Below are 114,179 nucleotides of genomic sequence, written 5' to 3'. Positions count from 1 at the left end.
CGCGCGCAGGCAGGCCTGGGGGAAGGCGGCGAGCCGGGCGGCCAGCGACTCGGCCTCCGCGCGGGCTCGGCCCGTGGGCACGAGCCGGTTCACCAGGCCCGTCTCGTACGCCTCGCGGGCCGGGACCGGACGCCCGGTGAGGATCATGTCCATGGCGCGGCTGGTGCCGATCAGCCGGGGCAGCCGTACCGTGCCGCCGTCGATCAGCGGCACGCCCCAGCGACGACAGAACACACCGAACACGGCGTCCTCCTCCGCCACCCGCAGATCGCACCAGAGCGCCAGCTCCAGTCCGCCCGCCACGGCATGCCCGGCCACCGCCGCGATCACCGGCTTGGACAGCCGCATCCGGGTCGGCCCCATCGGCCCGTCGCCGTCCTCCGCGACCCGGTTGCCCCGTTCACTGCCGACCGCCTTCAGGTCCGCGCCCGCGCAGAACGTGCCGCCCTCACCCCACAGCACGGCCACCCTGGCCTCCTGGTCGGACTCGAACCGGCGGAAGGCGTCGGCGAGTTCGGCGGCGGTGGGGCCGTCCACCGCGTTCCGGGCGCCGGGCCGGGACAGGACGACCGTGGTGACGTACCCCTGGCGCTCGATCCGGACCGGCATGGCGTCGCCCTCCTGCTGCGTGCTGGGACGGGCAGGTTACTCCTCGGTCACCTCGCGCGGGAGGCACACGGGAGACACTCGGGAGGCAGGAGTACGGGAGCCGGAGCCGCGGGGAGGGGGAGGGGAGAGGTCAGATGACCCTCAGCCGGACCAGCGCCCCCAGCGTGAGCGCCCCCGGCAGCAGCGGCAGCCAGACGGTGATGATCCGGTAGGCCACCACCACCGCCGTGACGACCGCGACCGGGCCGCCCGCCGCCACCAGCGCCACGACGAGCGCCGCCTCCACCGAACCGATCCCACCGGGCGTGGGCACCAGTGCGACCGCCGTGGTGGCCGCCAGATACGCCAGCGCCATGTGCACGGACGGCACCGGCAGCGCGAGCGCTTGCCCCACCGCGACCAGGGAGACCGCCTGAAGGGCCGGGAAGGCCAGCGAGCCGCCCCACAGCGCGAGCGCCCGCGCCGGGCGCGAGTGCACCGACCGCGCCTCGCTCAGCGCCGTGCGCACGAACGCGGCCACCGCCCCGCGCAGCCGCCGTACGCACAACGCCACCACGGTCGCGGCGACCAGGACCCCGCCCACGGTGTACAGCAGCGGACCGGCCATGCCCGAGGGCAGCAGGCCGCCGAGCCGCAGCGCGTCCGGGAACGCGAGCAGCAGCGCGGCGAGCAGGGCCAGCCGGGCGATGCTCTCCGCGAGCATGTACAGCGCGAGCGCGGCGGAGGACCGGGCCAGGGAGACCCCGCACACCGTCAGGAACCGCAGGTTCACCGCGCTCGCCCCGAGCCCCGTCGGCAGCAGGTGGTTGGCCGCGCCGGCCGCGAACTGGGTGGCGAGCAGCCGCCGTCTCGGCAACCGCTGCACGACCGCGCCCTGCCGGGTCACGGCCGCCGCGACCCAGGTCAGACAGGTCGTGCCGACCGCGGCCAGCAGCCACGGCCACTCGGCGGTCCGCAGGTGCGCGAAGCCCTCGGCCAGCACCGACCGGTGCCGCACCGCGGCCACCGCCACCAGCAGCACCGGCAGCAGGCACAGCACCTGGCGCACGGGCAGGCGCCGCGGAAGCCTTCCTGGCCGCAGATCGGGGAGTTCGACCGCTGTCGCATCCGGGGTCACATCAGAAGAGGTTGCCCGCGCCGCGTCAACGCCGGGTGGCGGAACCGAGGACGGCGCCTTACGAGCGGGAAGCGGGTGGGCAGGCGGAGTCGCCGGAGCCTTCGGGGTGCGCACATTGACCTCAACGAAGCTTGAGGTTCTAGGTTCTCCTACATGAGCATGGAGACCACCGCCTGGACGCAGTTGCACAGCGTCATGACCGCCCAGCAGGAGCGGCGCCCGCTCGCCCTCGCGACGCTGCGCCGCATCGGCGCTTTCGCGCGCCCCCACCGCCCCCGTATCGCACGGTTCGTCGCCCTCGGGGTGGTGACCGCGCTGCTCGCGGTGGCGACCCCGGTGCTCGCCGGGCGCGTCGTCGACGTGATCGTGTCCCGCGGCGATCAGGGCACGGTCGTACGCCTGGCCCTGCTCATCGCACTGATCGCGGTGGCCGAGGCGGCGTTCGGCATCCTCGGCAGACGTCTGTCCGCCACGCTCGGCGAGGGACTCATCCTCGACCTGCGCACCGCGGTGTTCGACCACGTCCAGCGCATGCCGGTGGCGTTCTTCACGCGCACGCGTACCGGAGCACTCGTCTCGCGGCTCAACAACGACGTCATCGGCGCCCAGCGGGCCTTCAGCAACACCCTCTCGGGGGTCGTCAGCAACGTCGTCACGCTGCTGCTCACCCTCGCCGTGATGCTCACCCTGTCCTGGCAGATCACCCTGCTCGCGCTCGTGCTCCTCCCGGTGTTCGTGGTGCCGGCCCGGCGCATGGGCAGCCGCATGGCGCGTATGCAGCGGGAGGCCGCCACGCTGAACGCGGCGATGGGCACCCGGATGACCGAGCGCTTCTCCGCCCCCGGCGCCACCCTGGTCAAGCTCTTCGGCCGCCCCGAGCAGGAGTCGGAGGAGTTCGCGGCCCGCGCCGGCCGCGTACGGGACATCGGCATCCGCACGGCGACGGCGCAGTCCGCCTTCATCACCGCGCTGACCTTGGTGTCCTCGCTGGCGCTGGCCCTGGTCTACGGCCTCGGCGGGTACTTCGCCCTGCGCGGCACCCTGGAGCCGGGCGCCGTCGTGTCGCTCGCCCTGCTGCTGACCCGCCTGTACGCGCCGCTCACCGCGCTCGCCGGGGCGCGCGTGGAGGTGATGAGCGCCCTGGTCAGCTTCGAACGGGTCTTCGAGGTGCTGGACCTCAAGCCGCTGATCGAGGAGAAGCCGGACGCCCGCGAGGTGCCCGGGGGACCCCTCGCCGTGGAGTTCGACGGCGTCCGCTTCGGCTACCCGTCCGCCGACAAGGTCTCCCTCGCCTCCCTCGAGGAGGTCGCCGCCCTCGACAACCGCGACGGCTCCGAGGTCCTGCACGGCGTCTCCTTCCGCGCCGAGGCCGGGCAGACCGTCGCCCTCGTCGGCTCCTCCGGTGCCGGCAAGTCGACGATCGCGCAACTGCTGCCGCGTCTGTACGACGTCGACGAGGGCGCCGTGCGCATCGGCGGCGTCGACGTACGCGACCTGACCTCCGCGTCCCTGCGGGCCACCCTCGGCATGGTCACCCAGGACGGCCACCTCTTCCACGACTCCGTGCGCGCCAACCTGCTGCTGGCCCGCCCCGCGGCGACCGACGCGGAACTGTGGGACGCCCTGCGCCGGGCCCGCCTCGACGACCTCGTACGCTCCCTGCCCGAGGGCCTCGACACGGTCGTCGGCGAGCGCGGCTACCGCCTGTCCGGCGGCGAGCGCCAGCGGATGACCATCGCCCGGCTGCTGCTGGCCCGCCAGCGGGTGGTCATCCTCGACGAGGCCACCGCCCACCTCGACAACACCTCGGAGGCGGCCGTCCAGGAGGCCCTGGCCGAGGCCCTGGCGGGCCGGACCGCGGTGGTGATCGCCCACCGGCTGTCCACGGTGCGGGCCGCCGACCTCATCCTGGTCGTCGAGGGCGGACTGATCGTCGAACGAGGCACCCACGACGAACTCCTGGCGGCGGAGGGCCGGTACGCGGAGCTGTACCGGACGCAGTACGAGCAGCGGGCGGAGGCGGCGCGGGAGGCGCGGGAGGCGGTGGAGACGCTGGACGCGCCGGGGATCGCGGCGGCCGGGGAGGCGGTGGCGTAGGCGACACCGCTCAGGGGGAGGGCGGCTGCCGGGTGTGGCGTGCACGCAGTACCTGCACCAGCAGAGGCACGAGGGAGAGCACGACGAGCACGGCGACCATGACCAGGACATAGTCACCGATGCGCGGAACCGATGCCCCAAGGCCGTATCCGGCCAGCACCAGGCTCTGGGACCAGAGGACGCCTCCGACGGTCGCCCAGAGCGTGAAGGTCCGCGTGGGCACGCCGAGTGCGCCGGCCGCGGGGTGCAGGACGGTCCGCAGCATGGGGATGAAGCGGCCGATCACCAGCGCCTTGCCCTGCCCGTAGCGGGTCAGGAGCTCCTGCGCCCGCGCGGCCCGTTCCTTCAGCCGCCGGTTGGAGGAACGGGCCAGCAGTGCCCGCCCGCCCCGCCGACCGAGCAGGAACCCCACCTGCCCGCCCGCCACCGCGCCCACGGCGCCGCACACGAGCACCTGCCACAGAGCCATTCGCGGCGCCTGGGCGTCGGTCTGCGCGCACAGCACACCGGCCGGGATCAGCATCGTGTCACCGGGAAGGAAGAAGCCGACCACGATCAGACCCGACTCGGCGAAGGTCACGACCAGAACCCCCAGCGCACCGAAGGCGGCCAGCACCGAGGCGCTGTCCGTCGGGTTGACGGCGAACACCGTCATCGCCTCATGGTCCTCCTCACGTGGCCCACCGCTCCATGATGGACGCGGCTCGGCGCGTACCGCCTTTCGGCAGCCATGCGATATCGGGAAGGCCGAGACCTCCCAGGGAATGCTGTGGCCGCGCAAACCCGGCGGAGAGGCACCCCGACATGTACAAGCGTCGGCCCCGGCCGCACAATGATCGCCAAATCTTTGATCACCACGGCGAGGAGCACGGCTCATGGCAGGACCCACCGCTCAGCAGGACCCCGGGCAGGCGACGGCCCAGCACACGGCGCTCCCGGGGACCGAAGGGCTTGGGCAGCTGCGGGAGACATTCCTGCCGAAGCGCATCAGCCCGGTGCGGATAGCCCTCATGCTGGTCATGGGGATCGTCGCCCTGATCCTTCCGCCCCTCGGCGTCTACTTCTTCTGGCTCGCCTTCAGGACGCCCAACCTCTCGCGCAAGCAGGCAGCCCGCCGACTCCACCTCTTCGAGCACGGCCTGGCCGAAGTGGGAAGCAACGGCGAGGTCTCCGTCTTCCGCTGGGACTCGATGACGGCGCTCCAGGAGATCACCGAGCGGTACGCGAACGGCGTCTACGTCGGGACCACCTACGTCTACACGCTCCACCGCGAGGACGGTACGAAGCTCAAGTTGACCGAGTTCTACGCCGATCCCGAGCGCTGGGGCGCGGCGCTCCAGCAGGAGATCACCCGGGCGCAGCTGCCCGGGCTGCTCACCGGGCTGGAGCAGGGCCGGACCCTGACCTACGGGGCCGTCTCGGTGAACCAGACCGGTGTGGCCACGCCGAAGGGCAGCCTGACCTGGGCGGAGATCGAGAAGGTCGAGATCTCCCAGGGAATGCTGGTCCTGCGCAAGCCCGGCAAGAAGCTGCCCTGGGCCCAGGTGCAGGTCAAGAGGATCCCGAACCTCTTCCTCCTCCTCGCCCTCGTCGACCACCTGCGCTACGGCGGGCTGCACCAGAACACCTGACCACCGGAGCACGAACAACGCCCGGAGGCCGCCTTGAGCGGCTCCCGGGCGCTGTGCTGCAGTGGGCAGTTCCCAGGTTGCGCCCCGTCCGCGTGGTCAGATCCTTGCCGACCGGCATCCGAAGCCCGCCAGGGGAAGCCGTATGTACGCGCGCAGACCAGCCCGAGTGGCCGGAAGGCCGTAAAAGGCCAGGTTCTCGCTGATGTCACCCGCAGTGTTCCACTCTCCTTCGCCGAGGTCGGCGAGGGCATACAAAACCTGCTGCTGGGGGCGGGGGAGGCTCGTGTACAGGGGAGGGGGGGGCGGGCAGGGGGCTGGGGAAGAGGTCCGGCAGGACCTCCTTCGCCATGAACGCCCTGTGTGACGGGTCGATGGACGGCAGGCAGGCGGCGACTGCGGCGCGCGAGGTGGGGGAAGGTGGGAGGGCGAGCAGAGTGTCGGCGGTGTGGCCGTGGAAGTCGCCCTGGTTGTAGTCGGTCGCGGGTACGGGCGCAGGGGCCGCGGCCGCGGCGGCGAGTTCTGCAATGGCGCGGTTGAGGAGCGGGGCGTCGAGTTCAGCGTCGGCGCTTCGGGCGGTCTGAGCGATGGCGGTGGCTGCCGCCCAGCGCACGAGGCCGTTCTCGGCGTCCAGTTCGGTGGCGAGGACGGGCGCGAGAGCGGTCGTGCCGAGGTTGCCGACAGCTACAAGTGAGGTGGCTTTGGCGACCGCATCGTGCTCGTGTGCGGCAAGGTCGAGCAGGAGTGGCAGAGAGGTGTCCGCCAGGTCGGGAAACCAGGCCAGCAGGTAGGCGGTCCGGGTTCGGATTTCGGGGCTCTCGTTGTCGAGGAGGCCGAGCAGGGCGGGGAGTTCGGCAAGAACGGCGTCGTACGAACGCATCGAAGAGTCACGCGGGTCGGTAGGATTGCCGGCCGCCAGCCAGTCCCGGGTGTCTTGCAGGTTCCGGCGTCGCTGCTCGTCCTGCTCGGTGGCCAGAGCCTGCTCGTACAGGGCGAGGAGCTTGTCGGAGGAGTTCTCGGCGGCCTCCGCGCGCCAGGCTGCGATGTCGGCCCCGTCGAGGATCTCGCACTCTTCGTCCCGGTTGACCGCGAGGCCGGTCAGGAGCCGCAATGCGAGCTCGCGTGCCGTCCTCGGGCCGCCGAGAGCGATCCGGGCAAGGAACGGCACCGTATACGGAGATGCCTGACAGCGGACGCCCTGGTGCGCGAGATGATTGAACAGGCCGCCGAAGGCCTCCTGTTGCGCCTGCTCGTCGTCTCCGCACAGGGCACGCAGTTGGCCGGGGACATCGTCGGCCGTCCCGTAGGCGTGGTTCAGGTTCGCCCAGTCCACTTCGTCCAGGCCGGTCAGCAGGTTCTCGTCCGCAGTGATCACGGCCGCATGATGTCAGAGCCCTCAAACACCGGCACCCCGCGATATGGTGCGGCTTCGCGTGACGACCTGTGGGGGACCGTGAACTTCCTGATCAACCGTGTCGCTCGTTGCGTGACCGCGGTCCTTCTGAGTCCGGCGGTCCTCTGCCTTGCGGGCTGCAACCTGGATCCGACCGACCCCGAGAACGTCGCCCCGATCGCCCTGACGAATGACACGTCCGAAGACATGCACGTCTTCTGGTGTGCCGGCGATGAGGACAACCCGTGCACAGAGCAGCACAGCCTGGGAGTCATCGCCGCGAGGAGCACTCACCACGTACGGATTTCGTCCTACGAAGTGCTCCTGCGGATCAAGCCGGCCTCAGCGTCGGGAAGTTACGTCTGCGAAGATGACGCCCCGGGTAGCCGGATAGCCCTGAGCTCGTCGTATCCATCGGTGAAGTCCGCGTACGACCACTGCGCCGGCGGGTCGTCTCCGAGCACGACGGGCTGAGCGTCACACGTCGCCGGATCGCGCGCCGCGCAGGCACCGAGTCATGGTCAGGATCCGCGGATCGGGTCGCTCTGAGGTGGTCGGCTGGACATCCTGATCTTGATGTTGTTCTCGCCGTGCCGGGTGACTTCGTGCAGGCCCATGCGCTGGTAGAGGCCATGGGCCCGCTGGTTGACCGCGAGGACGTCCAAGGTCAGGTCCTGGCCTTGCCGGCGGGCTTGCTGCAGGAGGGTGCGGATGATCCGACTGCCGATGCCGCGCCCCTGGTGGTCGGGGTGTATCTCGATCCGGGCAAGGTAGATCTCCACGGGCCGGTGCTCGATGTGGAGCATGCCGGCGGCAGCGCCGTCGACGGTGATGATCTGCCATCGGCCGGGGCTGAACGCGCGGCTGTGGAAGCCGCGTTGGGCGTGTTCGTCCCAGCCCCAGGTCTGGGCGATGTAGGCGCCCATGGCGGCCTTGTGCAGCTGGAAGCAGTACTCGCCGTCGGCGGCGGTGGCCGGCCGCAGGCCGATGGCGGTCATGCCACCCGCTCCTGGGGTCGCTCGACGAGCTGACCGCGCTCGAACCGGGCGCCGGTGCGGACGAGGCGTGACCGACGGCTCGGCCGGTTCATGCCTGGAACTCGGTGAGGTCGATGGCGTGAACGCGCAGCGGGTAGCCGTACACCGGGTGTGCCGTCTCCCGCTCGGGCGTCATGCCGAGCTTGCGGATGACGTTCTCGGAGGCGTTGTCACCCACCCGGTTGATGCTGATGACGCGGTCCAGGCCGCGGTCCTGGAGCGCGAACTCCAGCGTGGCGTGGGCGGCTTCGGACGCGTATCCCTGGCCCCAGAACTGTGAGCCGATCCGCCAGCCGATCGCCACGGCGGGCATCACCTCCGGCAGGAACTCGGGCACGGACAGTCCTGTGAAGCCGATCAGTTCGCCAGAGGCCAGCAGCTCGACGGCGAAGAGTCCGAAGCCCTCCTCGTCCCACTCCTCCTCCCACCGCTCGATGTCCTCGGCCGTGCGGTCCAGGTCGCGCACCGAGCCGTCGTCGATCCAGCGCATGACCCGTGGGTCCGCGTTGATGTCCGCCATCGGCGCGAGGTCGTCGTCGTGCCAGGTACGGAGGAGGAGGCGGGGTGTGAGGATCTCGGTCATGCGCCCATCCTGCCGAAGACAAGGGCCTTGTCTGTAATCCGGCGCTCGCCCGCGCTGCCGCTGCGGAACCACAAGGCGTCAAGCCGCCTGCCCCCGCCCGAAGGCTGCCGTCGACCCGACACGAGGACGGGGACGACGGCGGCTTCGGGCGGGACTGCCGGGTGCTATGGCCACCGGCTTGCCCTCGTCGTCCCGCAGCTCCACTTCGACCCCCGGCCCCGGACGCCCGCAGCTGGTCAAGGACTCGGGCCGTTCGAGATCGTGTTCCTGCGGGGGCAGCTCGGTCGATAGCACAAGAAGTATGAGTGCATCACTCGAGACTCAGGAGGCGGACGGCTCGATCTCCCCTGCGAAGACGATGACCTGGTCGATGAGGCTCCGCCGCAGATGGACGACGTCCGTTCCCGTCAGGCGGGGGCCTCCATCAGGAGTGGTGAAGACCCACTGGTACCGGGCCCATTCGTCAGGCATGTCCACCGCTGAGCAGCGCACCATCGTGCCGGTCCCCGCCGGGTGGCGCCGGATGTCCAGCACGAACCGCTCGACCGCCGCGATTCCTTCGCTGCGACCCAACGGTCCCCAGAAGACCACGTCTGAGGTCAGGGCCTGGGAGAGCAGGGCAGTCACATAGCTGTCGTCCGAGGCGTTGAACGCGGAGATGAACGTGTCGATCGCGGAGCGTGCGGTCTCTTCCTGCATGCCCCAGTAATACCAGCCGTTTCGCGTGCGCTCGTCCCACGAGCCGCCTTCCGATCACGATGAACCTTCCCGGCCACAGCACTATTAGGACTCCGTCAGGTCTGTGTCTCGACCGTCTTCAGGGGCATGGTGAGTGGGTGGACGCATCTGAAGTAAACCGTGTTCGGGCGACGTTGGCGTTATTAGGACAGCGCATCACCTACGCGACGTCGGGCCGTGTCATCAGCGGCGACCGCAAGTGCAACGCCAGACTTGGGCTGGTCAGGGGCACGTTGTTCCACGTCGCCACCGCGATCCCCGCGTCGGCGTCGACCGACAGCCGAACCCGGTGCGGTGTGGTGATGACGTACAGCTCGGCGACGAACGTGTTGCCCTGCCAGGCGCCGGCCGCGACGACAGGGCGGCCGAGCGGCGAACTCTCCCGCCACTCGCCCTGGCCGACCTCGATGTTGAGGTACGGTCCGAGCCGGAGGAGCCATCCATCGTCCACGGGATCGACGATCACCGTGGTTCCGTCGGGCAGAGCCGAATCCTCGGCGGAGGCGTCGAGTCTCGCCTTGACGGAACGCTCCGGGGCGGCCGAACCCAGCACCGGTGCCAAGGCCAACCGCCGCAGCCGATCGGCGAGGATCTCGTCGTCCCGGGTGCTTCCCGCGTGGTCCATGCCGGGCAGCAGGCACTCCCACAAGGGGGCGAGCACGGCCTCCTCCTGCGTTACGGCGCCCGTTACGGCGACCACGAGATCGTAGGACGGGACGACCACGCACAGCTGGCCGAAGACGCCGGCGCCGCGGTAACCGTGACGAGACATCCAGAACTGGTAACCGTACCCGCAAAGCGCGTCGGGATTCTCCGACCAGTCCTCGATCTGCAGGGTGCCGATGTGCCGTCTGGTCGCGAGCTCCACCCATTCGCGCGGGATGAGCCGCCGGTCGCCCCAAAGGCCTCCGCGCAGCAGCAGTTCACCGAAGGCGGCGACGGCCTCGGTCGTGAGGTGCAGTCCGTGGAATCCGAAGGCGGCACCGCTCGCGACCCGATCCCATTCGGCGTGGTCGACGCCCATCGGCTTGAAGAGGCGCTCGTCCAGTAGTTCCGGGAGGCCGCGGCCCGTGACCCGTTCCACCATCCGGGCCAGGATGAAGGTGGTCGGATTGTCGTAGGCGTGCCGCGTTCCCTCGGCCTAGGGGAACGGTACGCGTAAGAAGCCCTTCACCAGGTCGCCCGGTTCCAGACGCCAGGCCTGGGCAAGGCTGTCCGTGCGGTGTCCGGCCGTCATGGACAGCAGGTGGTGAACGGTGAGGCGGCGTCCCTGCTCCGAGATGTCGTCCGGAACGTGGCCGGGCAGCACGTCCACGATCCGATCGTCCAGCGAGAGCAGCCCGTCGGCGATCGCGAGCCCCGCGGCGACCGAGGTGAACGACTTGGTCAGCGAGTAGAGAAGGTGCGGGCGCTCGGCCGAGTACGGCGCCCACCAGCCTTCGGCGACGACGTGACCGTGACGTACGACCATGAGGGAGTGACACTCCACGGATCGTGCTTCGAGCCGATCCAGCAGCGCGGCGATCGAACGGGACGAGATCCCCGAGGCGGCCGGTGTCGAGCGCGGTAGCAGAGTGCGCTGAGAGGCCATCCGGGCACCGTATCCGAACACCGTTTCGGACCAAAGCGATTAAGGCTCTGCCCGACCTCTTCTACCAGCGTTCAGTTCGTGGACATCTTCCTGCCTATGGACGGCCCAGCTCCGACTGTCCCGGCTTCAGGAGGGACAGGCCCACGCAGGGTGCCCCATATCTGCGGATTGCGGTCGTGGAGCGAAGCTCGAAACTCGGTGGCCGTCGTACTCGGGCTGTCGATACCGTCGGGCTCCCGGCCGGCCGCATCGGCGGTGGCCTCATCCAGGAGCGATTCCCGTGACCAGCCGGCGAGCAACGACGACGCTGTGGCGTCCCACCGGCCCCAAGGAACTGGAGCTGGTGCGTGAGCTGGACTGGCGCGCCTGGCCGTCTCGGCTCCCCGAGCAGCCGATCTTCTACCCGGTCCTCAACGAGGACTACGCCGTCAAGATCGCGCGGGACTGGAACGTCAAGCACGACGGCGCCGGCTTCGTCACCCGCTTCGAAGTGGAGTCCGCCTTCCTGCGCAGGTACCCGGTCCAGCAGGCAGGCGGACAGACGATACTGGAACTGTGGGTACCGGCCGGGGAGCTTGACGAGTTCAACGCTCACATCGTCGGCGAGATCCGGCTCGTTCACGAGTTTCACTGAACTGCGTGGACTCCGTGACGTAGCGGACTGACCCGATGCGATGATCCCGCCTTGCCTGGCGTGACCACGGCAGCCTTGGGGGCTGACTGTGGAGGTAAGCGCCGACGCCATCCGACTCGCGCTTGGGCGTTGAGTGCCCACCGGCTTTGAGATGGTCGTCAGGGCATCGGCGATGTCAGCAGGGCAGGCCGGCCCCCGCGGTAGGGGCCCCGTCGGCGGTCAGTCGAGCCGTCGCAGTTTCCCCCTCAACCAGTCCCGCTCACGGGGTTGCGCCGTTCACCTTCGTGGGTGTCGGCGTTCCGTCCGCGTACGGAGTGAAGTGTGCCGGTGTGTGGGCGATGGGCCGCAGGTCGGGGCGCCAGGACGTGAGGATCTGGGCGCTGCACACGAACAGGCCCTGGGGCAGCTGGTCCAGGGGCCACCAGCGCCAGTCGCCCACGCTCTCGTTCGGCTGGTCGGCGGGCTCGCCCTGCCAGGCGGTGACGACGGCGCCGACGGTGACGCGTACGACGTCGTCGACGTGGTCGAGGAGTGTGCCCAGCAGAGTCACGTCCTCGGGGCGCGCGACGAGTCCGGTCTCTTCGGCGAGTTCGCGTACGACAGTCTCGTGGAGTGACTCGCCGGGCTCGACGGTGCCCCCGGGCAGCTCCCAGGTGCCGTGCCGGTGTCGTCCCAGCAGCAGGCCCCGTTCGCCGAACACGATGGCTCCGACGCCGATCGCGGCGTGCGGTACGGGCGGCCGGGCGGTCCGTGGGCGACTGGTCACAGGATCCCGACTGGGCGTGCGGCGGCGTCGGGCCCGGACGAGTTGGAGGATCACGGGGTTGCCGGGGGCCGGTGCGGTGAGGAGTTCGACCCCTTCCACCTGGAAACCGTGCTCGGTCAGGAGGTCTTCCCAGAGCCGCGGAGTGAGTACCCACATCTGTGTGGGGATGGGCTCCTCGTCGCGCAGCCGGATCAATTCCTGGCGTGGCACCACCTCTTCGGACGGCCTCTGTGCGTCGGCGTCGGTGTGGAGGGCGGAGAAGACGAGGGGCGCGCCGTCGACCAGCCCGTCCCGCAGAGCCGGCAGCAGGTGGTGCGGGTCGACGCAGGCGAAGGTGCGGATGCCGTAGGCGGCCTCGTACGGCTCCGCGTGCCGCAGATGCTCGGCGACGTCACCGGACAGGAAGCGGACTCCGGGCTCACTGCCGTGGGCGTTCAGCGCACGCTGGTGCTGGGTGGGGGACAGGTCGACGCCGTCCACGAGGGCGCCGTACTCACGGGCCAGGTGGACGGCGTGGTGACCGGGACCGGACCCGACGTCCAGGATCCGCTTGCCGCGGATGTCTCCCAGAACCTCGGCTCCGGGACCCACGCCGGGCCAGAATCCCCAGTCGATACGGTCAGGTGCGGGTGGCAAGTAGCCGAAGTCCAGTTGGCGTTGACCGTAGACCGTCCAGCTCTGCTCGTGTGCGGGGCGTGCCGTCACAGAAGGGCTCCAAGTCAGTTCCTGACACTGTTCAGAGAACGAGTTCGGTGCGGCGGAGGTCGCGGAACCCCGTGGGTGTCGCCCAGCCGCGCAGGGTGGCATGCATCGCCGACCGGAACGCGGCCTCCGCCGTGGAGGCGTCGAGGGCGCCGGCGAGTTCGAGCGTCACAACCCCGTGCAGGGTGACCCACAAGGAGAGCGCGATGGACGTCGCGTCGCCGGCGAGGAGAGAGCCCGTCACGGCGCGGTCGATCGCCGCGAGGAGCGGACGGATGGGGTCATGGGTGCCGACCGCGCCCGACGGATCGAAGGATTGCGCCCCTCCGAACAGCACCGTGTACAGGTGGCTGTGTCCGCGCCCCCACCGCCGGTACGCGCCGGCCAGGGTGTAGATGTCGGCCAGGGGATCCTCGGAGGCCGGCGCTCCCGACAGGTCCTGGAACAGGCCGGCGACAGCTCTGTGGCGCACCGCTTCGATCAACGCGTCCTTGCCGCCGAAGAGGGAGTACACCGCTGTCGTCGACGTTCCGGCGGCAGCCGCCACGGCGCGGACTGTGACCGATTCGCGCGGGCCCGTGGCGAGCATCTCGCTCGCGCATGCCACGAGCCGTTCTTTGACCGTCTCGTCGTTCGTCCTCGGCCTACCCATGCCGGAAGCGTACCCCGCTCTGATAACGTCGTTTTGGAACAACGTTCTGAAACTTGGGAGTCCACCGTGCCCCCGTTCGTCATACGCCTTGCACGCTTCGCCGCACGCTTACTGACGGTCCTGACTGCCGTCGTGACACTGGCTGTTGTCTTTCTCGTGTTGATCGTCCTCACGGGCGGAGCCGGCTCAGGGGGCGTCGCGTGGCTGACGACCCTGGGCGTCGCCTGCGCCGCCGCACTGTGGCTGGGCCGCAGCCGGACCGGGGCGGCTCGACTCGTGCCGTTCCTGCCTGTGGTCGTCGCGGCGGCACTGACTGCGTCGGTCTGCGTTCCGAGCGTGCCCACGACTCGGCGGTACCCGCCCGCCCTGCCCTTCGTGGCCACACAGCACTGGAGCCTGAACACCGGAAGCAGGGTCGCCGTCTACCACTACCCGCCCGCAGGCCAGGGCAGCCGACACCCCGTCCCGCTCGTGTACCTCCATGGCGGACCAGTCCGCGGGATATCGGTACTTGATCACCGGTTCCTGCAACTCCTGGCCCGCCAGGGCCACGATGTCTACGCCTACGAACAGGCCGGCGGCGGTCGCAGCGACCTGCTCCCCATGGACCAGTACACGATCTCCAGATCGGTCCGTGACCTCGACGCGTTCATCCAGCGTCTGGACAAGGGAAGGGTCGACGTCCTCGGCTTCTCGGCCGGCGCGGTCGTCCTCACCCGGGCCCTGGCTGAACCCTCGGCCGCCACCCGGCTGCACCAGGCGGTCATCGCCGAACCCGGCCCGATGGACGGCCCCACATCGAGGGTCACCGGGCACAAGGGACGTCCGTCAGCGCGCGGCCTCGCACCGAGCGCGAACGGACCGCGATCGACACACATCCCCCGGTACGCCGTGGCGTTCGGCCTCATGCGGCTCGGCCTCCTCACCACCGACACCGGGCTGATCGGACAGGCTGAGGGCGACAACGCGTTCACCGCCGCCGACCTCGGCAGCGACACGGCTTCCGCCTACTGCGCGCGCGACGCGGACCGCATCCCGTCCGAGGACACGCCCCAGAACTTCTCCTTCAGTCCCGCCGCCAGCCTCCGCGTCCAGCAGACGGTGAAGGACTCTCCCTCCATCGCGTCGCGACTGAGGCGCTCCAAGACCCCCGCCATGCTGATGATCGCCGAGTGCTCCTCGCAGCTTCGCCAGTGGGCGACCACCATCCTGGCCAATGACCCCGCCATCCAGCGCACGCAGTACATGTCCGGCGTCGGGCATCACATGTGGAACGGCCTGGATGACAACAACGATCGAGCCGCGGCGGTCATCACCGCGTTCCTCCGAGGCGAGCGGGCGCCCCTGCCCGACCACCCCACCCGCGAGGAGATTCCCGCCTTCCTGCGCGACCGCGAGTGACCCTCCGCGGTGCGCGTCGCGGTCGCGCGTGTGCTGTGACGCCGCCCGTACACGCCGTCGTGTACGGGTTCCAGGCGAACCCGGCACGTAACCCCTTCTCGGCATCCGGCCGTTGTACTCGTTGCAAGAGGTGACGCGGTGTGACAAGGGGGTGCTCAGCCATGGCAAGTGGCAGTGCGCTTGATTCGTCCGGCAGTATGAAGGCGTTCGGGGCGGCCCTGAAGGTCTTCCGTGAACGGGCCCTGCTGACGCAGGAACAGTTGGCCGAGCGGCTCAACTACTTGCACGCTTCGGTCGCTTCGGTGGAGCAGGGGCGGCGGATGCCCTCCGCGACCTTCGTCGAGCGGGCGGAGGAGGCTCTGGAGTCGTTCGGTGTGCTGCGGGCCGTGGCCCGGCACGTGGGGCGGCAGCGCGGGCTCGCGGTCTGGTTCCGGGAGTGGGCGCAGCTGGAGGAGACGGCGGTCAGCCTGTGCACGTACGAGTGCCGGGTCGTGCCGGGGCTGCTCCAGACCGAGGCCTACACGCGCGCGGTGATGCTCAACGTGCCGCCTCCGCCGACGGTGGAGCAGTTGCAGGAGCGGATCGCCGCCCGGCTGGCGCGGCAGGAACTGTTGACGCGCAGGCCGCCGGTCGCGTTCAGTTTCATTGCCGAGGAGTCGGTACTGCTGCGGCACACGGGAGGCGAGGAGGTCACCCGGGAACTGCTCGACCACCTCCTCGTCCGCACGCAACCGTGGAACGTGGAGCTGCAGATCATGCCGCAGCGGCAGCCCCACCACGCGGGTACGGACGGGCCCATGCAGCTTCTTGAGACCCCGGAGCGCCAGTGGTTGGGGTACTCGGAGGGGCAGAAGACCGGGCAGCTGGTTTCTGACCGGGAAGCGGTGAGCGTGATGCAGATGCGCTATGCCAAGATGCGCTCGCAGGCTCTGTCCCCCGCGGACTCGGCCGAGTTGTTGCAGCGGATGCGAGGAGCGCTATGAGCACCAACAGTCAGCTGGAATGGTTCAAGAGCAGCTACAGCGGGTCCGAAGGCGACAGCTGTGTGGAAGTCGCACTCGCACTCGGAGCCGTGCACGTACGCGACTCCAAGCAGATTGACGGACCGCGGTTCGAGGTCGCCTCCCCGGCGTGGGCGGAGTTCCTCGGGTTCGTGGGGTAGACCGGGAGCTGTGGCTCAATAGCCGCCGAGGAGGGCCCGTACCCTCCGCAGCGCCTCCGGGCCGGCGGTGCTGTGCCAGCGGGTGGGGTCTGCGGGGCGGCGGCCCCACAGGAGGAGGACGCGGGTGGCCGCGTCGCTCTCGATCGTGGCCGGGCCCTCCGGGGCGGCGAACCGGATGGTGCCGCCGTCGGCGTCCGCGGCCACCACGATGTCGTCGGTGCCCGGGGTGCGCAGGCGGCCCTCGACCCGCCCCTCGGGGCCCAGGTCCAGACCGGCGCGGCCCCGGACCAGCAGGGGCCGGCCCACCGACACCACGCTGTGCTCCGTCATCCACGACTCGTTGAGGGACCGCACGGCCGTCCGGTCGTCGCCGGTCAGGTCCCAGCGGTGGAGGATCAGTTCCTCCCGCATGTGTTCCGCGAAGAAGGGGACCTTCACGGACCGGCCGGTCCACATCACGTCCGTGTCCGGGGACAGGTCCTGCGCCGCGGCCGCCGCGATTTCGGTGAGCTGTTCACAGTTGGTCATGAACGACGCCCAGAGCTCGGTGTCCGACATCCGCCGGTAGGGAGCCTCGCGCGCGAAGCTCCTGGTCTCCACCGGTGCGCCCGCGAGGAACGCGCGCAGCACCCGGGCCAGTTCCTCGGCGTTCCCCGTCTGGTGGACCAGGATGTCGCGCACGGTCCACGCCTCGCACCACGTGCCGTCGTCGGGCCTTCGGCCCTGTACGGCGTGGACGAAGGGAGCCAGCTCGGGCAGCGTGTCGTCGACCTTGGACGGGATCACGAGCCATGGGTATCCCGGTCGGGCCGCAGACCAAACCAGCGGGCGGCCGATCGGGGCATCGTGCCTCGGGGCGGAACGCCGAGCGGGTGCGGTCGCCCCCTCCGTGGGTACCCGTTCGTGTGCGGCGGCCTGACGACCGTACGAGGAAGAGCCGGGGCGAGCGCATGCCCGAACTGCCGGATGTCGAGGGATTCCGCGAGGTGCTGATGACCTGCGGCCGGCAGCGGCGTGTCACGGACGTCGAGGTGCGGGACACCGGGGTGCTGCGGGGCGTGAGCGCGCAGCGGCTGCGGAGGGAGCTGACGGGCCGGCGTCTGGGGGAGGCGTGGCGGCACGGGAAGTGGTTGTTCGTGCCGGTCGGCGGCGACGGCGGCGGTCTTGTACTGGTCTGGCACTTCGGCATGACCGGGTCGCTGCGGTGCTGTGCCCCGGACGAGCCCCTCGCGGCGCACGACCGCGTCGTGTTGACGCTCGACGGCGCCCGGCACCTGCGTTACCGCGATCAACGCAAGCTCCAGGGCGTGCAGTTGGCCGACGACGCGCGGCTCGCGCGGATCGTGGGCGGTCTGGGTCCCGACGCCCTGACCGTGAGCCGAGCGGAGTTCCGGGACCTGCTGTCGGGACGGCGGCGTGCCGTCAAGAGCGCGTTGATGGACCAGTCGGTGATCGCGGGACTCGGCAACCTCCTGTGCGACGAGATCCTCTGGAGGGCCCGGGTGGCACCGCGGACCCGGGCGCGGGACCTGAGCGAGACCGCGCTTCGGCGTGTTCATGCGCGGATGGGCCGGGTCCTGGAGTCGTCCGTCCGTGCCGGGTGCGTGCCGCCGAGGCGCTCCTGGCTCACCGGGCACCGGGACGACCGCGAGCCGATGTGCCCCCGCTGCGGGTGGCCCCTGTGCTCGGACCGCGTCGGCGGACGCCGCACGGTCTGGTGCCCGCGGTGCCAGGGATGAGCGGAACGGGCCGTTGCGGAGGGCGGAACCGATCATGGGATGATGACCGGCGACAAAAGGCGACGGCGGTCCGAGGAAGCCGGTGTGAATCCGGCGCGGTCCCGCCACTGTGACCGGTGAGCGAGTTCCGGAACGCCACTGCCCCGTCCGGGGTGGGAAGGCGGGACGAGCGAAGACCCGGGAGCCAGGAGACTCACGCGGTCGCCTCCTCGATCGACGCCGGGGCGGATCTCCCCGGGAGGGGAGTGGGGCGGCGTGCCCGAAATGCCGACGGACGAGGCGCCGGCCGGTGCCGTGGCGGGGAGCGGTCCGGTGCCGTGCCGGGTCGTCGTGTGCCGGGACTGCTGCTGCGGCAGCCCCAAGGTGACCGGGGTGGATCACGCGGCGCAGACCGCGCGGCTGCGCGCGGAGGTGCCGACGCGCGTCTCCGACTGCCTCGACGTGTGCGAGCAGGCGAACGTCGTCGTGGTCCAGCCCTCCGCCGCGGGCCGGGCGGCAGGTGCGCGGCCGGTCTGGCTCGGACTCGTCAACGACCCGGACGCGACCGAGGACATCGTCGCCTGGGTGCGCGCCGGGGGCCCGGGGGTGGCCCCCCTGCCGGAGATCCTCGACCTGTACACCTTCGCACCGCCACGACGTGCCAAGGAGGCCTGAGTCCCGCGCTCGCGAGGAGGCCGGGCGGAATACCTGTGCGGCTGCCTCGGCGCGTACGGTGACGAGAAGATCGTCCGTGAACTGCGTGTCCACCAGACCCTGGAAGGAACCGACGAGATCATGCGCGTCACAGCGGCCCGCGGCCTGACGGGGGCGTTCGGATGACCGCCGCCGAGGAACCCGTCCTGTTCCACACCGCCGGACGGGCCGCCCACATCACCCTCAACCGGCCGAAGGCCCTCAACGCCCTCACCCACGAGATGGTGCGCCGCATCGACGAGGCACTGACGGCCTGGGAACACGACCCGGCCGTGGAGACCGTCGTCGTCACCGGCGCGGGGGAGCGCGGCCTGTGCGCGGGCGGTGACATCCGCGCCATCCACGACGACGTCCGCGGCGGGGACGGCACCGCCTCGGCCGCCTTCTGGCGCGACGAGTACCGCCTCAACGCCCGTATCGCCCGCTGTCCGAAGCCGTACGTCGCCGTCATGGACGGCATCGTGATGGGCGGCGGCGTCGGCGTCTCCGCGCACGGCGGCGTCCGCGTCGTCACCGAGCGCTCGCGGATCGCCATGCCGGAAACCGGCATCGGCTTCATACCCGACGTCGGCGGCACCCGTCTGCTGGCCCTCGCCCCCGGGGAACTGGGCACCCATCTCGCGCTGACCGGTGCGCAGATCGGCGCCGGTGACGCCGTGCTCTGCGGGCTCGCCGACCACTACGTGCCGTCAACGGCTCTGCCCGCTCTCGTCGACGACCTCGCCCACGCCCCTGTGCGGGAGGTGCTGGAGCGCCATGTCCGGCCGCTGCCGCAAGGGGAGTTGGAGGGCCGGCGGGAGTGGATCGACGCCTGCTACGCCGCCGGTACGGTCGAGGACATCCTGAGCCGGCTGCGCGACTACGGCGATCCCGCCGCCAAGGAGGCGGCCGAAACCCTGCTCACCAGGTCACCCACCGCTGTGAAGGTCACCCTGGCCGCCGTGCGCCGCGCCCGCCGTCTCGGGTCGCTGGAGGCGGTCCTCGACCAGGAGTACCGCGTCTCCTGTGCCGCCCTGAGCAGCCCCGACCTGGTGGAGGGCATCCGTGCCCAGGTCATCGACAAGGACCGCGACCCGCGCTGGTCCCCGGGGACCCTCGCCGAGGTGACCGACGCCGACGTGAACCGCTTCTTCACCCCGCTCGGCGACCGCGAACTGGGCCTCGCCGACCCCGGCACCACCGTGGAGGTGAGCGGGACCGCGCGTTGACCGGTCTCGGGCGCAGAAGCGCCTCGCCCGCGACAGGCCGACCGCGCCGTCAGGCAGGTGCCGGTCCGGGCACGTTTGCCGGAACTCCCGACTCGCCCGGTGACGAAGGGAATACGATGGCACGGGCGGCACACGCGGAACGTGCCGCGCGCCGGGGGGAAGGACGCAGCCCATGGCCGCCCAGGACGCCGCCACCGAACTCGTCGGGTTGTGGCCGACGTTGCCACGCCTCGTGGGACCGGACTGGCCGCGTGTGCGCGCGCAGGCCCTGAACCTGGTCGGCCGGCTCGGCGGCGCGGACACCGACGAGGAACGCGTCGCCCACACCGAGTCCCTGCTCGAACTCCTGCTTCCCTACCCCGCGGTGGCCGGCGTCCTCGGGGAGGCGTACCACCGCGGGCGGAGATCCGCCGAATCCGTGACGGACACCCCCGGCTGGACGGAACTGTGCCGGCTGCTGGACGCCGCGCCACGCGAGCAGTGGATCACCGCCCGGTTCGACGCGGACTCCCCGGACGGCTCGCCGGCGGACCGGCGGACCCGCCGGCTGGTCGTCGGCATCGACAGCGCCGCCCACCCGTACGCCTTCTCCTCCGCCCAACTCGACCTGACCGTACCTCCGGAGGCGGAGACGGGAACTCTGGACGTCGAGGTGTACGGAGCGCCGGAGGCCGTCGAGGTGCTGCCGGTGAGCCGGTCACTGGTCGTGCGGCGGCACAGGCCCGGCCACGGGGACGAACCGCCCGGGGCGATCTTCGACCTCCGGTTCCTCAACGACGACCGCCCGGTGTCCCTGATGGTCGTCACCCGCACGACGGACCGGCGCACACCCCAGCAACTCCGGCTCACCGCCCACCCGTCGGGACTGCTGAAGCAGGAGAACCTGCTGAGCCAGTGGCGGCCGGCCACCGACTCCGCCGCGCCGCCGATCACCCTGTCCCTCACCCTGATCTCGGCGGGCGGCGCCCACGTCCTGACCGCGCACGACGCAACGGGCAGCGCCACGGCGGCGATCCCGTACAGCCGTGAGGAACTGGACGCGCTCGTACGCGAGGCGAGGAGCGGGATCGAAGCGCTGCTGCTGGGTCCGGAGGGCCGCCGCTACGAGTCGTCCCTCGACATCCCGGAGGAGCAGTACGGGGCCGACCTGCGCCGACTGGCCCGGTCCGGATTCGACCTTTTCCACGCCCTGTTCCGCCCCGACGACGGCAGCGCGGACCTGCGCAGGATCGGCGACATGGTCATCGACACCCTCGCGTCCGCCGGTCCGGACTCCGCACCGTGCGTCGAGGTGGTCGGCAACGGGCTGAACCTGCCCTGGCACCTCATGTACGCGGTCGACACCTACGACGACGAGCGGCTCTCCCCGTACCGTCTGCTGGGCCTCGGGGCACGGCTCGCCCTCGTCCCCCTGCGCTCCGGCCACCATCAGCGTCACCGCACGGAGTACGTGCCACGGACCGCGCGGGAGGCGACCGCGCTGATCGCCGTGAACACGGACATCGACCGCGCCACGACCGGGCAGCCGCGCGCCCTCGTGGCGGGACAGGTCGACTACTGGAAACAGCGCCTCGCCGAGCGCGCGGAAGTCGTCGACGAGGCGGAGCGGGTCACCGAGGCCCTGCGTAAGCCGAAACGGCCCGATTCCCTCTGGTACTTCTACTGCCACCTCGTGGACGGCGAACGGGGAACGCCGCTGGGGGACGCGGCCCTGGGGTTCATCGCGGGGCGGCAGGTGGGACTGCGGGACGCCAGGCGCGACGCCCCGCCCGACGTGCCCCTGCCGGGCGCCCCCCTCGTCGTCCTCAACGCCTGCAACTCCTCCGGCCGGGACTCCGTGCTCCGCGGGGGCTTCCCCTCGTACTTCCTCAGCAAGGGTGCCCGCGCCGTGGTCTGCACCGACATCGAGCTGCCCACGGTGCTCGGCGCCGAGTGGGCACGCCGCTTCTTCGACCGCCTGCTCGCGGGCACCACCGTCGCCGCCGCGCTGCACCTGACGGCCCGCGACCTCGTCGAACGCCACCGCAATCTGCTGTGCCTGCTCTACACGGCCTTCGGCACCGCCGGCGTGCGGATGGTGACACCGGCGTGATCAGCGTCGAGGCGCTGCCCGCGGCACACGGCGACTGCCTGTGGGTCGAGTGGGACGACGGCCCTCACCGACGCCGCATGCTCATCGACGGCGGTCCCGGCGGAACCCGGGCCCTGCCCGCCGCACTGGCGGCGCGGTTCCGGCAACAACCCGAGGTCCAAAGGGAGTTCGACCTCGTCGTGTGCAGCCACATCGACGACGACCACATCGTCGGGCTGCTCCCGCTGCTGACCGCGCCCCCGAAGAACTTCCTGGCCCGCGAGATATGGTTCAACTCCCTCGAACACACCGGCCCCGCGGACACGCTCGGCGTGCGCAGCGCCGAGCGTCTGGCCGAGGTCCTGCGCGCGGGCCGGCTTCCCTGGAACACCGCCACGGGCGGCGGCCCGATCGTCGTGCCCGGACAAGAGCGCCTGCCCGTGTTCCGGTTGCGCGGTCTCTCCCTCACCCTGCTCTCGCCCTGGCCGGAGCAGTTGTCCCGGCTGCGCACCGAGTGGCGCGGCAAGGCGGCCGCCCGGCCGGAGCGGGACGTCCTCGGAGCCCCGGCCGCTCCCACGGCGTTCGACGCGCGTCACCTGGCGGAGCTGGCCGCCCGCCCCTACCGGGCGGACCGCGCCCCGGCGAACGGATCCAGCATCGCCTTCCTGGCCGAGCACCCCGACGGCAGCCGGGTCCTGTTCGCCGCCGATGCCCACGCGGACGTCCTGGTCCGCTCGTTGCGCCGACTGTGGCACGGCAACGGGTACCCGGTCTCCCTCGTCAAGGCACCCCACCACGGCAGCGCGCACAACGTGAGCGCCGGGCTGGTCGCCGCGATCGAGTGCCGGGACTGGCTGTTCTCCACCGACGGCGGCCGCGGTCACGCCCGGCGCACGCGCGCCGGCCGCTCGACGCATCCCGCACCCGAGGCGGTCGCCAGGATCCTGCTGCGCAACGCCGCGGGCGAGGACCGACCGCGCGAACCGCACACCACCCTCTGGTTCAACCACAGCACGCCCAGCACCCGGCGCTACGCCCACCCTTCACTGGCGGCGCTGGGCGTGCGCACCGAATACCCGCAGACCGGCACGGGCGGCATCACGGTGGTCGTCTCGCAGGGCAGCGTCCTGCGCGGCGACCGGCCCGCTCCGTAAGTGGCCGGGCGCCGCCGCGGTCACACACCCACATAGGCGAAACCGGCCCAGTGGTCGGGGTGGGCGTAGGAACGCGCCTCGGGGCCGCCCGGCAGGGTCCGCAGCGCCAGCCGGAAGCGGCGAGCGGCCTGCGTGGGCAGCCAGGGGGCCTTCGCGGCGGTGGCCTCGGCGTACTGGGCGAGTTTCTCCGCGTTGGTGGTGTCGCGCATCCAGCTCTGCGCCAGGGCGAGCGCCTCGGGAGGATCCACAGGCTCCTCCCGGTGGCGCCAGAGCCGGTAGAACTCCGTCATCAGCATCGCGGTGGCCACGTCCCCGACCTCCCACAGAGAGGCGAGCACCCCGGCCGCGCCCGCCTGGAGCAGCCCGGTGGGCAGGGCGACGACCTCGTCGGGCAGGTCCGTGCCGGGTACGAGGGTCTCGCAGGCCGACAGGACGGCCAGCCGCAGTCTCAGCCGCAGCGTCAGCAGGTCCCTCAGTCGCAGCCGGTCGGTTCCCGCGAGCAGCAGATGGCTTTCCAGCGGCGCCGCGAGATCCGCCTTTCCGTGGCAGGCCAGATGGGCGACGTCCGCCTCGCGCAGCGCCTCGGCGACGGCCCGCGCGCCGGCCGTGTCACCGGCCAGCATCACCGGGGCGGCCCCGGGAAAGGCGGCGCCGGCGACCGACGCCTCGGTGCCGGCGTACTCCAGCGGCGGGCCGGGCCGCGCGCGCGTCGGGGCCGCCACGGTGACCAGCCGCCGTGCCGGAATCCGGGACATCGCTCTGGCGGCGCTCAGGGCACGGGCGTTGGGCACGTAGTTCAGCGTGCGGTGGTCGAGGGCGTAGCGGCGCCCGGCCGGCCGGCTCGTGTCCTCCGTCCAGGCGGCGTGCAGCGGCAGCAGCCCGAGGAGCCCTCCGGCGACGAGCGTCGCCGCGCCGGGCCCGGGCAGCCGCCGCAGCACGGGTTCCATGACCGCCGGCCACAGCCAGCGGGTGATGTCGTCGAGAGCCGTGCGCCAGGCGTCCCCGCCCTCCGAGGACGTGTCCTTGTCCCGGGCGTGCGCCGTGAGATACGGCGCCACCCGGTCCCGCAGCTCCCGCGCGGTCAGCATCGGCAGCGGCACGTGCTCGACCTCAGCGCCGCGCACGATCAACGCCAGCCCTCCCGGTTCGGCCGCGGTGAGGTAGACGAGCGGGGAGCCGGAGGCGGCCTCCGCGATGTCGTCCATGGTCGGCGGCGCGAGGAACGAGGCGAACTCCCGTACCCCGTCGATCTCGACGCCCTGCACCTCCCGGACGACGTCGTCCAGCTCGCGGCGCGCGGCCCGGATCTCCTCGACACGGTCGTCGTACGCCATCCTCGTCCTCCCCCGGCCCGCGCCCAGTATGGAACGGCCCGCCGTCCCGTGCGGGCCAATCGCCCAACCCGCGCTGATCCGGCAGCGGTTGGCGCGCGGTCACCCGATCTCCCGTAGAGCGGCGTCCAGTCGTCCCAGTGCCTGCGCGTAACGCCGGCGCAGCGGCCGCGGCAGACGGTCCGACGACACCCGAACGAGGCCGAGTTCCTCGCTGAGCAGGACGGCCCGGCCCCGTTCGAGACGCACCGCCGCGTCCGCCGCACGCCCCGTCACGGCCAGCGCGTACACGGACTCCTGGACGAGTCCGCGCGACGCGACGAGCCAGGCCTCCCGGTGACGGCGCAGCGACTGGGCCCGGTGCAGCGCCTCCGCGGCCCGCAGCAGGTATCCGTCCGCCTCGCCCACCTCGTCCCACGCCGAGCGCCGTACCGCCCAGCGCATCCAGTTGCCGGCCGCGGCCACCGTCATCTCGGGAGCCACCACCAGGCCCGCGCCGCACGCCTCCCGCAGCGCGTCGCGGGCCGCCGCGACGTCGCCGGGCGCGCCGGTGGCCTCGGACACGATCCGCCATGCCTCGCCGAGGACGTTCAGCCGGCTCGCCCGGTACGGCGCGGTGGCCGGGGTCAGCGAAACGGCTTCCGCGAGGGCGTCCACGGCCTCCAGCAGCGCGGACCGGCTCCGCTCCGGCTGCCCGCCCAGGCGGCGCATCTCGCCCAGGTCCGAGAGCGCGTTGCCCAGGTTGGCCAGGAACGTGGCCCGGCCCGCGACACCCCACGGGGACACCTCGATGGCCTTGCGGTACGCCGCGACGGCCGCCTCCAGGTCGCGCAGGTCGACGCAGTCGCCCGGCCGCGGCATCGCGTCGTCGGGGAACCGCGCGCCGAACCGGGTCAGCAGCGCGCTGCCGAGGTTGTTGTACCACCCGCCCAGTTCGGGATCGTCCTCGTAGGCGTGCGCGGCCGCGAGCCGCGCGTGTCCGACCGCCTCCTGGAGGTCGTCCTCCGCGCCGTGGCGCTCGTAGCGGTCCATCCGCAGCATGCCGACGTTGCTGCAGATCCTCGCCCAGGCGCGGTCCTCGCGCGGAAGGGCGGCCAGGGCGCGGGTGCCGAGGCCGATCGCCGCGTCCAGGTCGTCCAGGGACCCGGTGGCGTCGTAGCGGTCCCACAGGCACAGCACCGAGGTGGCCGCGTAGCGCGCCCAGGCCACCGACCCCTCCGGCGCACCGGCCAGCGCCGTACCGGCCGCCGTCATCGCGGCCGAGAGGTCGCCCGGTTCTCCCGTCACGTCGTAGCGGTCGGTGAGGACGACGGCCAGGTCGTTGGCGCGTGCGGCCGGGTCGACCCGGTCGGTGTCGAGGGCGCGGCGGTAACCGGCCACGGCCCGGTCGAGGTCCGCGATGTCCCCGAGGTCCCAGAACCGTCTGCGGTACGCGTCGCCCAGCTCCACGTGCAGCCGCGTCAGCACCTCGCTCCCGGCCCCGGCGGCCTCGGCCGATCTCAGGGCCCGCTCGGCCTGTTCCGGGCCTGCGGCATCATCCGTCCCGTCGTCCACCGGCGCCTCCGCACCCGTTACCCCCCCGCGGTCTGCCGCACAGCCCGTCCCCCCATGGTCTGCCGCACCGCGTCGGCTTTCGCGATGGTACTGAGCCGGTGCCGGGGCCGGGTCGGAATGCCGGCGACGGTTTGGGCACACGGGGAAACGGATGCGGGACCGCGCGGGGCACACCGGCTCTCCTGGACGGCGGTTGCGGGTGCGGGCGGTCACGGAGGCGACGGGCCGGTGCGTACCGGCCACGGCTCGGCGGTGTCCGTTCCGGCCGTCTCCAGCGCCGAGACCCGGCGCGCGGCCCGACGGAAACGTGCCGCCAGGTCGGGCCGGAACGCCTCGAGCCGGGTGAGATCGGCCCGGTCGCGTTCGAGCGCGCCGGCCAGGGCCCGGGCGCGGCCCAGTTCCAGGGTCAGCACCGCGCCGCGGACGTCGTCGACGGCGGCCCGTTCATGGGCGGCGTGCGGCGGGATCCCGGCGAGCGTGGACAACCAGGTGTCGACGGCGGCACGCGTGCTCTGCACGCGCACCAGCCGTTCCATCGCCTCGGCCGCGTACCCGAACGCCTCGACGGCCTCCGCGTGTTCCGCGCGTGCGCAGGCCCACATACCCCAGGCACGGGCAGCGGCCGCCCGGACCTCCGGCGCGCCCGGCTCGGCGAGCAGACAGCTACGGCGGTACGCGTCCACGGCAGACGCCAGGTCCTCGGCGTTCCCCGTACGGTCGTGCCGGGCGCGAAGGCCGTGGGCGAGGTTGCACAGCCGGCCCGCGAGGTCCGGTGAGCCGGCCTCGGTGTCCGCGACCGCGCGTTCCAACTCCCTGATCGCTGCAGCGAGTTCGGCCGGATCGCCGGTCACCGTCGCGTGGTCGAGCAGCGCGGTGCCGAGGTTGGCCCGCACCGCCCGGCCGCGTGGAGTGCCCGGGCGGACCAGTGCGAGCGCCTCCCGGTAGCTCTCGACCGCCCGCCTCAACGCCGCTCTGTCGTCGGCCAGTTCGGCTCGGAGCCGCAGCGCCGCGGCGAGGTTGTTCAGGGCCGCGACACGCTCCGGTGCACTCACCGCGGTCAGGGAGACGGCCCGATCGTGGACGGCGACGGCCCTCGCGGCCTCCTCCGCGTCGTCGGTCCGCCGGGCGCGGGTGCGCAGGCTGGTGCCGAGTTGGTCGAGCCGCAGGGCCGGACCACCCCGCTCGTGGACGGGTGCGCCGACCGCGCGCCGATGGGCCGCGACGGACAGGTCCAGGTCCGCGAGGTCCCCCGTGCTCTGGTAACGGGCGAGCAGGACGGTGCCCAGATCGCCGTCGCGGGCGGCGCGCTCAGGAGAGGTCGCCGGGGTCGCCTCCGCGGCGAGGGTGAAGTGCGTGACCGCCGCTCGGAGGTCGTCCGGGGAGCCGAGCCGGTCGTGGCGGTCGACGAGCAGACCCGCCAGGTTGGCGCGCCGCGCCGGTGCCTCGGGCGAGGCGCGGGCTGTCAGCTCCACGGATTGCTCGGCCGCCTCGATCGCCGCCTCCAGGTCTCCTTCGTCGTCCGTGAGTTGGTACCGGTCGGCCAGCGCCACGGCCAGGTTGCCGCGGGCGCGCGCGTACGAGACCCGCTCGCCGTGGGGTACGTCGGCGAAGGCGGTGACGGCCGCCTCCAGGTCGTCGGGATCGCCTTGGAGTGCGAAGCGCGCGTACAACGCCGAGCCCAGGTTGGTCAGCAGCGCCGCGCGCACCGGTGGGTCGTCGGGGGTGAGCCCGGCGGCGGCTCGCCTCAGCAGTCCGAGGGCACGGTCGAGGCAGGAGGCGTCGCCGCCGATGTCGTACCACTGGAGCAGGGCGCGCGCTTGGTTGACGGTGAAGAGCCGGCGTTCCGGCAGCCCCGGCGGTGTGGCCACGACCGCCTCCGCCAGGACGGCGACGGCGCGCCGCACGTCCTCGGTCCGGCCGTCGCGGTCGCCGCGTGCGATGAGCGCCAGCCCCAGGGTGTTCTGCGCGCCCACCCGGGTGGGGATCGCCGCCGCACGTTCCACGGTCTCCTCGGCGTCGCGCAGCGCGGCGTCCAGGTCCGCGGCCTCTCCGCCGGCCTCGTAGCGGCGCAGGGCGTCGACGGCCCGGTTGGCGAGTCCGACCAGGTCGGGATCGGTCTCGTCGGCCGTCAGCTCGCGGAAGGCTGCCGCCGTGCCGATGGCCCGGCAGCGGCGCAGCAGGCCCTGGTGGTACCGGTGGGAGTCGGCGATTTCGTGCGCGCCGATCCGGTCGGCGGCGTCGGCGAGTTCCCCGATCAGCTCATCGGCGTCGGCCGTCGTCAGCGCCGGGTGGCGTTCGACGAGGTGCCGGGCCGCCGCCCAGGAGTCGGTCGCCTCGAACCGCCCGAACAGCCACTCGAGACGGCGTTCGCGCAGTCGGACGCGCAGGGACGCGAGCAGTCGCCGGACGGGATGGGCCCCCTCCCGAGGCGGACCGCTCATCACGGTGCCGCCGGGTCCGTGGACAGCGCCTGGGGGCCTGGGAGGGCCGCCGTCTCCAGCAGCCGTTCGGCGTACGCCCAGGCCGCCGACTCCACCCAGCGTGCCCGTACCAGCAGTGCCTGGAACGCCACCAGGAGCAATTCCACCACCAGGAGCGCGGCCAGCAGCGGGGTGCCCGGCCGCCCAAGGAATCCGGGCGCGGTGAACATCCAGGCCAGTACGGCCAGCAGCCCTGCCACGGCGACGGGCAGGGCGTACGGCCGCAACCCCAGCACATTGCGCCGGAACCCGTATTCGCAGTTCTGCTCGTGGACCAGTTCCGCCCCCGGCAGTCCGCGGGCCCGGACGCGCAGGGCCAGTCCCGCGGCGTCGTAGATCTGGTCGGCCTTCCACGGGTCCGCCGCCTCCTCATCTTCCGTCGGCAACCGCAGCGAAGGGCCGGTGATCTCCTGAACACGGGCGTGCAGAAAGCCGAGTTGCTGCCGGCCGGTGGGGCCGCGCCAGCGCAGCACCTGCACGCTGGGCTTCCCTCCCCAGGACAGAAAGAGCCGCCGTTCGATGCGCTTGCCCCTGCTGCGCCCCAACTGGTCGGCGAACAGGGGTAGTCCGCTCAGCAGGACCAGTGACCACAGCCACTGCGTCCGGGGCAGGGCCGGGGCGCTCGCGGCGATGGGCAGCGCGACCGGAAGCAGAGTGATGAGGACGGGTCGCAGTCGTGCCCTTCGGTTGTACTTGTCGAACAGGAGGAAGAGCGCGCCATGTCCCACGGTTTCCCTCCCCCGTTGTAGTCGGCAGGCCTCCGGCACCCGCACGGATCCGTCGGCTGAGATACCCGTTCGGCACTCCGGCCATGCGGGCGCGGCGCACGACCGAATCCCGGCCGGGCCGACCGTGGAAGGCAATCAGGCAGTAGCCGCGAGTCCGACGAGGAGCCGGGCCGTGCCCGCGGGGTCGACGAGTTGATGGAGGTGCTCGCCGGGCAGGTGGGCCACACGCCAGCCGCGTTCGCGTGCCTCGGCGGCGACTTCGGCGTACGGAGGGCCGAACAGCAAGTAGGAGCAGGGGTGGTCGTCCCAGCCGTCGGGGATCGGTACGTGCTGCTCGTAGTAGGACAGCGGCAGGGCGGGCTGCTCCTCCACGACCGTCCGCCGCACATCCGGATCGGGGAACATGGGCGCGACGTCTGCTTCGTCCCACCAGTCGGTCCAGCGCGGCAGCGTGCCGTCCACGGCCATCGGGCGGAGGAACTCCAGCAACTCGGGTGAGGCGACGGGGGTTTGCCCGCGGCGGGCCGGTAGCGCGGCGTCCACGAAGATGGAGCCGGTCACCGGACGGTCGAGGCCCGAGCGGATGGCCGGCACGAACAACCCGGCGTTGCTGTGTGCCACCAGCACGACGGGGCTGTCGGCCGGGACCTGTCGGAGGTCGTCGCGGACGGCACTGACCGCACGAGGCCAGAAGGGCGGACCGCCGACGCCGACGTGCAGCAGGGACGGCACGCGTACCCGGTGTCCCGCCGCTGTCAGGCGTTCGGCCACCGGGTGCCAGGTCGAGGGGCCCACGGACGGACTGTGCACGAGAACGAAGATCGGCCGCATGCCACGATCCTGTCGGCCACGGCGTGGGAGGCGCCACCGTCTTGGCCGACAGCAGAAGCCCGGACACGAGCCGGTTCCGGGATGCTCCTCTGCCTGGACCGGCCGGCACAGACTATGTGTGCCGGTGCCATGACTCGGCTCCAAAGAACGGTGCTTGACAACATGCCACTCGCCGTACGGCGCTCCTAGGGTTCCGGCAACCACGACACACCGTCAGGAGCCGATCGTCATGCGTTCCAGCCTCACGGACACCTTCAGAAGCAGATCCGTTCGCGCGCTCACCCTGCTCGCCGTCGGCTCCCTGATCGCGGGCTGCTCCTCCGCGGGCACCGCCGGCACCGCGTCCGCCGGCTCCGACGGCAGGTCCGCCCCCGTGAAGGTGGGGCTGGTCTACTCCCGCAGCGGACTCCTGGCCGCCTACGGCAAGCAGTACGAGGAAGGCTTCAAGGCGGGCCTGGCCTACGCCACGCACGGCACGAACAAGGCCGGCGGCCACCCGATCGAGGTCACCGAACAGGACGACGCGGGCGACCCGGCCAAGGCCGTCGCCGCGGCCAAGTCCCTCGTCGGCAAGGGCCACAAGATCCTCGTCGGCACCACCGACTCCGGTGTGGCACTGCAGATGGCGCCGCTGGCCGCGCAGAACAAGGTGCTGTACGTCAGCGGTCCCGCCGCCACCGACGCGGTCACCGGCGTCAACACCTACACCTTCCGCTCGGGCCGGCAGTCGTACCAGGACATCCTCGCCGCCGGAACCCTGCTCGGCGACGCCAAGGGCAAGAAGGTCACCGTGCTCGCCCAGAACTCCGCGTTCGGACAGGCCAACGTGGCCGCGGTGAAGGCGGTCCTCGGGAAGAAGGGCGCGCACGTCGGCTCCGTGCTGGCCCCGCCGAGCGCCACCGACCTCACGCCCTTCGCCCGCCAGACCAGGGCCGGCAAGCCGGATCTGGTGTTCGTCGCCTGGGCCGGCGCCACCGCGCACGCCCTGTGGACGGCACTGGACCAGCAGGGCGTACTCGACGCCGGCAAGGTCGTCACCGGACTCGCGGGCACCGCCTCGTACCCGATCTTCGGCGCGGCGGGTTCCAAGGTCTCCTTCCTCGCCCACTACTTCCCGGGCGCCGGGGGCGGCAACCCGGTGGAGAAGGCCATGCTCGACGGCATCACCAAGGCCGGCGGCACCCCCGATCTGTTCAGCACCGACGGCTTCACCGCCGCCCAGATGATCGTGCACGCGATCGAGTCCGGCAGCGCCACCGACACCTCCGCCATGGTCAAGGCCCTGGAAGGCTGGAGCTTCGACGGGCCCAAGGGCAAGGAGCAGATCCGCGCGGCGGACCACGCCCTGCTGCAGCCGATGTTCACGGCCCGGCTCAAGGGCGGCGGCAGCACCGCCCGGCCCGAGCTGATCGACAGCATCCCGGTGACAGCGGTCGCGCCACCGACCACGAAGACGGCGGGCTGAGAGGATGACTTCCCCGAACACGACGTCCGCGGGCGCCTCGGGGCCTCCGGACGCCGGGGAGACTCGCACCTCCCCGGAGCCTGTCCTCCGGCTGCGGGACGTCGGCTGGACGATCGGCGGCGCGACCATCGTCGACGATGTCTCCCTCGACGTCCACGAAGGCGAGTTCCTGGCCTTCATCGGTCCCAACGGCGCCGGTAAGACCTCCCTGTTCAACCTGGTCAGCGGGCTCAACCCGGTCTCCCGGGGCACGATCGGACTCGACGGCCGCGATGTCACCACGCAGGCCGTGCCCGCCCGGGCGCGGCGTGGCCTCGGCCGCACCTTCCAGACGTCCAGCCTGTGGCTCGGCATGACGGTCGCCGACCATGTGCGGCTCGCGGCCCAGGCCGCCGACGGCGGCTCCTACCGGGTCTGGCGCCGTGCCGGCACCTACCCCGAGCAGGTCGACCGGGTGCTGGCGCGCACCCAGCTCGCGCACCGCGCCGACACCTGCGCCGGCTCCCTCTCGCACGGTGAGAAGCGAAAGCTGGAGCTCGCCGTTCTGCTCGTCGGCGAGCCCCGGCTGATGCTGCTGGACGAGCCGATGGCGGGCGTGAGCGCCGAGGAGGTGCCCGCGCTGACGGAACTCATCCGGTCGCTGCACAAGGAGGAGGGACGCACCGTGCTCATGGTCGAGCACCACATGGACGTGCTGCTGGACCTGGCCGACCGGCTGGCCGTGATGCACCACGGCACGCTGCTGGCGCTGGACACCCCACAGGCCGTGATGGCGGACCCCACCGTGCAGCAGGCCTACCTCGGGGAGGAGCTGTGACCCCCGCCCCCGCGCCCCTGCTGACCGTACGTGACCTGCGCGTCGTGATCGGGGGCAGGCACATCCTGCACGGCGTCGACCTGGAGGTGGCCTCCTCGGGCACCACCGCCCTGCTGGGCCGCAACGGAGCCGGCAAGACGACCACCGTACGCGGCATCCTCGGCCTCGTTCCGCGGACCGGCAGCGTGCTGCTGGCCGGCGAGGAGACGGTGCGCCTGGCCACCCACGTCCTGGTGCGCCGGGGGATCGGCTACGCCCCCGAGGACCGCGGCGTCTTCGCCGCCCTCAGCGTGGCCGAGAACCTGCGCCTGGCCGAGCGGCCCGGCGCCGGTGAACCGGCCTACGACCTCGTGTACGAGCTCTTCCCGGAACTGAGACGACGCGCACGGCAGGCCGCCGGCACCCTGTCCGGCGGTCAGCAGCAGATGGTCGCCATCGCCAGGACCCTGCTCAACGGGAACCGGCTGATCATCGCCGACGAACCCACCAAGGGCCTGGCGCCCAGGGTGGTCACCGAAGTCGCCCAGGTGCTGGAGCGCGCCGCCGCGGCGGTGCCGGTGCTGCTCGTGGAGCAGAACCTCGCCGTGGTGCGCCGCCTCGCCCGCCACTGCGTCGTCCTCGCCGACGGCCGCACCGCGCACCGGGGCCCCGCCGCCGACCTGTTCGCCGACGCCGAGGCGGCCCGCCGGCTGCTCGGCGTCGGCCGAGCGGGCCACGGCAGCACCGCGACGGCGCCCACCGGCCCGTCCGTTCGCACCGCGGCGCGCCCCGCCGCCAGGACCGCGGAGGCAGACGCCTGATGTCCACCGTCGTACTGCTCGCCTTCACCGGGCTCGGCCTGGGCGCTCTGTACTTCCTGGTGGCGTCCGGCCTGTCGCTGATCTTCGGGCTGATGGACGTGCTCAACTTCGCCCACGGCGCGCTGCTGTCCGTGGGCGCCTACGGCACCTGGTGGGCCGCCTCCGGCCACCTGCCCGGTGCCGGACCCGGAGGGGCCGGGTTCGCCCTCGCCGTCGTCTTCGGCACCGCGGTGGGTACCGCCGCCGCCGTGCTGCTCGAACTCGCCGTGATCCGCCCGCTCTACACCCGGCCCCGCGAGCAGATCCTCGCGACGGTGGGCGTGGGCCTGGCCGTCCCCGCCCTGCTGTCCGCGATCTGGGGGTCCGACGCCCGGCCCTTCCCCGGGCCGAAGGCACTGTCCGGCACCTTCGGCCTGCTGGGTGCCGAAGTGCCGCTCAACCGCCTGGTTCTGATCGGCGCCGCCCTGGTGGTGCTGACCGCGCTCAAGCTGGTCCTCGGCCGCACCCGGCACGGGCTGGTCGTCCGCGCGGGGGTGGAGGACCGGGCGATGGTCACCGCGCTCGGCATCGACGTGCGCAAGGCGTTCACCCTGGTCTTCGCCATCGGCGGCGCGGCAGCGGCCCTCGGGGGTGCCCTCGGCGGCCTCTACTTCGGCTCCGTGGATCCCGAACAGGGCACCTCCCTGCTCATCTTCGCCTTCGTGGTCGTCGTGACGGGCGGCATGGGCTCGCTCACCGGCGCCGCGCTGGCCTCGGTGGCCGTGGGCCTCGTCCAGCAGTTCGCCAACTACTACACCACCGCCGGGCTCGGCGACCTCGCCGTCGTCGTCCTGCTCGCCGCCCTGCTGCTCGTCCGGCCGCGGGGGCTCACCGGGAGGCTCGCATGACCACCGCCACCCAGCCGCGCGGCCGGGCCCGCACGGCGGACCAGCCCGTCGCCACCCGGTCCGGGAGACTGCGGCGCGCCACCCGCTGGTGGCCTGCCCTCCTGCTGGTGGTGCTCCTCACCTTGCCCTTCAGCGCGCTGCCGCTGCCGGGTCTGCTCGACGGCCCGATCGGCGGCCCCGGCAACCTGCAACTGCTCGCCCTGTGCCTGCTCTTCGGGGGCCTGGCCACCGGCTACGACCTGCTGCTCGGCCGCACCGGACTGCTGTCCTTCGGACACGCGCTGTACTTCGCCGCGGGCACCTACGTCACCAACACCGTGATGCTGGAGGCCGGCCTGCCGCTCGCTGTGTCCGCGCTGCTCGGCCTGGTCTCGGGGGCCGCGCTGTCCGCCCTGCTGGGCGCGGTCAGCCTACGCGTCAGCGGCATCGGGTTCTCCATGGTGACCCTGGCCTTCGCGCAGGCCGCGTCGATCCTCGTGCAGCGCGATCCCGGAGGCGTCACCGGCGGCGAGGAGGGCCGGGCCGCGCCCGTGGCCAAGCTGCCCGCCCCGCTGGTCGGCATCGAGCACACCGCCAACCTGTACTGGATCGCCCTGGCCTACCTCGTAGTGGTGCTGGCCGTCGTGCGGTGGGCGGTCCGCTCGCCCCTCGGCAGGGTCTGGGAGGGCATCAAGGAGAACGAGCGCCGGGTGGAGGTGCTGGGGCTGCGCCCGTACGGTTTCAAGCTGGCCGCCTTCGTCCTGGCGGGCACTCTCGCCGCGCTCGGCGGCATCGTGTACCTGCTGCTGACAGGCGGTGCCACCCCCCGGACGACCACCTCCGACTTCACCCTGTCCCTGCTGGTGATGGTGGTGCTGGGTGGTTCCGGCACCCGGTGGGGCCCCATGGTCGGCGGCATTCTCTACACCTGGGCCGACCACAGGCTCGGCGATCTGGCCGGCTCGGGCGCGGTCGCCGGTCTGCCCTCCGTGGTCCGTGTGCCGCTCTCGCAACCGCTGTTCCTGCTCGGCGCGCTGTTCGTCGCGGTGATATACCTGCTTCCCGGCGGCGTGGCGCGGCTCCCGGCGCGGCTGCGCGCCGCCCGTACGCCCCGCGCCGCCGCGGACCGCGAGGAGGTCCTCCCGTCATGAGCCGCACTCCTCGGAACGAGGCGACGGCCCGTCAGGACGCGGCCGCTCTCGCGCCCACCCGTTCGGGCGTCAGTCACCCGACAGCAGGTGCAGACGCAGGGCGAGTTGGAGTTCCAGGGCGTGCGCGGGGGTGTTCCAGTCGGGGCCGAGCAGCGCCTGGATGCGGTCCAGACGCTGCACAACGGTGTTCACATGCACGTGCAGCTCCTCCTTCGCCCGGGTCAGGCTCCCGCCGCAGTCGAAGTAGGCGCGCAGCGTGCGGACCAGTTGGGTGCCGCGCCGGGCGTCGTACTCCAGCAGCGGTCCCAGGGCGGCGGTGACGAAGCCGTCCACATCGTGACTGTCGCCCAGCAGCACGCCGAGCAAGCCGAGTTCGGCGACGCTCGCCCAACGCCTGTCGCGGCCGAGCACCCGCAGGGCCCGCAGGCAGCGCAAGGCCTCGGCGTGCGCGTCGGCGACGGCCTGCGGTCCGGCGGCCGGCCCGGCGCCGGCCACCGTGACCGGTACGCCGGTCAGCCGGCCGAGCTGCCCGGCCGCGACGCGGGCCGCCTCACCCGGCCCCGTGCCGTCGTACGGGAGCAGCACAACCACGACGCCCTCGTGTTCCGCGCTGACGCCGCCCCACCCGAAGAGGTACTGCACGACGGCGTCGGCAAGCCGCTCCCGGGCTGCTTCACCGGCCCGGGCGACGAGCAGGACATGAGGCTGGTCGAGGTCGAAGCCGAGGCGGCGGCCGCGGGCCACCAGGCCGGCCGGATCGCGGTCGGGCGCGGTGAGCAGATCGGTGATCAGATCGCCGCGTACGCGGTTCTCGGTCTCCGCGACCGAACGCCTCAGCAGGAGCAGCAGCGAGGTCACGACGCTGCTGCGCTCGAACAGACGCCGGTCGGGGCCGTCGAGATCGGGCCGCCCGTACAGGACCAGACAGCCCAGCAGTTCCTGCCCGGCCAGCACCGCGCAGACCCAGCGCCCGTCACGGAACACCGCGTGGGCGGCCGCACGCGAGCTCTCCGCTGCCGCGACCAGCGCCGCCGCCTCCCGTGCGCCACCGCTGTCGTCCCTGCCGCCGGTGAACGCGCCGCCGTGCCCGCCGACCGCGGTGAGGGGCCACCCGGAGCCGTCGTGGACCGCGACGTCCCCCCGCAGCAGAGCGGCCACGGCGGCGGCCACGTCCGGGACGTCGCCGCCGCGCAGCACCAGATCGGTGAGCCGGTCATGCGATTCCTCGGCACGCTGCATGGCGGCGGAGTGTTCCCCGGATCACGGCGTTGGCCTCGGCCAGTTCGGCCAGCGCGACGCGTGCGTCGGCCATGGCCTTGGCGGTGTCGATGGCGGCGTGGTCGGCCAGCGAGCACAGCAGGGCGACCTCTTCCGGGGCGAAGGTGCGTGGGGTGCGGTCCGCGGCGAAGAGCGCCCCGATGACCTGGCCGCCGTTTCCCGCCCCGAGCAGCAGTGGCACGCCGAGGATCGCGACCAGGCCCTCGTCAAGGACCCCGGCGTCGATGCTTCCGGTGTGCAAAAAGCGTTCGTCGGTGCGGTAGTCCGGGGAGGCGTAGGGGCGGGCGGTCTGCGCGACCAGACCGCCGAGGCCCTCGCCCAACTGCAGGCGCAGATTCTGGAACAGCTCCGACACCGAGCCGTCGGTGACCCGCATGTAGGTGTCCCCGGCCTCCTCGTCGGGCAGCGTGAGGTAGGCCGTGTCGGCGCCCAGGAGCAACCTGGCCCGCCGGACGATCGAGCGCAGCACAGCGTCGAGGTCACGCAGGGCCGCCAGATCGCCGGCGGTGTCGAAGAGCGCGGTCAGCTCCGCCTCCCGGCGCCGGTGCTGCCGAAGCGTGGTCTGGACGCGCAGCGCGGCTTCGGTGGCCAGTTCGACCTCCGCGAGGTCCGGGGCGGCGGCACCGCTGCGCCGGGCCTCGACGGCGACGGCGCCGAGGTCTTCGGCGGGGGCGCCGGCGGCGAGGAGTTCAAGCAGCCGGCGCAGGTGACGGGCGACGGAGACGGGCTTGTGCGGCATGGGCGGCAACCGTTGCGAAGTCGGTGGGCAGTGGCGTCGGCGCACGGCCGACGAGGCAACGGCCGAAGAGGGTCGGGGCCTCCCCGGCCGGAAGGCCCCGGCCCTCCGGCCGGGGAGCGGTGCCGGACTGTCAGGCCGACGTGGCCGTCCGGCGGTCCGGGGTGCCCTGTGCGGCGGAGCCGTCCGGCTCGATCGCGGCCAGGTCCCTGCCGCGTGTCTCACGGGAGGCGACGACGGCGATCACGGTGATCAGGGCGGCGAGACCCACGTACACCGAGATCGGGGTGGAGTTGCCGTAGGCGCCGAGCAGCGCGGTGGCGATCAGCGGGGCGGGGGCGCCGGCCGCCACCGAGGAGAGCTGGGCCCCGATGGAGGCGCCGGTGTAGCGCATCCGGGTGGCGAACAGTTCGGAGAAGAACGCCGCCTGAGGCGCGTACATGGCGCTGTGGAAGATCAGGCCGACGGTGACGGCCAGGAGCAGCGCCGGGAACGACTTGGTGTCGAGCAGGGCGAAAAAGGCCCACGACCACAGGCCCACGCCGACCGCGCCCACCAGGTACACGGGCTTGCGGCCGATCCGGTCGGAGAGCGCGCCGAACAGCGGGATCAGGCAGAACTGCACGGCGGAGCCGATCAACACCGCGTTCAGCGACGTCTGCTTGTCGATCTTCAGGTGCTCGACGCAGTAGGCGAGGACGAAGGCGGTGATCACGTAGTACGAGATGTTCTCGGCCATCCGCGCGCCCATCGCGACCAGGACGTCCCGCCAGTGGTTGCGCACGACCGCGACGAACGGCGGTTGCTCGGCCCGCTGCTCCGCCTTGCGGCGCTCGGCCTTGGCCAGCGCCTCCTTGAACAGCGGGGACTCGTCGACGGACAGCCGGATCCACAGACCGATCACGACCAGCACGGCGGAGAGCAGGAACGGCACCCGCCAGCCCCAGGAGTCGAACGCGTCGTCGCTGAGCACGGTGGTCATCAGGGAGAGCACCCCGACGGCGAGCAGGTTGCCGGCCGGTGCGCCGCCCTGCGGCCAGGACGCCCAGAAGCCGCGTCGCTTCGCGTCACCGTGTTCGGACACCAGCAGCACCGCCCCGCCCCACTCGCCGCCGAGGGCGAAGCCCTGAACCAGGCGCAGCGTGGTCAGCAGCAGGGGAGCCGCGACACCCATCGTGTCGTAGCCGGGGACACAGCCGATCAGGGCGGTGGAAAGGCCCATCATCAGCAGGCTGATCACCAGGAGCTTCTTGCGTCCGAGGCGGTCGCCGTAGTGGCCGAAGACCACAGCGCCGATCGGGCGGGCGGCGAAGCCGATGGCATAGGTGAGGAAGGACAGCAGGGTGCCGGTCAGCGGGTCTGTCTCGGGGAAGAAGACGCGGCCGAAGACGAGGGCGGCGGCCGAGCCGTAGAGGAAGTAGTCGTACCACTCGATGGTGGTGCCGATGAGGCTGGCGGCGACGATCTTGCGCAGACCGCCCGCTTTTCCGGAGGAGTCCGGGCCGTTCACCGCGTTGTGAGCGCTGGACATGGTTGTCACCGTTTCGGAGTGGGAGGGGAGCGGAACCGCCGGATCTGACCGGTGCCAGGGAGCGGGGAGGGGGGGCGGATGAACCATGCCTGACGTACCGTCAGCGCGTCGTCCAGCCGCCGTCCAGGTGCTTGGCGGCCTCGGCGGCCCGGTCCGCCACGGAGACCTCGCCACCGGCCACGGCGAAGCCCTCGGCGCAGGCCCGGCCGATTCCGCCGGCTGCGCCGGTGACGAGAACCTTGCGGCCGATGAGGAACCGGTTCGAGGCCGGCTCGGGCCTGTCGGCGTCACCGGGCCCGGGACGCGGGGGCGAGCCCTCGTCGGAGCTCTTGGTGCTGTCCATGGCCGAACACGGTAGGGAGGAACCGTGAGGTGAGACATGTGGGTCGTCAATATATTCTCGAGGCGGGACATGGGTTCCGCAACCATGTGTCGGCAGTTGGCCGACGCCCCGGGCGGGCCCGGCCCTGCCCGTCCGGGCGACCCGGCAAGCGCCAAGGGAACCGGCCCGCGCGGCCCGTCGCATGTCACAGCGTCACCGCTGACACCATGGGTGCACGAGCCACGCCGGGCACCGCGGTCCTGGCTGTCCCGCACATGTCGTGGAGGGGCGGACCGGTCGTACGGTCCGCTTCCAGCAAGCCGGTACGGCAGCGGGCCGGATGCGGCCGGGTGCCGCGCCGGCCGGCCGAAGTGACGGGCGCGGGACGGAGCCGGGCGGGGTGGGACTGCCGGGCGGCGCGCCGGGCCCGCGTCCCCCCACCCCACAACTCATCGGAGTCGCAGCATGCTTCACTCCACCTGGCGCGGATATTTCCGGCGGGTCGCACTGGCCGCCGCACTGGGCGCCTTCGCCGCGTGCCTCACCGCCGTCACCCCCCTCGCGCCGAGCGCGACGGCCGCCGGTACCCTCCAGCAGGTCACCGGCTTCGGCTCGAACCCCGGCAACCTGGCCATGTACGAGTACGCGCCGGCCGAACTGCCGGCCGGCGCACCGCTGGTCGTGGCTCTGCACGGGTGCACCCAGTCGGCGAGCGACTACCACACGCACTCCGGCTGGCAGAAGTTCGCCGACCAGTGGGGCTTCGCCGTGGTCTATCCGCAGACCGGCCCGGCCAACAACAGTCTTTCCTGCTTCAGCTGGTTCGACTCGACCAAGGACACCAGGGGCAGGGGCGAGGCGGCCTCGATCATGCAGATGGTCGACACCGCCGTGGCGCAGTACGGCTCGGACCGCGGCCGGATCTTCGTCACCGGCCTGTCCGCCGGCGGCGGCATGACCGCGAACCTGCTCGCCGACTACCCGGACGTGTTCGCGGGCGGCGCCGTCGACTCCGGCATCCCCGCGCAGTGCGCCACCACGCAGACCGCCGCGTCCGGATGCCAGTACGGCAACCAGAACCTCAGCCCGAAACAGTGGGGCGACAAGGTCCGCAACTCCTACCCGGGGTACTCGGGCCCGTGGCCTCGGGTCGCGGTCTGGCAGGGGTCGTCCGACACCACCGTCGCCCCGGTCAACGGCACCGAACTGCGCGATCAGTGGACCGACGTCTGGGGCATCGGCCAGACGGCCTCCAGCACCCGGAACCTGACCGGCGGCACCACCGAGAGCATCTACGACGACGGCACCGGCAAGCCCGCCGTCGCCCTGTTCTCGGTCTCCGGCATGGCGCACGGCCTCGCGGTGAACCCCGGTTCGGGAGCCGACCAGTGCGGCAGCACGGGGACCTACTACCTGAATCACATCTGTTCCAGCTACCACACCGCGAAGTTCTGGGGCCTGGACGGCCGCGGCGACCAGGACGGCACCGGTTCCCTGCCCGCCCCGCCCGGTCTCACGGTGACCGGCACCACCGGCACCGGCGCCTCGCTGTCGTGGAACTCCGTCAGCGGCGCCGCCTTGTACAACGTCTACCGCAACGGCACGAAGGCCGGTTCAGCGACGGGCACCACGTACACCGACACCGGCCTGGCCCCCGGCACCTCCTACAGCTACACCGTCGCCGCGGTCGATTCCTCCGGCGCCGTCGGCGCGTCGTCCGCGCCGGTCACGGCGACGACGGCAGGCACCGCGCCGAGGTGCTACACCGCCAACAACTACAACCATGTACAGGCCGGACGAGCCCACCAGAGCGGCGGCTACACCTACGCCAACGGCTCCGACCAGAACATGGGCCTGTACAACGTCGCCGTCACCCACACGCTGAAGGAGACCTCCCCGGGCTACTTCGTCATCGCCGACTCCGGCTGCTGAACCCGCAGGAGCCACCATGCCTGCGCCGGCCAGAACCAGCCGACGCAGGCCCGCGCCCGACAGCGGCCCGGGACGTGGTCGGCGAGGCCGACGCCCGCGTCGGCCAGGGGCCCTTGCAGCAGCTTCCCCAAGGCCCCGCTCGCTCTCACACGGAACAAGAGGGGCGAACCGGCCTCAGTCGGTCGAGGAGCCGGGGACTCCCTGGCTGTGGCTGGGGATTCCGGTCTGCTCCGGGCTCTGGGCGGGTGCGGGGATCCGGTCCGTGGCGGAGGGGGCGGCGAAGACCTCGTCGAGGGTGGTCGCGTCGATGGCGCGGTCGAACCAGAGATCCAGGACCGGCATGTCCGTACAGGTGGTGACGCGCTGTCGGGCCTCCTCCGTCATCGGGAAGCCACGGCGCTCCATCAGGCGCGGCCCAGCGGGCCAGGGTCACGCACCCCTCGGTGCAGGGGCCGCCGCACGCCTTCACGAACGAGGCCCCGATGATGTCGAGCGCGTAGAGGTTGGTTCCGTTCTGCGTCTCTGCACCTTCGAGCTCGTCTGAACCCGGCCAGGACCGGCCGCCGCCCCCGTGCGGGCGGGAGTGCACGGGAGGGGCGACGGCCGCCCGCCCGTTCCCGCCGTGGCTCCGGGCGGCGGGAACGGGCGGCGGGAACGGGCGGTTCTCCTCGCTCTCCCTGACGTCTGAGTGGCGGTCGGACGGGGTGGGGACGAGTACGGCACCGCGCCATGCCGTCAGCGCTGCAGTGTCAGCAGACCCGGGCGGTAGGGCAGGAGGCCGTAGTCGCCGCCGGAGTTGGGGCTGCGTCCCTGGTAGAGCAACTGTAGATTGCAGGGATCGACGGTCATGGTCTGATCGGCGCTGGTGCGGATCAGTTCGCCATGGCTGATGTCGTTGGTCCAGGTGGCGCCACTGTTGGCCTTGCCGGCGAAGGGATTGCTCTCGGTCGCGGCCTGGGGTGTCCATGAGCCGTTCAGACTGGTGGCCGTGAACGAGCGGAAGTACCGGCCCTGCGAGCCGATCGCCTCGACGATCATGAGGTAACGGTTCTGGCCCTGCAGCTTGTAGACCTGCGGCGCTTCGAACAGGTTGTTCGTCGTATCGCTCATGATCACTGTCGAGGCCGAGCCGAAGCTGCCCGGGAAGTTCCCGATCGGCATACTGGCCCGATAGATCTTGCCGTTGTCGCCGGCGAAGAACAGGTACATGTTCGTGCCGTCACCGATGAGTGTCTGGTCGATGGGCCCTGTTCCCGAGCCGGAGATGCTTCCGGAGAAGAGCACCTGCTCGGACGACCAGCCGTTCGGGTTGGTGGGGTCGCTCGACGTCCGGTAGGAGAAGGCGGTTCCGCCCCACTGGTAGGCGAGCACCCAGATGTTCTTCGGCGCGAAGTAGAAGAGCGTGGGTGCGACGGTGGAATTGGACATCGTGTTCTGGCTGGCCGATGCCATCTCCGACCAATTGGTGAACAGGCCGAAGTTCATCGAACCCCACCTCGTCCCCGTGTCGTGCGTGGTCGCATAGACGAGTTGTCTGCCGTTGTAGGGGACGACGGTGAAGTCCTTGAGCGAGACCCACCCCTGCTTGGGCTGCGCCAGCGCGCCCGTTGATGTCCAGCGGTAGGCCGACGGGAGATCACACGGGCCGGGGGTGTCGGCGCCGGCCTTGACGAGCTGCCACTGCTGGTTGGTGCCACCCCAGTCGTCGTACTGGACGATGTTCGCGTTGTCGGCGGTGGAGGCGCCCTGTACTTCGAGGGCCTTGTTGCTGTGGCGCGAGATGAGCCTCACGTAGCCGTCCGCGCTGTCGGCCAGCCGCCACTGCTGGTTGGTGCCGTTGAGGTCGGCCCACTGGACGATCGAGCCGCCGTTGGCGGTGGACCAGTTGTAGACGTCCAGCACCTTGCCCGAGTGACGGGACTTGATGCGGTAGTAGCCGTTCCCGGAATCGACGAACTGCCACTGCTGCTGGTTCTGGTTGTTCCTGGTCCACTGGGTGATGCGGGCGCCGTCGTCGGTCGCCATGTTGTAGACGTCCAGGGCTTTGCCGCTGTTGCGGTTGACCAGCACATACGAGGCGTTGGGGTCTACGGTCGCGGCCTCGGCGGGCTGGGCACCCAGGAAGGTGGCCACGAGCAGCAAGGGCGCGAGGACGCCGAGTAAGCGTCTTGGACGGACCGGGGACGGGTGGCGAAACCGCATCAGAGGGCCTCCTTGAGGATGGAGAGGGGTGACGCCGATGAACCGCGGAGCGGCTGTGCCGGGGACGGGGAAGTTTCGAAAGTTTCGAAGTCATCCCGGTTCGGTGACGCCACAAGCTAGGAAGGCAGGGCCCTTTGGTCAAGGTGTGTCGCCGATCTGTCCACAAACAGTTCGTTCCCTTCGGGCATGACGAGCTGTCACAGCGACCGCAAACCCCCCGCAAGTTCGCGATGCGCTCGCCAGTCCAGGGTCCCGCCCGGCTCGACGGGGATTCGAAAGTTTCGGCCGAAGAATAGAAACTCTTCTCACCGAGGGATTGACGAGTCGCCGTCAATCCCTCAATCATCCTGTCTGGTAGACCGACCGTAGGCCGAGATTTCGAACAGCATTGGCCTGGGCGGACTGCGCTGCACGGCAGAGCCGCGCACGGCTGCACGACAGATCCGCGCCCCACAACACCTGCGCCACCCCGTTCTTCGTTCCGGTGAGGCTCGCACCGACGCGTCCTGACGCTTCGTACGGTCGGAGAGGTATGCGACGCCGCGTGACGCCCCCCGGCTGAGCCGCGATGGAGTACCCCGTGCCTGTGTCGAGAGACCGCTGTCGCCCGGCATACGTCACTCGGCGGCCGACCGGGCGCCGTCCGTGCCCGTTGAGATCCTCCCGGGTCCCATGACCGCGGTGTCCGGTGATTCCGTCATTTCTACCTTGGAGGCACAGCCATGGGCTCCTTTGCCCTTCCCAGACCCGTCGTCCGACGGAAGATCCGCGTTGTGCTGCTGGCGCTGGTCGCCGGCGTCCTCGGCGTGGTCGCCGCACTGGTCTCGCCGCCGACCGCACACGCGGCCGAGAGCACGCTCGGCGCCGCGGCGGCGCAGAGCGGCCGTTACTTCGGCACCGCCATCGCCTCGGGCAGGCTGGGCGACTCGGCGTACACGACGATCGCGGGCCGTGAGTTCAACATGGTGACGGCCGAGAACGAGATGAAGATCGACGCCACCGAACCGCAACGGGGCCAGTTCAACTTCACCGCCGGTGACCGTGTCTACAACTGGGCGGTGCAGAACGGCAAGCGGGTGCGCGGCCACACCCTGGCCTGGCACTCCCAGCAGCCCGGCTGGATGCAGAGCCTCAGCGGCAGCGCACTGCGCCAGGCGATGATCGACCACATCAACGGCGTGATGGCCCACTACAAGGGCAAGATCGCCCAGTGGGACGTCGTGAACGAGGCCTTCGCCGACGGCAACTCGGGCGGCCGCCGCGACTCCAACCTGCAGCGCACCGGCAACGACTGGATCGAGGTCGCCTTCCGCACCGCGCGCGCCGCCGACCCGGCCGCCAAGCTCTGCTACAACGACTACAACATCGAGAACTGGACCTGGGCCAAGACCCAGGGCGTGTACAACATGGTCCGGGACTTCAAGTCGCGCGGCGTGCCGATCGACTGCGTCGGCCTCCAGTCGCACTTCAACAGCGGCAGCCCCTACAACAGCAACTTCCGCACCACGCTCCAGAACTTCGCCGCCCTCGGCGTCGACGTGGCCATCACCGAACTCGACATCCAGGGCGCCTCGGCCACGACCTACGCCAACGTGGTCAACGACTGCCTGGCCGTCCCGCGCTGCCTCGGCATCACCGTCTGGGGGGTGCGCGACAGCGACTCCTGGCGATCGGGGGACACGCCGCTGCTGTTCAACAACGACGGCAGCAAGAAGGCTGCCTACACCGCCGTCCTCAACGCACTCAACGGCGGTTCCACCACACCGCCGCCGGCGGACGGCAACACGATCAAGGGCGTCGGTTCGGGCCGCTGCCTGGACGTGCCCAACGCCAGCACCACCGACGGCACCCAGGTCCAGCTGTGGGACTGCCGCAACGGCACCAACCAGCAGTGGACGTACACCGACGCCGGTGAGCTCAGGGTCTACGGCAACAAGTGCCTGGACGCCGCCGGCACCGGCAACGGCGCCAAAGTCCAGATCTACAGCTGCTGGGGCGGCGACAACCAGAAGTGGCGCCTCAACTCCGACGGGTCCATCGTCGGCGTCCAGTCCGGCCTCTGCCTCGACGCCGTAGGAGCCGGCACCGCCAACGGCACCCTGATCCAGCTCTACTCCTGCTCGAACGGCAACAACCAACGCTGGACCCGCGCCTGACAAGACCTGTACCAAGACATCCTTGATGATCGCGAGGGTCGCCGCCACGGCGGCGACCCTCGCGATCGGCATGGCCTGATGGGCGGCGTCACAACCGTCCGGTCCCCGCGGAAGTGCAGGCAGGTGGCCTTCTCCTCTGGTCCTCCCAGCCGGTGTGCGGTGTCGGGACGAACACTTCAGCAGAACGACACCGCAGCCGTGGTCCCCGGGCCGGCTGATTCACCCCGAACCGGAGCGGCACCCGGGCCGCGACCCAAACGGACAACCGAGAACCGGAACGTTCGCCTGGACTCGCTTCACGGCGCCCGGCGGCTCGAAGGGAAGACGCTTCCGTGCATATGTACGACAACCCTGTGATCAGCGGGTTCCACCCCGATCCGAGCGTGTGCCGGGTCGGTGACGACTACTACCTGGTGTGCTCCAGCTTCGAGTACTTCCCCGGGCTGCCGCTCTTCCACAGCAAGGACCTCGTGCACTGGGAGCAGATCGGCAACGTGCTCGACCGACCCGGGCAACTGCCGCTGCCCCTCCCCGGCGCCAAGGCGTCCGGAGGCCTCTACGCCCCCACGATCCGTCACCACGACGGCCGCTACTGGGTCATCAACACCAACATCGACGGTGGCGGCAACTTCGTCGTCTCGGCCGAGCGGCCCGAGGGGCCGTGGAGCGACCCGGTGTGGATCGACCTGTCCGGGATCGACCCCGACCTGGCGTGGGAGGAGGACGGCACCTGCTGGTGCGCCTTCTCCGGCCCCGAAGGGGGCATCAACATGGCCAGGATCGACCCGGTCAAGGGCGAGGTGCTGGAGGGGCCTTTCGCCACGTGGTCGGGCAGCGGACTCAAGTACCCCGAGGCGCCGCACCTCTACCGCATCGGCGACTGGTGGTACCTGCTGATCGCTGAAGGCGGCACGGAACGCGGCCACAGCGTGTCCATGGCCCGCGGCCGCTCGCCGCGCGGCCCCTGGGAGGGCGCACCCGCCAACCCCCTGCTGTCCCACAGCGGTACCGCCCGCTCCATCCAGAACACCGGCCACGCCGACCTGGTGGAGGCTCCCGACGGCAGCTGGTGGATGGTGCTGCTCGGCGTCCGCCCCCGCGGCTTCACACCCGACGTGCACGTGCTCGGCCGCGAGACGTTCCTGACCCCCGTGGAGTGGGACGAGGACGGCTGGCCCGTCGTCGCGCCCGTTCCCGAGAGCCACGCGGCCCCGGGCGGTGCCTGGCATCCCGTTCCGGCCCCGCCCGCCCGCGACGACTTCGACGGGCCCGCTCTCGCGCCGCACTGGATCTCGCCGTTCGCCCGTCCGGAGGGCTCCTGGTCGCTCACCGAGCGCCCCGGCCGGCTGGTCCTCAGCGCCACCGGCCCCACCCTCGACCGGCCCGGGTACACCTTCGTCGGCCGCCGCCAGCAGCACCACGACTGCCGCGTCACCGCCGTGATCGACCCGGGTACGGGACGCGGTGGTCTCTGCGTGCGCCTGGACGAGGCCCACCATTACGAGGTGGAGGCCGGGGACGGGGAGGTCGGCGTCGTCGCCCGGATCGGGCCGCTGCGCCAGACAGTGGCCCGCCGGCCGGTCCCGGCCGGGCCGCTGCCCCTCACGGTGACGATCCGGACGTCAGGCCTCGTGCCCGCGTCGCCCGAACTCACCGACGGCGGGACCACGGGTCCCGACACCATCGCCTTCTGGCTCGGCGATCCCGACGCTCCGGACGCCCGGCCGCTCGCCGAACTGGACGGTCGCTACCTGTCCACCGAGGTCGCCTGCGGCTTCACCGGCCGTGTGATCGGCATGTACGCCACGGAGGGCGCGGTCGCCTTCGACTGGTTCGAGTACGCCCCGGCCCCGGCAGCGTCCGTGTGACGCTCGGTGTGCGGGCGGGTGCCGCACCCTGATGAGGGGCACCCGTCCGCAGCCGGCTCGACCCCGGCTGAGGTGCCTCCCCGGCGCCCCGGACAGCCTCCTCGCCGGTTAATCTGTCCCCCATGCCCCCCCGACCAGCCGGATCGCGCCCCACACTGTCCTTGGTGGCCAAGACCGCCGGTACGAGCGTGCCCACCGTGTCCAAGGTGCTGCGAGGCGGAACCGATGTCTCGGCGGAGACGCGCGCGAAGGTCATGGAAGCCGTGCAAGCCGTCGGCTACACCCGCCGGGCCGGGCCCAAGGGCGAAAGCGTGCGGGACGAGAGCGGCTTGTCCAACGTGCTCGATCTCGTGGTCACCCACTTCGAGGGGTCATGGGCGAACCTGCTGATAGCAGGGGTCGGACGAGAAGCGGCAGCAGCGGGACTCGATGTCGTGCTGACCCTCGCCGAGCCTCACAGCGACTGGGTGTCGCGGGTGCTGAGAAGGCGCACCATCGGCGCGATCGGGACGCTGGTCGATCCCGCCTCGGCGCAGTTCGGCGCGCTCTTCGCCGCAGGCGTCCCCGTGGTGCTGATCGACCCGATGAGCACACCGCCGTCAGGCGTGGCAAGCATCGGCGTGGCGAACTGGGAAGGCGGCCGTATGGCCGCTGAGCACCTTCTGTCCCTCGGCCATGTGCGGATGGGGGTGGTCGCCGGCCATGCCCGCCATCTCTTCAGCCGGGCGCGCGTCGACGGTTTCCGTGCGGCGGCCGACACGGCGACCGCCGGCAGTGCCACGGTGTCGGTGGCCCACGGTGGATGGAATCGCGCCAAGGCGACGACCGCCACCCACACCCTGCTCGACGGCGACCCGGGAATCACGGGGATCTTCGCCTGCGCGGACTCCATGGGACTCGGCGTCTACGACGCATTGGCTGCCCGGGGCCTGCGGATTCCCGAGGACATCAGCGTCATCGGCTTCGACGACCTGCCCGAGGCGCAGTACATCACCCCCGGGCTGACGACCGTCAGACAGCCCAGCACCGAGTTGGGCGCCGCGGCGGTCAAGCTCCTGATCGAGCTCTCCCGGGGCGAAGACGGCGGTGCTCGGTCCCCCGCCCGCATGAAGCTGGCCACCGAGCTGGTCGTCCGGGCCTCCACCGGACCCGCCCCGGCAACCGCAGCGCAACGCCGATGAAGCGGGCAGGCGTGTTCCGGTCGGTCTCATCGCGGTGCTGTCGTCACGACCTGGAGGACGAGGCGGCTCGGATGGGCAGCGCCATGACGGACCGTGTATTCCGCCGCGGTGGGCTCCGCGGTCGCCCCGGCCGGATCGAAGGCATTGCGTCCGACGTCCCAGCGGGGTGACGACGGGCCGGATCGCCGCGCCGGAGGGGGGCCGGCTCCTGAACGGGGCTCGTGTCGTCGCTCACCGGAGGGCGACCGCCGTCCACGACGTCGGGGGCAGTTCGATGGTGAGCAGGCCGTCGGCGAGTGCCGCGCCGGCGTTCGCGGCCGGGGTCACCCGGTCCTGCTGGGCGAGCGTGTTCTTCGCGTACACGTCGGAGTCGGCGAGCGTGACCGCCTCGGTGATGCGCGAGGAGCCGAAGCCGCGCACATCGATCGTGACCCGCGCGGCTTCCGCCAGGTCGCGGTTGACGAGGAAGACCGCGGCCCGGCCCTCGTCGACGGTCGCGACGGCGTCGACGACGGATGCCTCGCCGTAGCGCGCCGTTTCGTACGTCGGCGCCTCGATCAGGGGCCGGATCACCTCGCCGGAGGCGAGCCGGCTCGTGATCGAGAACGGGTAGAAGGTCGTCTGGCGCCAGGCCGGGCCGCCGGGCTCGGTCATGATCGGGGCGATCACGTTGACGAGCTGTGCGAGGGATGCCGAGGTGACGCGGTCGCTGCGGCGCAGGAGCGTCATCAGCAGGTTGCCGACCACGACGGCGTCCGCCACCGTGTAGGTGTCCTCCAGGAGCCGGGGGGCGTGGCGCCACTCGTCGTGGATCTTCTCGGACTCCTGGTGCTCCTTGAGGTACCAGACGTTCCACTCGTCGAAGGAGACGTTGATCTTCTTGTTGGAGCGTTTCTTGTGCCCCACGTGGTCGGCCGTCGCGACGACGGTGTCGATGAAGTAGTCCATGTCGGTCGCCGAGGCGAGGAAGGAGCCGAGGTCGCCGTCGTGCTCCTGGTAGTACGCGTGGCACGAGACGTAGTCGACGTGGTCGTAGCTGTGCTCGAGTACGGTGCGCTCCCAGTCGCCGAACGTCGGCATGGTGGATCCGGAGGAGCCGCAGACGACGAGTTCGAGGTCCTGATCGGCCCTCTTCATCGCGGCGGCGGTGCGGGCGGCCGTCTTGCCGTAGTCGTCCGCCGTCATGAACCCGGTCTGCCAGGGGCCGTCCATTTCGTTGCCGAGGCACCACATGCGCACGTTGTGCGGTTCCGGTGTGCCGTTGGCGATGCGCAGGTCCGACAGCGCCGTGCCGGATGGGTGGTTGGCGTACTCGAGCAGGTCCAGGGCGGGCAGGATGCCCCGCGTGGCCACGTTGACCGCCAGCATCAGCTCGGAGTCGGTGAGCTTGAGCCATCTGGCGAACTCGTCGAGGCCGACCTGGTTCGATTCGAGCGAGCGCCAGGCGAGGTCGCGGCGTACCGGGCGTTCTTCACGTGGGCCGACGGAGTCTTCCCAGCGGAACCCGGAGACGAAGTTGCCGCCCGGGTAGCGGATGGTCGTGCTGCCGAGCTCTCTGACGAGTTCGACGACGTCCATGCGGAACCCGTCATCGTTCGCGCTCGGGTGTCCGGGCTCGTAGAGCCCGGTGTACACGCAGCGGCCGAGGTGCTCGACGAACGAGCCGAAGGTGCGGCGCCGGACAGGAGCGATGACGGCCTGCCTGTCGAGTTCGATGTGGGCGCGGGGCAATGCTGCGGTCCTTTCCGGGAGATGGCGCGGGGTGTCACGGGCTGGGTGGTGCCGTCGGTCAGCGGCTCGCCCCTGCCGAAAAGGCACGGCAGGGGCAGGCGTGGGACGGTCCGGTTCAGGTCCTGGTACCGGTGTCAGCCCTTCACGGCGCCGGTGAGGCCGCCGACGATGCGCCTCTCGAAGATCGAGAAGAAGATCAGTGCGGGCAGCATGGCGAGTGAGGTGAAGGCGAGAACCTTCGCGGTGTCCGTGGAGTACTGCGAGGAGAACACCTGGACGCCGAGCGGCAGGGTGTAGTTCGCCTGCGAGTTGAGGACGTACAGGGGCAGGAGGTAGTTGTTCCAGCTGCCGACGAATCCGAGGATGCCGACGGTGACCACACCGGGCAGCGACAGCGGGACCACCATGCGGAAGAAGAATCCGAGTCGGCTCATGCCGTCGAGCGCGGCGGCCTCCTCGATCTCGTTCGGGATGGCCCTGAGGAACGGCACGAGGATGATGACGGTCATCGGCAGGCCGAAGGCGATCTGCGGGATGATCACGCCGAGCAGGTTGTCGACGAGGCCGAGGTCCTTGATGACGAGGTACAGCGGAGTGATCGCGACGACCATCGGGAACATCAGGCCCGCGGCGAACAGGGAGTACATCGCGCCCTTGAGCTTGAAGTCGTAGCGTGCGATCACGAAGCTCACCATCAGGCCGAGGGCGACGATGCCGACGGTGCTGGTGATCGCGACGATGAGGGAGTTGGCGAACTCGCCCCAGAACACCGTCGACTTCAGGATGCCGATGTAGTTGCCGACCACCCAGGGGCGCGGCAGGGCGGCCGGGTCCGTGGTGATCTGCGAGTTGGTGCGGAATCCGCCGAGCACGATGTAGAGCACCGGTGCGATGCAGACGCCGACGAAGAGCAGCGCGATGAAGTAGGTGACGGGGTTGCCCCACTTCTGCGGCTTGTCGCGGTTGCCGCGGCGGCCGGTGGGTGCCTTCGGCTCCGGCGCGGGGGACATCCGGGAGGTGGCGGTCGTCGCGCTCATCACACGGTCCCTTCGGTGACGGCGCCCCTGAGGTCGCGGCGCAGGACGAAGCGCTGGTAGATCAGCGCGACGATGAGCGAGATCACGAACATCACGACCGCGACGGCGCTGCCGTAGCCGTAGTTGCCCGCGTTGCGGCCCTGGGCGAGCATGTAGATCGCCATGGTCGAGGTGCCCGCCGTGCCCGAGACGTACTGGCCCCAGATGATGTAGACGAGGTCGAACAACTGCAGCGAGCCGATGATCGACAAGAAGGCCCAGATGCGGATCGTCGGTCCCAGCAGCGGCAGCGTGATGCGGCGCTGGATCTGCCAGTAGGAGGCACCGTCGATCTGCGCGGCCTCGAAGATCTCGTCGGGGATCGACTGCAGGCCGGCGAGCATCAGGATCACCGCGAAGCCGATGTACTTCCACGTGATGATGGCCATCAGCGTCCAGATGGCCAGGCCCGGGTCGGCGATCCAGTCGGCTTCCAGGGAGCCGAGGCCGATCCGGTGCAGCAGGTCGTTGAGGGCTCCGTTGCTCTGGAGCATCAGGCTCCAGCCGGTGCCGACGATGACCTCCGAGATGATGTAGGGCACGAAGAGCAGGACGCGGATGATCGAGCGGCCGCGGATCTTCTGGTTGAGCAGGAGCGCGAGGACGATCGCCAGCGGACCCTGGATGACCAGTGAGAGCACCAGGATCAGGCCGTTGTGCCACAGGACGTCGTGGAACGCGGGGTCGGTGAGGATCAGCTTGTAGTTGTTCAGGCCGACCCAGTCGGTGGGCTCTCCGTAGCCCTTCCACTGGTAGAAGCCGTAGTACGCGGCGAGCGCGACCGGGAAGATCACGAACGCCAGGAACGTGATGATCGCCGGTGCGGACAGGACCGCGATCTCCAGTCGCTTCCTGGCACGGCCTCGGCGGTGCGCAGCCGCTGGCGGCGGAGCCGGGGGCACGGACGTGGCCGCGTCCCCGTCTCCGGGCGTGCCCTGCGACTGGCGGCCGTCGGCCGTGTCAGTGCCCAGGGTGTCGCTCATGTCTGCTTACTCAGCCCTTCTCGGCGGCAGCTTTGACGTCCTTGACGATGCCGGCGGCGGAGCCCTTGCCGGCCATCAGGTTCACGACGGCGATGTTCATGGCGTTGCCGACGTTCTGGCCGTACACGGTGTCGAGGAACTGCATCGAGTAGGCGGCCTTGTTGAAGGCCTGCAGTGCCGAGATGTTGTAGGGCTCGGTGACGACCCCCTGAGCCTGCTTGTTCACCGGGATGGTGTCGAAGGCCTCGGCGTAGGCCTCCTGCTGCTCCTTGGTCACGACGAACTGGAGGAAGCCCAGGGCCTCCTTCGGTGCGTTCTTGGAGAGCGAGTATCCGCCGGCGCCGCCCATGATGGCGGTCGGGTCGCCCTTGCCGCCGGGCACGGCGGGGAAGGGGAACCAGCCCAGGTCGGGGAGCGGCTTCTTGTCCGGGGTCAGATCGGCGATCACACCGGGGTTCCAGTTGCCCATGAGCTCCATGGCCGCCTTGTGGTTGGCGATCATGCCCGCCGAGGACCCGGCGCCCTGCTGCGACGTCGCCGTCAGGAAACCCTTCTGGAAGGGTTCGGTCTCCAGGAGGTCAGCGAGGTCTTCGCCGGCCTTGGTCCAGCACGGGTCGTCGAACGTGAGCGACTTGGCGGCCTCCTGCATGGTCTCCTGGCTGCACTCGCGCACGGCGAAGTTGTAGTACCAGTGCGCGGCCGGCCAGGCGTCCTTGGCGCCGACCGCGATCGGCGCGACCTTGATCGCCTTCAGCTTCGCGACGGCGTCCTTGAGCTCGTCCATCGTCGTCGGCGGCGAGGTGATGCCGGCCTTCTTGAACAGTTCCTCGCTGTAGTAGACGCCCTCGGGCTGCGTGTCGAGCGGTATCGCGTAGACCTTGCCGTCGATCGAGACGCCTTCGAGGGCCGCTTCGCCCACGTTCGCCTTGTCGGCGTCGGTCAGTTCCAGTGCCTGGATCTGGCCGGCGTCGACCATGGCCTGCATCTTGCCACCACCGCGCTGCAGGAAGATGCCGGGCGCGGAGTTCGAGTTGAGCGCGTTCTGCAGCTTGCCGTCGAGGTCCTCGTTCTGGACCGACTGGATCTTGATCGCGACGTCCGGGTGCAGCGCGTGGTACGCCTTCGCGGCGTCCTTCCAGTACTGCGCACCGCGCCCTTCCATCGCGTTCGTCCAGAGGGTCACCGTGCCCTGGCCGTCGGACGAACCGCTGTCGCCGCCGCCGGCGCAGCCGGCAGCGGCGAGTGCGATGCACAAGCCGATCGCGGCAGCCGTCGCGCAGCGGGTTTTCCTCATCATCGTGGGAACTCCCTGATCCGTTGTGGTTGATCCAACTGCTAATAGTTTGCGCAAACTAATGAGCCATCAGTGAAGTAGGAGCAAGGTGTACCGCCCGAAATGAACGAGAGACAAGCAACAGTTTTCGCAAGTTGTGCAATCGTTACTGAGGCATCGGCCGTCGTACGTGATCACGAACGGGTGCGGTGACGATCGGGAAGGTGCGATGGCTTGACACCGTTTTCCCCGTCTCCCTACGGTGCGCAGCACGTTGAGCGAGAGCCGGTTGGTCCACCCGCCCGCCCCGGCGAGTCTCGCCCCCCACCGCACCGCAGCGAAGGAACCCCCACCATGCGGATCGTCGTCCCCCGGCAGCCGACAGCCCGGTTCTCCGACGCCTGGCGCCACTGCGTCGGCACGGGCCGGTTCGACCTCGCGCTGCGGCGCGACTACCAGGAGTCGCTCGACCTCGTTCAGCGGGAGATCGGTTTCCGGTACATCCGGGGGCACGGCCTGCTCAGCGACGGGATGGGCGTCCACCGCCCCTACGACTACGCCGGCGAGCGGCGCGTGCGCCACGCCTTCACGTACGTCGACCAGGTCGTGGACGCCTACCTGGGGATGGGCGTCGCGCCCTTCCTCGAGCTCGGGTTCATGCCGTCCGGGCTCGCCTCCGGCGACGACACCGTGTTCTGGTGGAAGGGCAACGTCACCCCTCCTCGCGACGAGAAGGAGTGGGCGGACCTCGTCCGCGCCGTCATCGGGCACCTGGTCGACCGCTACGGCATCGACCAGGTGCGCCGGTGGCCGATCGAGGTGTGGAACGAGCCCAACCTGGCGCCGTTCTGGTCCGCGGACCAGAACGCCTACCACCGCCTCTACGAGGTGACCTCGCTGGCCGTCAAGGAGGTCGACGCCGAACTCCAGGTCGGCGGCCCCTCACTGGCGCCGGGTTACGAGGACGGGTGGATCCGGCGCTTCGCCGAGTTCGTCGAGGCCCGCGACCTGCCGATCGACTTCGTGAGCCGCCACGCCTATTCTTCCGGCCCCGTCCAGCCCGTGCCCTTCGGCGCTCACCAGACGCTCATGCCGGCGTCGGCGCTGCTGGAGCAGTTCGGCGCCCCACGGCGGCAGCTGGCGGGCACCGGGCTCGCGGGCCTGCCGCTCCACATCACCGAGTTCAACTCCTCGTACCGGCCGGACAACCCGGTCCACGACACCGCGTTCCACGCGGCGTATCTCGCGCCGGTGCTGGTGAACGGGGGTGACCTCGCGGACTCCTTCTCGTACTGGACGTTCAGCGACGTGTTCGAGGAGGTGGGCATCCCCACCGCGCCGTTCCACGGTGGCTTCGGCTTGTTGACGCACCGTCAGGTCAAGAAGCCCACCTACCACCTGTACACGTTCATGGCCGAGATGGGTGAGCAGATGCTCGCCCGAGGCGAGGACCACCTGGTGACGCGGCACGGCGACGGACGCGTCACCGTGCTGGCCTGGGCGCCGGCCGACCCGGCCGGCGGCGATCCCGTCGACGGCCACACCGTCCGGCTGACCCTGCCCGTCGGCGCCCCGGACGCGCAGGGCTCCGCCTTCGCCCGCCGCCGCTCCGTGAGCGAGGACGCCGGCAACCCCTGGGCCGCCTGGTGCGAGATGGGGCGGCCGCTCGCGCCCGGCAACCGCCAGCTCGACGCTCTCCGTGAGGCCGCCGAACCCGCCCGCTCGCACCGGAGCGTGCCCGTCGCCGGCGGGCGCGCCGACGTGGACCTGGTCCTGGGCCGCAACGAGGTGACGCTGCTGGAGCTCACCCCGGTCGTCGACGAGACGCCGGAGTGGTGGAGCGACGACCGGCTGTTCGGCCTCGGCGGCGAGGACGTCGACGCCTCCGTCAACCGGTCGTGAGTGCCCTGCCGCTCACCGGCCCGCTCGCACGGCCGGGAGCACCCCGTTGCGATCTCGTCGGTCGGACGGGCACAAGGCGCTGGATCGGCCCCGCGGATGCGGGGCCGATCCGGTCAGTCACACGGTCACCGTGGGCGTGGCGGGCAGTTCGATCTCGGTGCGCAGGGCGTCCGGCCAGGTGAGCGCGATGAGTTGCCCGCCGTCGGTGGACGGTTGCACGGTCAGTGTGGGCTCGGCGGCATCCGGGGATCCCCGGTCCAGGAGCACCACGGCAGCGAGCACCTCGCCGTACGGCACGTCTCCGTCCGTGGCGAGCCAGGGGATCGCCGTCCAGGAACCGAGAGGACTGGTGTCCTGCTCGGTCGTGATCCCGGCACGGTCGAATCCGCGCAGCCCGCGCAGGTGCGAGCGCAGCGATGCTGTCCGGGCCTCGGCGGACGGGCCCGGTTCGCCGGATGTGACCTGCACGGGGGTGACCTGTGTGCCTGGCCGGGTTTCGGCTGCCACCGGCCAGCCGCCCAAGCGGACGGTACGCCAGGAAGGTCTCACCCCGGTTTCCGTCGGCGTGTCGACCCGGGCCAGGCGGATTTCCATCCCGTCGCGCAGCACCGAGGCGACGGTGACCATCGGCCCCGGGGTCACCGGCCCTCGTCGGCCGGAGCCGTAGTCGGGGGAGTCGTCGGCGTCGGTGTCGACCCAGCGCACCGGTCCACGGGAGGCTGCGGCCAGTACTCCGCCCGGCAGTTCACGAACGAACAGTCGCTCGAATCCAGAGCGGTGGGAGGCCCGGCCGGCTTCGTCCAGCAGTACGACGGCGTTGTCGGTCGGTGAGGACACCGCGTCCGCGGTCAGTGGGGGGATCGTGGCAGTGGAGTAGCCGAGCCGAGCGTACGGGGGCGAGTCCGCACTGGTGTCGCCGGGGCGGGCGTGGTCGGTGCCGTGGTTGAGGACCATCGCCAATCCGTCTCGGCGGCGTGCAGAGAGCAGCCAGCCGGGAGCGGTGAGCACCCGCTCGGTGTCGGCGGTCTCGATGGGCAGCGGGAGTTCCGTGTCCGTCCACACCGCGTGGTCGGCGGGCAGCATCAGTCCGAGCATTCCCTTGGACGCCCAGTACGGCGAGCCGGAGCCGGAGTAGGACTGGCGCATCGCCGGCCAGAGGTGGTGCCAGCCCAGCGTCAGCAGCCCCTGCCGGTCGGGGGCGCCGCGGTCGGTGAAGTGCCGGACGATGCCGCCGGTCACGCGGCGTACCAGTCCCGGCGGTTGCCCGCCGGCTCCGGTGACCGCGCCGACCCAGAACGGCGCGGCGGCGGCGAACCGGTAGGTGAGGCTGCGGCCCTGCATCAGCGGGGAGCCGTCCGCGCCCACCAGGCTCACCGCGTCGTCAAGGTAGTCGTGCAGGTCCGCGGCCCAGGTCTCACGCAGCTTGGGAGGGCAGAGCGAGCCGGTGACGTCGAACAGGTGGGTCCACAGCAGCGGGTAGAGGTGCAGGGCCCAGCCGGTGTAGTGGTCGTAGGAGCGTTCCTCGCCGTCGCTGAGCCAGCCGCCGGGCCTGCGCATCGAGGCGTGGAAGTCAAGGTCCTCCTCGATGTCGTCGGCCGACCATGGGCCACCCACCTCGCGCAGGAAGGACTCGACGACGATCCTGAACCAGACCCAGTTGTTCCGCGGGTAAGGCTGTCCCAGGACGACCGCGAGCCAGTCGACGGTCCGCTCGCGTACCCCGTCGTCGAGTCGGTCCCACAGCCAGGGGCGGGTCAGTTGCAGCACCAGGGCTATCGACGCGGCCTCGACCTTGGCCTGCCCGAGTTCGTCGGGGCGTGGCCAGGCCTCCGGTGACCGGGGGTCCGTGCCCGCCGCCAGGCCGCACGCGTACTGGTCCAGCAGCCCGCTGGGGGCTGCGTCCGTCTCCCCGGCGATCCGGAAGCCGGCCAGCAGGAAGGTGCGTGCGAAGCCCTCCAGGCCGTCGGAGTCGGTGCCGTACATGCTGGTGGGGCCGGGCAGGGCGACGCGGGCACCGGCTGGGGAGCGATACGGCTCGAGAGCGGCGAGCATCCGGTCCGCGAGAGTGGTCCAGTGGTCGCGGGTCCACCCGGTGTATGGGGAGAGGATCCGGTCCTCTGGGACGGTCGTGCCGGGGTGGATGGTCATGCCTGGGCTCCCACAGGGTCTCGATGGGCGTGGCTGACTGGGAGGTCGGCGGTCGGTGCCACTGTCGTGAGCATCGTGCGGCTGTTGCGCCAGACGACGAAGAGCGTGCAGCCCGGCAGTACGGCGAGGCCGAGCAGGGGCGCCTGGTTGACCAGGACGAGGGTGATGCCGAGCAACGCGAGGTTCAGCAGCCCGAGCCACCAGCGGCGCACCGACGTGCACGACGCGGTCAGCAGCGTGCGCGGGGAGAGCCGTGGGTCGTCCGCGACCGCGGCCATCGCCACGACGCCGGAGCTCGCGGCGACGACTGCGACGACGACCAGCAGCGGTACCAGCGCCGGCCCGGGTGCGGTGGTCCGGAGGACGGCCACGTCGGTGGCCGCCACGGCGACCAGCAGCACCCACGGCGCCCAGCCGAGCAGCGCCGGAGCGAACAGGCGCCGGTAGCCACGGAACAGGTCGGCCGTTGATGCCCGGTCCTCTTCAGTGGCCCGCCGCAGGTAGTGGAAGGCGGCGGCGAGGGAAGGGCCGAGGCCGAGGGACAGCAGTCCGAAGAACACCGGGTACTGCCACGGCCGGTGCACCACGCCCAGTGCCAGCAGCAGCGGCGCGTTCGTCACCGCCATGCCCAGGTTGACGGCCAGGACCCGGTGGACGTGCGACCAGAGCAGTTCCCAGGATGCGTGGTCCAGGTTGAGCCTGAGGCGGCGGTGGGTGCCGGGGGTGCTCATCGCGGCCTCACTTCATTCCGCTGGTGGCGATGCCCTGGACGAAGTAGCGCTGTCCGAGCAGGAAGACGACCAGGATCGGCAGTACCGACAACACCGAACCCGTCATGATCATGGCGTATTGGGAGTCGTAGATGCCGACGAACTGCCGCAGTCCGATCTGTACCGTCCACAGTTCGTTGTCGGTCAGGTAGATGAACGGCCCCATGTAGTCGTTCCAGGTGTTGACGAAGGTCAGCAGCGCGAGGCTGGCCAGCGCCGGCTTGGACAGGGGCAGCACGATCCGTGCCCAGATGCCGTACTCGCTGAGTCCGTCCAGTCGCGCCGCCTCGCTGATCTCCTCCGGGATCGTCAGGTAGTACTGCCGCATCAGGAACACCCCGAACGCGCCGAACGCCTGCAGCAGGATCAGCGAGAGACGTGTATTCACCAGGCCCAGGCGCTCCATGATGATGTACTGCGGCACCATGTAGGCCTGCCACGGCACCGCGATGGTGCTGACGTAGGCGAGGAACAGGGCGTCGCGTCCGGGGAAACGGGCCTTGGCGAAGCCGTAGGCCGCGAAGCTCCCGGTCAGCACCTGCAGCCCGGTGATGGTCACACTCAGGAAAAGCGAGTTCCCCAGGTAGGTGAGCAGCGGGATCCGGGTCCAGATGTGGGTGAAGTTGTCCCAGTGGAACTCCTGGGGGATCCACTGGATCGGGACCGTGAGCACCTCGTTGTCCCGCTTGACCGAGGAGACCAGCATCCAGGCGAAGGGCACAAGGATCGCCGCCGACAGCGCGATCAGCCCCGCGTAGAGCACGGCACTGCCCGCGAGCCGCGCCGTCCGGCGGTGACTTCCGGGAGCGGCCCGGCCCCACTCGCCACCGGTTGAGTGCGGCGCCTCGGCCGTCGTGCTGTCCTCTCGCAGCACGCTCGTGTTCATCGCTCATTCCTCCGCTGGAACCGGAATTGGACTGCGGTGATCATCAACACGATGACGAAGAGCACCAGGGAAATCGCCGAAGAGTAGCCGAAGCGCCCCTGCTTGATCCCCTCCCGGAAGATCACCTGGGACAGCACCAGGGTCGACCGGCCGGGGCCTCCCTCGGTCATGATCTGCACCAGGTCGAAAACCTTGAAGCTGGAGATCGTCAGCATGACCAGCACGAAGAACGTGGTGGGCCGCAAGGCCGGGACGGTGATGTGCCAGAACCGCTGCCACGGGCCGGCACCGTCCACCCGTGCCGCCTCGTACAGCTCCGCGGGGATCGCCTGGAGCCCGGCGAGGTAGAGCACCATGTAGTAGCCCATGTCCCGCCACACACTGGTGATGATGACCGCGGGCATCGCCCAGTCGGTGGAGGTGGTCCACCCCGGCGGATGGCCGACACCCACGGCTCGCAGCAGCTGGTTCACCGGACCCAGGTCGGGACTGAAGAGCATGTTCCACACCACCGCCACCGCGACCAGCGAGGTGATGTACGGGAAGAAGAACGCCGTGCGCAGGAACCCGACGCCGCGGAGTTTCTGGTTGAGCAGCACGGCCAGGCCGAGGGACGCCGCCAGCGTGAGCGGGATGTGGCCGACGGCGTACCACGCGGTGTTGCTCAGTGCGACCCAGAAGGTGTCGCTGCCGAACAGCCTGCGGAAGTTCTCGAGTCCGACCCATTCCGGTGTGGAGTACGAGTTCCAGTTCGTGAACGCCAGCAGTAGCGTCGCGAGCACCGGTACCAGGGTCAGGGCCGCGAAACCGAGGAAGTTCGGGAGGACGAAACTCCAGCCGACCAGTGTGGTGCGCCGCCTTCGCCGCTTGGCGGCTGCCGCGCCGGATTCCGGGCTCATCCGACTTCGGACTTCACTCGGGAGTTCATCTCCTTGATGCCCTGGTCGAGCGACTTCTCACCGGTCATCACGAGCTCGTGCTCCTCGGTGAGGATGGTGTCGACGTCAGAGGACTTCTCACTGATCGGCATCTCCAGCTTCACGGTGTCCGGGTGCATGGCCTTCTTGGTGAGATCGTCGGTCGGCATCCCCTGGGCGGAGAAGTACGTGTTCATGATCGCCTCGTCGGTGTAGGACGGGGTGATGCCGATCTTGGCGACCGCGGCGGCGCCCTCGGGGCCGGACGCGAACGTCAGGAACTTCCTGGCCGCGTCGGAGTTCTTCGCCTTCTTGTTGATGGCGAAGGCGGTCGGTGCGCCGAAGGTGGTCGTCTTGCCGCCGGTGGTGATCTGCGGCAGGGGCGCCATGCCCCAGTCGTCCTTGAAGGTACCCGCGGCCTTCTCCTGCAACAGGACCGCGGCGAACCAGGTGCCCATCGGCATCATCGCGGTCTTGTCGGTCGTGAACATCGTCTTGTAGGTGACCTTCTGGCTGTTCGCCGTGGCCCACGGCATGGTCGCCCCGGACTTCTGCAGGTCGAGGGTCATCGCGTACTGGTCCTTGAAGAACCCGTAGTCACCTCCCAGCAGGTCACCGCCGGTCTGCGCCGCCGCGATCGCCTGGACGAGCGAACGCCAGGTGTGGTGGTAGGTGCCGTAGACCTTCGACGCGCCGTTGCCCTTCGTCTGCCGCTTCGCCAACGCCGCGTAGTCGGGCCAGGTCAGCCTGGACAGGTCCGTGCCGTTGTCCTTGAGCAACGCCTTGTTGTAGTAAAGGACGTAGAAGTCCTGCCGGTACGGCAGTGCGTAGTACTCGCCGTTCATGTCGTAGGCGTCGAGCCCGCCGTAGTTCGCCTTGTCGACTTTGCCGACCTCGTCGGTGACCGACTGCAGTTGGCCCCGCGTACCGAAGCGGGCGTAGTCCGTGAGGGTCTTCATGGTCAGCACGTCGGTGGTGTCGCCACCGGCCAGCATCGTGGTGACCTTCTCCGAGTAGTCGTCGGAGAGGATGTCGACCGGGCGGACCACGATGTCCGGGTACTTCGCCTCGAACCCGTCGATCAGCGCTTTGAACTCGGGTGTTTGGTCGTAGTTCCACAGGGCGATCCTGAGCACCTTCTTGCCGTCGGCGGTGGTGTCGGAACCGCCACCGCTGCTGCACCCGGCGGTGAGCAGAGCCAGCGCGATGGCTGCCGTCAGGACCTTGGCGGATCTTCTCATGGTGCGTATCCCCTTCGGTGTTCGTCGAATGGAAGACATCGGCTCAGGCACTCAGTCCGAGGGCCCAGGACTCCGCGGTGACCTCTCCCCGCAGCGGCTGCCGCTGGAGCCACCGGGCCAGTTCGTCGATGGTGTGATCGGTGAGGCGCCCGATCTCCGAACCGAGCGACCCCGCCACATGCGGGGTGACCATCACCTGAGCCAGTCGCCGCAGCGGTGAACTCGCGGGCAGCGGCTCGGGGTCGGTCACGTCGAGGATGGCGAAGAGGCGACCGGACGCGCACTCGGCGGCGAGTGCATCGGAGTCGACCAGGCTGCCGCGCGCCGTGTTGATGACCGTCGCATGGTCCGGAAGCAGACGCAGTTGTGCGGCACCGATGAGGTGCCGGGTCTCCGGCAGTTCGGGAGCGTGCAGGGACAATACGTCGACTCTGGGCAGCAGGTCCACCAGCTCGACCAGGGTCGCGCCGGCCGCGGCGACCTCCGCCGGATCGGCGTGCGGATCCGCGACCAGACAGGTGGTGTCGTCGAGAATCTTGAGGAGTTCGACCACCTTGCGGCCGATTCGGGAGAACCCGACGATGCCGACGGTCTGCGCGAAGTTCGACAGGTCCCCGTAGCCCGTCACCCTGCCCCACCCCTCGTACGCAAGGCGCTCGTCGGCGGCGAGGAAGGGAACCTTCTTGCCGGCGAAGATGATGGCCGCCAATGTGTACTCGGCCACCGGAATGGCGTTGGTGTCGGCTGCGCTGGTGACCTGGATCCCCCGCCGCCACACGTCGTCTCCCACCAGGCCCCGCACGCTGCCGGCGCAGTGCAGCACCGCGCGCAGCGCGGGCGCCGCGTCGAGCCGCTCCGGTGTCAGCCGGGGAGCCCCCCAGGACGTCAGCATCACCTCGACGTCCGCCAGCCGGGCCCGTACCGCCGGTGCGTCGAGGTCGTCGGTCCAGACGGGATCACCCAGCGTCACCAGGTCCGCCAGCCGCGCGAGACGGGCAACGTCGAAGTGCGCTTCGAAGCTCTCCCTGCTCATCACGACCAGTGCGTATGGCTTCGTCTGCAACAAGCGTCGAGTCCTTCCCTCGGCCGGTTTCACACCGGCGCTGGCGAGCGCGTCTCGCCGGTCGCGTGGGGAAAGAGATAGTGGTGTTGAGTACAGACCCGCTATGGCTCGTACATGAACGAAGCGATTCGTTCAGAATCGAACACGCAGGATAGGGGAGGGTGAACCGATGGCCGGTGACCGGCTCTTCGCTCTGCAACGCAGGGAGCGGCTCATGGACGAACTACGCCGGCACGGCGCCGTCCGGGTCTGCGAGCTGGCCCGGATGCTCGAGGTCAGTGAGCTGACGGTGCGGCGCGACATCACCGCACTCGCCGGCCGCGGCCTGCTCACCAAGGTGCACGGCGGCGCCACCCTGCCCACCGAAACCGAAACCGACTCGGCTCCCCAGCGCCGGACCCGCCCCGGATCCACGCCGTTCACCATCGGCATGGTCGTTCCCTCGCTGGACTACTACTGGCCGGCCATCGTGACCGGCGCCCGGGCGGCCGCGGTCGCGCTGGGCGTCCAGATCCAGCTGCGCGGGTCGAGCTACGACGGGGCCGAGGACCGTCGGCAGATCAGCCGGCTGATCGAGGCCAAGCAGGTGCAGGGGCTGCTGCTGGCGCCCAGCCTGGAGGCCGACGGCGCCGACGAGATGATCGACTGGATCGGCAAGCTGCCGGTGCCGACCATCCTCGTGGAACGGCAGACAGCGCCCTGGACCCCCACGCCGCGCCAACTCGAATGGGTACGCAGCGACCATGCGCTGGGCTTGGAGACGGCGGTGCGTCATCTGCATGAACACGGCCACCGCCGGCTCGGGTTGGTGCTTGCGAACGGCAGCCCAACCTCGACGCACCTCGCCCAGGGCTGGCTGCGGGCCTGCGCGGAACTCGATCTGCCCGGCACGTTCGTGGTCCGCGAGAGCGTCGCCCTCGATGTACCCGGCCACCGTCAGATCATCGAGGAGATCCTGCTCCGCTGCCGCCGGTCCCGGACCACCGCGCTCATCGTGCACAGCGACCAGGATGCGATGTCCGTCGCCCAGTACGCCGCCGAACAGGGCATCGCGATCCCAGATGACCTGGCTCTCGTCAGCTACGACGACGAGGTGGCCCAACTCGCCGAGCCGGCGATGACGGCGGTCCGCCCGCCCAAGTCCCGGGTGGGCCGGGTCGCCGTGGAGATGATGGTCTCAAGGCTGCTGGAGGGCAAGCGCCGCCCGGCGCAGCGTGTCCTCGTCCTGCCGGAACTCATCATCCGCAACTCCTCGGTCAAGACGGTGGCCGGCCGGTGACCGGGACGGCTGAGGCCGGCTCCGGTGGAGGCCGGACTGCCTGAACGGACCCCCGGGACCCTACCGCCGCGCCGGGCTCGACAGCCTGTGTCCACGCCGCAGTTGTCGGCCGCCGCCGCGCCACCGTGGCGGGCCCGGCCGGGAGTGCGGTGGAGACACCGAGGGCATGCCGCGCGCCGGCTCCGACACCGGTGCCGCTCTTGGCGATCGGCGGCGCCGGGGCGGCCCTGATTCGCGCCCGGGGCAGGGTTCGACCCATGAGCGTGCGTGTGCTCCTCCCGACGACCTCGCCGGGTTCCACGGCTCCGGGAGTTCGTTCAGGCTCGTCGGGACAGGATGCTGCTGGACAGCAGGGGTTGGCTAGGGCGTCGAGCCGGGCCGCGCGCTGCCGACGGCACCGGACAGGAGCAGGGCCGGGGCCTGGACGAGTGGTTCCCGAGAGCGGCGCAGGAACTTCTGCCCGAGCAGCCGACCCTCCGAACGAAGGCACCCCCCGGTGCGGCATATTCTCCCGATGAGTTCACGCGCTTCCCCGATCAGTCAGCCGGTCACCACAAGGAGGGCCGTCGCGCGGGATGCCAAAAGGCTCACACGGCTACGTACGTGACTCGGGCGCCTACGAGGGCAGGGGCATTGGACGACTGCTCGTGGCGCATATGCGATCCGAGGCCCGTGCCGCCGGGCTCGACCAAAGCGACCACCACCGGGAACAGCGCGCGGCCCCGGCCGACGAGCACGTACTCGTGCCGTGTGCGCGCACCTGGCTCACGATAAGGCTGCTGGGTCAGCAAACCGTCGTCCACCAAATGTTTGAGGCGCTTCGCGGCAACCGCCGCACTCAGTCCGGTACGGCGGGCAAGCTGATCGAAACGGCGAACACCGAAGAACACCTGCCGCTGGAAACCGGAAACGGCCTTCGCGTGACAGAACCATGCTGCACCAGGTATGGATGCATGACCACCGCGTCGGCGGATTCGATGCTGCTGCCGACCGGCACGAGGCTGAGTGCGCTGACGCCGTTCAGGAGGGGTGGCCCGGGGAGTGAGGCCAGCCCGAGTGCTCCTCCCGGTGTCTGATCTCCGGCAGAAAGGTCAGCATTGGGTCAGCATGAGTCCTGAAAAACCTGGGGAAAGCTGCCCGAACTTGCGACTGGTTGTAAGGTGTCGAAGCAGCCCTTGACCTGCAAAAACGCAGGCAGGGAGCCTATTTGTGGGAGTGCCACCGATGTTGCGTACCATGTTCAAGTCCAAGATCCACCGCGCCACCGTCACCCAGGCCGACCTGCACTACGTGGGATCGGTGACCATCGACGCGGATCTGCTCGACGCAGCCGATCTGCTGCCCGGGGAACTCGTCCACATCGTCGACGTGACCAATGGCGCCCGCCTGGAGACGTACGTCATCGAGGGGGAGCGCGGGTCCGGGGTCGTCGGGATCAACGGGGCCGCCGCGCATCTCGTCCACCCCGGAGACCTGGTGATCATCATCAGCTACGCCCAGGTAACCGACGCCGAGGCGCGGGCCCTTCAGCCGCGGGTCGTCCACGTCGACGCGGACAACCGTGTCGTCGCGCTCGGCGCCGACGCCTCCGAGCCGGTGCCGGGCTCCGGCCAGGAGCGCAGCCCGCACGCCGTGTCGAGCTGACCGGCCAGGAGCGTGACCGTGACCGACTTCGTGCCGACCCGCGGGGCGCGCGAGCCGCACGTGCTCGCTCTGCTCCACACCTCGCCGGTGCACGTCCCGGTCTTCGACGGGCTGCGCGACGAGACCGACCCCGGCCTCGCGCTACGGCACTTCGTCGACGAGGAGTTGCTGCGGCTGGCCCGCCGGGACGGCCCGGCGGCGGTGACCGGCGCGGTGGAGGCGGTGCTGGGCAGGGCGGTCGCCGAGGGTGCCCGGGCCGTCCTGTGCACCTGCTCGACCCTCGGGGGCGTCGCGGAGGCGGTGGGAGCTGCCGGGCTCATCGTGCCGGTGCTGCGGGTGGACCGCCCCATGGCGGCCGCCGCGGTCGCCGCCGGGCCGCGGGTGGTCCTCCTCGCGGCGCTGGCGAGCACACTCGCGCCGACCACCGCGCTGATCGAGGAGGAGGCCCGCCGCGCCGGGCGCGCCGTCACCGTACGGCCCGTACTCGTCGACGCCGCCTGGTCCCGCTTCGAGGCCGGTGACACCGAGGGGTACGTGCGCGAGGTGGCCGCCGCGGCCGACCGGGTCGCCGACGCCGACGTGATCGTCCTGGCCCAGGCCTCCATGGCTTCCGTCCAGCACCTCACGACGACGTCGGTGCCTGTCCTTTCCAGCCCCGGCCCGGGCTTCGAGGCAGCGGCACGCGCGGCACGACGCTGAGCCGTCCGTGCGCGTACCGCGTGTCCGCCCGGCTCCGGGTGGACACGCGGAGGCGCGGCGGACCACCGCCCCCTCCCGTGAGTCCGCACGGCTCCTCGTCGTGTCTCCGTCGGGTGACTGGTGGCGCGGGGGTCGGGTAGGTGGGGAGTAGTCCAGAGCCGATGTCGACCGACTGGCCGGAGGACGCCATGACCGACCCGCTCCCGGACCCCACCTCGCCCTCGCCGGGTCCGGACCCCCAGCATCCGCAACCGCAACCGCACCCGGTCCCCACACCGGAGCCACCCCCAACCCCGGAACCCCCTCCGGCGCCCGGCCCGCCGCCCGGTCCGGCACCTGGGCCGCTGCCCGGTCCTGGTCCGGTTCCGCCTCCGGTGCCGGGCCCGCCCCCTGGCCCCGCACCGGGACCTGGTCCGGCTCCGTCTCCCGCGCCTCCGGTACCGGGTCCGCCTCCTGGCCCCGTGCCGGGCCCCGGCCCGACTCCGCCTCCCGCGGCCCCGACACCCGGTCCGTCCTCTGGACCCGCGCCAGCTCCCGGCCCGGCTCAGCCTCCGCCTCCGGTACCGGGTCCGCCCCCTGGCCCTGCGCCGGGCCCCGGCACGACTCCGCCTCCCGCGCCTCCGACACCCGGTCTGCCCCCTGGCCCCGTGCCGGGCCCCGGCCCGACCCCGCCTTCCGCGCTCCCGACATCCGGTCCGACCCCTGGACCCGCGCCAGGTTCCGGCCCGGCTCAGCCTCCGCCTCCGGTGCCTGGCCCGCCGCCGGGCCCCGGCCCGACCCCGCCCGCGCCGCCCGGACCGCCGCCCGGTCCCGGCCCCACCCCGCCCGAGCCCCCGGGCCCGATCCCCGAGCCTCCACCCGGTCCTCCGCTCCCGGAGCCCTCGCCGTCCCCGATCCCGCCGGGCCCGGAGCCGGTCCCGAACCCGGAGCCGGGACCGCCCCTGACCTGACGACCGTCCCCTGACTACCCCCCCGACCTGACGCCGGCATCACGCGCGGGCGTCCGCGCTCCGGCCCCGACTGCGGACACTCGCCCGGGGTCCCTTGCGGACGCGCGCCTGAGGTCGCGCCCGGGAACGCGCCGGCGAACATACGCCCGCGACCACGCTCCCGCCGCGCCTGCGGGCATGCGTCCGTGGCTTCCGTCAGCCGACATGCGACCGCGAATAGGTGCCTCCGCCGCGCCTTTGGGCATTGGCCCGTGGCTTCCGTCAGCCGACACGCGCCCGCGAACAAGTGCCCCCGCCGCACCCGCGAGTACGCGCCTTCCGTCCCCAGCGGGCGCGCGCCCCCGCCCCGCCCGCGAACACGCGCCCCCGCCCCGCCGCGAGCACACCCCCGCGACCACGCGCCCCGCGAATACGCGCCCGCGATCCCCCGGCGAGCAAGCGCCCCTCGCGGGCAAAAAGACGACGGTGGGCGGCCTTTCCGGCCGCCCACCGTCGTCTACTCACCGTCCGGCCGAGCCGGCCGGCGAACCGGCATCGCTACGCCGTCACCTCCGACCGGTCCCCGCCCCACAGCGTGTGGAACGAGCCGTCCCGGTCCACCCGCCGGTACGTGTGCGCCCCGAAGAAGTCCCGCTGCCCCTGGGTGAGCGCGGCGGGCAGCCGCTCGGCGCGCAGGGCGTCGTAGTAGGCGAGGGCGGCGGAGAAACCGGGGGCCGGGACGCCCTGCCGGGTCGCGGCGACCAGGACCTCGCGCCAGTCGTCCTGGGCCGCCGCGATCTCCTGGGCGAAGGTGTCGTCGGACAGCAGGCTCGGCAGGTCCGGGCGGGCGTCGTACGCGGCGCGGATCCGGTCCAGGAAGGCCGCGCGGATGATGCAGCCGCCGCGCCAGATCGCGGAGACCGCGCCGAGGTCGATGTCCCAGCCGTACTCCGCGCTGCCCGCGGCGATCTCGTGGAAGCCCTGGGTGTACGACACGATCTTCGAGGCGTACAGCGCCTGTTCCACCCGGTCGGCGAACGCGGCCGCCTCCGACTCGCTCAGCGGGGACGCCTTCGGGCCCGCCAGTCCGCGCGACGCCTCCCGCAGGTCCGCGTGGCCCGACAGGGAACGGGCGAAGACCGCCTCCGCGATACCCGAGACCGGCACGCCGAGGTCGAGCGCGATCTGGACCGTCCAGCGGCCGGTGCCCTTCTGCTCGGCCTGGTCCACCACCACGTCCACGAACGGCTTGCCGGTCGCGGCGTCCACGTGGGACAGGACCTCCGCCGTGATCTCGATCAGGTACGAGTCGAGCCTGCCCGTGTTCCAGGTGCGGAAGATGTCCGCGATCTGCGCGGGGGAGTACCCGGCCACGTCCCGCAGCAGCTGGTACGCCTCGCCGATCAGCTGCATGTCGGCGTACTCGATGCCGTTGTGCACCATCTTCACGAAGTGCCCGGCGCCGTCGGGGCCGACGTGCGTGACGCACGGCGCGCCGTCCTTCGCCTTCGCGGAGATCTTCTCCAGCATCGGACCGAGCGAGTCGTACGACTCCTTCGAGCCGCCCGGCATGATGCTCGGCCCGTGCAGCGCGCCCTCCTCGCCGCCGGAGATCCCGGTGCCCACGAAGTGGATGCCCTGCTCGCGCAGCTCCCGCTCCCGGCGCCGGGTGTCCGCGAAGTGCGCGTTGCCGCCGTCGATGATCATGTCGCCGGGCTCGAGCAGCGGGGCGAACTCCCGGATCACCGCGTCGGTGGGCTCGCCGGCCTTCACCATGATGACCAGGCGGCGCGGCCGTTCCAGGGCCGCCACGAACTCCTTCGCGGTCTCGGCCGCGACGAAGTCGCCCTCGTGCCCGAACTCCTCGACCAGGGCGTGCGTCCGGGCCGCCGTCCGGTTGTGCAGTGCGACCGCGTAGCCGTTGCGCGCGAAATTGCGGGCGAGGTTGCGGCCCATGACCGCGAGTCCCGTGACGCCGATCTGGGCTGTAGTGCTCATACCGCCTGCTCCTCGAAAATCCGGTGAATCATCAAGTGGAACGCTGGGCCCGGCCGCCGGTGCCGTCGGCCGGTCCGCCGCCGGTTCCGTCGTCGGCCCGCCGTCCGTCGCGCCGCCCGTGCCCGCCAGTATCACTGCTCCCGCCCCTTCGACCATCCTGACGTGCCGGTACGGCGCGCGCACATTCGGCACCCGGCACCCTTCCATACGCGCGGCGGGTGCCCAGTGGCTCAGCGCGCGGCCCGCGGATCCGGCCAATCAACGTACGTAACCGGCCACTTGGGGTGACGAACCGGCCGATAGCCGTCTTGTCAGGGCCTGTTCGCGGCGGTTACTTTCGCCCCTCCTGACGCATGTCGAGGGAGCTTGAGATGGCCGTACGCGGTCGGCACCGCCGGTACCAGCCGAACAGGATCAACCGCGCCTCGCTCACCGTCACGGCGGGCGGCGCCGGGATGGCCATTCCGCTCATCGGCGCCGGGGCCGCGCACGCCGCCGACGCCTCCACCTGGAACAAGGTGGCCGCCTGCGAGTCCAGCGGCAACTGGCACATCAACACGGGCAACGGCTACTACGGCGGACTCCAGTTCACCCGGTCCACCTGGGCGGCGTACGGCGGTACGCGGTACGCGCCCAGCGCCGACCTGGCCACCCGGGACCAGCAGATCGCCGTCGCGGAGAAGGTGCTCGACGGGCAGGGACCCGGCGCCTGGCCGGTGTGCTCGACGCGGGCCGGTCTCACCCGGGGCGGCGGCACCCCCGGCGTCCACCCGGACACCGCCGGACAGCGGTCCGTGCGCGAGGCCGGCAGTACCGGGAGTACCGGCGCTGACAGGAGCCCCGCCCGCGAGGTCGACGTACGGCCGCAGACCGCGCCGCAGGCGCGGGCAGGCAGCGCCGAGATGTACAAGGTCGTCCGCGGCGACACCCTCTCCGGCATCGCCGACGAGCGCCATGTCTCCGGCGGCTGGCGGCAGTTGTACGCCGCCAACCGGACGACCGTGGGCTCCGACCCGAACCTGATCCTGCCGGGCCAGCGGCTCGCCGTGCCCAAGTCGCGTACGACGGCCGAGCCGCACCGCAAGACGTCCACCGCCACGCGCCCGGCCCAAGAGGCCAAGCCCGCGTCCGGCGCGGCCAAGTCCCGGCCCCACGCCACCGAGCACGCCCTCGTCGCCCCTGTCGGCGGCGGCATCGGCACGGCCTACCACGCGACCGGCTCCCACTGGTCGAAGGGCTACCACACCGGCGTCGACTTCGAGGTCCCCACCGGCACCTCCGTGAAGGCGGCCGCGGCCGGCCGGGTGGTCTCCGCCGGCTGGGGAGGCGCGTACGGCTATCAGGTGGTCATCCGGCACGCCGACGGCCACTACACGCAGTACGGCCACCTGTCGGCGATATCCGTACGGGCCGGGCAGACGGTCGCCGCCGGGCGCGGCATCGGCCGTTCCGGGGCCACGGGCAACGTCACCGGACCGCATCTGCACTTCGAGGTGCGCACGGGGCCCGGGTTCGGCACCGACGTCGACCCGCTCGCCTATCTGCGGGCCGGCGGCGTCAGGATCTGACGCGGGAGCCGTTCCGGCCGGGCCCGGGCCCCGGAACGCAGGGGTCCGCGTAGAACTGCCGGTCGGAGCACGAGCCGACGACGAACGGGCCGAGGAAGAGCTGGGGTTCGCCCGGCGTGCGGTCCTGCTGCTCCCGCGCCGCCGGTGCGACGGGGACGACGACGACCCCGTCGACCGCGTCCACCGGCACGGCCCGCCCGGAGCCGCCGTACGCCTCGACGGACGGCAGCCCCTCGACGGACGACGGCACCTCGGCAGGCAGCGAGACCTCGGCGGGCGGCACGTCCGCACCAGGCGGCACCTCCTCGCCGGGCAGCACCTCCTCGCCGGGCGGGTTCTCCCCGTTGGGCACCGCCCCGGAAGCCACCCCCGCCTCCACCACCGGACCCGTACGCTCGATGCGCTCGGTCATCAGCAGGATCAGGCCGCCCGCGGCCACCACACCGCAGCCCAGGGCCAGCACCGTGCCCGTCGTGCCGTAGCGGAAGGTCTCGCCGAGCAGCGTGAGCCCGACCCCGGCCGCCATCACCGGGTTCACCACCGTCAGCGTGGCCAGCGGCGCCGCCAGACCACCGCCCCGGTACGAGGCCTGCGACAGCAGGATCCCGGCCGTGGCCAGGACGCCTATCGCGATCAGGGACGGCAGCTCCGCCGCCGCGATCCCGTCGGTGAAGTCGACCGCGACCGTCTTGGTGAACACCGAGGACATGCCGAAGGCGATGCCGGAGCCGGTGGCGAGCAGCACGCTGCGCACCGCCGGATGCCGGTGCGCCGCCCTGCCCGCGACCGTGAACGCCACCAGTGCGCCGGCGGTCACCACCGCCAGGCCCGCGCGCTGCGCGGTGTTCAGCGTCTGCGTGTGGGAGGCGCCCACCAGGGACAGCAGTCCCGCGAGCCCCACCGTCGCCATGACCGCGCCGCGCCAGGCGGCGGCGCCCGCCCGCCGGCCGGCGAACAGCGCCGCCATCGGCAACGCGAACACGATGGTCAGGGCACCCAGCGGCTGGACCAGGCTGAGCGGGCCGCAGGCCAGGGCCACCACGTGCAGCAGTCCGCCGAGACCGTTCAGCACCAGCGCCGCCCACCAGGCGGCCCGGCGCAGCGGCGCGTACTGCTCGCCGGGGGTGGACACCGCGACCCGTTCCTGGACGATCGCCCCGCCGGCGTAGGCGACGGCGGACACGAGCGACAGCAGCACGGACAGCGCGAGGGCGCTCATGAGTCGCACCTCCGCGTGGGGCTGGGGCGGCGGCCCCGGCGCGAGGAACGGTCGGCTTCCATGGTCGACCACCCTGCCGTGCCGATCGCCTCACGTCGTCGTCCCTGAGCAGTCAATAGGTCCTACTGCCGATGGAGTACACCCCGCCCGCCGTCCTCCCCCGGGTGGGCGACACGGGACGGAGGCACCCCCACGAATCCCCGGCGAACTCCCCTTGCGCGCCCCGGGACGGGCCTTGGTACTACTGCTTTCCGTGAACCTCGCGCCCGACCTCGCCGCACTGAACGACCTCGGCGGTTTCTTCGCCCTGCGCACGGGCACCCCGCCGCACGGCCCGCTGCCCACCCTCGCCCAGGCCTACGCGGACCCCGCCACGGACTCCGCGACGCATCCCCTAATGGTCCGGGTCCGCCGGGTCGCCGACGGCATCGGCGCCCCCGCGCGGGTCGCCGCCTCGATCGCGCACCAGGCGCTCGCCGCCCGGCTGTGGTCGGCGGCGCTCGGCTGCGCCGTGCTGTACGGGCGGCTTCCCGGCCTGGACGCCCGCCTCGTCCGCTGGGACCCCGCGGGCAGCGCCCCTGACGACCTGTGGCTCACCGAGGTGCGTGCCCGCCCCGCGGACCCGGAGACGTTCGCGGACGTCGTCCTGCACGGCCACCTCGAACCGCTGGCGGCCGCCCTGCGCGCCCGGTACCGCCTCGCACCGGGGCTGCTGCGGGGCAACGCGGCCTCCGCGCTGGCGGCCGCCGCCCGCCTGCTGGAGAACCAGGTGCGCGCCGACGGCCGTACCGCGGCGGCCGATCGCGCCCGGGAGCTGGCCGCGGGGCTCCTCGCCCATCCCTTCCTCGAGGGCGCCGGCACCCTCACCGGCACCGGAACGGGCTTTCGACGGCGCAGTTGCTGCCTGTACTACCGCGTCCCCGGCGGGGGACTCTGCGGGGACTGCTGCTTCACACGGGTGCCGGGCTCTTCCCCACGGGCCGCATCTGGGTGACCATGAAGGCGACCGGCCGCTTCGGACAGGGGGTTGCGGGTGCGCGTGGGACTGCTGACCCGGGAGTACCCGCCGGACGTGTACGGCGGCGCCGGCGTCCATGTCGAGTTCCTGGCGCGGGAGCTCCGGCCGCTGGTGGACCTGGAGGTGCACTGCTGGGGCGAGGGCCGCGCCGACGGCGTCGTACGCCACCGGCCCTGGTCCGCGCTGGACGGCGCCAACGACGCGCTGCGCACCTTCTCCGTGGACCTCGCCATGGCCGCCGCGCTGCGGGGCCGCGACCTCGTCCACTCCCACACCTGGTACGCCAACCTCGCCGGTCACCTCGGCAAGATGCTGTACGGCGTGCCGCACGTGATGACCGCGCACTCCCTCGAGCCCCTGCGCCCCTGGAAGGCCGAACAGCTCGGCGGCGGCTACGCCCTGTCCGGCTGGGCCGAGCGCACCGCGATCGAGTCCGCCGACGCGGTCGTCGCGGTCTCCGGCGCCATGCGCGAGGACATCCTCGGCTGCTACCCGGCGCTCGACCCGGCCCGGGTGCACGTCGTCCACAACGGCATCGACACCACCCTGTACCGGCCGGACCACGGCACGGACGCCCTCGACCGCGTCGGCCTCGACCCGGACCGTCCGTACGTGCTGTTCGTCGGCCGCATCACCCGGCAGAAGGGCGTGCCCCACCTGCTGCGGGCGGTACGGGGCATCGACCCGGCGGCGCAGGTGGTGCTGTGCGCGGGGGCGCCCGACACACCGGAGATCGACCGGGAGTTCCGGGAGCTGTACCAGGAGTTGAGCCGGACCCGCGACGGAGTGCACTGGATCCCGCGGATGCTGCCGCGCCCGGACGTCATCCAGCTCCTCACCCATGCCGCCGTCTTCGTCTGCCCCTCGGTCTACGAGCCGCTGGGCATCGTCAACCTGGAGGCGATGGCGTGCGGCACCCCCGTCGTGGCCTCCCGGACCGGCGGGATCCCGGAGGTGGTCGACGACGGCCGCACGGGGGTACTCGTGCCGGTGGACGACGATTTCGAGACCGGGCTCGCCCGCGCCCTGGACGCGGTGCTCGCGGACCGGGACGGCGCGCGCCGCATGGGCGAGGCAGGACGGCGGCGCGCGGAGGAGGAGTTCGGCTGGGACGCGGTCGCCCGGCGCACCGTGCGGCTCTACGAGGAGATCCTCGAACAGGCTTAGGGCTCAGTCCCTCTCCTGCTCAGGAGCGGGAGACAGGCAACCGGGTGAGGGGAGCGGCCATGCGTCGTGGTGGACCTTCGGTCCTCGGAATCGTCCTCGCGGGCGGAGAGGGCAAACGGCTGATGCCCCTGACCGCGGACCGCGCGAAACCCGCGGTCACGTTCGGCGGCACGTACCGGCTCGTCGACTTCGTCCTGTCCAACCTCGTCAACGGCGACATCCTGCGGATCTGCGTGCTGACCCAGTACAAGTCGCACTCGCTGGACCGGCACATCACCACCACCTGGCGGATGTCCAGTCTGCTCGGCAACTACATCACCCCGGTCCCCGCGCAGCAGCGGCTCGGGCCCCGCTGGTACCTGGGCAGCGCCGACGCGATCCTTCAGTCGCTCAACCTGATCCACGACGAACAGCCCGACCACGTCGCGGTGTTCGGCGCCGACCACGTGTACCGCATGGACCCGCGGCAGATGCTCAAGGAACACATCGAGGGCGGCGCGGGCGTGACGGTCGCGGGCATCCGGGTGCCACGGGCCGAGTCGTCGTCGTTCGGCGTGATCACCCCCGGTACGGACGGGCAGACCGTGCAGCGCTTCCTGGAGAAGCCCGCCAACCCTCCGGGCCTGCCCGACGACCCGGAGAGCGTCTTCGCCTCCATGGGCAACTACGTCTTCTCCACCAAGGTGCTGATCGAGGCGCTCCAGCGGGACGCGGAGGACGAGCGGTCCGCGCACGACATGGGCGGCTCGATCCTGCCCCAGCTCACCGATCGCGGAGAGGCGCGGCTCTACGACTTCGGTGCCAACCACGTGCCGGGCGAAACCAGCCGGGACCAGGGCTACTGGCGGGACGTCGGTACGCTCGACGCGTACTACGACGCCCATATGGACCTGATCGCCGAGCGCCCGGCGTTCAACCTCTACAACCGCGACTGGCCGATCTACACCCACTCGGGGCAGCTCTCGCCCGCCCGGTTCAACGCGGGCGGGATCGCGGGCGAGTCGATCATCAGCGCCGGCTGCCTGATCCGCGGGCAGGTCACCCGCTCCGTGCTGTCGCCGGGGGTCCGGGTCGACCCGGGCGCGGTCGTCCAGGGCTCGGTGCTGCACGACAACGTCCGGGTGGGCCGGGGCGCCATCGTGCGCGGCGCGGTCCTGGACAAGAACGTCGAGGTGCCGCCCGGCGCGACCATCGGCGTCAACCCCGAGCGGGACGCGGAGCTGTACACCGTCTCCCAGGGCGGCGTCATCGCTCTGGGCAAGGGACAACTGGTCCCTTAGGGCCTCTCGTCCGGGGCGGACCGGATCCGGACGAAAGACCCTGGCCCGGCGAGCTCGGGCCCGACGCGGCGGATGGGGGCGCGCGCCGGGGGCGCGAACCGCGACGCGTCGCGTGCGACACCCGCCGGTTGCCGGGCTGACCGGCCTTCAGACCCGATCATGCAGGCAGTGACGTCTCCCTCGGAGGTCTTCCTGCATGAGATGGACCCGGCGCCCGCGGCTGTGCGCGGTGGCGGCGGTGGCAGCGTGCGCGCTGACCGCCGCGCCCGTCGCCGCACCGGCCGCCGAAGCGCGCGACGACCGGCTCACCGATCTGGTCGACCCGTTCATCGGCACCGCGAACGAGGGCAACACCTTCCCCGGCGCGGCCGTGCCCTTCGGCATGGTGCAGCTCTCGCCGGACACCGGCCACAGCACCGGCTACGACCACACCCAGGACCGCGTCCGCGGTTTCTCCCTGGTCCATCTCTCCGGCGTCGGCTGCCGCATCGGCGGCGACCTGCCGGTGCTGCCCACCACCGGTGACGTCACGCGGACGGACTACACCAAGTACGCGGCACCGTTCGGCCACGACAGCGAGCGGGCGAGCCCCGGCTACTACCGCGTCGGCCTGTCCTCCGGCATCGGTGGTATCGGCGGTATCGGCGCCGAACTGACGGCGAGCGCGCGTACCGGGGTGCAGCGCTACACCTTCCCGGCCACGGCCAAGGCCAACGTCCTGCTCAACGCGGCCCAGGCGCTGCACAGGCCGGTCGCGGCGACGGTGGAGATCCTGGGTGACCGCACCGTGCGCACCACGATCACGGGCCGCGGCTTCTGCCGGGACACCCGGCCCTACACCGTGTACACCGTCACCCGCTTCGACCGCCCGTTCACGGCGTACGGCACCTGGGACGGCACCACGGTCACGGCGGGGTCCAGAACCGGACACGGCGGCGCCTACGTCCGCTTCGACACCACCGGGGACCGCACGGTGGAGGCGACGACCGCGCTGTCCTACGTCGACGCGGCCGGCGCGGCCGGCAACCTGGCGGCGGAGGGCGGCCGTTCCTTCGACGCGGTGCGCGACGCGGCCCTGCGGTCCTGGGAGAGCCGGCTGGCCGTCGTACGCGTCCGGGGCGGCGACGCGGCCCGGCGCCGTACGTTCTACTCGGCGCTGTACCACGTGTTCCTGGCGCCGAACGTGGGCAACGACGCCGACGGCCGCTACACCGGCTGGGACGGGCGGGTCCACCGCGCGGGGGGTTTCACCTACTACCAGAACTGGTCGCTGTGGGACACCTACCGCACCCAGGCCCCGCTGCTCGCCCTGCTCGCGCCGCGCGAGTCACGGGACATGGCGATCTCGGTGATCAGGGTCGCCGAGGAGAGCGGCTGGCTGCCCAAATGGGGCTACGGCACCGTCGAGACGAACGTCATGACCGGCGACCCGGTCACCCCGTTCCTGACCAACGCCTTCCAGCAGGGCCTGCTGCAGGGGTACGAGGAGCGGGCCTACCGGGCGCTGCGGCGGAACGCCGACGGGGTGCCGCCCGCCGGCTCCCCGGCCGTGGGCCGCGACGGCAACCCGGACTACCTCGCCCGCGGCTACGTCCCGTACCTCGAGGGCCACGAGCCCGCGAAGCCGGGGCACTCCGACTACGCGTTCGGCGCGTCGGCGACCCTGGAGTACGCCCTGTCGGACGCCGTGCTCGCCCAGATGGCCCGGGCCCTCGGCCACCACGCGGACGCCGCACGGTACGCCGCCCGCTCCCGCGGCTACCGCGCGCTGTTCGACCCCGCCACCGGCTTCTTCCGCGCCCGCGACGCCTCCGGAGCCTTCACCGGACCGGCGGACCCGGCCCGCGGCCCCGGCTTCCACGAGGGCACGTCCTGGCAGTACCAGTGGCTCGTGCCGCAGGATCTGCCCGGCCTGGTGCGCCTGATCGGCGGCCGGCGCGCCGCCAACGAGCGTCTGGACGCGTTCTTCGCCTACGCCGGCCTGCTGAAGGACCCGGAGCGCACCGTCCGCGAGACCTGGGTCCGCGGGCCGTACGCCTACTACGGCAGGGCCACGTACAACCCGATGAACGAGCCGGACCTCGCCGCGCCGTACGCCTACCTCTCGACGGGGCAGCCGTGGAAGGCCACCGACGTGGTGCACGCCGCGCTGACCCTGTTCACCGACGAACCGGCCGGGCTGAGCGGGAACGACGACCTGGGCACCATGTCCGCCTGGAACGTGCTGGCCTCCATCGGCCTGTTCCCCGTCCAGCCGGGCTGTTCCACCTGGGGCCTGTCCACGCCCGTCTTCGAACGCGTCGACCTGCGCCTGGACGACGGCCACCACCCGCGCAGCCTGACCATCACGGCGCCGGGCACCTCGACAAAGGACCGGTACATCCGGTCGGTCCGGGCCGGCGGGGTGCCGCACGACCGGACGTATCTGACCACCCGCGCCCTGCGGTCGATCGGCACCCTGCGCTACACCGTGGGGCCACGCCCCTCGGCGTGGGGCACGGCCGCGCAGGCCGCGCCACCCGCCCTGAGGTAACCCTTGCGGGGCCCCTGAGTGACCTCAAAGGCCCCATGCGTCCCACCCCTTTCCCCAGGGTCGGACTTAATCTGTTGTTAACTGAGCGTAGCTTGATCGTACTTGACTGTAATCAGTCGAGGGCGGTTGACTGCCAAAACACCCACCGCCGATGCGAGGCAAGCCATTGACTCCCGACCTGCTCGCTCCCCTCGACCTGGCGTTCTGGAACATCGAGTCCGCCGACCACCCCATGCACCTCGGCGCCCTCGGGGTCTTCTCCGCCCACTCGCCGACCGCCGGAGCGCACGCGGCCGACCTGCTCGCCGCCCGCGCGGCAGGAGTGCCCGGCCTGCGCATGCGGATCCGGGACGTGTGGCGGCCGCTCGACCTGCGCCTGCCCCTTGCCCAGGCGTTGCGTCCGCCGCTCGGCTTCGGCGGCGCCGCCCGCGAGCCCGACCCCGGCTTCGACCCGCTCAACCACGTCCGGCTGCACGCCCCGGCCACGGACTTCCACGCCGAGGCGGGCCGGCTCATGCAGCGCCCGCTGCAGCGCAACCGCCCGCCGTGGGAGGCGCACGTGCTGCCCGGCGAGGACGGTGTCTCCTTCGCCGTGCTGTTCAAGTTCCACCACGCCCTCGCCGACGGCCTGCGCGCCCTGACCCTCGCCGCGGCCGTCCTCGACCCCATGGACATGCCCACCCCGCGGCCCCGCCCGGCCGCGCCCGCCCGCGGTCCGCTCCCCGACGTGCGCAAGCTGCCCGAGGCACTGCGCGGCGCCCTGTCCGACGTGGGCCGGGCCCTGGACATCGGCACCTCGGTCGCCCGCTCGTCCCTCGCCACCCGGTCCACCCCGGCGCTCACCGCCGAGCCCACCGGAACCCGCCGCACCGCCGGCGCGGTCGTCGACATCGACGACGTGCACCTGGTCCGCAAGGCCGTCGGCGGCACCGTCAACGACGTACTGATCGCCGTCGTCGCCGGCGCCCTGCGGCGCTGGCTCGACGAGCGGGGCGAGGGCACCGACGGGATCGCGCCCCGCGCCCTGATCCCGGTCTCCAGGCGCCGCTCGCGCACCGCCCACCCGCAGGGCAACCGGCTCTCCGGCTATCTGATGGAACTCCCCGTCGGCGACGCGGACCCCCTGCGCCGGCTCGCCGCCGTCCGCGCGGCCATGGACCGCAACAAGGACGCCGGACCCAACCGGGGCGCGGGCGCCGTCGCACTGCTCGCCGACCATGTGCCCGCCCTCGGCCACCGGCTCGGCGGACCACTGGTCGCCCAGGCCGCCCGGCTGTGGTTCGACATCCTGGTCACCAGCGTGCCGCTGCCCGGCATCGGCCTGAGGCTCGGCGGCCACCCGCTGACCGAGGTCTACCCCTTCGCGCCGCTGGCCCGCGGCCAGTCCCTGGCCGTCGCGATCTCCACCTACCGCAGCCAGGTCCACTACGGGCTCGTCGCGGACGCCAAGGCCGTGCCCGACCTGAACCGGCTCGCCCGCGCCGTGACCGAGGAGGTGGAGACCCTGATCACGGTCTGCGGATCCTGATCACCTGCGTTTGGCCTACCGGCCCGGCGCTGCCGTAAAATCCCCCGTTCGAAAGCAGGCGCGAGTCGGAGCGCCGCACGGTGATCAGGGAACGGCAGCGCGATGACGGTGACAGACGAGGGCCCGACGGCCACGGACGAAGTGCTGTACGGGCCCGGGATCGACCCCGAACGCCTGGCCGTGTGCCTCGAAGTGCTCAAGGAGCTCGACGGGATCGACGTGGACCACCCGGACGCCGTCGCCGTGCGCCGGGCCACCTCGCAGATCTACCGCACGGTCAAGCAGCGCCGCCGCCAGGAGCGCCGGGCCGCCAAGACCGCGAACGACAAGGCGGTCACCGAGGCCACGGCCACCGGATCCGCACAGCGCATCGACGACGAGACCGAGGGCATCCTGCCCTCGTCCACGACGGGGGCGGGACAGATCGCGGGGATACTCCAGCGCCCGCGCTCCTGCTACGTCTGCAAGACCCGCTACGTCGAGGTCGACTACTTCTACCACCAGCTCTGCCCGCGGTGCGCGGTCGAGAACCGCGCCCGCAGGGACGCCCGCGCCGACCTCACGGGCAAGCGCGCCCTGCTCACCGGCGGTCGCGCCAAGATCGGCATGTACATCGCGCTGCGGCTGCTGCGCGACGGCGCGCACACCACGATCACGACCCGGTTCCCGAGTGACGCCATCCGCCGCTTCAAGGCCCAGCCCGACAGTGACGAGTGGATCCACCGGCTGAAGATCGTCGGCATCGACCTGCGCGACCCGGCCCAGGTGGTGGCCCTGGCCGACTCGGTCGCCGCCGAGGGACCGCTGGACATCCTGATCAACAACGCGGCCCAGACCGTACGGCGCTCCCCGCAGGCCTACAGCGAGCTGGTCGCCGCCGAGTCGGCCCCGCTGCCGGCCGGTGAGCTGCCCGCGGCCGAGGTGATCGGCACGTTCGGCTCGGGGGCGGTCGCGGAGCTGCCGGTGGCGGGCGGCGGCGCGCTCACCGCCCAGGACGTCACCGACCTGGCCCTGGTCTCCGGCTCGGCGTCCCTGGAGCGGATCGCCGCCGGCACGGCCATCGACGCCGGCGGTCTCGTGCCCGACCTGCACGACACCAACAGCTGGATCCAGGCGGTGGAGGACGTCACGCCGGTGGAGCTGCTCGAGGTCCAGCTGTGCAACTCGACGGCGCCCTTCATCCTGATCAGCCGCCTGCGTCCGGCGATGGCGGCCGCCGCGGCCCGCCGCGCCTACATCGTGAACGTCTCCGCCATGGAGGGCGTGTTCAACCGCGGCTACAAGGGCGCGGGACACCCGCACACCAACATGGCCAAGGCCGCCCTGAACATGCTCACGCGGACCAGCGCCGAGGAGATGTTCCAGAAGGACCGCATCCTGATGACGGCCGTCGACACCGGCTGGATCACCGACGAGCGCCCGCACCCGGACAAGGTCCGCCTCGCCGAGGCCGGCTTCCACGCCCCGCTCGACCTGGTCGACGGCGCCGCCCGCGTCTACGACCCGATCGTGCGCGGCGAGGCGGGCGAGGACCTGTACGGCGTCTTCCTCAAGGACTACGCGCCGGGCAAGTGGTGAGCCGGCCGCCGGCCCGATGCCTCTGACGAGGTGTCAGTCCACGGTCCTCAGCCGGTAGTTGCCCGCCGCGACCAGTTCCAGGACCGTGCGCCAGTCCTCCAGGACGCCCGCGTCGAAGCCGGCGGTGCGGGCCTCCTCGGCCGTCTGGCGCAGCGCCGCCGCGTCCTCCTCGGACAGGCGGCCGTCGGCGGGCGCCGCATGCCGTCGCAGGAGGCGGGAGACGCGCTCGCCGAGCAGGGCGCGCACCGCGTCCGCCGCCGGGTCGGCCGTACCGTCGCCGCCGTCCGGCCGCAGCAGCCGGCCGATGCCGTGGACCAGGCCCGCCACCTGGAGCTCCTTGTCGGCCGGGTGGCGCCGGCGCAGCAGGGCGGCGGTGCGCAACGCGTGGGCGCGGGCGTCGGGCGGGCAGGCGTACAGCAGGTCCATGAGCTCCTCGGCGCTGCGCAGCTCCATGCGTCGGTCCTCCCGCGAGAAAGCCGTCGTGGTGGGTCAGCAGATCATGGCGAGCTTGCGGCGCGGCCAACGGAACCTGAACCCCGCCCGGCACATGATGCGACAAATCACCCCGCAAGTGGTCCAATCAACACGCGCGACGTCAGATAGTTACCTGGACTTTGCCGCGCTATCGAGCGGGAGGCCGCTCATTTGGTTAATCTGGGGTGGACGGACAGCGACTACGGGTTCCATCCACACCCATGGTCCGTCCCGGGGCAAGCCGGTGCACCACGGCCTGCTCGCACCTCAGTTGCCGACGCCACCGCGTCCGAGATGCATACCAACCAGACCCGAGCGGGCTTGGGCGGCGCGGTGCGTCCGGCCGCATGCCCCGAGGGTGACCGACACATAAGGAGTGCGCGGTGACACCGGAGAAGACGAATCGCGAGCAGCGTCCCAACGAACGCATGGAGCGCGCGGGCCGAAGGCCCGCGGACCTGGGCAGCCTCGACGTGTGGGCCCGCTCGGCACCGATCCGCCTGGCGGGCTACGAGGACGACCTGGCCGAGCCCCACATCCTGCCCAGCGTGGACTGAGCGGCCAGAACCCGTCGCGATCGCCGACCGCATGGGCGTGCCAGACTCACGCCCATGCTGATCAGAGAAGCCACGGCCGCGGACTGGCCGCGGATCTGGCCGTTCTGGCACCGGATCGTCGCCGCCGCCGAGACGTACGCCTGGGACCCGGACACCTCCGAGGAGGATGCCCGGGCCTTGTGGATGGGCCCCGCCAAACGCGTGTACGTCGCAGAGGACGACACCGGCGCGGTCGTCGGCTCCGCCTACGTCACCCCCAACTACGGCGGCCCCGCCGCCCGCGTCGCCAACGCGGGTTTCATGGTCGACCCCGACCGGTCCGGCCTGGGCATCGGCCGCGCCCTGGCCGAGCACGTCCTTCAGGCCGCGACGGCCGCCGGCTACCGGGCGATGGTCTTCAACGCCGTCGTGGAGACCAACCCCGCGGTCGGGCTGTGGACCTCGCTCGGCTTCCGGATCCTCGGCACGGTGCCGGAGGCCTACGAGCACCCCCGGCACGGCCCGGTGGGCCTGCACATCATGTACCGGGCCCTGTAGACGAGGCGCTCTGGAGACCCGGTACTACGACCCCGGCGGCAGGTCCGCCGTCCTCGGCCAGGGACGCAGTCGCTCGATCTGCTCCGCCACGTCCAGCAGATCCGCCTCCGCGCCCGGACGCCCCACCAGTTGAACGGCGCACGGGGCGCCCGAGGGCAGCGTCCCGAACGGCACCGCCATCGCGGGCCATCCGGCCAGGTTCCACGGCGGGGTCATCGGCGAATAGAGGGTGTCGGCCAGCACATTGCGCAGCCAGCCCCGCTCGTGCCAGGGCCCGGCCTGCGGGGAGCGGCGGGCCAGCGCGGGGGTGAGCAGCACCTCGTACTCGGCGAAGAACGGCTCCATCCGCCGCCGCAGCTCCTCCCGGCGCGTGTCCGTGTGCACACCCTTCAGGAACCGGCGCCCCAGGGCGGCGTGCACCCGGGTGCGCCGGGTCAGCCGCCGCGGGTCCAGGCCCGCCGCGTCCACGGCCGCGCCCGCCGTCCAGTGCCGCAGAGCCGTCACTCCCAGCGACACCGGATACGGCGGCTCGGCCCGGCGCACCCGGTGACCCGCCCCGGCCAGCAGCCGCGCCGCGTCCCTGGTGGCAGCGGCGTAGGGCCCGCTCACGACCACCCCGGCGAGCGGGCTGCGCACGGACACGGCGATCGTCCGCGGGCTCGCCTTCCGACCGCCCTCGGCCTCGGTGCCGGCCAGCACGGAGAGCATCAGCCGGGCGTCCTCGACGGTCGTGGCGAGCGGCCCGTTCTCGGACATGCCGAACCAGTCGCCCTCGCTGATCCCGGCGGGCACCACGCCGTGACCCGGTTTGACGGTGACCAGGCCGCAGTTGGCGGCGGGGATGCGCAGGGAGCCCATGCCGTCGTTGCCGAGGGCGAGCGGGACCATGCCGGCGGCGACCGCAGCCGCGCTGCCGCCCGAGGAGCCGCCCGCGTTCCGGGTCGGGTCCCACGGGTTGCGGGTGATGCCGTGGACGCCCTCCGTGGTGCCGAACACGCACAGCTCGGGCACGTTCGTCAGCCCGACGACCACCGCGCCCGCCGCTCGGAGCCGGCCCACGGTGACATGGTCGCCGGCGGCCGGGGTGTCCGGGGTCGCGGCCGACCCCACGCGGCTGGACTCGCCCCGCACCGCCAGGTTGTCCTTCACGGCCACCGGCACGCCCGCGAGCGGCAGTCCCGCCAGATCGCCGCGGGCCGCCACCTCGTCGGCCTCCGCGAGCGCTGCCTCGGCGCGGACGGTGCGGAAGGCGCCGACGCGACCGTCGAGCCGCTCGATCCGGGCGAGGTGCTCGGCCACCACCTCGCGGGGCGTGGCCCGCCCGTCGCGTACGGCGGCGGCGATCTCGGCGGCACTGCGGCCGGCCCACTTGGTCACGGGCGCTCCTCGGAAAGGGGACGGACGGTTGGGTACTCGCGAGTATGCAGGCACGACCGTGCCCGGCGGCAGGTGCCGCGTCGAGAGGTTCCCGCCGGTGGAAAGGGCCGGTGGAAAGGCCCGTGCAGCGCCGTATGCGGGCCGTCCGAGTGGGTCTAAGGTCGAAGGCGGAGGACGCGTACGAGGGGAACCGGTCGGCGATGGCACAGGACGAGGCCGTGATCGGCTGCACGGGGGAGATTCTCATCGGCACGTGCGGTTCCGCGGGCCCGGGCGAGATCCTGGTGCGGGTCAGAGGAGGCTGCGAGACCTTCCTCGCCTGGTCGCAGGAACCGCTGCCGATCGGTGCGACGGTGCTCGTGGTCGAGTCACGCGGACGCCGCGAGGTCGACGTCATCGCGTGGGGCGACCCCTTGGAGAGATTGCGGGACGTTCCCGTCGATCCGGGGTGAGCCCCGGGCTGATCCCGGGCTGACCCGGGCTAAGGAGAACAAGGCCATGTTCGGTTACCGCGTTCCCGCCCCCGACGAGGCGATGCTGATCTCCGGAGGCAGGCGGGGACTGGGGGGTGCGCCGTTCCGGGTGGTGACGGGACAGGGGAAGTTCGTGCTCCCCGTCCTGCGCAAGGTCCGCTTCCTGACCCTGTCGATGTGCGAATCCGAGGTCGTGCAGACGCGGGCCATCATCGGCTCGATGACGGTCGACGAGATCGTCACCGAACGCCAGAAGCTCGCCGCCGAGGTGCTGGACACCTCCAAGACCGGGATGGCGAAGATCGGCCTGATCGTGGACTCGCTGCAGACCAGTCGATCGACGACGGGGACACCGGCTACATCGACGCGATGTCCGCGCCGCACAAGGCGGCCATCCGGCGCCAGGCGCAGATCGCCCAGGCCCAGGCCAACCAGGCCGCCGCCCAGGCCGAGCGGGAGGCGGCGCGCAAGCAGGCCGAGTACGCCCGGCAGACCGCGGTGGTGAAGGCGGAGTACTCGGCCGAGGTGGACCGGGCCCAGGCGCAGGCGGCCCAGGCCGGCCCGCTGGCGCAGGCGCACGCCCGGCAGGAGGTGCTCGACGCCCGGACCGAACTGGCCCAGCGGCAGGCCAGGCTGCGCCAGCAGGAGCTGGTGGCCGAGATCGTGAAGCCCGCCGAGGCCGAGCGTGTCCGGGTCCTCGCCGCCGCCGAGGCGCAGCGGATGAAGGTCCAGGCCGAGGCCGCGGCGTCGTACGACCGCGTCGCCCTGGACCGGATGCTCATCGACCAGCTCCCGCTGATCGTGAAGGAGGCCGCGGGCGGTCTCTCCGGGGCCAACGTCAACGTCCTGAACGGTGCCGACGGACTCGGCGAGATAGCGGCCGGTCTGGTCGCCCAGGGCCTGACGATCCTGGACTCGGTCCGGCAGAACCTGAACGGCCAGGGCGATCGGCACCCCGGCGGCGCCCGCCCCGAGGAGGGCGACGGCAGGCCGGCACTGCGCGGCCCGAGCGCGCCGCGGCCCGGCACCGGGCAAGAGGAACCGGGCGAGGGCGCGTCCGACGGTGAGCGGCCCGATCCCCGCACCCGCTGAGGTCCCGCGCCGGGCCGAACCGCCGTCCGCCCACCCCACGGAGCGTGACTCATGCATGACGACCCCGGCCTGGTCGAGGCCCGCCTCAGGCGGGTGCTCGACGAGCGCATCCGTCCCGCCGTGTATCCCGAGTCCGTCCCGCTGGAGGTCGCGGTTCGGCACACGCCCGGCGAACCCGTACCGGTCGCCGAGGGCCTGGCCGCCGAACCCGAGCCGATCGAGGCGGGCACCCGGTGGGGTGCGCCGTGGGGCACCAGCTGGTTCCGGGTGACCGGCACCGTGCCCGACGCATGGGCCGGGAGGACCGTCGAAGCGCTCCTCGACCTCGGCTTCGACCAGAACATGCCCGGCTTCCAGTGCGAGGGCCTGGTGTACCGGCCGGACGGCACCCCGGTGAAAGGGCTCAACCCGCGCACCCCCTGGGTCCGCGTCGCCGCCCCCGCCCGGGGCGGCGAGGAGGTGCGCCTGCACATCGAGGCCGCCTCCAACCCCGTCATCCCCGGCTTCGTGCCCACCCCGCTCGGCGACCCGGAGACGGCGGGCGACGAACCGCAGTACACGCTCGGGCGCATGGACCTCGCCGTGTTCGACGAGAACGTATGGCGGCTGGTCATCGACCTGGAGGTGCTGGGGGAGCTGATGGCCGAGCTGCCGCCCGACGCGCAGCGCCGCTGGGAGATCCTGCGCGCGGTGGACCGGGCGCTCGACGCGGTCGACCTCCAGGACGTGAACGGCACCGCCGGGCGGGCCCGGGCCCGGCTCACCGAGGTGCTGGCCGCGCCCGCCGCCGCCTCCGCGCACCGGATCAGCGCGGTGGGGCACGCCCACATCGACTCGGCGTGGCTGTGGCCGCTGCGCGAGACCGTGCGCAAGGTGGCCCGCACCGCCTCCAACATGACCGCGCTGCTCGAGGACGAGCCCGAGTTCGTCTTCGCCATGTCCCAGGCCCAGCAGTGGGCGTGGCTCAAGGAGCGGCGGCCCGAGGTGTGGACACGGGTGAAGAAGGCCGTGGCGGACGGGCGGTTCGTGCCGGCCGGCGGCATGTGGGTGGAGTCCGACACCAACATGCCCGGCTCGGAGGCGATGGCCCGGCAGTTCGTGCACGGCAAGCGGTTCTTCCTCGACGAGTTCGGCATCGAGAACGACGAGGCCTGGCTGCCCGACACCTTCGGCTTCGCCGCCGGGCTGCCGCAGATCGTCAGGGCGGCGGGCTCCACCCGGCTGCTCACACAGAAGATCTCCTGGTCCCGCACCAACGCCTTCCCGCACCACACCTTCTGGTGGGAAGGCATCGACGGCACGCGGATCTTCACGCACTTCCCGCCCGTCGACACCTACAACTGCTCCATGACGGGCCACGAACTCGCCCACGCGGCACGCAACTTCAAGGACAAGGGCGCCGCCCGGCACTCCCTCGCCCCCACCGGCTGGGGCGACGGAGGCGGCGGCACCACCCGGGAGATGGTCGCCAAGGCGGCCCGGCTGCGCGACCTGGAGGGCTCGCCGCGGGTGGTGTGGGAGACACCGCGGGAGTTCTTCGACCGGGCCCAGACCGAGTACCCGCAAGCACCCGTCTGGGTCGGCGAGTTGTACCTGGAACTGCACCGCGCCACCCTCACCAGCCAGGCCGGTGCCAAGCAGGGCAACCGGCGCAGCGAGCACCTGCTGCGGGAGGCGGAGCTGTGGGCGGCGACGGCCGCCGTACGCACCGGATTCGCCTATCCCTACGACGAGTTGGACCGGATCTGGAAGACGGTGCTGCTGCACCAGTTCCACGACATCCTGCCCGGCTCCTCCATCGCCTGGGTGCACCGCGAGGCACGCGCCACCTACGAGCGGATCGCCGGGGAACTGAACCGGATCGTCGAGTCGGCCCAGCGCGCGCTGGCGGGCGAGGGCGCCGTACCGCTGGTCTTCAACGCGGCCCCGCACACACGGGCGTGCGTCCCGGCCGGCGGCGCCGCCACCCCGGTCACCGAGGGCCGCACGGAGCTGAGGCCCCGCGCGGGCGGGGGATTCGTCCTGGACAACGGTCTGCTGCGGATCGGGATCGACGAGCGGGGCCTGGTCGTCTCGGCGTACGACATCGAGGCCGGCCGCGAGACGATCGCCGAGGGCCGGGCCGCGAACCTCCTCCAACTGCACCCGGACCTCCCGAACATGTGGGACGCCTGGGACGTGGACGAGTTCTACCGCAACACGGTCACCGACCTCACCGGCACCGAGTCCGTCACGGCCCGCGAGGACGGCGCCTCGGTGAAGGTCGTACGGAACTTCGGGGACTCCCGCGTCACCCAGGTGCTGTCGCTTCCGGCGGGGGAGCGGCGGCTGGTGCTGGACACCGAGGTGGACTGGTACGAGACGGAGAAGTTCCTCAAGCTGGCCTTCCCGCTCGACGTGCACGCCGAACGGTACGCGTCCGAGACGCAGTTCGGTCACTTCTACCGGCCTACCCACACCAACACCTCTTGGGACGCGGCCAGGTTCGAGGCCTGCAACCACCGTTTCGTGCACGTGGCCGAGCCCGGCTGGGGCGTCGCCGTCGTCAACGACTCGACGTACGGCCACGATGTGACCCGCACGGTCCGCACCGACGGCGACCGGGGCACCACCACCACGGTCCGGATGTCCCTGCTGCGTGCCCCGCGCTTCCCCGACCCCGCCACCGACCAGGGCGTCCACCGCTTCCGGCACGCCCTGGTGCCGGGCGCGGACATCGGGGACGCGGTCCGCGAGGGCTGGCGGATCAACCTGCCCGAGCGGCGACTGACCGGCGGCCAGGACGTGGCTCCGCTGGTGACGGTGGACGAGGACGCGGTGGTCGTGACGGCGGTGAAACTCGCGGACGACGGCAGCGGTGACGTGGTGGTCCGCTTCCACGAGGCGCACGGCGGCCGGGCGCGGGCGACGCTCACGGCGGGGTTCGACGTCGCGGACGTGACGGTGACGGACCTGCTGGAGCGGCCCCTGCCTCAGGAGGCGCCGGAGCGGGACGGCGGCCGGATCGCCCTGCGGCTGCGGCCGTTCGAGCTCATGACGCTGCGGCTGCGGCGCGCGTGAGGTCCTGCAACAGGGGCGACTCGGCGGGATCGCGCCGTGCCGCTCTTTCCCGGTGGGGCGCGCGGCCACGATGATGTGGCGATGACACGAAGAACGGTGCCCGACCACTCCTGGGCCGCCCAGCCGGACCCCCTGCTGGCGCTGGCCGAACGCGAGTTGGCGTTCTACAGCCGGTCCTGCGACCGCGCCAGGCGGCTGCACCGCGGCACGGAGCTGGGCGCCCTCGCCACCACCTCGGTGACGGTCGTGGCCGCCGGTCTGCACGCGCCGGCCTGGCTGACCGCGATGATCGCGGGCGGTGCCGTGTTCTTCACCGGCATGCGCCAGCTGTTCGACCCCGGCTCCCGCTGGGTGCTCACCGCGCAGGCACGCGAGACCCTGCGCCGGGCCGTCGACCGCTACCTGCTCCTGCCCGAAGCGGAACGCGACGCCGCGGCCCGGCAGACCCTGCGGCACGTGATCGAGGAGGTCGGCGCCGACGAACTGCGCGAATGGTCCGATTCCCGGACCCGTCGCCCGGAACCACCACTGCCGGCCCCCGGCCCCTGACCACGACCGGAACCCGGGGACGGCCGCGAGCGTTCCTCCCCTCGACCGAAAGGACCTCCGTGCCCCCGACGCCCGCCCGCGCACGTGACGCCCACGACACCCGTCATCCCGCCCCGCACCAACCCGACGGTGGTCAGGGCCCACAGCCGTGCCAGGAGGCCCGGTGAGGACGCTGGGCGGGAGCGGGGTCGAGGTCAGCGCCCTCGGCTTCGGCGCCGCCGCCATCGGCAACCTCTACACCGAGGTGGACGAGGAGCAGGCACGGGCGGCCGTGGCCGCCGCCTGGGAGCAGGGCATCCGCTACTTCGACACCGCCCCGCACTACGGACTCGGCCTGTCCGAACGCCGCCTCGGCGCGGCCCTGCGCGGCCTTCCGCGCTCCGCGTACACGGTCTCCACGAAGGTCGGCCGGCTGCTCGAACCCGCGGACACGGGCGGAAGCGATCTCGCCCACGGTTTCGCCGTGCCCGCCGCCCACCGCCGCGTGTGGGACTTCAGCGCGGACGGGGTGCGGCGCGGTCTGGAGGCCAGTCTCGGACGGCTCGGCCTGGACCGCGTCGACGTCGTCTACCTCCACGACCCCGACGACCACGCCGAGCAGGCCTTCCGCGAGGGCTACCCGGCGCTGGAGGAACTGCGCGCCCAGGGCGTGGTCGGGGCCATCGGGGCGGGCATGAACCAGTCGGAGATGCTGACCCGCTTCGTCCGCGACACGGACGTGGACGTGGTGCTGTGCGCCGGCCGGTACACCCTGCTCGACCAGCGCGCCGAGTCGGAGCTGCTGCCCGCGGCCGTCGAGCGGGGCGTGTCCGTCGTCGTCGGCGGCGCCTTCAACTCCGGCCTGCTGGCGGACCCCAGACCGGGAGCGACGTACAACTACGCCAGCGCCCCGCCCGAGTTGGTGGAGCGTGCCCAGCGCATGAAGGCGGTGGCCGGCCGGCACGGGATCACCCTGCGGGCCGCGGCCCTGCGCTTCTGCGCCGGCCACCCGGCCGTGGCCTCCGTCCTGGTCGGCACCCGCTCGGCCGCTGAAGTCCGCGACTGCGCCGAGCAGTTCGCCACACATGTGCCCGCGGCCTTCTGGCAGGAGCTGAGGGACACCGGTCTGCTGCCCGCCTCCGGGACCTGACGGGAACCGGTCACGGATCCCGGGCGCCGGTGTCCAGCCGGGTCGGCGGCAGGAAATCGCGCACGTAGGAGCGGTCCCAGCAGGCACCGGTCGCCCGCAGCTGCCGCCAGGTCGTGAAGTGGTAGCGGAACAGCCGGGCGCGGACGTAGCGCGGCGGCTCGTCCGGCGGGAAGGGGGAGCGGCGCAGCAGCCTGAGGGTGTCGCGGTCGTTCTCCAGGAGCCGCTCCACCATCGCGCCGAACCAGAGCCCCGCGTAGGCCGGGGAGAGCGCGGCGAACCACATCATCCAGTCCAGACGCAGATGGTACGGCGCGAACTGGCGCGGCCAGTGCCGGGGATCACCGGGCTTGCCCCGGAACTCGTACTCCCGCCAGTCCGCTTCCTCGTGCGGCACCTCGTCCAGCGTGCCCTCCACCACCACCTCGTAGCGGACACGGCTGACGCTGCCGAACGCGCCGTAGGTGTTCACCAGGTGCAGCGGGTCGAAGGAGCGGTTCATGACCTGGCGGCGGGAGACCATGTTGACCACCGGGCGGTAGCTGAGGAGCACCAGCAGCGCGGCCACGGCGAGGACCACGACCTCGTACCACAGCGGCGCGGCCGGCCCGGACGGCGCGCTCCCCGGGAACCGGACCGCCGACAGCGCCAGCACGATCGCGATCCAGTTCAGCCAGGAGAAGTTCCCGGACAGCACCAGCCACAACTGGGTGACGATCATCAGCGCGGCACCGATCGTGGCGATCGGCTGCGGAGTGAACAGCAGGAACGGCACGATCAGCTGCGTGACGTGGTTGGCGGCCACCTCCGCCTTGTGCAGGGGCCCCGGCAGATGGTGGAAGAACCAGCTCAGCGGGCCCGGCATCGGCTGCGTCTCGTGGTGATAGTTCAGACAGGTCAGCTTGCGCCAGCAGGCGTCGCCGCGCAGCTTGATCAGCCCCGCGCCGAACTCGACGCGGAAGAGGATCCAGCGCAGCAGGAACAGCACGAGCACGGGCGGGGCAACGTCGTCGTTGCCGAGGAAGACCGCGAGGAACCCGGTCTCCAGCAGCAGCGACTCCCAGCCGAAGCCGTACCAGGTCTGCCCGACGTTGACGATCGACAGGTACAGCGCCCAGGGGACGAGCCACAGCAGCATCGCGGCCCACAAGGGCATCAGCGAGTCCACGCCCGCGACCAGCGCCGCCGACACCGCGCACCCGGTCCAGGCGACCGCCGCGAAGAGCCGGTCGGAGTAGCGAAGGTGGAACAGGCTCGGCGCCCGGGTGAACGGCACCCGCTGGAGGAAACGGGGGATCGGCAGCATGCCCCGTTCGCCGAGCAGCGCGCGGAACTGGAGCGCCGCCGTCAGGAAGGCGACGAGATACACCACGGCCAGCGCGCGCTGGAAGACCAGCCGGCTCAGCCAGTACTCGGGTGCGGTGAACCAACCCACGGTCGAGCGCTCCTCTCCTCTCGTCCTCCGGGAAAGTCACGGGCCCCGGGTACCCCACCCCCGGCTCGAAGAATCAGCCGATCCCTGGCAAGGTGTCCTGCATGGCTGAACAGGGAGCGCCCGCCCTGTCACTCCCGGAGGACTGGCCCGCCCGCCCGGATCCCATTCTGGCGCTCAACGGCATGGGCACCTTCGACTGGGACCTGGACGCCCGGCTCGTGCACCTGGACGCCCAGGCCCACCGGATCTTCGACCTCACCCCCGAGGAGAACGACCGCCGTCCCGGCACCGTGGGCAAGCGGCTGCTGCCGTCCGAGCGCGAGCGTCTGGACGCCCTGGTCGCCCAGGCGGTGAAGGAGGGCCGCCAGAACTACGGCACCTATGTCCGCCTGCGCCTGCGCGACGGCGGCCTGCGCTGGGCCCACGTGCAGGGCTACATCCAGCGCGACGGGACGGGCCGGCCGCGCAGGATCACCGGGATCCTCCGCGACGCCTCCGAGGAGCTCGGCGACATCGCCGCCCGCCGGGAGCGGGCCGCCCAGGCCGCGGCCCGGCGCAGGCAGACCAACGTCGTGGAGGCCGCGACCGCCGCCCTCGCCCACGCGCGCACCGTGCAGGACGTCATCGAGGTCGTCAAGGACTCCCACGGGCTGGCACTTCTCGGCTCCAAGAGCCTGGTTCTCGGCCTGGTCGAGGCCGGCCGCATCCGGATCGTCGCCGAGGGCCCCGAGGGCTCCTCCGTGCCGGGCACCCGCGTCACCCGGATCGACGAGCCCTACCCGATGAGCGAGGCCGTGCGCACCCTCAGCCCCCGCTTCATCGAGTCCCCGGAGGAGTTCGCCGAGCGCTACCCCGTCCTGTGGCCGCACATCACCGGACTGGACATCACCTCGGCGGCCTATCTGCCGCTGATCGCCCAGGCTCGTCCGATCGGCGGCATGGGCCTGCTCTACAGCGACCGGCGCGGCTTCACCCCGGACGAGCGCAATGTCCTGATCGCCCTCGGCAGCAGCATCGCGCAGAGCCTCCAGCGGGCCATGTTCTACGAGCAGGAGAAGGACCTCGCCCAGGGCCTGCAACAGGCCATGCTGCCGCGCACCATCCCCAGCGTGCCCGGAGCCGACGTCGCCGTCCGCTACCGCTCCGGTTACGCGGGCGGCTCCCTGGGCCGCGACATCGGCGGCGACTGGTACGACCTGATCCCGCTGCCCGGTGGCCGGGTCGGTGCCGTCATCGGCGACGTCCAGGGACACGACACGCACGCCGCCGCCGTCATGGGCCAGCTCCGCATCGTGCTGCGCGCCTACGCCGCCGAGGGTCACGCACCGGCCACCGTGATGGCCCGCGCCTCGGTCTTCCTGCACGAACTCGACACCGACCGCTTCGCCACCTGCCTGTACGCGGAGGCCGACCTGTCCACCGGCGTCGTGCAGCTGGTGCGGGCCGGGCACATCGACCCGCTGGTCCGGCACAGCGACGGAAGCTGCCACCTGGTCGGCGTCGACGGGGGGCTGCCGCTCGGCCTGTCCGCCGAGTTCGGCAGCCTGCACTACCCCGTCGGCACCATGGAGCTGGACCCCGGTCAGACCCTGGTGCTGTGCACCGACGGTCTGGTCGAACAGCCCGGCGCCGACCTCGACGACGGCATGCGGGCGCTGGCTAGGTCCGTCGCCGACGGGCCCGACGACGTACGGGACCTCGCCGACCGGCTGATCACGATGGCCGAGGCGCGCGGCGGCGACGACGACGTGGCCCTGCTCGTCCTGCGCCGCCAGGTTCCGGCCGAGCGGCAGCCCGTCGGCCGGCTCCAGCAGTACGTGGCCCCCGGCGACCCCGAGGCCCTCACCCGGGCCCGGCACATGATCCGCACGGCGGTGCGGGCCTGGGGTGCCGAGGAGGACTCGTACGAGATCGAACTCGTGGCCGACGAACTGATCACCAACGCACTGCTGCACACCGAGGGCGCCGCGATCGTCACCCTGCGGGTCCTCAGCGGGTCCGGACGGCGGTTGCGGATCGAGGTCGAGGACTCCTCCAGCGCCCTGCCGCGCCGCCGCGAACCGGGGGCGGACGGCGTCTCCGGCCGGGGGCTGCTGCTCGTGGACCGGCTCACCGACGTGTGGGGCGTGGAGGCGCGCGGCGGCGGCAAGTGCGTGTGGTGCGAGTTCGCGGTGCCCGGCGAGAGCTGACGTGGCGCCCGGCGGCCGCGGTGGCACTCTGGACCTATGCCGGAACTGCCCGAGGTCGAAGCGCTGAAGGACTTCCTGACCGACCACCTGGTCGGCCACGAGATCGTGCGCGTGCTGCCCGTCGCGATCAGCGTGCTGAAGACGTACGACCCGCCGGTCACCGCCCTGGAGGGCCGCGAGGTCACCGCGGTGCACCGGCATGGCAAGTTCCTTGACCTGGAAACCGGCGGCGGCCCGCACCTCGTCACCCATCTGGCCCGCGGGGGCTGGCTCCAGTGGAAGGACCCGCTGCCCGACGGCGTGCCCCGACCCGGCAAAGGCCCGCTCGCGCTGCGCGTCGCCCTGGAGACCGGCGCGGGTTTCGACCTCACCGAGGCCGGCACCCAGAAGCGGCTCGCGGTGTACGTCGTACGGGATCCGGCGGAGGTGCCCGGGGTGGCGCGCCTCGGCCCGGACCCGCTGGCCGACGGCTTCGACGAGGAGCGGTTCGCCCGGCTGCTCGCGGGGGAGCGGCGGCAGATCAAGGGGGCCCTGCGCGACCAGAGCCTGATCGCGGGCGTCGGAAACGCCTACAGCGACGAGATCCTGCACGCGGCGAGGATGTCCCCGTTCAAGCTGGCCGCCTCCCTGACCCCGCAGGAGACGCACACCCTGTACGAGGCACTGCGCACCACCCTGACGGAGGCGGTCGCGCGCTCCAGGGGCCTCGCGGCCGGGCGGCTGAAAGCGGAGAAGAAGGGCGGCCTGCGCGTGCACGGCCGCACCGGCGAACCCTGCCCGGTGTGCGGGGACACCATCCGCGAGGTGTCGTTCAGCGACTCCTCGCTCCAGTACTGCCCGACCTGCCAGACGGGCGGGAAACCGCTGGCCGACCGGCGCCTGTCCCGTCTGCTCAAGTGACGGCCCGGCCGGCGGCTCACCGCGAGTCGAGGGTCACCAGGGGCCGCCCGTCCGCGGTGCGCACCTCGAAGCGGTCGATCTGCCCCGGATGCATCGTCGTGCCGCCCGCCACCGTGCTGGTGCCCGCGTCGTGCGCGAGCACGTTCCACGTGGTCACGGTCTGCTCCGAACCGTCGCGGCCGACCACGACGAGCCGGCAGGAATGGGGACCCGAGCCGTCCCTGACCCGCACCTCCAGATCGCTGCCCCAGTCCCGGTCGGCGGCCCTGATCTCGGCCCACACGCCCGTGGTCGCGTCGGTCGCCGCGTACCGGGCGGGGCCGCCGTGGTGTCCGGCGACGGCGGCGACCGCGGGTCCGCACACGGCGAGCACCACCGAGGCGGCCAGACCGTAGAGGACCCGCCGGCGTCCGGCCCGGCGCCGCCGGGCGACCTCGCCGACCAGCCGGTCCAGCAGCCCCGGGCCGGGCCGGGTCATCGGGTGCACGAAGCGCGGCGTGGCCCGCCGGTACAGCATCAGCTGCCGGGTCGTGGGCCCGAACTCGGTGACGTGCGCCGCGCAGCGAGGGCACTCCGCGAGGTGGTCCTCGAAGCGGAAGGCGTCCGCCTCGTCCAGCATGCCGAGCGCGTACGCGCCGGCGTCGCGATGCCGTTCCAGGGACCTCATGCCGAATCCTCGTGCCTGTGAGTGCGGGTGGGGTTACTCGTTGCTCCCACCCGTACGAGCCCGGCACCGGAATCATTCAGCCGCGTTCCGAATCGTAATCAAGACGTTCGGAGCGGCCGGTCCCGCGGATTGGTCGGAATCCGGCCGCGCTCCAAAAGGGCCCGGATCCGGGAAGGACCCGGATCTAGAAGAGGTGGATGGCCAGATGTCCGAGGGGCAGTCCGAGCTGCCAGGCGGGCATCCACACCTTCGGTCCCTCGTCCTCGCCGAACACGCCCGCGCCGCCCGGCACCGCGTCCAGATCGGGCGCGAGCAGCTCGGTCTCCTCCAGCCAGCGCCAGGCCGCCTCGGCCAGCGCCAGGTCGGGCGAGGGCATCCCGCGGGCGTCCGCCTCGTCCGCGAGGCCGGCCATCCGCTCGCACACCCAGTCCTGCCACGGCTGGTCGTACGCGGTCAGCGACAGCCAGGTCTCCAACTGGGAGACCACCCGGACGCGGGAGAGCTCGCCGCCGGTGTCGGACAGGAAGATGGTGAGCGCCAGCGCGTCCCGCCCGGCGCGGAACTCGAACGACGTCGGCGGCATCAGATCGCCGGTGCGCAGCAGCTCGTCGGCGATGTACTCGGCGTACAACCAGGCCATGGGTACGGCCAGTTCGCCGCCGTCCGGGCCGTCCGTGCTCTCGTGACCTCTGTGCAGCATCCCTTCCTGCCTTCCTCCGGTGCGCGCTCCTCGCCCGACCCCGGGTCCCGGGGTCCCGCCCCCTGTCGGAACACGGATGAGGACAGCCGATTACTCAACAGCGGTCCACGGCAAGGCGCTTTACGGAGGTTTGACCAGGCGGCCGGTTTCACCGCAGGTCGGCCGCGTATCCCGGAAGCATCCGGCGCAAGGCGCGCAGCGCGTAGTAGGCGCGGGACTTCACGGTACCGGGCGGGATGCCCAGGGCCTGGGCGGCCTCCGCCACACTGGCCCCCCGGAAGTACACCATCACCAGGACTTCACGGTGCTCGGGAGTGAGAGTCTTCACAGCCTCCCGGACGTCGAGCGTCGCGGCGGACCGCTCGGCGTGGTCGGCGATGACCCGCGCGTTCTCCAGGTCCGCGTCCCCGACCTCCGGCGGCCGGGCCTGCCGGGCGCGGCGCGCGTCGATGGCGAGCCGGCGCGCCACGGTCAGCAGCCAGGGCCGCACCGAGTCGAAGGCGTCGGCGCGCAGCGCCTCGGGGTGCTGCCAGGCGCGCACGAGCGTCTCCTGGAGCAGGTCCTCGGCGCGCTGGCGGTCGCCGTCGCACAGGCGCAGCAGCAGCGCGAAGATCGGTCGGCCGTGCTCGCGTTGCAGCGCGGCGAGCTCGTGCTCGGCGGTCGTCGTCCCGTGCGGGAGGGTGGTTCCGGCCGTCATGGCCGTATGGCATCGCAGGGGGCCGCGCGGGGACAGAGCGTGCACACGGCTGTGCGACGGACGGTCGATCGCGTCGGCGAACGGTACGACGAACGGTCCGTCAGGCCCCTTGTCCTACACGAACGGGCCAACGCAGGGCCGATACCGTTTGCGAAAGCCGTCAGATTCGTACCCATTTGTCTGTCCATACGACCGCCATGGGGTGAACTGATGATCGCACGCAGACAGCAGGTGTCCCTGGTCGTGACGGCCCTCCTCACCGCGGCCGCCGCCTGCCAGGCCCACCAACGGGAACAGCAGACTCCGCCCGGACGAGCCGCCCCGACCGCCTCGAACTCCGCGAGCGCGCCCGGCGCGTTCACGCTCGTCGCCTCCGGGGGCATCCTGCCGGACGCCTCGGTGCTGGAGCGGGCCGCCTTCGACGCGGGCGGCGCGGGCCACGACTTCCGGCCGATGCTTGAAGGCGTCAAGGACATCGTCTCCCGGGCCGACCTGGCGCTGTGTCACCTGGGCACCGCCTTCGGGGCGAGCGCGCCCTACACCGGCGCCCCCCGCTACAAGTCCCCGCCCGAGCTGGCGTCGTCCCTCGCCGCGGCGGGCTACGACAGCTGCGCCACCGCCTCCGAGCACACCCTGGACGACGGCGCCGACGGCGTCCGGCGCACCCTGGAGGCCCTCGACGGCGCCGGCCTGCGGCACGCCGGCTCGGCGCGGGGCGAGGGCGAGGCGCGCGGCACCCTCCTCCAGGCCGGGCGCGCCGTGGTGGCCCACCTCGCCTACACCTACGGCACCAACGACGCCCTCCCGCCCGATCAGCCGTGGGCTGTCCGTGTGATCGACGAGAAGCGGATCGTCGAGGACGCCCGAGCCGCCCGCAAGGCGGGTGCCCAGGTCGTGGTCGTGTCCCTGAACTGGGGCCGGGCCTGGCAGGACGCGCCCGACGCCCAGCAACTGGACCTCGCGCGGAAGCTGACCGCCTCGCACTCCGGCGGCCGGCCCGACGTCGACCTGATCCTCGGCAGCCATGCCCATGTCCCGCAGGCCTACGAGAAGGTCAACGGCACCTGGGTGGTCTACGGCCTCGGCGACCAGATCGCCGGCGCCACGACCGACGACAGCGGCCGGCGCAACCCGCGCGCCAACCAGAGCACGCTGGCGCGCTTCACCTTCTCCCCGCCCGCCAAGCCGGGCGGACGCTGGGAGGTGGCCCGGGCCGAGTTCGTCCCCGAGGTGTTCGACCTCGACGCGGGCCGGGTGGTGAACCTCGGCAAGGCCATCGCCCGGGGCGCCGACCTCCAGGGCGTGCGCGACCGGATCCGCACCGCGGTGCTCAGCCGGGGCGCGGCGAAGGACGGGCTCGTCATGGGGGAGTGAGACCGGCCGGCCGGGGGAGCGGGACCGGCCGGTCGGCCGCGGCACCGGGGCCGGCCGGCCGGGCGTGAGGCCGGTCAGTCGACGTCCACGTGCTCGAAGAGGTCGAGCATCTCACCGAGCACACGCAGGCACGCCCGTACCTCGGAGTCCGTCAGATCGCCCCCGACCCGGCGCAGCAGCAGGTGCTCACGGTCCAGCACCGAGGTGATCGCCGATTGGCCCGCGTCCGTGAGCCGGATCAGCGACGAGCGCTGGTGTGCCGGGTTCGGGACGCTGATCACCAGGCCGCGGGCCGCCGCGTCGTTCACCATCCGCTGCACGAACTGGCGGCTGATCGCCTGTGCGCGTCCCATCTGGGGGACGGTCATCGGGCCGTGCTTGTGCAGCAGGTCGAGCACGGCCCGTACGCCGACGGACAGCCCCTCGACGGCCTCGCCCTGCTCGACCTTGCGCTGCACCCGCCGGTACAGCGGGCCCACCAGATCGAACACCTCGGTGAGGCGGTGGCCGAGTTCGTCCGGCGGGAGAGGGGCGTCGGGCCCGTCGTCGAGGTCGCTGTCGATGTCGCTCATCGCACCATCATGACACCTTGGTTGCCAAACTGGTCCCCACAATGACACCCTGGTTGTCATGAATGCAGCTGCGGATCTACGTTTCGCGCCGTCCTCCGACGGCGACCTCGCCTACCTCGACACCGGCAGCGGGGACCTGGTGGTCCTGCTGCACTCCGGCTGGGTCGACCACCGCGTCCTCGACGCGGCGACCTCGGCCCTCGCGGCCGAGTTCCGGGTCGTCGCCCCGGACGTACGCGGCCACGGCTGCTCCGCCAACGCGACCAGGCCGTTCCGCTGGGCCGACGACCTCGCCACGCTGCTGCGCCACCTCGACGCCGGCCCGGCGGCCCTCGTCGGCGTCTCGATGGGCGGCGCCATCGCCACCGACACCGTGCTCGAGTACCCGGAACTGGTCCGCGGGGTGGTCGTCTGCGGTGCCGCGACCAGCGAGTTCCAGTACACCGACCCCTGGGCGCGGCAGACGCAGGAGGAGTCGGCCCGTGCTCTCGGCGCCGGTGACATCGAGGGCTGGCTCGCGTCCTTCCTGCGCTTCGCGCCCGGCCCGCACCGCACCCCGGACGACGTGGACCAGGACATCCTGCGCCGGCTGCGCGACATGGCCCTGCACACCCTGTCCAAGCACACCGCCGACGAGAAGAACTGGCACGTGCCCCTGACCGGCACCTGGGACCGCGTGCCGAAGATCGGCGTCCCCGTGCTCACCGTCAACGGCGCCCTGGAGACACCCGACCTCATCGCCGAGGCCGAACGCCTCGCCGGCACCGTCCCAGACGGACGCTCCGTCACGATCGAGGGCACCGCCCACTACCCGAACCTGGAGAAGCCGGAGGAGTTCAACGGGATCGTCGCGGACTTCCTCCGCGCCCTCCCGGCCTGATCCGGACGAAGGACGCTAACGCCGGGCCAGCTCCGAGCGCTTGTACGAGTACCCGAAGTAGATCACGCACCCGATCAGGAACCACACGGCGAACCGCACCCAGGTCTCCCACTTCAGGAACGTGATCAGCCAGAGCGAGAAGACGACCCCCAGCGCCGGCACGAACGGCATCCACGGCGTACGGAACCCGCGCGGCAGGTCCGGCTGCCGGTAGCGCAGCACGATCACCGCCGTGCACACCACCACGAACGCCAGCAGAATGCCGATGTTGGTCAGTTCGGCCGCCTCCGCGATCGGCAGGAACCCCGCGATGGCGGCCGACGCCACCCCGACGATCCACGTCACCCGCGTCGGCACGTGCCGCGTGGGGTGCGTCTTCGCGAACCACTTGGGCAGCAGCCCGTCCCGGGACATGGCGAACCACACCCGGGTCACGCCCAGCATGAACGTGAACATGACCGTAAGGATGCCGATGATCGCCCCCACCGCGATCACGTCCGCCAGCCGGCTCAGCCCCACCGACTTGAAGGCGGTGGAGAAGCCGCTCTCCTTGTTGATGTCCTTGTAGTTCTGCATGCCGGTCAGCACCAGGCACGCCGCCACGTAGAGCACCATCGCGATCGCCAGCGAGTAGATGATCGCCTTCGGCATGTGCCGCCGCGCGTCCTTGGACTCCTCGGCCGCCGTCGACATCGCGTCATAGCCGAAGACCGCGAAGAACACCGTCGCCGCACCGGTGAACGCCCCGCCGACGCCGTAGGGGAAGAACGGGTGGTAGTGGGCGGTGTTGATGTGGAACACGCCGACCACGATCACCACCAGCACCACGACCACCTTCAGCGCCACCACGAGGGTCTCGAAGCGGGCCGCGCTGCGGATGCCGAGGTTCAGCAGCCAGGCGATCAGCAGGCACAGGATCGCCGCGAACAGGTCGACCCTGTGCCCGGCGCCGGTACCGGGCGCGCCCAGCATCCAGGCGGGCAGATGCGCGCCCATGTCCTCGACCAGGAAGCTGAAGTAGCCGGAGATGCCGATCGCGACCACCGCCACGATCGCCGTGTACTCGAGGAGCAGGTCCCAGCCGATGAACCAGCCGGCGAACTCGCCGAGCACCGCGTAGCCGTAGGTGTAGGCGGAGCCCGCCTTCGGGATCAGGCCCGCGAACTCGGCGTACGACAGGGCCGCCGCCGCGCTGGCCACACCCGCGATCAGGAAGGACACCAGCACCGCGGGACCCGCCGTACCGTTGGCCACTGTGCCGGCGAGGGTGAAGATGCCCGCGCCGATGATGCCGCCCACACCGATCGCGGTCAGCTGCCACAACCCGAGTGATCGCTCAAGGCGTGGTCCTTCGCCGGCTCCCGTCTCCTCGATGTGTTCGATGGGCTTGCGGCGGAGAATGCCCTCACCCATCCGGAGCCCGGCCATGCGTCTCACCTCTTCCCGTACGGCAAACGGCTGACGCCGGATCATGATGACCCAGGAACCGCGGGGTACGGAAGACGCCACGCACGGATCCGACGCCGCCCGGCGGCCGCCCGTCGCGGTGTCCGGACACCGGGAGGGTACCTACGGAACCACCGTCACCGGCCAGCGTCCCGCCTTCACCAGGCGGACCGCGACCGAGCCGATGATCCGGTGGCCGGCCTGCTCGGAGGCGCCCACGACCACAGCGTCCGCCCGCAGCTCGTCGGCGGCCTTCACCAGCCCGTTGAACGGGTCGCCGCGGAAGGTGTGGAACTCCCAGCGGACCTCGAATATCCCCTTCAGCCGCTCCGTGGACTCCCGGATGTACCGCACCAGGTCCTCGGCGATCTCGTCGGTCGTCTCCGCCACCGGCGCCCCGAGCGCCGCCCCCGCCGTCATCACCGGCTGCACGTACACGAGAGCGAGCAGCGCGCCCTGCCGCCGGGCGAGACCGGCGGCGTACGCGGCGGCCCGCAACGAGGACTCGGAGCCGTCCACGCCGGCCACGATGACCTTCGGCCCGTCCGTGCCCCGCTCGAACCGGTGCGCGTGCCGCTCGTGCTCCTCGTGCTGTTCCGTCACATGTGCGAGGCTATCGGAATCCCCGGTTCCCACCGCCGCCCGGGGCAACGCTCCGACGGGCGCCCCGCCCGCCCTGTTCCTACAGTCGGAAGCATGAGCGCCGCCACCGGCGCCGTCACCTCCCGCGGCGCCGCCGACCCCGCCCGGCCGCCGCGCAGGAACGGCCTCCTCAGCAGGGTGCCGCAGGGCTTCGCCACCTTCTTCGGCGCTCTGGCCGTGCTGTGCGCGCTGCTCGACCTCATCGCCCCGCTGCGGGTCCTGCTCCACCCCGTCGTCCGCTTCCTGGACCTGCTCCTCGTCCCGGTCAGCGTCAACCTCGCCTACGCCGTCTTCCTCGTCCTGCTGGCCGGCGCCACCGCCGCCCGCAAGAAGGTCGCCTGGTGGCTGGTCGTCGGCTACCTCGGCCTGGTGATCCTCGGCGACGTCGTCGGCCTCGCCGCCGGCGAGTACGCCGAGTCGGCGCCGTCCCTCGTGCTGTGCGGCCTGGCACTGCTGCTGCTGATCGCTGCCAGAGGCGAGTTCTACGCCGCCTCCCGCCGAGGCGCCTGGTGGCGGGCGCTGGCCGTACTGGCCGCCGGCCTCGCCGTGGCCGTCCTGGCCGGCTGGGGCCTGGTCGCGCTCCTGCCCGGCACCCTGCCCCCCGGCCTGCACCTGGCGTGGTCCGCCAACCGCGTCCTCGGCGGACTCGTCTCCGCCCAGGACTTCGCCGGCCGTCCGCCGCGCCCGGTGACCTTCCTGCTCGGCCTGTTCGGAGCACTCGCCCTGCTCAACGCCGCCGCCACGCTGTTCCGTTCGCAGCGCCTCGAGGCGGCCCTGCACGGCGACGAGGAACCCCGCATCCGCGCCCTGCTCAATGCCTACGGCGAGGACGACTCCCTCGGCTACTTCGCCACCCGCCGCGACAAGGCCGTCGTCTTCTCACCCAGCGGCAAGGCCGCCGTCACCTACCGCGTCGAGACCGGTGTGTGCCTCGCCAGCGGCGACCCCGTCGGCGACCGCGAGGCCTGGCCGCACGCCATCGCCGCCTGGCTGGACGTCGCCCGCCGCCACGCCTGGGCCCCCGCCGTCATGGGCGCCTCCGAGGAGGGTGCCCGCGCCTACGCCCGCGCCGGGCTCGGCGCCCTCCAGCTCGGCGACGAGGCGATCGTGCACGTCGCCGCCTTCGACCTCGACGGCCGGGACATGCGCGTGACCCGGCAGGCCGTGCGCCGCGTCCGCCGCACCGGCGCCACCTGCCGCATCCGCCGGCACGCCGGCCTCACCGACGCCGAGATGGAGGAGATCGTCGACAAGGCGGACGCCTGGCGCGACACCGAGACCGAGCGCGGATTCTCCATGGCGCTGGACCGCCTGGGCGACCCGGCCGACGGAGACTGCCTCCTGGTCGAGGCCCTCGACACGGAGGGCCGGCTCCTCGCCCTGCTGTCCTTCGTGCCATGGGGCCGCGACGGCGCCTCCCTCGACCTGATGCGCCGGGACCGCGCCGCGCCCAACGGCGTCATGGAGTACATGGTGGCCGAACTCTGCGCCACCGCCCCGAAACTCGGCGTACGCCGCCTCTCGCTGAACTTCGCGGTGTTCCGCTCGGCGTTCGAGGAGGGCGCCCGGATCGGGGCCGGACCGGTGCTGCGGCTGTGGCGCGGCCTGCTGCTGTTCTTCTCCCGCTGGTGGCAGCTCGAAGCCCTGTACCGGTCCAACGCCAAGTACCACCCCGAGTGGTACCCGAGGTTCCTCTGCTACGGCGAGACCGCCTCCCTCGCCCGGATCGGCCTGGCCTCCGGCATCGCCGAGGGTTTCGTCGCCGTACCCTCGCTGCGCAAGCTCTGGGGCAAGGGCCACCCGGCCCACCCCGCCACCGGACCGCGCCCGGCCACCACCGAGGGCCTGCCCCCGCTCACGGCGCTCGGACTCGACGCGGGGGCACGGGCCGAAGCCGCCCGGACAGACGCCGGCCTGCCCGAACAGGTCCGCGTCCGGCACGCGAAACTCGACCGGCTGCGCGCCGCCGGCACCGACCCCTACCCGGTGGGGACGAACACCCGCACCCGCACCCTCGCCGAGGTCCGCGAAGGGGAGCAGCTCACCGTGGCCGGCCGCGTCCTGCTCGTCCGGGACTTCGGCGGCATCGTCTTCGTCGTGCTCCGCGACTGGTCGGGCGACCACCAACTCGCCCTCACCCGAGACCGGACCGGGCCCGCCGCGCTGAAACGCTTCACCGCCGACACCGACATCGGCGACCACATCACCGCCACCGGCCGGGCCGGACGGAGCGACCAGGGCGAACCCACCGTCTTCGTCACCTCCTGGCGGCTGCTCGGCAAGTGCCTGCGCCCCCTGCCCGACAAACACCGCGGACTGGCCGACCCCGAGGCCAAGGTGCGCCTGCGCTACCTCGACCTGGTCACCAGCCCCCGGGCCCGCGAGGTCGTCCGCATCCGCTCCACCGCCGTACAGGCACTGCGCCGGGGACTGCTGGAGCGCGGCTTCCTGGAGGTCGAGACGCCGATGCTCCAGCAGATCCACGGCGGCGCCAACGCCCGGCCCTTCACCACCCACAGCAACGCCTACGACCTCGACCTGTACCTGCGCATCGCACCCGAGCTCTATCTGAAGCGCCTGTGCGTCGGCGGTCTGGAGAAGGTCTTCGAGATGGGCCGCACCTTCCGCAACGAGGGCGTCTCCCCCAAGCACAACCCCGAGTTCACGATGCTGGAGGCCTACCAGGCCCACGCCGACTACGACGTCATGCTCGACCTCGCCCGCGAACTGGTCCAGGGCGCCGCCACCGCCGCCTTCGGCAGCCCGGTCGCCCACAAGGACGGCACGGCGTACGACATCTCCGGGCCCTGGCCGGTCAGGACCGTGCACGGCGCGATCTCCGAGGCGCTCGGGGAGGAGATCGGCCCGGGCACCGGCCCGGAGGCACTGCGCCGGCACTGCGACCGCGCCGGCGTGCCGTACACCGCGGACGACACACCCGGCGAGATCATCCTGGAGATGTACGAGCGGCTGGTGGAGGAGTGCACCGGACCGCCGGTCTTCTACAAGGACTTCCCGACCGAGGTCTCCCCGCTCACCCGGCAGCACCGCACCGACCCGCGGCTCGCCGAACGCTGGGACCTGGTGGCCTTCGGCACCGAACTGGGCACCGCCTACTCCGAGCTCACCGACCCCGTCGAACAGCGCCGCCGGCTGACCGCCCAGTCCCTGCTCGCCGCCGGGGGAGACCCGGAGGCGATGGAACTGGACGAGGACTTCCTCGACGCCCTCGAGTACGCCATGCCGCCCACCGGCGGCCTCGGCCTCGGCGTCGACCGGCTGGTCATGTTCCTCACCGGCCTGACGATCCGTGAGACGCTGCCGTTCCCGCTCGTGCGCCACCGCTGAGTCACCCTCCGCCGCACATCTGCGGGACCCGCCGAAGCTCCCGTCGAGGCACCCGCGCGCAACTGCCGCCGGGCGCTGGGCCGGGCGGGTGCTTTCGTCGCGCCGTCCCGGGGAAGAGGCACAACACCCGGACACTGATGACTCATGAAGAAGGATCAGTTGCTTACCCGGCGCCGGGCGTTGTTCGCCGGCGCCGTCGCGCTCGGAGCGGCGGGAGCGGCCGGCACAGCCGGTCTGCTGCTCTCCGGTTCCTCCGGCACACCGGTACCGCCCGCCCCCGCCGCGGGCCCCGAGGCGCGCAGCGCCCTCAAGCCCTCCGCCTACCGTCTGAGCCCCCTGGCCGGCGACGCCCCGCAGCGGGCGGCGCCGCTGCCGGCCAAGGTGCGGACCTCGCCGATCCTGCGTTTCTCCGGACGCGGCGACACCATGATGCTGACGTTCGACGACGGACCCCACCCCGAGTTCACCCCGCACGTCCTGGACATCCTGGCCCAGTACGACGTCCGGGCCACCTTCATGGTCTGCGGGGAGATGGCCGACTGGAACAGGGACCTGCTGGCCCGGATGGCCGACGAGGGACACGTCGTCGGCAACCACACCTGGAGCCACCCGCTGCTCACCCAGCTCGACCGCCGCGGCATCCGCAGCGAGCTCGAACGCACCAGCGACGTCATCGAGAAGGCCTACGGCGAACGGCCGTTGTGGTTCCGCGCCCCCTACGGCGCCTGGAACCGGGACGTGTTCAAGCTCAACGCCGAACTGGGCATGGAGCCGCTGGCCTGGAGCGTCGACAGCCTCGACTGGACCACGCCCGGCACCGGCGCCATCGTGCGCCGGATCGAGCGCGGCGCCGCCCCCGGGGTCGTCGTGCTCTCCCACGACGCCGGGGGCGACCGCTCGCAGACCGTCCGCGCGCTGCGCAAGTACCTCCCCAAGCTCCTCGACGACGGCCGCCACTTCACCGTGCCCCGCCGGCAGTACACCTGAGCCGGGCCCCGCGCACGGCCCGCCGCCCGCCCGGCCGGGGTCCGCTCAGCGGACCTCGACCAGGCGGGCGAACACGACGACGTTCCCCTGATATCCGGTCTGCTTCGTGTAACCGCCGCCGCAGGTGATGACCCGCAGTTCCGGAGTTCCCTTCGAGCCGTACACACGGTCTCCGGGGAAGTCGTCCTTCTGGAACACCTCGACGCCGTACACCTCGAATACGGCCGTCATTCCGTCCTGGCGGTCGATTTCGACGCGGTTTCCCTTCTGCAGGGCGCCGAGCCCGTAGAACACGGCGGGTCCCGCTTTGTTGTCCACATGGCCGACGACGACCGACGTGCCGTTCTCCCCCGGCGTGACCGCGCCGTTGAACCAGCCGGCCAGATTCGGGTCCTCCGGCGGCGGCGCGGCGACCCAGCCGTCCGGGTCCACGCCGACCGGTGTGACGGGTGCGTCGACCTGGATCACCGGGATCCTGATCCGGTCCGGCACCGAGCGCGACACGGACTGAAGGCCCGTCGCCGAGGGGAGCGGCGTGTGCCTGATGTCCGGCGCGGCCGCCGTCGCGGGCTGGGGCGGGCCGACGTCGAACTCCCCGGAGCCGTTGCGGATCAGGGCGAGTCCGGTCAGCAGGGCCAGCGCTATCACGCCCCACGGCGCACGCTTCCTCCGTGGCTCCCGCTCCTCCTCCTCGATGAATCCGGTCAGCTCTCTCGCAGGCATTCGACAACCCCTCTCGACCCGGCCGTCGCCGTGTCAGTCGCGCATGCGAGAACGCTAAGTCGGGCGCGCGCAACCGGCGACGTGGCGCATGCGAACGGGTGGCGGGGCGGTTTTCCCGTGCGCCATCCGAGACGGTCCGTACGGGTCATTCCTGACGGTCCGTGACCTGCGTCGATCTTCAATGGGGTGAAGGTGCCGGTGGATTCGCTCACCGAGACGGACCAGCCCCGAAATGCGCCCGCGTGGAGTGCGTCCGAGGGTCGGTGACGGGAGGTGCTTTCTCACCGATCGACCGGGTACGGGTCCCCGGGGCGCCTTCCGCGGAGGATCACATGCGTACTGCTCGTACCCTCTTGGCCCCCTCGGTCCCCTTGGTGGTGCTGGCCGCGGCGGTCGCCGCGGTCGGGATCGCCGCCCCGGCGACCGCGGCGAAGGGCGGCGATGTCCCCGGCGTGGCACGGGACGGCGCGGTGGTAGGCGCCCCCGGAGGAGGTGGCCACGGAGGCGGCCACGGAGGTGGACCAGGGGGCGGACCTGGAGGCGGCTTTGGAGTGGGTCCGGGATTCGGGCCGGGGTTCGGACCCGGAGTGGGGCCGGGGTTCGGATTCGGTCCCGGTGTCGGCCCGGGGTTCGGATTCGGTCCCGGTGTCGGCGGCTTCGGCGAGTTCCGCGGCTTCGGCGAGTTCGGCGAGTTCCGTGGCTTCGGCGAGTTCCGAGGTCGCCCGGGGGACCGGTTCGGTGAGTTCCGTGGCTTCGGTGAGTGGCGCGGTCCCGGCCGGGGCGAGAGGTTCGGCGAGTTCCCCGGCTTCGGTCCGGGGCCCGGAGTCGGCGGCTTCGGCGGTCCTGGTGGCTTCGGTGGTCCTGGCGGCTTCGGCGGTCCGGGCGGTCCGGGCGGTCCCGGCGGTCCGGGCGGTCCCGGCGGGCTCGGTGGCGTGGGGGGCTTCGACAAGGGAGGCGAGGGCGCGGCTCCCGGCGTCGCTCCTGGCGGCGGTCTCGGCGTCCCTCCCGGGAACGGTGCTGTCGGTCCCGGGAACGGTGCTGTCGGTCGCGGCGGTGCTCCCGGTCACGGTGCGGGCGGCCTCAACAGCATCGTGCCCATGCCCGGTGTGATCGCACGCGGCGGGCAGCTGGTGGTCACGATCGACGGCTGCCGCGACGGCGGGACCATGTCGTCGAACGTGTTCTCCCGGGCCACGGTGCGGCCGTTCGACGAAGACGGCGAGCGCGCGCAGGGTGTCGTGACCATCCGCGACGACGCCCGTCCCGGCACGTACGACATCACGGTCGACTGCAACGGCCGGCGGCTGACCCGGCCGGCGGCCTTCACCGTCGTCGGCGGTGTCCGTGGTGGAGTGGGCGGCGGCATCACCACCGGTGCCACCCCGGCCGACATGGCCATCGGCGGCGGGCTGATGGCCGCGGGCGCGGTCGGCGGCGGCGTCCTCTGGATGCGGCGCCGCTCCGACAAGCGCTCCTGACGGCCCCGCCCCGGATCCGGCCTCGCTCCCTGTGCGGGGCCGGATCTCCCCGTGCCCGCGGGGACTTCGTCCCCGGCCCGGGCGCCCCGGGAGGCGTCCGCTCGCACCGACAGGCCTTGGCCCCGGACCTGGAAAGGTCCGGGGCCAAGGCCTGTCGGTGGGGAGGGCGCGGTCAGGCGGCGCCCTCCCCACCGGTGCGCCGGCGCGAGAGGCAGTACGCCGTGCCGAGCGAGCCGCCGACGAGCGCGGTACCCATGCCGATCTGCTTCAGGTCGAAACCGCCCACGGTCCCGCCCACACCCGCGCGGACGCCGTGCCGGTAGTGGTCCGATCCGCCGCCGCCGCGGCGGCCGCCGAAGCGGCCCTCGTCGTCGTCATCGCCGTAGCCGGAGCGGCCGTTGCCGCCGCCGTGGGAGCGTCCGCCTCCACCGGAGTAGCGGCCCTCGTCACCTCCTCCACCTCCGTACGAGCGGCCGTCGCCGCTGCCGTAGGAGTGGCTGTCACCGGCGCTGGCGACGGCGGCCGGCGCGCAGAAGGTGAGGGCGCAGACGCCCAGCAGTGCGGCCGGGACAACACCTGTTACGCGCATGAATGGGTCCTCCGGTCCCCGAGGAGCAGCAGCGGACCTCTTCCGCTTGTGCCGGATATGCGCCTCGCTGACCAAAACGCTAGGGAGGTGCGCACCGCGCCGCGATCGCACTCGGGCGAACGGGGCAACGGTTGCGCCGCCCAGGGGATTCACGGTTCACGTCACCGCGTCAGATGGGGGAACAGGTCCAGGAACGGTCCGGCGGTGGCCGAGACGCCGCGGCTGTAGGGGGCGTCGAAGTCCCAGATCAGGAAGAGGAGGAAGGTGATCAGCGCGGAGAACAGCCCCGCGAGGATCAGCTCCCGCCTGGTGCGCCGGATCTGGAGCGCGAACACCATGCCGATGGTGATGACGCCCCCCGAGAGCAGGCCGAACCACACCACCCCCGGCATCGTCGCCCCCATGGAGCCGGCGCGTGCGGTGCGGGCCTGGGAGGCGGCGGCCACCTGGTCCACCAGTGGCTGGTAGGCCTGCGCCTCGAAGTCCGACTTGGGCTGGTAGTCGGTGACGTCGGCGCGGACGCGTTCCATCAGTTCGTCGCCCCGCGTGGTGACGCGGCCGTGGTCGGCCATGGTCTTCCACTCGGTGGTCACGACGTGTCCGGCGTAGGCGTCGACGTCGGCGCGGATACGGTCGCGGACGTCGGGCGGATAGACGCGGACGCGTTCGGAGACCTCGTGCAGCGCCTGGGCCTCCGCCTGGACGTGGTCCTGGGCGGCGACGCGCGCCTCCCAGACTCCGGCGATGGCCAGACCCAGCACGATCGCGTAGACCACGCCGATCCACATGGTCATGTACTCGATGACGTCCGGAGTCTCGCTGGGATCGTCGTCCACGGCCTTCGTGCGGTGCCGCAGGACGGTGATGACGACGACCACCGCACAGGCGGCCAGCATCGCGAGAAGGAGAACAAGCCATTCCGACAACGGGTTCCTCCAGGGGTCAGCGCGGGCGGAGCGCGGCCACGGCGGCCAGTGCGGGCACCGCGATGAGCAGGACGTAGGTGAGGGGCGAGGGACTGCGCCGGGGTGTCGGCCGGTGCGGCTGGGCGTGGTGGCGCGGGTAGGTCACCGGCGCCACGGACGGGCTGGGACGGGGCTTGGGGGCCGGTTCCGGGGCCGGCGGCGGAGGCGGTGCGGGCGGCGGGGGTGGTGGGGGAGCGGGCCGGGGCTGCGGAGCGGCCGGGGCCGGGCGCGGGGGTGGCGGGGGTTCGGGAGTGGAGGTGGGCCTCGGCTTCGGTGGCGGTGTGGGCTCGGGAGGCGGAGGCGGAGGCGGGGGCGGGGGCGGCGCCGGTGTGGGCGTCGGCATGGGCGTGGGCGTCGGTGTCGGGGTGGGACTCGGGCTGGGCGTCGGCGTCGGTGTCGGCCTCCGGCACGGCGGTGGAAGGGGCGGAAAGGAGGGCCAGGAGCCGCCGGCCACCGCCACCGCCTCCATGCCGTCCGGGCCCGTGGAGGCGTACGCGCAGGCGTCGGCCGCGGCCGGGGCGGCTCCGCCCACACACGTCCATGCCAGCAGGGCCGGCGCCAACACCCGCAGCAACAGGGCGGATCGCGTCGGTTCGGGTCGTTGCACGAGCGAGATCATGAGCTGTCGCGGACCAGGGCACGCCGCGGTGGGCGCGGATTGCCCCGAAGGGGGGAAGCCGCAGGTCGGAGGGTTTGATCGGCGGTCCGGTGCGCCGCCGCCGATGGGCACGCGCGTACGGGGTGGCACGAGACGCGTCACAGGTCGCGGAAAGAAATCGCGGCCGCGGTTGAACACAACCGCCTGTGCCATCCGTACCCAGTGTCGTGCGGTGGCGCAGTAGGGCGCTGCAACACCATAAGGATTATGGGGAGTTGACGATGAACACCTCCTGGCGGAGCGCCTCACTCGTGGCGGCGGCCGCGGCCGTGCTGGCGCTGACGACGGCGTGCGGTCAGGAAAGCGCCCCTTCGGTGGGCAGCCAGAACGTGGGCGCGACCGCCCAGGCCGGCGGATTCGGCAGCGCCGGGACGAGCGCCGGCACCGCCACGGGAAGCGCCCCCGGAAGCACCGCCGGCAACGGCTACGGCGCCGACGGCCAGCAGGCCGCCCCCAAGCCCGCCGGGCAGCTCACGGTCGCCACCAACGTGAAGCTGGGCAAGGTGGTCACCGACAGCGCCGGAATGACGCTGTACCGCTTCGACGCGGACACGGCCCAGCCGCCCACGTCCAACTGCGAGGGCGACTGCGCCACGGCCTGGCCGCCGGTTCCCGCCGACGACGCCGCCGCCGGCCCCGGTATCGACAAGGCCCTGCTCGGCGAGGTCACCCGCTCCGACGGCACCAAGCAGCTCACCATCGGTGGCTGGCCCGCGTACCGCTACGCGAAGGACACCGAGGTCGGTGACGTCAACGGCCAGGGCGTGAACGACAAGTGGTTCGCTCTGGCGGCCGACGGCAAGAAGGCCTCACTGACGGACCTGCCGGGCCTGTCCGTGAAGAAGACCGAACTGGGCAACGTCGTCGTCGACCGGAACGGCATGACGGTCTACCGCTTCTCGAAGGACCAGGCGTGGCCGAAGTCGGTCTCCGCCTGCACCGGTTCCTGCCTGGAGAAGTGGCCGGCCGTGGCCCCCGTCGCCGTGAACGACACCAAGGGCGTGCTGACGAAGGGCATGATGCCCTTCACCCGGCCCGACGGCGTCAAGCAGATGACCATCAACTGCTGGCCCCTCTACACCTTCTCCGGGGACAAGGCGCCCGGGGACGTCAACGGCCAGGGAATCGGCGGTACTTGGTTCGCCGTCTCCCCCGACGGAAAGGCGATCGGCGCCCCGCAGTAGGGACAACCGCCCCCGGCAGACCGGACCCGAACCGGACCGCCCCCTCCGCGCCGCACGGAGGGGGCGGTCCATCGTGTGCTCAGACCATGGCAATTCACCGCGATGCGGATGCGAGGGCGGACCGGAAGCGCAGGTGGTGACCGGGAACGGATGGTCAATTTCCGTTTCCACTCGCCCGTTCGGCGGGCGATCAGTAGCCTCTGCTCGAACACCGGATCGCCTACGCACTGGAGAGATGGATGGAGCGTCCCGCCTGGGCTCCGCGGAGCATCGACATCTCGGTGCCGAGCGTCGCCCGCATCTACGACTTCTACCTGGGCGGTTCGCACAACTTCGAGGTCGACCGGGAAGCGGCCCGCAGGGCCATGGAGTTCATGCCGGGGCTGCCCAGGATCAGCCAGGCGAACCGGGCGTTCATGCGCCGGGCCGTGGAGTTCGCCGCCGAGGAGGGCATCACCCAGTTCCTGGACATCGGGTCCGGCATCCCCGCCTTCGGCAACGTCCACGAGGTCGCCCAGGCCGCCCGGCCCGGCGCTCGGGTGGTGTACGTCGACCACGACCCGGTGGCGGTGGCCCACAGCAAGGCCGTTCTGGCGGACAACGAGGACGCGGACGTGGTCGCGGCCGACCTGCGCAAGCCCCAGGAAATCCTCGCGAGCCCCGAGTTGGGGCGGCTGATCGACCCGAATCGGCCAGTCGCGCTGCTTCTCGTTGCCATACTGCACTTCGTGGAAGACGCGGACGACCCCTACGGCGCGGTGGCAGAGCTGCGCGACGCGCTCGCGCCGGGCAGCCTGCTCGTCCTCACCCATGCCTCGTACGAGGGCATCCCGCTCCCCGCGGAGCGGAGCCGGTCCCTGGTGGACGTGTACGAAAACATTCGCAACCCGCTGATCATGCGCTCGCGCGAGGAGATCGCGCGGTTCTTCGAGGGGTACGACATGGTGGAACCCGGGCTGGTGCCGATGCCGAACTGGCGGCCGCGTACGGCGCCGGAGGACGAGGACCTCTATGCCTTCTCCGGTTTCGCGGGCGTGGGGCGTACGGCGTGATCGCGGAATCGGACGGGCCGGAGGGCAGACTGCGCCGGCTGACGACGATCTGGAGCCGGGCCGTCTTCCCGGTGACCTCGACGTCGCTGACCCGCCCGGAGTTCGAGGAACTGCTCCTGCCGCTCGCCCGCCGGCTGAGATCGGCGCTGCGGGACCGGGTCTTCGACGCGCGGGAGGGCGAGGCGGTCGGCGCCGCACTGGTCGACGCGCACTGCACCGCGCCCGAGGCGCTCAGCCACTCCCTGGACTGCCTCGACGCCTACCTCGTGCTGTACTGCGGCGAGGACGGCGACCAGGAGGACCTGCGAGCACGGTCCGCGCGGTTGCAGCACTCGATGGCGGCCGGGTTCGCGCGGGCGCTGCGCGAACGCACGCTGGCCGAGCAGGAGGCGATAGCCCAGGCCGCGCTGCGCGCCCAGGGCGTGGTCGCACTGGCGCTGCACGCCAGCGAGGCCCGCTTCCGCGCCGTGTTCGAAGGCGCCGCGATCGGCATCGCCATCGCCGACCTCCAGGGCAGCGTCCTCCAGGTCAACAGCGCGCTGCTGCGCATGTTCGGCGGCGCGGAGCAGACCCTGCGCGGCCGCAACGTACGGGAGTGGACCCACTCCGACGACGCCCCGCATCTGTGCCGGCTGTACGAGGAACTGGTGCGCGGCGAGCGCGAGCACTACCACGTGGAGAAGGCCTTCTACCGGCCTGACGGAACGGTTCTGTGGACCAACCTGACCGTCTCCCTGCTCCGCGACGCCGACGGCTGTCCCCAGTACCAGCTCGCCCTCATGGAGGACACCACCGAGCGGCGGCTGCTCAACCTGAGGCTGCGGTACGAGGCCACCCACGACGCTCTGACCGGACTGCCCAACCGCACCCTGTTCTTCGAGCGCCTGGAGAAGGCGCTGAACGCGGGAGAGGGGCAGCGCTTCGGCCTGTGCTACCTCGACCTGGACGGCTTCAAGACCATCAACGACAGCCTCGGCCACGCGGCCGGGGACCGGCTGCTGGTCGAGGTCGCCGACCGGCTCCAGGCGTGCGCGACCGCGCCCGGCGAGATGGTCGCCCGGCTCGGCGGCGACGAGTTCGTCGCGCTGACCACCGGCCCCGGCACCCGGCAGGAGGTCGACGAGCTGGCCGCGCGGATCACGAACGCGCTGGTCGCCCCGGTCCGCATCGACGGCCGGGAACTGGCCGTGCGCGGCAGCATCGGCATCGTCGAGGGGCCGGCGGGCGAGCGCAGCGCGGCGGAGGTGCTGCGCAGCGCGGACATCACCATGTACCGGGCCAAGTCGGCCGGCGGCAACCGCTTCGAGCTCGCCGACCCGGAGGCCGACGCCCGCGCCATCACCCGGCACGGACTGACCACGGCGCTGCCGACCGCGCTGGACCGGGGTGAGTTCTTCATCGAGTACCAGCCGCTGGTGTGCCTCGGCGACGGCAGCGTGCGCGGAGCCGAGGCGCTGGTGCGCTGGCTGCACCCGCAGCACGGCGTCCTCGGTCCCGACCGGTTCATCCCGCTCGCCGAGCACACCGGGCTGATCGTCCCGCTGGGCCGCTGGGTCCTGGAGCAGTCGGTGCGCCAGGCCGGCCGGTGGCGGGAACTGCACGGGGACGGCGGCGAGGGTCCGCTGCGCATCAACGTCAACCTCTCGCCGTGCCAGCTCACCCACCCCGGGCTCGTCCAGGACACCGTCGACATCCTGGAGCGCGAGGGTGTGCAGCCGGACGCGCTGTGCCTGGAGGTCACCGAGTCGGCGCTCATCGGCGCCGACGACGACCTGCTCAAGCCGTTGCGCCGGCTTGCCGAGATGGGCATCGAC

General features: G+C 71.8%; 92 protein-coding genes, 6 pseudogenes and 1 riboswitch (2 of these 99 running past the window's edge). Of the genes and pseudogenes, 49 read left to right on the top strand and 49 right to left on the bottom strand.

The window, feature by feature from the left end:
• Positions 1 to 609 carry the 5' portion of a crotonase/enoyl-CoA hydratase family protein gene (locus ACIOWN_RS05815; RefSeq protein ID WP_362352941.1) on the bottom strand. The gene continues 156 nt to the left of window position 1, outside the view, so only the first 609 of its 765 coding nucleotides appear in the window; it begins with the start codon at positions 607 to 609; the stop codon falls past the left edge of the window.
• A gap of 130 nt (positions 610 to 739) precedes the next feature.
• A complete protein-coding gene (locus tag ACIOWN_RS05810; protein ID WP_401980659.1) occupies positions 740 to 1,657 on the bottom strand; it encodes a YbhN family protein in 918 nt (305 codons plus the stop codon).
• Positions 1,658 to 1,885: 228 nt separating this feature from the next.
• Between ACIOWN_RS05810 and ACIOWN_RS05805 the strand changes: the two genes are divergently transcribed.
• Complete coding sequence (locus ACIOWN_RS05805) at positions 1,886 to 3,823, top strand: ABC transporter ATP-binding protein (protein WP_401980656.1); 1,938 nt, start codon at positions 1,886 to 1,888, stop codon at positions 3,821 to 3,823.
• Between the two features lie 10 nt (positions 3,824 to 3,833).
• Here the strand turns inward: ACIOWN_RS05805 and ACIOWN_RS05800 are convergent, their stop codons facing one another.
• Entirely contained in the window at positions 3,834 to 4,472 is a 639-nt protein-coding gene (locus ACIOWN_RS05800; RefSeq protein WP_401980654.1) for a DedA family protein, read from the bottom strand.
• A 226-nt stretch (positions 4,473 to 4,698) separates the two neighbouring features.
• Here ACIOWN_RS05800 and ACIOWN_RS05795 point away from each other — a divergent pair, with 226 nt between their 5' ends.
• Complete coding sequence (locus ACIOWN_RS05795) at positions 4,699 to 5,454, top strand: DUF6585 family protein (RefSeq protein WP_401980614.1); 756 nt, start codon at positions 4,699 to 4,701, stop codon at positions 5,452 to 5,454.
• A gap of 205 nt (positions 5,455 to 5,659) precedes the next feature.
• On the opposite strand, the gene ACIOWN_RS05790 is transcribed toward ACIOWN_RS05795, so the two are convergent.
• From ACIOWN_RS05790 to ACIOWN_RS05770, 5 genes and pseudogenes are all read right to left on the bottom strand, one after another.
• Positions 5,660 to 6,826 (bottom strand): hypothetical protein, encoded by a 1,167-nt coding sequence (locus tag ACIOWN_RS05790; protein ID WP_401980611.1) that lies wholly within the window; start codon positions 6,824 to 6,826, stop codon positions 5,660 to 5,662.
• A gap of 539 nt (positions 6,827 to 7,365) precedes the next feature.
• The gene (locus ACIOWN_RS05785) at positions 7,366 to 7,842 is read right to left on the bottom strand and encodes a GNAT family N-acetyltransferase (protein WP_362352953.1); all 477 of its coding nucleotides are present in this window, start codon (positions 7,840 to 7,842) and stop codon (positions 7,366 to 7,368) included.
• Between the two features lie 88 nt (positions 7,843 to 7,930).
• Positions 7,931 to 8,464 carry a GNAT family N-acetyltransferase gene (locus ACIOWN_RS05780; RefSeq protein ID WP_362352956.1) on the bottom strand — a complete coding sequence of 178 codons (534 nt, stop codon included), beginning with the start codon at positions 8,462 to 8,464 and terminating at the stop codon, positions 7,931 to 7,933.
• 321 nt (positions 8,465 to 8,785) lie between these two features.
• Complete coding sequence (locus ACIOWN_RS05775) at positions 8,786 to 9,163, bottom strand: nuclear transport factor 2 family protein (RefSeq protein ID WP_012895409.1); 378 nt, start codon at positions 9,161 to 9,163, stop codon at positions 8,786 to 8,788.
• A 199-nt stretch (positions 9,164 to 9,362) separates the two neighbouring features.
• Positions 9,363 to 10,793, bottom strand: a pseudogene (locus tag ACIOWN_RS05770) (serine hydrolase domain-containing protein).
• Positions 10,794 to 11,073: 280 nt separating this feature from the next.
• Here ACIOWN_RS05770 and ACIOWN_RS05765 point away from each other — a divergent pair.
• A complete protein-coding gene (locus tag ACIOWN_RS05765) occupies positions 11,074 to 11,427 on the top strand; it encodes a hypothetical protein (protein ID WP_362352962.1) in 354 nt (117 codons plus the stop codon).
• 259 nt (positions 11,428 to 11,686) lie between these two features.
• Here ACIOWN_RS05765 and ACIOWN_RS05760 read toward each other — a convergent pair whose 3' ends face one another.
• Complete coding sequence (locus tag ACIOWN_RS05760) at positions 11,687 to 12,898, bottom strand: NUDIX domain-containing protein (protein WP_401980607.1); 1,212 nt, start codon at positions 12,896 to 12,898, stop codon at positions 11,687 to 11,689.
• A gap of 31 nt (positions 12,899 to 12,929) precedes the next feature.
• Positions 12,930 to 13,547 (bottom strand): TetR-like C-terminal domain-containing protein, encoded by a 618-nt coding sequence (locus ACIOWN_RS05755; protein WP_362352965.1) that lies wholly within the window; start codon positions 13,545 to 13,547, stop codon positions 12,930 to 12,932.
• Positions 13,548 to 13,679: 132 nt separating this feature from the next.
• Here ACIOWN_RS05755 and ACIOWN_RS05750 point away from each other — a divergent pair, with 132 nt between their 5' ends.
• The 3 genes from ACIOWN_RS05750 (at position 13,680) to ACIOWN_RS05740 (ending at position 16,110) form a co-directional block, all read left to right on the top strand.
• Positions 13,680 to 14,948, top strand: coding sequence for an alpha/beta fold hydrolase (locus tag ACIOWN_RS05750; protein WP_401980604.1), 1,269 nt, complete (start codon positions 13,680 to 13,682; stop codon positions 14,946 to 14,948).
• A 161-nt stretch (positions 14,949 to 15,109) separates the two neighbouring features.
• Complete coding sequence (locus tag ACIOWN_RS05745; RefSeq protein WP_401980602.1) at positions 15,110 to 15,931, top strand: helix-turn-helix domain-containing protein; 822 nt, start codon at positions 15,110 to 15,112, stop codon at positions 15,929 to 15,931.
• Positions 15,928 to 16,110, top strand: coding sequence for a DUF397 domain-containing protein (locus ACIOWN_RS05740; RefSeq protein ID WP_326805401.1), 183 nt, complete (start codon positions 15,928 to 15,930; stop codon positions 16,108 to 16,110). Before ACIOWN_RS05745 ends, ACIOWN_RS05740 begins: the two co-directional genes overlap by 4 nt.
• Positions 16,111 to 16,125: 15 nt before the next feature.
• Here the strand turns inward: ACIOWN_RS05740 and ACIOWN_RS05735 are convergent, their stop codons facing one another.
• The gene (locus ACIOWN_RS05735) at positions 16,126 to 16,896 is read right to left on the bottom strand and encodes a maleylpyruvate isomerase N-terminal domain-containing protein (RefSeq protein WP_401980600.1); all 771 of its coding nucleotides are present in this window, start codon (positions 16,894 to 16,896) and stop codon (positions 16,126 to 16,128) included.
• 164 nt (positions 16,897 to 17,060) lie between these two features.
• On the opposite strand from ACIOWN_RS05735, the gene ACIOWN_RS05730 reads away from it, so the two are divergent.
• The 6 genes and pseudogenes from ACIOWN_RS05730 to ACIOWN_RS05705 all read left to right on the top strand — a co-directional run bounded on the left by ACIOWN_RS05730 (position 17,061) and on the right by ACIOWN_RS05705 (position 22,975).
• A complete protein-coding gene (locus ACIOWN_RS05730) occupies positions 17,061 to 17,849 on the top strand; it encodes an Fpg/Nei family DNA glycosylase (RefSeq protein WP_401980598.1) in 789 nt (262 codons plus the stop codon).
• 72 nt (positions 17,850 to 17,921) lie between these two features.
• Positions 17,922 to 18,044: riboswitch (cobalamin riboswitch) on the top strand.
• Positions 18,045 to 18,113: 69 nt separating this feature from the next.
• Complete coding sequence (locus tag ACIOWN_RS05725; protein ID WP_401980652.1) at positions 18,114 to 18,503, top strand: (2Fe-2S) ferredoxin domain-containing protein; 390 nt, start codon at positions 18,114 to 18,116, stop codon at positions 18,501 to 18,503.
• A gap of 39 nt (positions 18,504 to 18,542) precedes the next feature.
• Positions 18,543 to 18,668 (top strand): annotated as a pseudogene (locus ACIOWN_RS05720) (acyl-CoA dehydrogenase); the annotation flags it as partial.
• Complete coding sequence (locus ACIOWN_RS05715; protein ID WP_362352974.1) at positions 18,665 to 19,750, top strand: enoyl-CoA hydratase/isomerase family protein; 1,086 nt, start codon at positions 18,665 to 18,667, stop codon at positions 19,748 to 19,750. The pseudogene ACIOWN_RS05720 and the gene ACIOWN_RS05715, both read left to right, overlap by 4 nt.
• Before the next feature lie 172 nt (positions 19,751 to 19,922).
• Complete coding sequence (locus ACIOWN_RS05710) at positions 19,923 to 21,842, top strand: CHAT domain-containing protein (RefSeq protein WP_362352976.1); 1,920 nt, start codon at positions 19,923 to 19,925, stop codon at positions 21,840 to 21,842.
• Positions 21,839 to 22,975, top strand: coding sequence for a hypothetical protein (locus ACIOWN_RS05705; protein WP_362352978.1), 1,137 nt, complete (start codon positions 21,839 to 21,841; stop codon positions 22,973 to 22,975). Before ACIOWN_RS05710 ends, ACIOWN_RS05705 begins: the two co-directional genes overlap by 4 nt.
• Positions 22,976 to 22,995: 20 nt before the next feature.
• On the opposite strand, the gene ACIOWN_RS05700 is transcribed toward ACIOWN_RS05705, so the two are convergent.
• The 5 genes from ACIOWN_RS05700 to ACIOWN_RS05680 form a co-directional block, all read right to left on the bottom strand.
• A complete protein-coding gene (locus tag ACIOWN_RS05700; RefSeq protein ID WP_362352979.1) occupies positions 22,996 to 24,309 on the bottom strand; it encodes a CHAT domain-containing protein in 1,314 nt (437 codons plus the stop codon).
• 99 nt (positions 24,310 to 24,408) lie between these two features.
• Positions 24,409 to 25,860, bottom strand: a complete 1,452-nt coding sequence (locus ACIOWN_RS05695; RefSeq protein WP_401980594.1) for a hypothetical protein — start codon at positions 25,858 to 25,860, stop codon at positions 24,409 to 24,411.
• Positions 25,861 to 26,069: 209 nt separating this feature from the next.
• Positions 26,070 to 28,301: a hypothetical protein gene (locus ACIOWN_RS05690; RefSeq protein WP_401980591.1), complete on the bottom strand. Its 2,232-nt coding sequence runs from the start codon at positions 28,299 to 28,301 to the stop codon at positions 26,070 to 26,072.
• Positions 28,301 to 29,068 carry a hypothetical protein gene (locus ACIOWN_RS05685; protein WP_401980588.1) on the bottom strand — a complete coding sequence of 256 codons (768 nt, stop codon included), beginning with the start codon at positions 29,066 to 29,068 and terminating at the stop codon, positions 28,301 to 28,303. Before ACIOWN_RS05685 ends, ACIOWN_RS05690 begins: the two co-directional genes overlap by 1 nt.
• 135 nt (positions 29,069 to 29,203) lie before the next feature.
• Positions 29,204 to 29,899, bottom strand: a complete 696-nt coding sequence (locus tag ACIOWN_RS05680; RefSeq protein ID WP_401980585.1) for an alpha/beta hydrolase — start codon at positions 29,897 to 29,899, stop codon at positions 29,204 to 29,206.
• A gap of 229 nt (positions 29,900 to 30,128) precedes the next feature.
• Between ACIOWN_RS05680 and ACIOWN_RS05675 the strand changes: the two genes are divergently transcribed.
• The 5 genes from ACIOWN_RS05675 to ACIOWN_RS05655 are packed head-to-tail and all read left to right on the top strand — an operon-like array spanning position 30,129 to position 34,998.
• A complete protein-coding gene (locus ACIOWN_RS05675) occupies positions 30,129 to 31,364 on the top strand; it encodes a substrate-binding domain-containing protein (RefSeq protein WP_401980582.1) in 1,236 nt (411 codons plus the stop codon).
• 4 nt (positions 31,365 to 31,368) lie between these two features.
• Positions 31,369 to 32,181, top strand: a complete 813-nt coding sequence (locus ACIOWN_RS05670; protein ID WP_401980580.1) for an ABC transporter ATP-binding protein — start codon at positions 31,369 to 31,371, stop codon at positions 32,179 to 32,181.
• On the top strand, positions 32,178 to 32,981 hold the full coding sequence (locus ACIOWN_RS05665) for an ABC transporter ATP-binding protein (protein ID WP_362352993.1): 804 nt from the start codon (positions 32,178 to 32,180) through the stop codon (positions 32,979 to 32,981). The genes ACIOWN_RS05670 and ACIOWN_RS05665 overlap by 4 nt, the downstream gene beginning before the upstream one ends.
• Positions 32,981 to 33,868, top strand: coding sequence for a branched-chain amino acid ABC transporter permease (locus tag ACIOWN_RS05660; RefSeq protein WP_362352995.1), 888 nt, complete (start codon positions 32,981 to 32,983; stop codon positions 33,866 to 33,868). Before ACIOWN_RS05665 ends, ACIOWN_RS05660 begins: the two co-directional genes overlap by 1 nt.
• Positions 33,865 to 34,998 (top strand): branched-chain amino acid ABC transporter permease, encoded by a 1,134-nt coding sequence (locus tag ACIOWN_RS05655; RefSeq protein WP_362352997.1) that lies wholly within the window; start codon positions 33,865 to 33,867, stop codon positions 34,996 to 34,998. The genes ACIOWN_RS05660 and ACIOWN_RS05655 overlap by 4 nt, the downstream gene beginning before the upstream one ends.
• Positions 34,999 to 35,067: 69 nt before the next feature.
• Here the strand turns inward: ACIOWN_RS05655 and ACIOWN_RS05650 are convergent.
• The 3 genes and pseudogenes from ACIOWN_RS05650 to ACIOWN_RS05640 form a co-directional block, all read right to left on the bottom strand.
• Positions 35,068 to 37,015, bottom strand: a pseudogene (locus ACIOWN_RS05650) (helix-turn-helix domain-containing protein).
• A gap of 130 nt (positions 37,016 to 37,145) precedes the next feature.
• On the bottom strand, positions 37,146 to 38,543 hold the full coding sequence (locus ACIOWN_RS05645) for an MFS transporter (RefSeq protein ID WP_362352999.1): 1,398 nt from the start codon (positions 38,541 to 38,543) through the stop codon (positions 37,146 to 37,148).
• A gap of 100 nt (positions 38,544 to 38,643) precedes the next feature.
• A complete protein-coding gene (locus ACIOWN_RS05640) occupies positions 38,644 to 38,886 on the bottom strand; it encodes an SDR family NAD(P)-dependent oxidoreductase (RefSeq protein WP_401980575.1) in 243 nt (80 codons plus the stop codon).
• A gap of 444 nt (positions 38,887 to 39,330) precedes the next feature.
• Between ACIOWN_RS05640 and ACIOWN_RS05635 the strand changes: the two genes are divergently transcribed.
• The gene (locus ACIOWN_RS05635) at positions 39,331 to 40,797 is read left to right on the top strand and encodes a PHB depolymerase family esterase (RefSeq protein WP_401980572.1); all 1,467 of its coding nucleotides are present in this window, start codon (positions 39,331 to 39,333) and stop codon (positions 40,795 to 40,797) included.
• Between the two features lie 174 nt (positions 40,798 to 40,971).
• Here ACIOWN_RS05635 and ACIOWN_RS05630 read toward each other — a convergent pair whose 3' ends face one another.
• From ACIOWN_RS05630 to ACIOWN_RS05620, 3 genes and pseudogenes are all read right to left on the bottom strand, one after another.
• Positions 40,972 to 41,202: a hypothetical protein gene (locus ACIOWN_RS05630; protein WP_362353113.1), complete on the bottom strand. Its 231-nt coding sequence runs from the start codon at positions 41,200 to 41,202 to the stop codon at positions 40,972 to 40,974.
• Positions 41,201 to 41,284: pseudogene (locus ACIOWN_RS05625) on the bottom strand (DUF397 domain-containing protein); the annotation flags it as partial. The pseudogene ACIOWN_RS05625 and the gene ACIOWN_RS05630, both read right to left, overlap by 2 nt.
• A gap of 248 nt (positions 41,285 to 41,532) precedes the next feature.
• Complete coding sequence (locus ACIOWN_RS05620) at positions 41,533 to 42,999, bottom strand: non-reducing end alpha-L-arabinofuranosidase family hydrolase (protein WP_362353003.1); 1,467 nt, start codon at positions 42,997 to 42,999, stop codon at positions 41,533 to 41,535.
• Between the two features lie 722 nt (positions 43,000 to 43,721).
• Here ACIOWN_RS05620 and ACIOWN_RS05615 point away from each other — a divergent pair.
• From ACIOWN_RS05615 to ACIOWN_RS05605, 3 genes are all read left to right on the top strand, one after another.
• The gene (locus tag ACIOWN_RS05615; protein WP_362353005.1) at positions 43,722 to 45,155 is read left to right on the top strand and encodes an endo-1,4-beta-xylanase; all 1,434 of its coding nucleotides are present in this window, start codon (positions 43,722 to 43,724) and stop codon (positions 45,153 to 45,155) included.
• Between the two features lie 338 nt (positions 45,156 to 45,493).
• Positions 45,494 to 47,023 (top strand): glycoside hydrolase family 43 protein, encoded by a 1,530-nt coding sequence (locus ACIOWN_RS05610; protein WP_362353007.1) that lies wholly within the window; start codon positions 45,494 to 45,496, stop codon positions 47,021 to 47,023.
• A 164-nt stretch (positions 47,024 to 47,187) separates the two neighbouring features.
• Complete coding sequence (locus ACIOWN_RS05605; protein WP_362353009.1) at positions 47,188 to 48,204, top strand: LacI family DNA-binding transcriptional regulator; 1,017 nt, start codon at positions 47,188 to 47,190, stop codon at positions 48,202 to 48,204.
• A 231-nt stretch (positions 48,205 to 48,435) separates the two neighbouring features.
• On the opposite strand, the gene ACIOWN_RS05600 is transcribed toward ACIOWN_RS05605, so the two are convergent.
• The 4 genes from ACIOWN_RS05600 to ACIOWN_RS05585 all read right to left on the bottom strand — a co-directional run bounded on the left by ACIOWN_RS05600 (position 48,436) and on the right by ACIOWN_RS05585 (position 53,291).
• Positions 48,436 to 49,935: an alpha-N-arabinofuranosidase gene (locus tag ACIOWN_RS05600; RefSeq protein ID WP_362353010.1), complete on the bottom strand. Its 1,500-nt coding sequence runs from the start codon at positions 49,933 to 49,935 to the stop codon at positions 48,436 to 48,438.
• A gap of 134 nt (positions 49,936 to 50,069) precedes the next feature.
• On the bottom strand, positions 50,070 to 50,972 hold the full coding sequence (locus tag ACIOWN_RS05595; protein WP_362353012.1) for a carbohydrate ABC transporter permease: 903 nt from the start codon (positions 50,970 to 50,972) through the stop codon (positions 50,070 to 50,072).
• Entirely contained in the window at positions 50,972 to 51,994 is a 1,023-nt protein-coding gene (locus ACIOWN_RS05590; RefSeq protein ID WP_362353014.1) for a sugar ABC transporter permease, read from the bottom strand. Before ACIOWN_RS05590 ends, ACIOWN_RS05595 begins: the two co-directional genes overlap by 1 nt.
• Positions 51,995 to 52,004: 10 nt before the next feature.
• Entirely contained in the window at positions 52,005 to 53,291 is a 1,287-nt protein-coding gene (locus tag ACIOWN_RS05585; RefSeq protein ID WP_401980566.1) for an ABC transporter substrate-binding protein, read from the bottom strand.
• Between the two features lie 330 nt (positions 53,292 to 53,621).
• Between ACIOWN_RS05585 and ACIOWN_RS05580 the strand changes: the two genes are divergently transcribed.
• Positions 53,622 to 55,169, top strand: coding sequence for a xylan 1,4-beta-xylosidase (locus ACIOWN_RS05580; protein ID WP_401980564.1), 1,548 nt, complete (start codon positions 53,622 to 53,624; stop codon positions 55,167 to 55,169).
• 117 nt (positions 55,170 to 55,286) lie between these two features.
• Here the strand turns inward: ACIOWN_RS05580 and ACIOWN_RS05575 are convergent, their stop codons facing one another.
• From ACIOWN_RS05575 to ACIOWN_RS05550, 6 genes are read right to left on the bottom strand one after another with little or no spacing between them, the layout of a single operon-like run.
• On the bottom strand, positions 55,287 to 57,317 hold the full coding sequence (locus ACIOWN_RS05575; RefSeq protein WP_401980561.1) for a DUF2264 domain-containing protein: 2,031 nt from the start codon (positions 57,315 to 57,317) through the stop codon (positions 55,287 to 55,289).
• Positions 57,314 to 58,048 (bottom strand): hypothetical protein, encoded by a 735-nt coding sequence (locus tag ACIOWN_RS05570; RefSeq protein ID WP_401980558.1) that lies wholly within the window; start codon positions 58,046 to 58,048, stop codon positions 57,314 to 57,316. Before ACIOWN_RS05570 ends, ACIOWN_RS05575 begins: the two co-directional genes overlap by 4 nt.
• Positions 58,049 to 58,055: 7 nt before the next feature.
• Positions 58,056 to 58,973, bottom strand: coding sequence for a carbohydrate ABC transporter permease (locus ACIOWN_RS05565; RefSeq protein WP_401980556.1), 918 nt, complete (start codon positions 58,971 to 58,973; stop codon positions 58,056 to 58,058).
• Entirely contained in the window at positions 58,970 to 59,872 is a 903-nt protein-coding gene (locus ACIOWN_RS05560; RefSeq protein WP_401980554.1) for a carbohydrate ABC transporter permease, read from the bottom strand. The genes ACIOWN_RS05565 and ACIOWN_RS05560 overlap by 4 nt, the downstream gene beginning before the upstream one ends.
• Positions 59,869 to 61,131 carry an ABC transporter substrate-binding protein gene (locus ACIOWN_RS05555; RefSeq protein ID WP_401980551.1) on the bottom strand — a complete coding sequence of 421 codons (1,263 nt, stop codon included), beginning with the start codon at positions 61,129 to 61,131 and terminating at the stop codon, positions 59,869 to 59,871. Before ACIOWN_RS05555 ends, ACIOWN_RS05560 begins: the two co-directional genes overlap by 4 nt.
• Positions 61,132 to 61,174: 43 nt before the next feature.
• Complete coding sequence (locus ACIOWN_RS05550) at positions 61,175 to 62,194, bottom strand: hydroxyacid dehydrogenase (protein ID WP_362353029.1); 1,020 nt, start codon at positions 62,192 to 62,194, stop codon at positions 61,175 to 61,177.
• 169 nt (positions 62,195 to 62,363) lie between these two features.
• On the opposite strand from ACIOWN_RS05550, the gene ACIOWN_RS05545 reads away from it, so the two are divergent.
• On the top strand, positions 62,364 to 63,473 hold the full coding sequence (locus ACIOWN_RS05545) for a substrate-binding domain-containing protein (RefSeq protein ID WP_362353031.1): 1,110 nt from the start codon (positions 62,364 to 62,366) through the stop codon (positions 63,471 to 63,473).
• Positions 63,474 to 64,216: 743 nt separating this feature from the next.
• On the opposite strand, the pseudogene ACIOWN_RS05540 reads toward ACIOWN_RS05545, so the two are convergent.
• A pseudogene (locus ACIOWN_RS05540) lies at positions 64,217 to 64,363 on the bottom strand (winged helix-turn-helix transcriptional regulator); the annotation flags it as partial.
• 334 nt (positions 64,364 to 64,697) lie between these two features.
• Between ACIOWN_RS05540 and panD the strand changes: the two are divergent.
• Together panD and ACIOWN_RS05530 are read left to right on the top strand one after the other, a co-directional pair.
• A complete protein-coding gene (panD, locus tag ACIOWN_RS05535; RefSeq protein ID WP_362353033.1) occupies positions 64,698 to 65,117 on the top strand; it encodes an aspartate 1-decarboxylase in 420 nt (139 codons plus the stop codon).
• A 60-nt stretch (positions 65,118 to 65,177) separates the two neighbouring features.
• Positions 65,178 to 65,816, top strand: a complete 639-nt coding sequence (locus tag ACIOWN_RS05530) for an aspartate/glutamate racemase family protein (RefSeq protein WP_362353107.1) — start codon at positions 65,178 to 65,180, stop codon at positions 65,814 to 65,816.
• A gap of 1,487 nt (positions 65,817 to 67,303) precedes the next feature.
• Here the strand turns inward: ACIOWN_RS05530 and gndA are convergent.
• On the bottom strand, positions 67,304 to 68,743 hold the full coding sequence (gndA, locus tag ACIOWN_RS05525; RefSeq protein WP_100570229.1) for an NADP-dependent phosphogluconate dehydrogenase: 1,440 nt from the start codon (positions 68,741 to 68,743) through the stop codon (positions 67,304 to 67,306).
• Between the two features lie 371 nt (positions 68,744 to 69,114).
• On the opposite strand from gndA, the gene ACIOWN_RS05520 reads away from it, so the two are divergent.
• A complete protein-coding gene (locus ACIOWN_RS05520) occupies positions 69,115 to 70,311 on the top strand; it encodes a transglycosylase family protein (protein ID WP_362353036.1) in 1,197 nt (398 codons plus the stop codon).
• Here the strand turns inward: ACIOWN_RS05520 and ACIOWN_RS05515 are convergent.
• The gene (locus ACIOWN_RS05515; RefSeq protein WP_362353037.1) at positions 70,301 to 71,530 is read right to left on the bottom strand and encodes a DMT family transporter; all 1,230 of its coding nucleotides are present in this window, start codon (positions 71,528 to 71,530) and stop codon (positions 70,301 to 70,303) included. The genes ACIOWN_RS05520 and ACIOWN_RS05515 overlap by 11 nt on opposite strands.
• A gap of 253 nt (positions 71,531 to 71,783) precedes the next feature.
• Between ACIOWN_RS05515 and ACIOWN_RS05510 the strand changes: the two genes are divergently transcribed.
• The 6 genes from ACIOWN_RS05510 to ACIOWN_RS05485 all read left to right on the top strand — a co-directional run bounded on the left by ACIOWN_RS05510 (position 71,784) and on the right by ACIOWN_RS05485 (position 80,634).
• On the top strand, positions 71,784 to 72,524 hold the full coding sequence (locus ACIOWN_RS05510; RefSeq protein WP_362353039.1) for a (2Fe-2S)-binding protein: 741 nt from the start codon (positions 71,784 to 71,786) through the stop codon (positions 72,522 to 72,524).
• A 39-nt stretch (positions 72,525 to 72,563) separates the two neighbouring features.
• Complete coding sequence (gene glgA, locus ACIOWN_RS05505) at positions 72,564 to 73,715, top strand: glycogen synthase (protein ID WP_362353041.1); 1,152 nt, start codon at positions 72,564 to 72,566, stop codon at positions 73,713 to 73,715.
• Between the two features lie 59 nt (positions 73,716 to 73,774).
• On the top strand, positions 73,775 to 74,995 hold the full coding sequence (gene glgC, locus ACIOWN_RS05500) for a glucose-1-phosphate adenylyltransferase (protein ID WP_362353043.1): 1,221 nt from the start codon (positions 73,775 to 73,777) through the stop codon (positions 74,993 to 74,995).
• 196 nt (positions 74,996 to 75,191) lie between these two features.
• Positions 75,192 to 77,528, top strand: coding sequence for a GH92 family glycosyl hydrolase (locus ACIOWN_RS05495; RefSeq protein ID WP_362353045.1), 2,337 nt, complete (start codon positions 75,192 to 75,194; stop codon positions 77,526 to 77,528).
• 166 nt (positions 77,529 to 77,694) lie between these two features.
• On the top strand, positions 77,695 to 79,056 hold the full coding sequence (locus ACIOWN_RS05490) for a wax ester/triacylglycerol synthase family O-acyltransferase (RefSeq protein WP_362353109.1): 1,362 nt from the start codon (positions 77,695 to 77,697) through the stop codon (positions 79,054 to 79,056).
• Between the two features lie 102 nt (positions 79,057 to 79,158).
• Positions 79,159 to 80,634 carry an SDR family NAD(P)-dependent oxidoreductase gene (locus ACIOWN_RS05485; protein ID WP_362353047.1) on the top strand — a complete coding sequence of 492 codons (1,476 nt, stop codon included), beginning with the start codon at positions 79,159 to 79,161 and terminating at the stop codon, positions 80,632 to 80,634.
• A gap of 33 nt (positions 80,635 to 80,667) precedes the next feature.
• Here ACIOWN_RS05485 and ACIOWN_RS05480 read toward each other — a convergent pair whose 3' ends face one another.
• Positions 80,668 to 81,087 (bottom strand): hypothetical protein, encoded by a 420-nt coding sequence (locus ACIOWN_RS05480; RefSeq protein WP_362353049.1) that lies wholly within the window; start codon positions 81,085 to 81,087, stop codon positions 80,668 to 80,670.
• 404 nt (positions 81,088 to 81,491) lie between these two features.
• On the opposite strand from ACIOWN_RS05480, the gene ACIOWN_RS05475 reads away from it, so the two are divergent.
• Together ACIOWN_RS05475 and ACIOWN_RS05470 are read left to right on the top strand one after the other, a co-directional pair.
• Positions 81,492 to 81,665, top strand: coding sequence for a hypothetical protein (locus ACIOWN_RS05475; RefSeq protein ID WP_100570238.1), 174 nt, complete (start codon positions 81,492 to 81,494; stop codon positions 81,663 to 81,665).
• A gap of 54 nt (positions 81,666 to 81,719) precedes the next feature.
• Entirely contained in the window at positions 81,720 to 82,202 is a 483-nt protein-coding gene (locus ACIOWN_RS05470; RefSeq protein ID WP_362353052.1) for a GNAT family N-acetyltransferase, read from the top strand.
• Positions 82,203 to 82,226: 24 nt separating this feature from the next.
• Here ACIOWN_RS05470 and ACIOWN_RS05465 read toward each other — a convergent pair whose 3' ends face one another.
• Positions 82,227 to 83,579 (bottom strand): amidase family protein, encoded by a 1,353-nt coding sequence (locus ACIOWN_RS05465; protein WP_362353054.1) that lies wholly within the window; start codon positions 83,577 to 83,579, stop codon positions 82,227 to 82,229.
• 200 nt (positions 83,580 to 83,779) lie between these two features.
• Between ACIOWN_RS05465 and ACIOWN_RS05460 the strand changes: the two genes are divergently transcribed.
• From ACIOWN_RS05460 to ACIOWN_RS05440, 5 genes and pseudogenes are all read left to right on the top strand, one after another.
• Positions 83,780 to 84,031: a hypothetical protein gene (locus ACIOWN_RS05460; RefSeq protein ID WP_362353056.1), complete on the top strand. Its 252-nt coding sequence runs from the start codon at positions 83,780 to 83,782 to the stop codon at positions 84,029 to 84,031.
• Positions 84,032 to 84,077: 46 nt separating this feature from the next.
• Positions 84,078 to 85,144, top strand: a pseudogene (locus tag ACIOWN_RS05455) (flotillin).
• 51 nt (positions 85,145 to 85,195) lie between these two features.
• Entirely contained in the window at positions 85,196 to 88,204 is a 3,009-nt protein-coding gene (locus tag ACIOWN_RS05450) for an alpha-mannosidase (protein WP_401980541.1), read from the top strand.
• 81 nt (positions 88,205 to 88,285) lie between these two features.
• On the top strand, positions 88,286 to 88,753 hold the full coding sequence (locus tag ACIOWN_RS05445; protein WP_362353060.1) for a DUF4231 domain-containing protein: 468 nt from the start codon (positions 88,286 to 88,288) through the stop codon (positions 88,751 to 88,753).
• Positions 88,754 to 88,916: 163 nt separating this feature from the next.
• A complete protein-coding gene (locus ACIOWN_RS05440) occupies positions 88,917 to 89,882 on the top strand; it encodes an aldo/keto reductase (RefSeq protein WP_401980538.1) in 966 nt (321 codons plus the stop codon).
• A 10-nt stretch (positions 89,883 to 89,892) separates the two neighbouring features.
• On the opposite strand, the gene ACIOWN_RS05435 is transcribed toward ACIOWN_RS05440, so the two are convergent.
• Positions 89,893 to 91,314 carry a lipase maturation factor family protein gene (locus ACIOWN_RS05435; RefSeq protein WP_401980536.1) on the bottom strand — a complete coding sequence of 474 codons (1,422 nt, stop codon included), beginning with the start codon at positions 91,312 to 91,314 and terminating at the stop codon, positions 89,893 to 89,895.
• Positions 91,315 to 91,415: 101 nt separating this feature from the next.
• On the opposite strand from ACIOWN_RS05435, the gene ACIOWN_RS05430 reads away from it, so the two are divergent.
• Together ACIOWN_RS05430 and ACIOWN_RS05425 are read left to right on the top strand one after the other, a co-directional pair.
• The gene (locus ACIOWN_RS05430; protein ID WP_362353066.1) at positions 91,416 to 93,503 is read left to right on the top strand and encodes a SpoIIE family protein phosphatase; all 2,088 of its coding nucleotides are present in this window, start codon (positions 91,416 to 91,418) and stop codon (positions 93,501 to 93,503) included.
• Positions 93,504 to 93,539: 36 nt separating this feature from the next.
• On the top strand, positions 93,540 to 94,403 hold the full coding sequence (locus tag ACIOWN_RS05425; protein WP_362353068.1) for a DNA-formamidopyrimidine glycosylase family protein: 864 nt from the start codon (positions 93,540 to 93,542) through the stop codon (positions 94,401 to 94,403).
• A gap of 16 nt (positions 94,404 to 94,419) precedes the next feature.
• Here the strand turns inward: ACIOWN_RS05425 and ACIOWN_RS05420 are convergent, their stop codons facing one another.
• From ACIOWN_RS05420 to ACIOWN_RS05410, 3 genes are all read right to left on the bottom strand, one after another.
• Positions 94,420 to 95,070, bottom strand: coding sequence for a zf-HC2 domain-containing protein (locus ACIOWN_RS05420; RefSeq protein WP_362353070.1), 651 nt, complete (start codon positions 95,068 to 95,070; stop codon positions 94,420 to 94,422).
• Between the two features lie 184 nt (positions 95,071 to 95,254).
• The gene (locus tag ACIOWN_RS05415) at positions 95,255 to 95,770 is read right to left on the bottom strand and encodes a hypothetical protein (RefSeq protein WP_401980533.1); all 516 of its coding nucleotides are present in this window, start codon (positions 95,768 to 95,770) and stop codon (positions 95,255 to 95,257) included.
• Positions 95,771 to 95,918: 148 nt separating this feature from the next.
• The gene (locus ACIOWN_RS05410) at positions 95,919 to 96,467 is read right to left on the bottom strand and encodes a sigma-70 family RNA polymerase sigma factor (RefSeq protein WP_362353074.1); all 549 of its coding nucleotides are present in this window, start codon (positions 96,465 to 96,467) and stop codon (positions 95,919 to 95,921) included.
• A 210-nt stretch (positions 96,468 to 96,677) separates the two neighbouring features.
• Between ACIOWN_RS05410 and ACIOWN_RS05405 the strand changes: the two genes are divergently transcribed.
• A complete protein-coding gene (locus ACIOWN_RS05405) occupies positions 96,678 to 97,841 on the top strand; it encodes a CapA family protein (protein ID WP_362353076.1) in 1,164 nt (387 codons plus the stop codon).
• A 74-nt stretch (positions 97,842 to 97,915) separates the two neighbouring features.
• Here ACIOWN_RS05405 and ACIOWN_RS05400 read toward each other — a convergent pair whose 3' ends face one another.
• Positions 97,916 to 98,413 carry a MarR family transcriptional regulator gene (locus ACIOWN_RS05400; RefSeq protein ID WP_362353078.1) on the bottom strand — a complete coding sequence of 166 codons (498 nt, stop codon included), beginning with the start codon at positions 98,411 to 98,413 and terminating at the stop codon, positions 97,916 to 97,918.
• Positions 98,414 to 98,471: 58 nt separating this feature from the next.
• On the opposite strand from ACIOWN_RS05400, the gene ACIOWN_RS05395 reads away from it, so the two are divergent.
• Complete coding sequence (locus ACIOWN_RS05395; protein ID WP_362353080.1) at positions 98,472 to 99,293, top strand: alpha/beta hydrolase; 822 nt, start codon at positions 98,472 to 98,474, stop codon at positions 99,291 to 99,293.
• A 15-nt stretch (positions 99,294 to 99,308) separates the two neighbouring features.
• Here ACIOWN_RS05395 and ACIOWN_RS05390 read toward each other — a convergent pair whose 3' ends face one another.
• Together ACIOWN_RS05390 and ACIOWN_RS05385 are read right to left on the bottom strand one after the other, a co-directional pair.
• A complete protein-coding gene (locus tag ACIOWN_RS05390; RefSeq protein WP_362353082.1) occupies positions 99,309 to 100,721 on the bottom strand; it encodes an amino acid permease in 1,413 nt (470 codons plus the stop codon).
• A gap of 141 nt (positions 100,722 to 100,862) precedes the next feature.
• Positions 100,863 to 101,342, bottom strand: a complete 480-nt coding sequence (locus ACIOWN_RS05385; protein WP_362353084.1) for a universal stress protein — start codon at positions 101,340 to 101,342, stop codon at positions 100,863 to 100,865.
• Positions 101,343 to 101,435: 93 nt separating this feature from the next.
• Between ACIOWN_RS05385 and lysX the strand changes: the two genes are divergently transcribed.
• Positions 101,436 to 104,729, top strand: coding sequence for a bifunctional lysylphosphatidylglycerol synthetase/lysine--tRNA ligase LysX (gene lysX, locus ACIOWN_RS05380; RefSeq protein WP_362353086.1), 3,294 nt, complete (start codon positions 101,436 to 101,438; stop codon positions 104,727 to 104,729).
• 144 nt (positions 104,730 to 104,873) lie between these two features.
• Complete coding sequence (locus ACIOWN_RS05375; protein ID WP_362353088.1) at positions 104,874 to 105,716, top strand: polysaccharide deacetylase family protein; 843 nt, start codon at positions 104,874 to 104,876, stop codon at positions 105,714 to 105,716.
• A 45-nt stretch (positions 105,717 to 105,761) separates the two neighbouring features.
• Here the strand turns inward: ACIOWN_RS05375 and ACIOWN_RS05370 are convergent, their stop codons facing one another.
• Both ACIOWN_RS05370 and ACIOWN_RS05365 read right to left on the bottom strand, forming a co-directional pair.
• Positions 105,762 to 106,439: a class F sortase gene (locus tag ACIOWN_RS05370; protein WP_362353090.1), complete on the bottom strand. Its 678-nt coding sequence runs from the start codon at positions 106,437 to 106,439 to the stop codon at positions 105,762 to 105,764.
• A gap of 281 nt (positions 106,440 to 106,720) precedes the next feature.
• Positions 106,721 to 107,506 (bottom strand): hypothetical protein, encoded by a 786-nt coding sequence (locus tag ACIOWN_RS05365; protein WP_362353115.1) that lies wholly within the window; start codon positions 107,504 to 107,506, stop codon positions 106,721 to 106,723.
• Between the two features lie 21 nt (positions 107,507 to 107,527).
• Between ACIOWN_RS05365 and ACIOWN_RS05360 the strand changes: the two genes are divergently transcribed.
• Entirely contained in the window at positions 107,528 to 107,917 is a 390-nt protein-coding gene (locus ACIOWN_RS05360) for a hypothetical protein (protein ID WP_362353111.1), read from the top strand.
• Positions 107,918 to 108,089: 172 nt separating this feature from the next.
• Here ACIOWN_RS05360 and ACIOWN_RS05355 read toward each other — a convergent pair whose 3' ends face one another.
• The 3 genes from ACIOWN_RS05355 to ACIOWN_RS05345 all read right to left on the bottom strand — a co-directional run bounded on the left by ACIOWN_RS05355 (position 108,090) and on the right by ACIOWN_RS05345 (position 109,577).
• Entirely contained in the window at positions 108,090 to 108,506 is a 417-nt protein-coding gene (locus tag ACIOWN_RS05355; protein WP_401980526.1) for a hypothetical protein, read from the bottom strand.
• 161 nt (positions 108,507 to 108,667) lie between these two features.
• The gene (locus ACIOWN_RS05350; RefSeq protein WP_362348257.1) at positions 108,668 to 109,432 is read right to left on the bottom strand and encodes a DUF4239 domain-containing protein; all 765 of its coding nucleotides are present in this window, start codon (positions 109,430 to 109,432) and stop codon (positions 108,668 to 108,670) included.
• Positions 109,433 to 109,448: 16 nt separating this feature from the next.
• Positions 109,449 to 109,577 (bottom strand): hypothetical protein, encoded by a 129-nt coding sequence (locus tag ACIOWN_RS05345; RefSeq protein ID WP_358729866.1) that lies wholly within the window; start codon positions 109,575 to 109,577, stop codon positions 109,449 to 109,451.
• A 773-nt stretch (positions 109,578 to 110,350) separates the two neighbouring features.
• On the opposite strand from ACIOWN_RS05345, the gene ACIOWN_RS05340 reads away from it, so the two are divergent.
• The 3 genes from ACIOWN_RS05340 to ACIOWN_RS05330 all read left to right on the top strand — a co-directional run.
• Positions 110,351 to 111,313, top strand: a complete 963-nt coding sequence (locus ACIOWN_RS05340) for an SCO0930 family lipoprotein (protein ID WP_362348655.1) — start codon at positions 110,351 to 110,353, stop codon at positions 111,311 to 111,313.
• 239 nt (positions 111,314 to 111,552) lie between these two features.
• Complete coding sequence (locus ACIOWN_RS05335) at positions 111,553 to 112,365, top strand: SAM-dependent methyltransferase (protein ID WP_401980522.1); 813 nt, start codon at positions 111,553 to 111,555, stop codon at positions 112,363 to 112,365.
• On the top strand, positions 112,362 to 114,179 hold the 5' portion of the coding sequence (locus tag ACIOWN_RS05330; RefSeq protein WP_401980520.1) for a putative bifunctional diguanylate cyclase/phosphodiesterase. The gene runs 324 nt beyond the window's last position; the window shows 1,818 of its 2,142 coding nt (coding positions 1–1,818); its start codon is at positions 112,362 to 112,364; its stop codon lies off the right edge, out of view. The genes ACIOWN_RS05335 and ACIOWN_RS05330 overlap by 4 nt, the downstream gene beginning before the upstream one ends.

It is taken from the genome of Streptomyces sp. NPDC087787, assembly GCF_044743035.1.
Lineage (GTDB): Bacteria > Actinomycetota > Actinomycetes > Streptomycetales > Streptomycetaceae > Streptomyces.
The sequence above is the reverse complement of the archived record's forward strand: the minus strand, read 5'-3'. Positions and strand labels throughout refer to the sequence as shown.

Excerpts from the sequence above, each read along its gene's own strand:
- ACIOWN_RS05805 (WP_401980656.1), top strand. The coding sequence starts at position 1,886 with ATGGAGACCACCGCCTGGACGCAGTTGCACAGCGTCATGACCGCCCAG.
- ACIOWN_RS05445 (WP_362353060.1), top strand. The coding sequence starts at position 88,286 with ATGACACGAAGAACGGTGCCCGACCACTCCTGGGCCGCCCAGCCGGAC.
- ACIOWN_RS05745 (WP_401980602.1), top strand. The coding sequence starts at position 15,110 with ATGGCAAGTGGCAGTGCGCTTGATTCGTCCGGCAGTATGAAGGCGTTC.
- ACIOWN_RS05335 (WP_401980522.1), top strand. The coding sequence starts at position 111,553 with ATGGAGCGTCCCGCCTGGGCTCCGCGGAGCATCGACATCTCGGTGCCG.
- ACIOWN_RS05430 (WP_362353066.1), top strand. The coding sequence starts at position 91,416 with ATGGCTGAACAGGGAGCGCCCGCCCTGTCACTCCCGGAGGACTGGCCC.
- ACIOWN_RS05560 (WP_401980554.1), bottom strand. The coding sequence starts at position 59,872 with ATGAGCCCGGAATCCGGCGCGGCAGCCGCCAAGCGGCGAAGGCGGCGC.
- ACIOWN_RS05700 (WP_362352979.1), bottom strand. The coding sequence starts at position 24,309 with ATGGCGTACGACGACCGTGTCGAGGAGATCCGGGCCGCGCGCCGCGAG.
- ACIOWN_RS05610 (WP_362353007.1), top strand. The coding sequence starts at position 45,494 with ATGTACGACAACCCTGTGATCAGCGGGTTCCACCCCGATCCGAGCGTG.
- ACIOWN_RS05495 (WP_362353045.1), top strand. The coding sequence starts at position 75,192 with ATGAGATGGACCCGGCGCCCGCGGCTGTGCGCGGTGGCGGCGGTGGCA.
- ACIOWN_RS05420 (WP_362353070.1), bottom strand. The coding sequence starts at position 95,070 with ATGAGGTCCCTGGAACGGCATCGCGACGCCGGCGCGTACGCGCTCGGC.
- ACIOWN_RS05740 (WP_326805401.1), top strand. The coding sequence starts at position 15,928 with ATGAGCACCAACAGTCAGCTGGAATGGTTCAAGAGCAGCTACAGCGGG.
- ACIOWN_RS05375 (WP_362353088.1), top strand. The coding sequence starts at position 104,874 with ATGAAGAAGGATCAGTTGCTTACCCGGCGCCGGGCGTTGTTCGCCGGC.
- ACIOWN_RS05580 (WP_401980564.1), top strand. The coding sequence starts at position 53,622 with ATGCGGATCGTCGTCCCCCGGCAGCCGACAGCCCGGTTCTCCGACGCC.
- ACIOWN_RS05470 (WP_362353052.1), top strand. The coding sequence starts at position 81,720 with ATGCTGATCAGAGAAGCCACGGCCGCGGACTGGCCGCGGATCTGGCCG.
- ACIOWN_RS05590 (WP_362353014.1), bottom strand. The coding sequence starts at position 51,994 with ATGAGCGACACCCTGGGCACTGACACGGCCGACGGCCGCCAGTCGCAG.
- ACIOWN_RS05615 (WP_362353005.1), top strand. The coding sequence starts at position 43,722 with ATGGGCTCCTTTGCCCTTCCCAGACCCGTCGTCCGACGGAAGATCCGC.
- ACIOWN_RS05425 (WP_362353068.1), top strand. The coding sequence starts at position 93,540 with ATGCCGGAACTGCCCGAGGTCGAAGCGCTGAAGGACTTCCTGACCGAC.
- ACIOWN_RS05785 (WP_362352953.1), bottom strand. The coding sequence starts at position 7,842 with ATGACCGCCATCGGCCTGCGGCCGGCCACCGCCGCCGACGGCGAGTAC.
- ACIOWN_RS05460 (WP_362353056.1), top strand. The coding sequence starts at position 83,780 with ATGGCACAGGACGAGGCCGTGATCGGCTGCACGGGGGAGATTCTCATC.
- ACIOWN_RS05405 (WP_362353076.1), top strand. The coding sequence starts at position 96,678 with ATGATCGCACGCAGACAGCAGGTGTCCCTGGTCGTGACGGCCCTCCTC.
- ACIOWN_RS05725 (WP_401980652.1), top strand. The coding sequence starts at position 18,114 with ATGCCGACGGACGAGGCGCCGGCCGGTGCCGTGGCGGGGAGCGGTCCG.
- ACIOWN_RS05680 (WP_401980585.1), bottom strand. The coding sequence starts at position 29,899 with ATGCGGCCGATCTTCGTTCTCGTGCACAGTCCGTCCGTGGGCCCCTCG.
- ACIOWN_RS05730 (WP_401980598.1), top strand. The coding sequence starts at position 17,061 with ATGCCCGAACTGCCGGATGTCGAGGGATTCCGCGAGGTGCTGATGACC.
- ACIOWN_RS05775 (WP_012895409.1), bottom strand. The coding sequence starts at position 9,163 with ATGCAGGAAGAGACCGCACGCTCCGCGATCGACACGTTCATCTCCGCG.
- ACIOWN_RS05415 (WP_401980533.1), bottom strand. The coding sequence starts at position 95,770 with ATGCTGCACAGAGGTCACGAGAGCACGGACGGCCCGGACGGCGGCGAA.
- ACIOWN_RS05565 (WP_401980556.1), bottom strand. The coding sequence starts at position 58,973 with ATGAACACGAGCGTGCTGCGAGAGGACAGCACGACGGCCGAGGCGCCG.
- ACIOWN_RS05710 (WP_362352976.1), top strand. The coding sequence starts at position 19,923 with ATGGCCGCCCAGGACGCCGCCACCGAACTCGTCGGGTTGTGGCCGACG.
- glgC (WP_362353043.1), top strand. The coding sequence starts at position 73,775 with ATGCGTCGTGGTGGACCTTCGGTCCTCGGAATCGTCCTCGCGGGCGGA.
- ACIOWN_RS05645 (WP_362352999.1), bottom strand. The coding sequence starts at position 38,543 with ATGTCCAGCGCTCACAACGCGGTGAACGGCCCGGACTCCTCCGGAAAA.
- ACIOWN_RS05545 (WP_362353031.1), top strand. The coding sequence starts at position 62,364 with ATGGCCGGTGACCGGCTCTTCGCTCTGCAACGCAGGGAGCGGCTCATG.
- ACIOWN_RS05660 (WP_362352995.1), top strand. The coding sequence starts at position 32,981 with ATGTCCACCGTCGTACTGCTCGCCTTCACCGGGCTCGGCCTGGGCGCT.
- ACIOWN_RS05690 (WP_401980591.1), bottom strand. The coding sequence starts at position 28,301 with ATGAGCGGTCCGCCTCGGGAGGGGGCCCATCCCGTCCGGCGACTGCTC.
- ACIOWN_RS05585 (WP_401980566.1), bottom strand. The coding sequence starts at position 53,291 with ATGATGAGGAAAACCCGCTGCGCGACGGCTGCCGCGATCGGCTTGTGC.
- ACIOWN_RS05370 (WP_362353090.1), bottom strand. The coding sequence starts at position 106,439 with ATGCCTGCGAGAGAGCTGACCGGATTCATCGAGGAGGAGGAGCGGGAG.
- ACIOWN_RS05575 (WP_401980561.1), bottom strand. The coding sequence starts at position 57,317 with ATGACCATCCACCCCGGCACGACCGTCCCAGAGGACCGGATCCTCTCC.
- ACIOWN_RS05670 (WP_401980580.1), top strand. The coding sequence starts at position 31,369 with ATGACTTCCCCGAACACGACGTCCGCGGGCGCCTCGGGGCCTCCGGAC.
- ACIOWN_RS05515 (WP_362353037.1), bottom strand. The coding sequence starts at position 71,530 with ATGAGCGCCCTCGCGCTGTCCGTGCTGCTGTCGCTCGTGTCCGCCGTC.
- ACIOWN_RS05635 (WP_401980572.1), top strand. The coding sequence starts at position 39,331 with ATGCTTCACTCCACCTGGCGCGGATATTTCCGGCGGGTCGCACTGGCC.
- ACIOWN_RS05410 (WP_362353074.1), bottom strand. The coding sequence starts at position 96,467 with ATGACGGCCGGAACCACCCTCCCGCACGGGACGACGACCGCCGAGCAC.
- ACIOWN_RS05620 (WP_362353003.1), bottom strand. The coding sequence starts at position 42,999 with ATGCGGTTTCGCCACCCGTCCCCGGTCCGTCCAAGACGCTTACTCGGC.
- ACIOWN_RS05675 (WP_401980582.1), top strand. The coding sequence starts at position 30,129 with ATGCGTTCCAGCCTCACGGACACCTTCAGAAGCAGATCCGTTCGCGCG.
- ACIOWN_RS05520 (WP_362353036.1), top strand. The coding sequence starts at position 69,115 with ATGGCCGTACGCGGTCGGCACCGCCGGTACCAGCCGAACAGGATCAAC.
- ACIOWN_RS05595 (WP_362353012.1), bottom strand. The coding sequence starts at position 50,972 with ATGAGCGCGACGACCGCCACCTCCCGGATGTCCCCCGCGCCGGAGCCG.
- ACIOWN_RS05355 (WP_401980526.1), bottom strand. The coding sequence starts at position 108,506 with ATGCGCGTAACAGGTGTTGTCCCGGCCGCACTGCTGGGCGTCTGCGCC.
- ACIOWN_RS05480 (WP_362353049.1), bottom strand. The coding sequence starts at position 81,087 with ATGGAGCTGCGCAGCGCCGAGGAGCTCATGGACCTGCTGTACGCCTGC.
- ACIOWN_RS05715 (WP_362352974.1), top strand. The coding sequence starts at position 18,665 with ATGACCGCCGCCGAGGAACCCGTCCTGTTCCACACCGCCGGACGGGCC.
- ACIOWN_RS05755 (WP_362352965.1), bottom strand. The coding sequence starts at position 13,547 with ATGGGTAGGCCGAGGACGAACGACGAGACGGTCAAAGAACGGCTCGTG.
- gndA (WP_100570229.1), bottom strand. The coding sequence starts at position 68,743 with ATGAGCACTACAGCCCAGATCGGCGTCACGGGACTCGCGGTCATGGGC.
- ACIOWN_RS05485 (WP_362353047.1), top strand. The coding sequence starts at position 79,159 with ATGACGGTGACAGACGAGGGCCCGACGGCCACGGACGAAGTGCTGTAC.
- ACIOWN_RS05450 (WP_401980541.1), top strand. The coding sequence starts at position 85,196 with ATGCATGACGACCCCGGCCTGGTCGAGGCCCGCCTCAGGCGGGTGCTC.
- ACIOWN_RS05655 (WP_362352997.1), top strand. The coding sequence starts at position 33,865 with ATGACCACCGCCACCCAGCCGCGCGGCCGGGCCCGCACGGCGGACCAG.
- ACIOWN_RS05570 (WP_401980558.1), bottom strand. The coding sequence starts at position 58,048 with ATGAGCACCCCCGGCACCCACCGCCGCCTCAGGCTCAACCTGGACCAC.
- ACIOWN_RS05640 (WP_401980575.1), bottom strand. The coding sequence starts at position 38,886 with ATGGACAGCACCAAGAGCTCCGACGAGGGCTCGCCCCCGCGTCCCGGG.
- ACIOWN_RS05340 (WP_362348655.1), top strand. The coding sequence starts at position 110,351 with ATGAACACCTCCTGGCGGAGCGCCTCACTCGTGGCGGCGGCCGCGGCC.
- panD (WP_362353033.1), top strand. The coding sequence starts at position 64,698 with ATGTTGCGTACCATGTTCAAGTCCAAGATCCACCGCGCCACCGTCACC.
- lysX (WP_362353086.1), top strand. The coding sequence starts at position 101,436 with ATGAGCGCCGCCACCGGCGCCGTCACCTCCCGCGGCGCCGCCGACCCC.
- ACIOWN_RS05780 (WP_362352956.1), bottom strand. The coding sequence starts at position 8,464 with ATGACCGAGATCCTCACACCCCGCCTCCTCCTCCGTACCTGGCACGAC.
- ACIOWN_RS05630 (WP_362353113.1), bottom strand. The coding sequence starts at position 41,202 with ATGGAGCGCCGTGGCTTCCCGATGACGGAGGAGGCCCGACAGCGCGTC.
- ACIOWN_RS05395 (WP_362353080.1), top strand. The coding sequence starts at position 98,472 with ATGAATGCAGCTGCGGATCTACGTTTCGCGCCGTCCTCCGACGGCGAC.
- ACIOWN_RS05555 (WP_401980551.1), bottom strand. The coding sequence starts at position 61,131 with ATGAGAAGATCCGCCAAGGTCCTGACGGCAGCCATCGCGCTGGCTCTG.
- ACIOWN_RS05390 (WP_362353082.1), bottom strand. The coding sequence starts at position 100,721 with ATGGCCGGGCTCCGGATGGGTGAGGGCATTCTCCGCCGCAAGCCCATC.
- ACIOWN_RS05795 (WP_401980614.1), top strand. The coding sequence starts at position 4,699 with ATGGCAGGACCCACCGCTCAGCAGGACCCCGGGCAGGCGACGGCCCAG.
- ACIOWN_RS05400 (WP_362353078.1), bottom strand. The coding sequence starts at position 98,413 with ATGAGCGACATCGACAGCGACCTCGACGACGGGCCCGACGCCCCTCTC.